At 63.0% G+C, this 115,343-nt stretch carries 100 protein-coding genes, 1 tRNA gene, 1 other RNA gene and 1 pseudogene (1 of these 103 only partly in view); 79 read left to right on the top strand and 24 right to left on the bottom strand.

Translation table 11 applies throughout. The annotated features are described in order from the left end of the window. The first annotated feature begins 97 nt into the window (after positions 1-97). From B6S01_RS13695 to B6S01_RS13800, 23 genes are all read left to right on the top strand, one after another. Complete coding sequence (locus B6S01_RS13695; protein ID WP_037463294.1) at positions 98-1,195, top strand: L,D-transpeptidase family protein; 1,098 nt, start codon at positions 98-100, stop codon at positions 1,193-1,195. A gap of 13 nt (positions 1,196-1,208) precedes the next feature. Next, positions 1,209-1,793: a M23 family metallopeptidase gene (locus tag B6S01_RS13700; protein ID WP_037463293.1), complete on the top strand. Its 585-nt coding sequence runs from the start codon at positions 1,209-1,211 to the stop codon at positions 1,791-1,793. 96 nt (positions 1,794-1,889) lie between these two features. After that, complete coding sequence (efp, locus tag B6S01_RS13705) at positions 1,890-2,453, top strand: elongation factor P (RefSeq protein WP_037463291.1); 564 nt, start codon at positions 1,890-1,892, stop codon at positions 2,451-2,453. A gap of 155 nt (positions 2,454-2,608) precedes the next feature. Next, the gene (locus tag B6S01_RS13710; protein WP_037463290.1) at positions 2,609-3,421 is read left to right on the top strand and encodes an inositol monophosphatase family protein; all 813 of its coding nucleotides are present in this window, start codon (positions 2,609-2,611) and stop codon (positions 3,419-3,421) included. 126 nt (positions 3,422-3,547) lie between these two features. Further along, positions 3,548-3,922 carry an NADH-quinone oxidoreductase subunit A gene (locus tag B6S01_RS13715; RefSeq protein WP_037463287.1) on the top strand — a complete coding sequence of 125 codons (375 nt, stop codon included), beginning with the start codon at positions 3,548-3,550 and terminating at the stop codon, positions 3,920-3,922. Then, entirely contained in the window at positions 3,913-4,467 is a 555-nt protein-coding gene (locus B6S01_RS13720; RefSeq protein ID WP_037463285.1) for a NuoB/complex I 20 kDa subunit family protein, read from the top strand. Before B6S01_RS13715 ends, B6S01_RS13720 begins: the two co-directional genes overlap by 10 nt. 1 nt (position 4,468) lies before the next feature. After that, entirely contained in the window at positions 4,469-5,251 is a 783-nt protein-coding gene (locus B6S01_RS13725) for an NADH-quinone oxidoreductase subunit C (RefSeq protein ID WP_037463283.1), read from the top strand. Then, complete coding sequence (locus tag B6S01_RS13730; RefSeq protein WP_037463282.1) at positions 5,251-6,486, top strand: NADH-quinone oxidoreductase subunit D; 1,236 nt, start codon at positions 5,251-5,253, stop codon at positions 6,484-6,486. Before B6S01_RS13725 ends, B6S01_RS13730 begins: the two co-directional genes overlap by 1 nt. Continuing rightward, entirely contained in the window at positions 6,486-7,166 is a 681-nt protein-coding gene (gene nuoE, locus B6S01_RS13735) for an NADH-quinone oxidoreductase subunit NuoE (protein WP_037463280.1), read from the top strand. Before B6S01_RS13730 ends, nuoE begins: the two co-directional genes overlap by 1 nt. Further along, the gene (gene nuoF / locus B6S01_RS13740; RefSeq protein ID WP_037463278.1) at positions 7,166-8,482 is read left to right on the top strand and encodes an NADH-quinone oxidoreductase subunit NuoF; all 1,317 of its coding nucleotides are present in this window, start codon (positions 7,166-7,168) and stop codon (positions 8,480-8,482) included. Before nuoE ends, nuoF begins: the two co-directional genes overlap by 1 nt. Positions 8,483-8,819: 337 nt before the next feature. Next, positions 8,820-9,221: a hypothetical protein gene (locus tag B6S01_RS21105; RefSeq protein WP_157704823.1), complete on the top strand. Its 402-nt coding sequence runs from the start codon at positions 8,820-8,822 to the stop codon at positions 9,219-9,221. Next, a complete protein-coding gene (gene nuoG / locus B6S01_RS13745; RefSeq protein WP_037463275.1) occupies positions 9,214-11,220 on the top strand; it encodes an NADH-quinone oxidoreductase subunit NuoG in 2,007 nt (668 codons plus the stop codon). Before B6S01_RS21105 ends, nuoG begins: the two co-directional genes overlap by 8 nt. Further along, on the top strand, positions 11,217-12,266 hold the full coding sequence (gene nuoH, locus B6S01_RS13750; RefSeq protein WP_037463274.1) for an NADH-quinone oxidoreductase subunit NuoH: 1,050 nt from the start codon (positions 11,217-11,219) through the stop codon (positions 12,264-12,266). The genes nuoG and nuoH overlap by 4 nt, the downstream gene beginning before the upstream one ends. Further along, a complete protein-coding gene (gene nuoI / locus B6S01_RS13755) occupies positions 12,263-12,748 on the top strand; it encodes an NADH-quinone oxidoreductase subunit NuoI (protein ID WP_037463273.1) in 486 nt (161 codons plus the stop codon). Before nuoH ends, nuoI begins: the two co-directional genes overlap by 4 nt. 29 nt (positions 12,749-12,777) lie before the next feature. Next, positions 12,778-13,389: an NADH-quinone oxidoreductase subunit J gene (locus tag B6S01_RS13760; RefSeq protein ID WP_037463271.1), complete on the top strand. Its 612-nt coding sequence runs from the start codon at positions 12,778-12,780 to the stop codon at positions 13,387-13,389. After that, positions 13,386-13,691: an NADH-quinone oxidoreductase subunit NuoK gene (nuoK, locus tag B6S01_RS13765; RefSeq protein WP_037463269.1), complete on the top strand. Its 306-nt coding sequence runs from the start codon at positions 13,386-13,388 to the stop codon at positions 13,689-13,691. The genes B6S01_RS13760 and nuoK overlap by 4 nt, the downstream gene beginning before the upstream one ends. A gap of 7 nt (positions 13,692-13,698) precedes the next feature. Beyond that, entirely contained in the window at positions 13,699-15,822 is a 2,124-nt protein-coding gene (nuoL, locus tag B6S01_RS13770; protein ID WP_037463267.1) for an NADH-quinone oxidoreductase subunit L, read from the top strand. Further along, a complete protein-coding gene (locus B6S01_RS13775; protein WP_037463266.1) occupies positions 15,822-17,393 on the top strand; it encodes an NADH-quinone oxidoreductase subunit M in 1,572 nt (523 codons plus the stop codon). Before nuoL ends, B6S01_RS13775 begins: the two co-directional genes overlap by 1 nt. Further along, complete coding sequence (nuoN, locus tag B6S01_RS13780; protein WP_037463264.1) at positions 17,393-18,829, top strand: NADH-quinone oxidoreductase subunit NuoN; 1,437 nt, start codon at positions 17,393-17,395, stop codon at positions 18,827-18,829. The genes B6S01_RS13775 and nuoN overlap by 1 nt, the downstream gene beginning before the upstream one ends. 44 nt (positions 18,830-18,873) lie before the next feature. Then, entirely contained in the window at positions 18,874-19,533 is a 660-nt protein-coding gene (locus B6S01_RS13785) for a biotin--[acetyl-CoA-carboxylase] ligase (RefSeq protein ID WP_037463262.1), read from the top strand. A gap of 17 nt (positions 19,534-19,550) precedes the next feature. Further along, complete coding sequence (locus B6S01_RS13790; RefSeq protein ID WP_037463260.1) at positions 19,551-20,330, top strand: type III pantothenate kinase; 780 nt, start codon at positions 19,551-19,553, stop codon at positions 20,328-20,330. After that, entirely contained in the window at positions 20,330-21,967 is a 1,638-nt protein-coding gene (locus tag B6S01_RS13795; RefSeq protein ID WP_037463258.1) for a ribonuclease J, read from the top strand. Before B6S01_RS13790 ends, B6S01_RS13795 begins: the two co-directional genes overlap by 1 nt. Positions 21,968-21,978: 11 nt before the next feature. Beyond that, a complete protein-coding gene (locus tag B6S01_RS13800) occupies positions 21,979-22,239 on the top strand; it encodes a DUF1467 family protein (RefSeq protein WP_037463256.1) in 261 nt (86 codons plus the stop codon). A 100-nt stretch (positions 22,240-22,339) separates the two neighbouring features. On the opposite strand, the gene B6S01_RS13805 is transcribed toward B6S01_RS13800, so the two are convergent. Together B6S01_RS13805 and B6S01_RS13810 are read right to left on the bottom strand one after the other, a co-directional pair. After that, positions 22,340-22,996 (bottom strand): response regulator, encoded by a 657-nt coding sequence (locus B6S01_RS13805; protein WP_037463254.1) that lies wholly within the window; start codon positions 22,994-22,996, stop codon positions 22,340-22,342. Next, a complete protein-coding gene (locus B6S01_RS13810) occupies positions 22,993-24,702 on the bottom strand; it encodes a histidine kinase (protein WP_037463252.1) in 1,710 nt (569 codons plus the stop codon). The genes B6S01_RS13805 and B6S01_RS13810 overlap by 4 nt, the downstream gene beginning before the upstream one ends. Before the next feature lie 132 nt (positions 24,703-24,834). Between B6S01_RS13810 and recO the strand changes: the two genes are divergently transcribed. The 13 genes from recO to B6S01_RS13870 all read left to right on the top strand — a co-directional run bounded on the left by recO (position 24,835) and on the right by B6S01_RS13870 (position 45,710). Then, positions 24,835-25,569: a DNA repair protein RecO gene (gene recO / locus B6S01_RS13815; RefSeq protein ID WP_037463250.1), complete on the top strand. Its 735-nt coding sequence runs from the start codon at positions 24,835-24,837 to the stop codon at positions 25,567-25,569. A gap of 50 nt (positions 25,570-25,619) precedes the next feature. Further along, a complete protein-coding gene (gene leuB, locus B6S01_RS13820) occupies positions 25,620-26,666 on the top strand; it encodes a 3-isopropylmalate dehydrogenase (RefSeq protein ID WP_037463247.1) in 1,047 nt (348 codons plus the stop codon). 10 nt (positions 26,667-26,676) lie between these two features. Continuing rightward, complete coding sequence (gene metZ / locus B6S01_RS13825; protein ID WP_037463244.1) at positions 26,677-27,885, top strand: O-succinylhomoserine sulfhydrylase; 1,209 nt, start codon at positions 26,677-26,679, stop codon at positions 27,883-27,885. Positions 27,886-27,918: 33 nt separating this feature from the next. After that, positions 27,919-28,317 carry a Co2+/Mg2+ efflux protein ApaG gene (gene apaG, locus B6S01_RS13830; protein WP_037463243.1) on the top strand — a complete coding sequence of 133 codons (399 nt, stop codon included), beginning with the start codon at positions 27,919-27,921 and terminating at the stop codon, positions 28,315-28,317. After that, on the top strand, positions 28,314-29,105 hold the full coding sequence (locus B6S01_RS13835; protein ID WP_037463239.1) for a LysR family transcriptional regulator: 792 nt from the start codon (positions 28,314-28,316) through the stop codon (positions 29,103-29,105). Before apaG ends, B6S01_RS13835 begins: the two co-directional genes overlap by 4 nt. A gap of 117 nt (positions 29,106-29,222) precedes the next feature. Continuing rightward, positions 29,223-29,729, top strand: a complete 507-nt coding sequence (locus B6S01_RS13840; protein ID WP_234810770.1) for a tetratricopeptide repeat protein — start codon at positions 29,223-29,225, stop codon at positions 29,727-29,729. Positions 29,730-29,771: 42 nt separating this feature from the next. Beyond that, the gene (locus tag B6S01_RS21385) at positions 29,772-30,029 is read left to right on the top strand and encodes a hypothetical protein (RefSeq protein ID WP_197689938.1); all 258 of its coding nucleotides are present in this window, start codon (positions 29,772-29,774) and stop codon (positions 30,027-30,029) included. A 425-nt stretch (positions 30,030-30,454) separates the two neighbouring features. After that, positions 30,455-38,233, top strand: a complete 7,779-nt coding sequence (locus tag B6S01_RS13845) for a beta strand repeat-containing protein (RefSeq protein WP_081570420.1) — start codon at positions 30,455-30,457, stop codon at positions 38,231-38,233. An 891-nt stretch (positions 38,234-39,124) separates the two neighbouring features. Continuing rightward, positions 39,125-39,835 carry an OmpA family protein gene (locus B6S01_RS13850; protein WP_234810771.1) on the top strand — a complete coding sequence of 237 codons (711 nt, stop codon included), beginning with the start codon at positions 39,125-39,127 and terminating at the stop codon, positions 39,833-39,835. Between the two features lie 14 nt (positions 39,836-39,849). Further along, positions 39,850-41,244, top strand: a complete 1,395-nt coding sequence (locus tag B6S01_RS13855; RefSeq protein WP_037463232.1) for a TolC family protein — start codon at positions 39,850-39,852, stop codon at positions 41,242-41,244. A gap of 76 nt (positions 41,245-41,320) precedes the next feature. Then, complete coding sequence (locus tag B6S01_RS13860; protein WP_234810772.1) at positions 41,321-43,456, top strand: type I secretion system permease/ATPase; 2,136 nt, start codon at positions 41,321-41,323, stop codon at positions 43,454-43,456. After that, positions 43,453-44,439 (top strand): cell wall hydrolase, encoded by a 987-nt coding sequence (locus B6S01_RS13865; protein WP_231567930.1) that lies wholly within the window; start codon positions 43,453-43,455, stop codon positions 44,437-44,439. Before B6S01_RS13860 ends, B6S01_RS13865 begins: the two co-directional genes overlap by 4 nt. Beyond that, the gene (locus B6S01_RS13870) at positions 44,436-45,710 is read left to right on the top strand and encodes an HlyD family type I secretion periplasmic adaptor subunit (RefSeq protein ID WP_037463228.1); all 1,275 of its coding nucleotides are present in this window, start codon (positions 44,436-44,438) and stop codon (positions 45,708-45,710) included. Before B6S01_RS13865 ends, B6S01_RS13870 begins: the two co-directional genes overlap by 4 nt. A gap of 5 nt (positions 45,711-45,715) precedes the next feature. On the opposite strand, the gene B6S01_RS13875 is transcribed toward B6S01_RS13870, so the two are convergent. The 3 genes from B6S01_RS13875 to B6S01_RS13885 form a co-directional block, all read right to left on the bottom strand. Then, a complete protein-coding gene (locus B6S01_RS13875) occupies positions 45,716-46,759 on the bottom strand; it encodes a transglutaminase-like cysteine peptidase (protein WP_037463227.1) in 1,044 nt (347 codons plus the stop codon). A 79-nt stretch (positions 46,760-46,838) separates the two neighbouring features. After that, positions 46,839-48,812, bottom strand: coding sequence for a DNA topoisomerase IV subunit B (gene parE / locus B6S01_RS13880; RefSeq protein WP_037463225.1), 1,974 nt, complete (start codon positions 48,810-48,812; stop codon positions 46,839-46,841). A gap of 90 nt (positions 48,813-48,902) precedes the next feature. Next, a complete protein-coding gene (locus B6S01_RS13885) occupies positions 48,903-49,589 on the bottom strand; it encodes a GcrA family cell cycle regulator (protein WP_062792998.1) in 687 nt (228 codons plus the stop codon). A 115-nt stretch (positions 49,590-49,704) separates the two neighbouring features. Here B6S01_RS13885 and B6S01_RS13890 point away from each other — a divergent pair, with 115 nt between their 5' ends. Next, positions 49,705-50,553 (top strand): ABC transporter permease, encoded by an 849-nt coding sequence (locus B6S01_RS13890; protein ID WP_037466309.1) that lies wholly within the window; start codon positions 49,705-49,707, stop codon positions 50,551-50,553. Between the two features lie 10 nt (positions 50,554-50,563). Here the strand turns inward: B6S01_RS13890 and B6S01_RS21915 are convergent, their stop codons facing one another. Together B6S01_RS21915 and B6S01_RS13895 are read right to left on the bottom strand one after the other, a co-directional pair. Beyond that, a complete protein-coding gene (locus B6S01_RS21915; RefSeq protein ID WP_269319814.1) occupies positions 50,564-50,689 on the bottom strand; it encodes a hypothetical protein in 126 nt (41 codons plus the stop codon). After that, the gene (locus tag B6S01_RS13895) at positions 50,689-52,008 is read right to left on the bottom strand and encodes a UDP-glucose dehydrogenase family protein (protein WP_037466311.1); all 1,320 of its coding nucleotides are present in this window, start codon (positions 52,006-52,008) and stop codon (positions 50,689-50,691) included. Before B6S01_RS13895 ends, B6S01_RS21915 begins: the two co-directional genes overlap by 1 nt. Before the next feature lie 158 nt (positions 52,009-52,166). On the opposite strand from B6S01_RS13895, the gene wecB reads away from it, so the two are divergent. From wecB to B6S01_RS13915, 4 genes are all read left to right on the top strand, one after another. Then, positions 52,167-53,312 (top strand): non-hydrolyzing UDP-N-acetylglucosamine 2-epimerase, encoded by a 1,146-nt coding sequence (gene wecB / locus B6S01_RS13900; RefSeq protein ID WP_037466313.1) that lies wholly within the window; start codon positions 52,167-52,169, stop codon positions 53,310-53,312. Between the two features lie 112 nt (positions 53,313-53,424). After that, on the top strand, positions 53,425-54,720 hold the full coding sequence (gene wecC / locus B6S01_RS13905; protein ID WP_037466315.1) for a UDP-N-acetyl-D-mannosamine dehydrogenase: 1,296 nt from the start codon (positions 53,425-53,427) through the stop codon (positions 54,718-54,720). A gap of 126 nt (positions 54,721-54,846) precedes the next feature. Continuing rightward, positions 54,847-55,557: a polysaccharide biosynthesis/export family protein gene (locus B6S01_RS13910; RefSeq protein WP_051908273.1), complete on the top strand. Its 711-nt coding sequence runs from the start codon at positions 54,847-54,849 to the stop codon at positions 55,555-55,557. Beyond that, complete coding sequence (locus B6S01_RS13915) at positions 55,557-57,665, top strand: GumC family protein (protein ID WP_037466316.1); 2,109 nt, start codon at positions 55,557-55,559, stop codon at positions 57,663-57,665. The genes B6S01_RS13910 and B6S01_RS13915 overlap by 1 nt, the downstream gene beginning before the upstream one ends. Positions 57,666-57,691: 26 nt before the next feature. Here B6S01_RS13915 and map read toward each other — a convergent pair whose 3' ends face one another. The 3 genes from map to B6S01_RS13930 all read right to left on the bottom strand — a co-directional run bounded on the left by map (position 57,692) and on the right by B6S01_RS13930 (position 61,460). Next, positions 57,692-58,471, bottom strand: coding sequence for a type I methionyl aminopeptidase (gene map, locus B6S01_RS13920; RefSeq protein WP_037466317.1), 780 nt, complete (start codon positions 58,469-58,471; stop codon positions 57,692-57,694). Position 58,472: 1 nt separating this feature from the next. Beyond that, positions 58,473-58,676, bottom strand: a complete 204-nt coding sequence (locus B6S01_RS13925) for a ParD-like family protein (RefSeq protein ID WP_037466320.1) — start codon at positions 58,674-58,676, stop codon at positions 58,473-58,475. Positions 58,677-58,781: 105 nt separating this feature from the next. Next, complete coding sequence (locus B6S01_RS13930) at positions 58,782-61,460, bottom strand: hypothetical protein (RefSeq protein WP_037466322.1); 2,679 nt, start codon at positions 61,458-61,460, stop codon at positions 58,782-58,784. Positions 61,461-61,539: 79 nt separating this feature from the next. Between B6S01_RS13930 and B6S01_RS13935 the strand changes: the two genes are divergently transcribed. The 4 genes from B6S01_RS13935 (at position 61,540) to B6S01_RS13950 (ending at position 65,613) form a co-directional block, all read left to right on the top strand. Continuing rightward, a complete protein-coding gene (locus B6S01_RS13935; RefSeq protein ID WP_037466324.1) occupies positions 61,540-61,842 on the top strand; it encodes an Hpt domain-containing protein in 303 nt (100 codons plus the stop codon). A gap of 78 nt (positions 61,843-61,920) precedes the next feature. Next, positions 61,921-63,087 carry a hypothetical protein gene (locus tag B6S01_RS13940; RefSeq protein ID WP_037466326.1) on the top strand — a complete coding sequence of 389 codons (1,167 nt, stop codon included), beginning with the start codon at positions 61,921-61,923 and terminating at the stop codon, positions 63,085-63,087. Between the two features lie 58 nt (positions 63,088-63,145). Further along, positions 63,146-64,228 carry a DUF2336 domain-containing protein gene (locus B6S01_RS13945; protein ID WP_037466777.1) on the top strand — a complete coding sequence of 361 codons (1,083 nt, stop codon included), beginning with the start codon at positions 63,146-63,148 and terminating at the stop codon, positions 64,226-64,228. Next, entirely contained in the window at positions 64,228-65,613 is a 1,386-nt protein-coding gene (locus tag B6S01_RS13950) for a sensor histidine kinase (RefSeq protein WP_037466328.1), read from the top strand. The genes B6S01_RS13945 and B6S01_RS13950 overlap by 1 nt, the downstream gene beginning before the upstream one ends. A gap of 62 nt (positions 65,614-65,675) precedes the next feature. On the opposite strand, the gene B6S01_RS13955 is transcribed toward B6S01_RS13950, so the two are convergent. Beyond that, on the bottom strand, positions 65,676-66,962 hold the full coding sequence (locus tag B6S01_RS13955; protein WP_037466780.1) for a citrate synthase: 1,287 nt from the start codon (positions 66,960-66,962) through the stop codon (positions 65,676-65,678). 20 nt (positions 66,963-66,982) lie between these two features. Then, positions 66,983-68,437: a glutamate--tRNA ligase gene (gltX, locus tag B6S01_RS13960; RefSeq protein ID WP_174525900.1), complete on the bottom strand. Its 1,455-nt coding sequence runs from the start codon at positions 68,435-68,437 to the stop codon at positions 66,983-66,985. A 36-nt stretch (positions 68,438-68,473) separates the two neighbouring features. Here gltX and B6S01_RS13965 point away from each other — a divergent pair, with 36 nt between their 5' ends. Next, a complete protein-coding gene (locus B6S01_RS13965) occupies positions 68,474-70,612 on the top strand; it encodes a ComEC/Rec2 family competence protein (RefSeq protein WP_051908275.1) in 2,139 nt (712 codons plus the stop codon). Here the strand turns inward: B6S01_RS13965 and lexA are convergent. After that, on the bottom strand, positions 70,609-71,280 hold the full coding sequence (lexA, locus tag B6S01_RS13970) for a transcriptional repressor LexA (RefSeq protein WP_037466330.1): 672 nt from the start codon (positions 71,278-71,280) through the stop codon (positions 70,609-70,611). The genes B6S01_RS13965 and lexA overlap by 4 nt on opposite strands. A 152-nt stretch (positions 71,281-71,432) precedes the next feature. On the opposite strand from lexA, the gene B6S01_RS21390 reads away from it, so the two are divergent. Next, complete coding sequence (locus B6S01_RS21390) at positions 71,433-71,588, top strand: hypothetical protein (RefSeq protein WP_169802842.1); 156 nt, start codon at positions 71,433-71,435, stop codon at positions 71,586-71,588. Between the two features lie 49 nt (positions 71,589-71,637). On the opposite strand, the gene B6S01_RS13975 is transcribed toward B6S01_RS21390, so the two are convergent. The 5 genes from B6S01_RS13975 to B6S01_RS13995 all read right to left on the bottom strand — a co-directional run bounded on the left by B6S01_RS13975 (position 71,638) and on the right by B6S01_RS13995 (position 75,761). Further along, complete coding sequence (locus tag B6S01_RS13975) at positions 71,638-72,822, bottom strand: molybdopterin molybdotransferase MoeA (RefSeq protein WP_037466332.1); 1,185 nt, start codon at positions 72,820-72,822, stop codon at positions 71,638-71,640. Then, the gene (gene moaC / locus B6S01_RS13980; protein WP_037466335.1) at positions 72,819-73,289 is read right to left on the bottom strand and encodes a cyclic pyranopterin monophosphate synthase MoaC; all 471 of its coding nucleotides are present in this window, start codon (positions 73,287-73,289) and stop codon (positions 72,819-72,821) included. The genes B6S01_RS13975 and moaC overlap by 4 nt, the downstream gene beginning before the upstream one ends. Next, positions 73,286-74,077, bottom strand: a complete 792-nt coding sequence (gene trpC / locus B6S01_RS13985) for an indole-3-glycerol phosphate synthase TrpC (protein ID WP_037466337.1) — start codon at positions 74,075-74,077, stop codon at positions 73,286-73,288. Before trpC ends, moaC begins: the two co-directional genes overlap by 4 nt. After that, the gene (trpD, locus tag B6S01_RS13990) at positions 74,077-75,066 is read right to left on the bottom strand and encodes an anthranilate phosphoribosyltransferase (protein WP_037466339.1); all 990 of its coding nucleotides are present in this window, start codon (positions 75,064-75,066) and stop codon (positions 74,077-74,079) included. The genes trpC and trpD overlap by 1 nt, the downstream gene beginning before the upstream one ends. Before the next feature lie 104 nt (positions 75,067-75,170). After that, positions 75,171-75,761 (bottom strand): anthranilate synthase component II, encoded by a 591-nt coding sequence (locus B6S01_RS13995; protein WP_037466340.1) that lies wholly within the window; start codon positions 75,759-75,761, stop codon positions 75,171-75,173. Positions 75,762-75,917: 156 nt separating this feature from the next. Here B6S01_RS13995 and B6S01_RS14000 point away from each other — a divergent pair, with 156 nt between their 5' ends. The 6 genes from B6S01_RS14000 (at position 75,918) to B6S01_RS14025 (ending at position 83,680) form a co-directional block, all read left to right on the top strand. Then, positions 75,918-76,430 carry a hemerythrin domain-containing protein gene (locus B6S01_RS14000; protein WP_037466786.1) on the top strand — a complete coding sequence of 171 codons (513 nt, stop codon included), beginning with the start codon at positions 75,918-75,920 and terminating at the stop codon, positions 76,428-76,430. 1 nt (position 76,431) lies between these two features. Beyond that, positions 76,432-76,777, top strand: a transfer-messenger RNA (tmRNA) gene (gene ssrA, locus B6S01_RS14005). 304 nt (positions 76,778-77,081) lie between these two features. After that, entirely contained in the window at positions 77,082-77,465 is a 384-nt protein-coding gene (locus B6S01_RS14010; protein ID WP_037466342.1) for a hypothetical protein, read from the top strand. 270 nt (positions 77,466-77,735) lie between these two features. Then, positions 77,736-79,331, top strand: coding sequence for a hypothetical protein (locus B6S01_RS14015; protein WP_037466343.1), 1,596 nt, complete (start codon positions 77,736-77,738; stop codon positions 79,329-79,331). A gap of 93 nt (positions 79,332-79,424) precedes the next feature. Beyond that, a complete protein-coding gene (locus B6S01_RS14020) occupies positions 79,425-82,103 on the top strand; it encodes a TonB-dependent receptor domain-containing protein (RefSeq protein WP_037466344.1) in 2,679 nt (892 codons plus the stop codon). Positions 82,104-82,222: 119 nt separating this feature from the next. Then, positions 82,223-83,680, top strand: coding sequence for a CYTH and CHAD domain-containing protein (locus tag B6S01_RS14025; RefSeq protein ID WP_037466346.1), 1,458 nt, complete (start codon positions 82,223-82,225; stop codon positions 83,678-83,680). A 3-nt stretch (positions 83,681-83,683) separates the two neighbouring features. On the opposite strand, the gene B6S01_RS14030 is transcribed toward B6S01_RS14025, so the two are convergent. Then, positions 83,684-84,331: a prolyl hydroxylase family protein gene (locus B6S01_RS14030; protein ID WP_037466348.1), complete on the bottom strand. Its 648-nt coding sequence runs from the start codon at positions 84,329-84,331 to the stop codon at positions 83,684-83,686. A 166-nt stretch (positions 84,332-84,497) separates the two neighbouring features. Here B6S01_RS14030 and B6S01_RS14035 point away from each other — a divergent pair, with 166 nt between their 5' ends. The 13 genes from B6S01_RS14035 (at position 84,498) to B6S01_RS14095 (ending at position 96,446) form a co-directional block, all read left to right on the top strand. Next, positions 84,498-85,322: a type II secretion system protein N gene (locus B6S01_RS14035; protein ID WP_037466350.1), complete on the top strand. Its 825-nt coding sequence runs from the start codon at positions 84,498-84,500 to the stop codon at positions 85,320-85,322. Next, positions 85,319-87,499, top strand: coding sequence for a type II secretion system secretin GspD (gene gspD / locus B6S01_RS14040; protein ID WP_037466352.1), 2,181 nt, complete (start codon positions 85,319-85,321; stop codon positions 87,497-87,499). The genes B6S01_RS14035 and gspD overlap by 4 nt, the downstream gene beginning before the upstream one ends. Further along, a complete protein-coding gene (gene gspE, locus B6S01_RS14045) occupies positions 87,496-89,040 on the top strand; it encodes a type II secretion system ATPase GspE (RefSeq protein WP_051908278.1) in 1,545 nt (514 codons plus the stop codon). Before gspD ends, gspE begins: the two co-directional genes overlap by 4 nt. Continuing rightward, positions 89,033-90,250, top strand: a complete 1,218-nt coding sequence (gene gspF / locus B6S01_RS14050) for a type II secretion system inner membrane protein GspF (RefSeq protein WP_037466354.1) — start codon at positions 89,033-89,035, stop codon at positions 90,248-90,250. The genes gspE and gspF overlap by 8 nt, the downstream gene beginning before the upstream one ends. 145 nt (positions 90,251-90,395) lie before the next feature. Then, positions 90,396-90,830 (top strand): type II secretion system major pseudopilin GspG, encoded by a 435-nt coding sequence (gene gspG / locus B6S01_RS14055; RefSeq protein ID WP_037466790.1) that lies wholly within the window; start codon positions 90,396-90,398, stop codon positions 90,828-90,830. A gap of 106 nt (positions 90,831-90,936) precedes the next feature. Further along, a complete protein-coding gene (locus B6S01_RS14060) occupies positions 90,937-91,344 on the top strand; it encodes a GspH/FimT family pseudopilin (RefSeq protein WP_051908300.1) in 408 nt (135 codons plus the stop codon). Between the two features lie 49 nt (positions 91,345-91,393). After that, positions 91,394-91,720 carry a type II secretion system minor pseudopilin GspI gene (gene gspI, locus B6S01_RS14065; RefSeq protein ID WP_037466356.1) on the top strand — a complete coding sequence of 109 codons (327 nt, stop codon included), beginning with the start codon at positions 91,394-91,396 and terminating at the stop codon, positions 91,718-91,720. 85 nt (positions 91,721-91,805) lie between these two features. Beyond that, on the top strand, positions 91,806-92,408 hold the full coding sequence (gene gspJ, locus B6S01_RS14070; RefSeq protein ID WP_037466792.1) for a type II secretion system minor pseudopilin GspJ: 603 nt from the start codon (positions 91,806-91,808) through the stop codon (positions 92,406-92,408). Then, the gene (gene gspK, locus B6S01_RS14075) at positions 92,401-93,390 is read left to right on the top strand and encodes a type II secretion system minor pseudopilin GspK (protein ID WP_037466358.1); all 990 of its coding nucleotides are present in this window, start codon (positions 92,401-92,403) and stop codon (positions 93,388-93,390) included. The genes gspJ and gspK overlap by 8 nt, the downstream gene beginning before the upstream one ends. Further along, positions 93,387-94,496: a type II secretion system protein GspL gene (gene gspL, locus B6S01_RS14080; protein WP_037466793.1), complete on the top strand. Its 1,110-nt coding sequence runs from the start codon at positions 93,387-93,389 to the stop codon at positions 94,494-94,496. Before gspK ends, gspL begins: the two co-directional genes overlap by 4 nt. Continuing rightward, positions 94,493-94,981 carry a type II secretion system protein GspM gene (gene gspM, locus B6S01_RS14085; RefSeq protein WP_037466360.1) on the top strand — a complete coding sequence of 163 codons (489 nt, stop codon included), beginning with the start codon at positions 94,493-94,495 and terminating at the stop codon, positions 94,979-94,981. The genes gspL and gspM overlap by 4 nt, the downstream gene beginning before the upstream one ends. Continuing rightward, positions 94,978-95,700: a type II secretion system protein N gene (gspN, locus tag B6S01_RS14090; RefSeq protein WP_037466362.1), complete on the top strand. Its 723-nt coding sequence runs from the start codon at positions 94,978-94,980 to the stop codon at positions 95,698-95,700. Before gspM ends, gspN begins: the two co-directional genes overlap by 4 nt. After that, positions 95,697-96,446, top strand: a complete 750-nt coding sequence (locus tag B6S01_RS14095) for a prepilin peptidase (protein ID WP_037466364.1) — start codon at positions 95,697-95,699, stop codon at positions 96,444-96,446. The genes gspN and B6S01_RS14095 overlap by 4 nt, the downstream gene beginning before the upstream one ends. A 57-nt stretch (positions 96,447-96,503) precedes the next feature. Here B6S01_RS14095 and B6S01_RS14100 read toward each other — a convergent pair whose 3' ends face one another. Next, a complete protein-coding gene (locus tag B6S01_RS14100) occupies positions 96,504-97,799 on the bottom strand; it encodes a mechanosensitive ion channel family protein (protein WP_051908280.1) in 1,296 nt (431 codons plus the stop codon). 233 nt (positions 97,800-98,032) lie between these two features. Here B6S01_RS14100 and B6S01_RS14105 point away from each other — a divergent pair, with 233 nt between their 5' ends. Then, positions 98,033-99,808 carry an SLC13 family permease gene (locus B6S01_RS14105; RefSeq protein WP_037466366.1) on the top strand — a complete coding sequence of 592 codons (1,776 nt, stop codon included), beginning with the start codon at positions 98,033-98,035 and terminating at the stop codon, positions 99,806-99,808. Between the two features lie 40 nt (positions 99,809-99,848). Here B6S01_RS14105 and B6S01_RS14110 read toward each other — a convergent pair. From B6S01_RS14110 to B6S01_RS14120, 3 genes and pseudogenes are all read right to left on the bottom strand, one after another. Further along, positions 99,849-99,923: transfer RNA gene (locus tag B6S01_RS14110), tRNA-Glu, on the bottom strand. 284 nt (positions 99,924-100,207) lie between these two features. After that, on the bottom strand, positions 100,208-100,996 hold the full coding sequence (locus B6S01_RS14115) for a SapC family protein (protein ID WP_037466368.1): 789 nt from the start codon (positions 100,994-100,996) through the stop codon (positions 100,208-100,210). 131 nt (positions 100,997-101,127) lie between these two features. Then, positions 101,128-102,566 (bottom strand): annotated as a pseudogene (locus tag B6S01_RS14120) (FAD-binding oxidoreductase). Positions 102,567-102,643: 77 nt separating this feature from the next. Here B6S01_RS14120 and B6S01_RS14125 point away from each other — a divergent pair. Both B6S01_RS14125 and B6S01_RS14130 read left to right on the top strand, forming a co-directional pair. Further along, positions 102,644-103,078, top strand: coding sequence for a hypothetical protein (locus B6S01_RS14125; RefSeq protein ID WP_037466797.1), 435 nt, complete (start codon positions 102,644-102,646; stop codon positions 103,076-103,078). A 122-nt stretch (positions 103,079-103,200) separates the two neighbouring features. After that, on the top strand, positions 103,201-104,571 hold the full coding sequence (locus B6S01_RS14130; RefSeq protein WP_037466372.1) for a DEAD/DEAH box helicase: 1,371 nt from the start codon (positions 103,201-103,203) through the stop codon (positions 104,569-104,571). Between the two features lie 51 nt (positions 104,572-104,622). Here B6S01_RS14130 and radC read toward each other — a convergent pair whose 3' ends face one another. Next, positions 104,623-105,318 carry a RadC family protein gene (radC, locus tag B6S01_RS14135; RefSeq protein ID WP_037466374.1) on the bottom strand — a complete coding sequence of 232 codons (696 nt, stop codon included), beginning with the start codon at positions 105,316-105,318 and terminating at the stop codon, positions 104,623-104,625. A gap of 131 nt (positions 105,319-105,449) precedes the next feature. On the opposite strand from radC, the gene B6S01_RS14140 reads away from it, so the two are divergent. The 10 genes from B6S01_RS14140 to B6S01_RS14185 form a co-directional block, all read left to right on the top strand. Continuing rightward, entirely contained in the window at positions 105,450-108,671 is a 3,222-nt protein-coding gene (locus B6S01_RS14140) for an intermembrane phospholipid transport protein YdbH family protein (protein WP_037466377.1), read from the top strand. After that, a complete protein-coding gene (locus B6S01_RS14145) occupies positions 108,668-108,856 on the top strand; it encodes a YnbE family lipoprotein (RefSeq protein ID WP_037466379.1) in 189 nt (62 codons plus the stop codon). Before B6S01_RS14140 ends, B6S01_RS14145 begins: the two co-directional genes overlap by 4 nt. Then, on the top strand, positions 108,853-109,257 hold the full coding sequence (locus tag B6S01_RS14150) for a YdbL family probable chaperone protein (RefSeq protein WP_037466380.1): 405 nt from the start codon (positions 108,853-108,855) through the stop codon (positions 109,255-109,257). The genes B6S01_RS14145 and B6S01_RS14150 overlap by 4 nt, the downstream gene beginning before the upstream one ends. A gap of 174 nt (positions 109,258-109,431) precedes the next feature. Continuing rightward, positions 109,432-109,755, top strand: coding sequence for an AtpZ/AtpI family protein (locus B6S01_RS14155; protein ID WP_037466800.1), 324 nt, complete (start codon positions 109,432-109,434; stop codon positions 109,753-109,755). A gap of 46 nt (positions 109,756-109,801) precedes the next feature. Further along, a complete protein-coding gene (locus B6S01_RS14160; protein WP_037466382.1) occupies positions 109,802-110,587 on the top strand; it encodes a F0F1 ATP synthase subunit A in 786 nt (261 codons plus the stop codon). A 54-nt stretch (positions 110,588-110,641) separates the two neighbouring features. Then, a complete protein-coding gene (locus B6S01_RS14165) occupies positions 110,642-110,869 on the top strand; it encodes a F0F1 ATP synthase subunit C (RefSeq protein ID WP_021240110.1) in 228 nt (75 codons plus the stop codon). A gap of 85 nt (positions 110,870-110,954) precedes the next feature. Then, positions 110,955-111,449: a F0F1 ATP synthase subunit B family protein gene (locus B6S01_RS14170; protein WP_037466386.1), complete on the top strand. Its 495-nt coding sequence runs from the start codon at positions 110,955-110,957 to the stop codon at positions 111,447-111,449. Continuing rightward, positions 111,442-112,056, top strand: a complete 615-nt coding sequence (locus tag B6S01_RS14175; protein WP_037466387.1) for a F0F1 ATP synthase subunit B family protein — start codon at positions 111,442-111,444, stop codon at positions 112,054-112,056. Before B6S01_RS14170 ends, B6S01_RS14175 begins: the two co-directional genes overlap by 8 nt. A gap of 284 nt (positions 112,057-112,340) precedes the next feature. Continuing rightward, a complete protein-coding gene (gene uvrC, locus B6S01_RS14180) occupies positions 112,341-114,257 on the top strand; it encodes an excinuclease ABC subunit UvrC (RefSeq protein ID WP_037466389.1) in 1,917 nt (638 codons plus the stop codon). A gap of 322 nt (positions 114,258-114,579) precedes the next feature. Continuing rightward, positions 114,580-115,343 carry the 5' end (the start) of a sensor histidine kinase gene (locus tag B6S01_RS14185; protein ID WP_231568009.1) on the top strand. It continues 895 nt past the right edge of the window, so 764 of the gene's 1,659 nt are visible here — the first part of the coding sequence; it begins with the start codon at positions 114,580-114,582; its stop codon lies off the right edge, out of view.

Here is a 115,343-nt window from a genome sequence, read left to right on the forward strand (position 1 = left end):
ACCCCCTTTTCCCGCCGTTCCCGAAACGAATGCAGTGGGTCAGGCAGCTTTCACAGACTTGGCGCGTTTTCTCCCTCACAATCGGGAGAGTATCGCCTTGAAAACCCATCTGTTGATCCTCACGCTGCTCTGCACGGCGTGCAATGTCGTCGTGACCGACGCCAACGAAAGCGGGACCGCGCCATCGGGCCAGAAGGCCGAAGGAGCGCAGGACACGGCAGCCAGGACGGCTGGCGATCCCTATGCCTTTACGATTGTGCCTGAACCTGCCGGATCGCAACCGCCGCAAAATGCGATCCTGCAGGCGCAGGTGGCGCTCGACCGGGCGGGATTTTCGCCGGGCGTGCTGGATGGGAAGGAGGGCATGTCCTTCACTGCGGCGTTGACTGGCTTTCAGCAGGCGAAGGGATTGCCGGAGACGGGGAAATTTGACGAGGCGACGGCCAAGGCGCTGCTGGGCGACCGTCCGCCGCCCGCGACATGGCTGGTGACGATACCCGAAGATTTCGCGCGCGGACCATATTCCACCATCCCCAAGGATTATGGCGAGCAGGCGAAGCTGCCCATGCTGGGCTATCGCAACCTGATCGAAAAACTGGCCGAGCGGTTTCATACCAAGCCTGAGGTGCTGGTGGCGCTGAATTCGCCGGATACGAAGCTGGGGGCAGGGGCGACGGTGCGGGTGCCAGCGGTAGGGAACCAGCCGGTCGCCACTATCGAGGGCGACGAGCGCGGGTGGGGCAGCACGCTCGCCAGCTTGGCCGTGGCGAAGGACCAGCCGCAGGCCGACCATATCGTCGTGGACAAATCCGACGGAGTGCTGCGGGTGTTTGACGCGCAGAATGCGCTGATCGCGCAATTCCCCGCGACCATGGGATCGGAGCATGATCCCTTGCCCATCGGCACATGGGAGATCAAGGGGGTCAGCCGCAATCCGGATTTCCATTATAATCCCGACCTGTTCTGGGATGCCGATGCGAACGATGAGAAGGCGGTGTTGAAGCCCGGACCCAATGGCCCCGTGGGTGTCGTATGGATCGACCTCTCGAAGCCGCATTACGGGATACATGGCACGCCCGAACCGCAGACGATCGGGCGCACGGAAAGCCATGGCTGCATCCGCCTGACCAACTGGGATGCGGCGCGGCTGGCGCAGATGGTGAAGAGCGGGGTCAAGGCGGTATTCCAGGCATGAGCAGGCCGGGTGCATGAGGCGGCCCGGCAGGCGGGGGTGGGCAGGCATTGCGCTCGCCGTCCTGCTGCTGGTCCTGTTCCTGAGGATGTGCGTGCGGATCGTGCCTGCGGATAGGGCGGGGGGAAACGATGCTGCGCGGCAGAAAAGGGTCGGGGAAGAGGCGGGCGCGCTTTTGATCCCGGTCGAAGGCATGCCGCCCGGCGCGCTGGTCGATACTTTCACGCAGTCGCGGGCGGATGGGGCGCGGGCGCATGATGCCATCGACATCATGGCGGCGCGGGGCAGCGCCGTGCTGGCGGTGGCCGATGGGCGGATCGAGCGGCTGTTTTCGAGCGTCGAGGGCGGGCTGACCATATATCAGCGGTCCACCGACGGGCGGCGCATCTATTATTATGCGCATCTGGACGCCTATGCGCCCGGACTGGCGGAAGGGCAGGCGGTGAGGCGTGGACAGAGGATCGCAACGGTTGGAAACAGCGGCAACGCCGATCCGGCAGCGCCGCATCTGCACTTTGCCGTGCATGACATGGCGCGCGGCGAAAAATGGCATGGGGGGCGACCGGTCAATCCCTATCCGCTGCTGGTGCGGCCGCGCTGACCCCACTTGCCCTGAAAGGCGGCACGATGTACAGGCGCCACCAGCCTTAAAGAGGCCGGCTCTTTTCACCTTCAGACATATAGGCAGGCTCTTCCCATGAAGATCAGCGGCGTCGAGATTCGTCCCGGCAACAACATCGAATATGACGGAAGCCTGTGGCGCGCCGTCAAGATCCAGCACACCCAGCCCGGCAAGGGCGGCGCCTATATGCAGGTCGAGCTGAAAAACCTGATCGACGGGCGCAAGAACAACGTCCGTTTCCGGTCGGCCGAAACCGTCGAGCGCATTCGTCTCGACACCAAGGATTTCCAGTATCTGTATTCGGAGGGCGACATGCTCGTCTTCATGGACACGGAGACCTATGAGCAGATCAACCTGCCGCAGGACCTGGTGGGTGAAGCGTCGGCATTCCTGCAGGACGGCATGATGGTCATGCTGGAAATGTATGAAGAGCGCCCGATCTCCGTGCAGTTGCCTGAAACGGTCGAGGCGACCGTGGTCGAGGCGGACGCCGTGGTGAAGGGGCAGACCGCGTCGGCCAGCTACAAGCCCGCGATCCTCGACAATGGCGTGCGCGTCATGGTGCCGCCGCATATCGTCACCGGCACGCGCATCATCGTCGATGTGTATGAGCGGGAATATGTGAAGCGGGCGGATTGATCCGCCTTTAACAAGCCCTTCCCTTTCAAGGGAGGGGGAGAGGCGGGTTAGCGAGCGTCAGTGAGCGTCCGGACTTGCCTCAGGTTGCACGCGATTGCTGCGCAGTCGCACCCACCCCCAAACCCTCCTGTCAAAGGGAGGGGGGAGTTTTTGTCATGGTATCCCATTCAGGCCTTCTTACCGTCATGGAGCGCGCCGTGCGCAAGGCGGGGTCGAAGCTGCGGCGTGACTTTGGCGAAGTCGAGCATCTGCAGGTTTCGCGCAAGGGACCGGCGGACTTCGTGTCCAAGGCGGACAAGCAGGCCGAGCAGACGCTGGTCGAGGAACTGCAAAAGGCGCGACCCGACTGGGGCTTCCTGCTGGAAGAAGGCGGCGTGATCGAGGGTGATCCGAACAAGCCGCGCTGGATCATCGATCCGCTCGACGGGACGACCAACTTCCTGCACGGCATCCCGCACTTCGCCATTTCCATCGCGGTGGAAGAGCCGCTTTATGGCGGCAAGAAGGAAGTCACGACCGGGCTGGTCTATCAGCCGGTGACGGACGAAACCTATTGGGCGGAAAAGAATCGCGGCGCCTGGCGACATGATCAGCGGCTGCGCGTGTCGGCGCGGCGCGACCTGGGCGAATGCCTGATCGCGACGGGCATTCCCTTCATGGGCCATGGCGATTTCGCGCAATGGACCCGCGTGTTCGGTGCGGTCGGCCCTTCGGTCGCGGGTATTCGCCGCTTTGGCGCTGCGACGCTTGACCTCGCCCATGTCGCGTCGGGGCGCTATGACGGTTTCTGGGAAAGCGGATTGCAGCCATGGGACGTCGCGGCGGGCATCCTGCTGGTGCGCGAGGCGGGCGGTTTCGTCACCGACTTCCGCGGCGGCGACCAGCCGATCGAGCGCCGTGAAGTGATCGCGGGCAATGACGCCATCCACAGCAAGCTGCACAAGCTGGTGGCGGGGGCGCTGCGCTAAAGGCGCAATTGTCGCTTTGTTCAAAATGCGGGTTACTTGCGAGTCATTCTCACGCCAGCGGGCCTTGCTTCGCATATGCAGCGGGCCTAAAGCGCGCCCATATTCATTTTCGCCCAGGGGATTCCGTTGGTCGATCTAGCCCAATATCTGCCGATCCTGATTTTCCTTGGGATCGCCTTGCTGCTGTCCAGCGCGTTCGTGTTCCTGCCGATGCTGGTCGGCCGCCTGACCGGCGTGCATAAGCCCGATCCGGCAAAGCTGTCGGAATATGAGTGCGGCTTTCCCGCGTTCGAAGAGCCGCGCAGCCAGTTCGACGTGCGCTTCTACCTCGTCGCGATCCTGTTCATCATCTTCGACCTGGAAGCGGCGTTCCTCTTTCCCTGGGCGGTCAGCCTTGACCAGATTGGCTGGGCCGGCTGGGCGACGATGATGATCTTCATAGCGGAGCTGGTGCTTGGCCTCGTCTATGCGTGGAAGAAGGGAGCCCTCGATTGGGAGTAGAACTTGACCGTCCCATCCCCGGCACCTTGCCGCCGGTGGGAACGCAGCCCGACCAGGATTTCTTCAACGCGCTGAACAGCGAAGTCAGTGACAAGGGATTCCTGGTCACATCGACGGAGGATCTGTTCACCTGGGCCCGGACCGGTTCCTTGTGGTGGATGACCTTCGGCCTCGCCTGCTGCGCGGTGGAGATGATCCATGTGAACATGCCGCGTTATGACATGGAGCGTTTCGGCGCCGCCCCGCGCGCGTCCCCGCGCCAGTCGGACGTGATGATCGTCGCTGGCACCCTGTGCAACAAGATGGCTCCCGCGTTGCGCAAGGTTTACGATCAGATGTCGGAACCGAAATATGTCATTTCCATGGGGTCCTGCGCCAATGGCGGCGGCTATTATCATTACAGCTATTCTGTAGTGCGTGGCTGCGACCGGATCGTGCCGGTGGACATCTATGTGCCGGGCTGCCCGCCCACTGCCGAAGCGCTGCTCTATGGCGTGATGCAGTTGCAGCGGAAGATCCGCCGGATCGGGACGATTGAGCGCTGATATGGGTCATTCTGCACCGAAGATCGTGAACCCCGCAGGGGTTGCGGACGAAATCGCTGGCCTGCTGGGCTCTCTGCTGGTCGAGGCTGTCGATCATGCCGAAGAACTGAGCTTCACCGTTCAGCGCGAGCGTCTGGTCGAGGCGTTGGAAGTGCTGCGCGATCGTGCACAGTATCAGCAGCTGATGGAGATTGCCGGGGTCGACTACCCCGATCGTCCCGAGCGGTTCGAGGTTTGCTATCACCTGCTCAGCGTGACGCGGAACCATCGTATCCGCGTCAAGGTGTCGACCGACGAGGACATGCCCGTACCCAGCGTGACGCAGCTTTGGCCGGTCGCCGGCTGGCTGGAGCGCGAGGTGTTCGACATGTATGGCGTCATCTTTGACGGCAATGGCGACCTGCGCCGCATCCTGACCGACTATGGTTTCAAGGGACATCCGCAGCGCAAGGACTTCCCGCTGACCGGCTATGTCGAGCTGCGATATTCCGAAGAGGACAAGCGCGTCGTCTATGAGCCGGTTCGCCTGGCGCAGGATTTCCGCAGCTTCGATTTCATGAGCCCGTGGGAAGGCGCGCAATATGTGCTGCCGGGCGATGAGAAGGCGCCGCAGGCGCCCGGCGCGCCGTCGCCTGTCGCCGCGCCTCCGCCGCCGCCCAACGCGCCAGCGCCCAAGGGCGAGCCGAAGGCGGACACGCCCAAGACGACCGAAAAGCCCGGCGTCAGCGGCGCGGGCGAGCCGACCGACAGCGAGGCAAACAAAAAGTCCGAGGACAAGGCCTGATGTCCGACTATCTGGAAAAGCTGGATCATGTGACCGACGCGTCGGACCCGACGCTGGGCGACACCGAGATCCAGAATTACACGATCAACTTCGGCCCGCAGCATCCGGCGGCGCACGGCGTGCTGCGGCTGGTCATGGAGCTGGAAGGCGAGATCGTCGAACGGTGCGACCCGCATGTCGGCCTGCTCCATCGCGGCACTGAAAAGCTGATCGAGTACAAGACCTATTTGCAGGCGCTGCCCTATTTCGACCGGCTGGATTATTGCTCGCCGCTCGCCATGGAGCATAGCTATGTGCTGGCGATCGAGAAGCTGCTGAACCTGGAAGTGCCGCTGCGCGCGCAATATCTGCGCGTGTTCTTCGCGGAACTGACCCGCATCTGCAACCACATGCTGAACCTGGGTTCGCATGTCATGGACGTCGGCGCGATGACGCCGAACCTGTGGCTGTTCGAAATTCGCGAGGATTGCCTCAACTTCTTTGAACGGGCTTCGGGCGCGCGCATGCATTCGGCCTATTTCCGGCCGGGCGGCGTGCATCAGGATGTGCCGCTCAAGCTGCTGACCGACATTGCCGACTGGCTCGACACCCGCCTGCCGCGCCTGTTCGAGGACGCGATCAGCCTGGTTGCGGACAATCGCATCTTCAAGCAGCGCAATGTCGATATCGCGGTCGTTTCCAAGGAAGACGCGCTGAAATGGGGCTTTTCCGGCCCGATGATCCGCGGGTCGGGCATCGCCTGGGATCTGCGCAAGAGCCAGCCCTATGACGTTTACGACCGTATGGAGTTCGACGTTCCGGTCGGCACCAACTATGACTGCTATGACCGGTTCATGGTGCGCGTCGAGGAAGTCCGCCAGTCCGCACGGATCATGAAGCAGTGCTTGCAGGAAATGTCGGAAGGGCCGATCGCCAGCTTCGACCGCAAGGTTTCGCCGCCCAAGCGCGGGGAAATGAAGCGGTCGATGGAAGCGTTGATCCACCATTTCAAGCTCTACACCGAAGGCTTCCACGTCCCCGCTGGCGAAGTCTATGTGGCGACCGAAAGCCCCAAGGGCGAGTTCGGCGTCTATCTGGTCGCGGACGGCAGCAACAAACCCTATCGCTGCAAGATCCGCCCGACCGCCTTCAGCCACCTGCAGGCGATGGACTTCATGATGAAGGGCCACATGCTGGCCGATACCACCGCTGTCCTGGGCGCCATGGACATCGTGTTTGGAGAATGTGACCGCTAATGGCTGACGCAGTTCATATCCCGGACGAGGCCGAGACCCGCGCGCGCTGGGGCAATTTTGCCTGGACGGCGGAGAATGCCGAACAGGCGAAGAAGGTCATCGCCCGCTATCCCGCCGGTCGCCAGCAGTCGGCGGTGATGCCGCTGCTCGATCTCGCCCAGCGTCAGGTGGGAGCCGAAACGCAGACCAATGGCTGGCTGCCCGTGCCGGTGATGGAATATATCGCCGACCAGCTCGAAATGCCATACATGCGGGTTTACGAGGTCGCGACCTTCTATACCATGTACAACCTCGCGCCGGTCGGCCGCTACCATGTGCAGGTTTGCGGCACGACGCCCTGCATGCTGCGCGGTTCGGACGATGTCTTTTCGGCGTGCAAGAACAAGGGTCTGGTGAAGGGCGGCACGACGCCGGATGGCCTGTTCACGCTGACCGAAGTCGAGTGCCTGGGTGCGTGCGCGAATGCGCCGATGGTCCAGATCAACGACGATAATTATGAAGACCTGACCTATGACAGCATGAGCGCGATCCTCGACGATCTCGCCGCTGGCAAGCAGCCCAAGATCGGGCCGCAGATCGAGCGTCAGACGAGCTGCCCGGAGGGTGGCCCGACCACGCTGACGGAAATGGTTTCCGAGAATCATGACTATAGGGGCCAATGGAAAGAGGGAGCGCGGTAATGAGCGACGTCATCGCGCCGCTGGCCGACAAGGACCGCATCTTCACCAACGTCTATGGCTTCCAGGATTGGGGCATCGACGCGGCGATGAAGCGCGGCGACTGGGACAATACCAAGGCGCTGCTGGAGATCGGCCAAGACGAAATCATCGAGCGGATCAAGGCTTCGGGCCTGCGCGGCCGTGGCGGCGCTGGCTTCCCGACCGGCATGAAGTGGAGCTTCATGCCCAAGGAAAGCAAGGACGGCCGTCCGAGATTCCTGGTCATCAACGCCGACGAATCCGAGCCGGGTTCGTGCAAGGACCGCGAGATCATCCGCCACGATCCGCACAAGCTGATCGAGGGTGCGCTGGTTGCGGGCTTCGCGATGCGGGCGCGCGCGGCGTACATCTATATTCGCGGCGAGTTCATCTATGAGGCGAAGGTGCTCTTCGCCGCCGTGGAGCAGGCCTATGAAAAGGGCTTCCTGGGCAAGAATGCCTGCGGTTCGGGCTATGATTTCGATGTGTTCGTCCATCGCGGTGCGGGCGCTTATATTTGCGGCGAGGAAACCGCGCAGATCGAAAGCCTGGAGGGCAAGAAGGGCCAGCCGCGCCTGAAGCCGCCTTTCCCGGCAGGCGCGGGTCTTTATGGCTGCCCGACCACGGTCAACAATGTGGAATCGATCGCGGTTTCGCCGACGATCCTGCGGCGTGGGTCCGAATGGTTCTCCAGCTTCGGGCGGGAGAATAACAAGGGCACCAAGCTGTTCCAGATCAGCGGCCATGTGAACAAGCCCTGCGTCGTCGAGGAATCGATGGGCATCAGCTTCAAGGAGCTGATCGACCGGCATTGCGGCGGCATTCGCGGCGGCTGGGACAATCTGCTCGCGGTGATCCCCGGCGGGTCGTCGGTGCCGCTGGTTCCTGCGGCGCAGATCATGGACGCGCCGATGGACTTTGATGGCCTCAAGGCGCTGGGGTCCGGCCTTGGCACCGCGGCCGTCATCGTTATGGACAAATCCACCGACATCGTCCGCGCGATCAGCCGTCTTTCCTACTTCTACAAGCATGAGAGCTGCGGCCAGTGCACGCCTTGCCGTGAAGGCACCGGCTGGATGTGGCGGGTGATGGAACGGCTGCGCTCTGGTGAGGCGGACATCGGCGAGATCGACATGCTGCATCAGGTGACAAAGCAGGTCGAAGGCCACACCATCTGCGCGCTCGGCGACGCGGCGGCCTGGCCGATCCAGGGCCTGATCCGGCATTTCCGGCCCGAGATCGAGCGGCGGATCAACGAGAATAAGGGTGGCGCCCCCGTCATGGAGGCAGCGGAGTGAGGCCAGCGATCGTCGTCTTGTGGTGCCTGGTTGCGTTGGTGATTTTCCCGCCAGTTCAAGCGCGGGCGCACGATTCGGCTGATGAGGTTACAAAATTGAGTTCCGAAGCGGCGATGGTCGCAGCTTGGGAGTTTGCCCGCTGTTCAGTTAAACGCAGCCGGGACGACGTGCGTACTATAATTGATCCCAAATTCGGTACGACAGTTTGGAGCGAACAAGACGAACAGATACGCTTGAAGCGGATGTGGAAACTGGCGGGTAAAAATGCTAGCTGCATGCGGCCGGGTGACTCGCTGAAGGCTCCTCCCAGGTTATTTTTTGATATGCTGGGGGGGCGATGTTTCTGGACAAGCATCGGGACAGTGGCCTGCCCGATTATTCTAACATTCCGCCTCTGTTTTCAACAGACTCAGTGAAAGAAGCTAAGGTCGGACGGCAACGGATTGGCATCGCGCTCCGTCTTTTTGCGGAGTGCGTATTTCGGCTGAACCCCGGAGGCGTTAGAGCGCTCCTACAGTCCCGTCCTTTTTCGAAAGGTGAAGGCAACAGCCTAAGTGAGCTCCAGCCCGCTATGGGAACTTGTGTCCCCGCCGAAGAGGGTGCGCAGTTGAAGCTGTCAAAAATTACGCTTCGCCAGTATTTGTCGATGGCAGCTTATCTTGTTGATGAAGCTTACGATTTGTCAAAGCAGAATAAAACTTCAGAAATGACACGGGAACAAGGGCGTCTTTATGCCTAAAGTCAAAGTAGACGGCGTAGAACTGGAAGTCCCGGCGGGCGCGACGGTTCTGCAGGCTTGCGAGATGGCGGGGAAGGAAATTCCGCGCTTCTGCTATCATGAGCGGCTGAGCATCGCGGGCAATTGCCGTATGTGCCTGGTCGAGGTGAAGCCTGGACCGCCTAAGCCGCAGGCGAGCTGCGCGCTGCCGGCTGCCGAAAATCAGGAAATCTTCACGCAGACCGAAATGGTGAAGAAGGCGCGCGAAGGGGTGATGGAGTTCCTGCTCATCAACCACCCGCTCGACTGCCCGATCTGCGACCAGGGCGGCGAATGCGATTTGCAGGACCAGTCGGTCGCCTACGGCAAGGGTTCGAGCCGCTTTGACGAGAATAAGCGCGCCGTCACCGAGAAATATATGGGTCCGATCGTCAAGACGGTCATGACCCGCTGCATCCAGTGCACCCGCTGCGTACGCTTTGCCGAGGAAGTCGCGGGCGTGCCGGAAATCGGCGCCATCTATCGCGGCGAAGATATGCAGATCACCACCTATCTCGAACATGCCGCGAAGAGCGAGCTGTCGGGCAATGTGGTTGACCTGTGCCCGGTGGGCGCACTGACGTCCAAGCCCTATGCGTTTGAAGCGCGTCCGTGGGAGTTGCGCAAGACTCCGGCGATCGACGTTATGGACGCGGTGGGCACCAATATTCGGCTCGACAGCCGGGGCCGTCAGGTGCTGCGCGCGGTGCCGCGCATCAACGACGATGTGAATGAAGAGTGGGCGAGCGACAAGACCCGGCACAATGTCGATGGTCTGGTGCGCAAGCGGCTCGACAAGCCCTATGTCCGCAAGGATGGCAAGCTGGTCCCCGCGACATGGAACGAGGCTTTCGCAGCCATCGCGGCGGTAAAGCATGGCGGATCGGTCGCGGCGCTGGCTGGCGACCTGCTTGACTGCGAAACCATGTTCGCCGGCAAGGCGCTGGTCGAAAAGCTGGGCGGCACGATGCTGGAAGGGCGTCAGACCGGCCTGGCCTATGATGTGTCGAGCCTGTCGGCGGTGAATTTCAACACGACGCTGAATGGCATTGAGACGGCGGACGCGATCGTGCTGGTCGGCACCAACCTGCGCTGGGAAGCGCCGCTGGTGAACACCCGTATCCGCAAGGCGATCAAGAAGGGCGCGAAGGTTTTCGCCATCGGGCCGCAGGTTGACCTGACTTACAAGGTGGAGTGGCTGGGCAATGATGCCTCGCTGCTGGCGAAGCTGCCGCAAGCGGTGGTCGATGCGTTCGGCAAGGCTGCTCGCCCGGCGATGATCGTCGGTGGCGGCGTGCTGGCGAAGGACGGCGCACACGGCGACACGCTGGCGCTGGTCGAGACGCTGGGCCTCGTGAAAGAGGGCTGGAACGGCTATAACGTCCTGCACTTCGCGGCGGCGCGCATGGGCGGGCTGATGTTGGGTTATGCGATGCAGGGCGGGATCAAGGCGGTGGCGGCGGCCAGCCCCAAGCTGCTCTTTTCGCTGGGCGCGGACGAGGTCGATTATGCGGCGTTCGACGACAGCTTCAAGGTCTATATCGGCCATCATGGCGACAAGGGCGCGCATGCGGCGGACGTGATCCTGCCGGGTGCAAGCTATGCCGAGAAGGCGGGCACCTATGTCAATCTGGAAGGCCGGGTGCAGCGGGGCGAAAAGGCCGTGTTCGCGCCCGGCGACGCGCGGGAGGACTGGTCCATCCTGCGCGCTTTGTCGGAAGTGATGGGCGCAACCCTGCCGTTCGACAGCTTCGAGGCGCTTCGGGCCGAGATGGCGAAGGCGGTTCCGGCGCTGGGCGTCGAGGGGCTGGCCGATTATGGCTGGTCGATCCCCAAGCTGCCGACCGGCGCGAGCGGCGAATTGGGTTCGCCGATCAAGGATTTTTACCTTACCAACGCAATCTGCCGCGCCAGCCCGACGATGCAGCAATGCTCGGCTGAACTGATCCATGGCGTGACCTTCGCGGAGGCCGCAGAGTGACCGCTTTCTTCCAAAATCTTGGCATGCCATTCAATGGCGCCTGGCTGCTTTCGACGATCATCGGCATATTGGTGATCGCCTTGCCGCTAATGCTGGCGGTGGCGATGATCATCTATGCCGACCGCAAGATCTGGGCGGCGATGGCGCTGCGGCGGGGACCGAACGTCGTTGGTCCCTTCGGCCTGCTCCAGTCCTTCGCGGACGGGTTGAAGGTTTTCCTGCAGGAAACCATCATCCCCTCGGCGGCGAACAAGGCGCTGTTCATCATCGCGCCGATCATCACCTTCACCGTGGCGCTGCTGGCGTGGGCGGTGGTGCCGTTTGACGTGGGCGTTGTGCTGGCGGACATCAATGTCGGCCTGCTATACATTCTCGCCATTTCGTCGCTCGGCGTTTACGGCATCGTGCTGGCCGGTTGGGCGTCAAATTCCAAATATCCTTTCTACTCGGCGATCCGTGCGTCGGCGCAGATGATTTCCTATGAAGTCTCCATCGGCTTCATCCTGATCTGCGTCGTGCTGTGGGCGGGCAGCTTCAACCTGACCACGATCGTGGAAAGCCAGAAGGGCTATTATGGCTTTCTGAACGGCCACGGCTTCAACCCGCTGCTCTTCCCGATGGCGATCATGTTCCTTATATCGGCCATGGCGGAAACCGCGCGCGCGCCGTTCGACCTGACCGAAGCGGAAAGCGAGCTGGTCGCGGGATACCAGACCGAATATTCGTCCATGTCGTTCGCGCTCTATTGGCTCGGCGAATATGCCAACGTCATCCTGATGTGCGCGCTGAACGCGATCCTGTTCTGGGGCGGATACCTGCCGCCGTTCGATTGGGCGCCGCTCTATTATGTGCCGGGCATCCTCTGGCTATTCGCCAAGATCCTGTTCTTCTTCTTCGTCTTCTCCTGGGTGAAGGCGACGGTGCCTCGTTACCGCTACGACCAGCTGATGCGGCTGGGCTGGAAGATATTCCTGCCGACCTCGCTCTTCTTCGTCTTCCTGGTTTCGGGCTTCCTCATGCTGACGCGCTATGGAGGCGCACAATGAGCCTCGGCTATTACGTCAAAAGCTTCACGCTCTGGGAGTTTGTGAAGGCGCACTGGCTGACCTTGAAGTATTTCTTCAAGCCCAAGGCGACGATCAACTACCCCTATGAGAAGAACCCGATTTCGCCGCGGTTCCGGGGGGAGCATGCGCTGCGCCGCTATCCCAATGGCGAAGAGCGGTGCATCGCGTGCAAGCTGTGCGAGGCGATCTGCCCGGCGCAGGCGATCACGATCGAGGCGCAGCCGCGCGAGGACGGCAGCCGCCGCACGACGCGCTACGACATCGATATGACCAAATGCATCTATTGCGGTTTCTGCCAGGAAGCCTGTCCGGTGGACGCGGTCGTGGAAGGGCCGAACTTCGAGTTTGCGACCGAAACCCGTGAGGAGCTGATCTACGACAAGGCCAAGCTCCTAGAAAATGGTGACAAGTGGGAGCGCGCGATCGCCGCGAACCTTGCCGCCGATGCACCCTATCGCTAAGCCGCGCGCGTCAAAGGGAATATGAACCTGTGATTCACGTCCTCGCCTTTTACCTGTTCGCCATTCTGGTGGTGAGCAGCGGCGCGCTCACCATATTGTCGCGCAACCCGGTCCATTCGGTGCTGTGGCTGATCATGGCGTTCTTCAACGCCGCGGGCCTGATGGTGCTGCTGGGCGCGGAGTTCATCGCGATGCTGCTCATCATCGTCTATGTCGGGGCGGTCGCGGTGCTGTTCCTGTTCGTCGTCATGATGCTGGACATCGACTTTGCCGAGCTGCGCGCGGGTTTTGTCGATTATCTGCCGTTCGGCGCGCTGATCGCGCTTGTGCTGCTGGCCGAGATCGTGCTGGGCATCGGCATCTGGAGCGCAGGACCGGTCGAACTGGCGCAGCGAGCCGCGCCGATGAACCCGGACCTGTCGAACATTCAGGCGATCGGGGGCCTGCTATATACCCGGTACATCTTCCTGTTCGAAGCGGCGGGCATCATTCTGCTGGTCGCGATGATCGGCGCCATCGTGTTGACGCATCGAGCGCGGGGCGGTGTGCGCCGCCAGAATGTCGCGAAGCAGAACCGCCGCCGTCCGCAGGATGCGATCCGCAACGTCAATCAGCCCGTGGGGCAGGGGGTGGAGCTGTGATCGGCCTTCAGCATTATCTGGTGGTCAGTGCGATCCTGTTCGTGATGGGCGTGCTGGGCATCTTCATCAACCGCAAGAATGTCATCATCATCCTGATGGCGATCGAACTGATCCTGCTCAGCGTGAACATCAACCTGGTCGCGTTCAGCGCGTTTCTGGGCGATCTGGTCGGCCAGGTATTCTCAATGTTCGTGCTGACCGTCGCGGCGGGTGAGGCGGCCATCGGGCTTGCCATCCTCGTCATCTATTTCCGTGGTCGCGGCACTATCGCCGTCGACGATGTCAACCGGATGAAGGGCTGAGCCTGACATGATCCAGCTTATCGTCCTTCTTCCGCTCATCGCGGCTGTCATCGCCGGCCTTGGCAACAAGGCGCTGGGCAGGCTGCCCGCGAAGATCATCACCACAGGCGCGCTGTTCGTCAGCTGCGCGTTGAGCTGGCCGATCTTCATCAGTTTCCTGACCGGCGAGGCGCAAGCCTATGTCGCGCCGGCCTTCACCTGGATCCAGTCGGGCAGCTTTGACGCCCAATGGGCGCTGCGCGTGGATGCCATGACGGCGGTCATGCTGGTCGTCATCACCAGCGTGTCGAGCCTCGTCCACCTCTATAGCTGGGGCTATATGGAGGAGGACCCGGATCAGCCGCGCTTCTTCGCCTATCTCTCGCTCTTCACCTTTGCGATGCTGATGCTGGTCACGGCGAACAATCTGTTGCAGATGTTCTTCGGCTGGGAAGGCGTCGGCCTGGCATCCTACCTGCTGATCGGTTTCTGGTTCCGCAAGCCAAGCGCCAACGCCGCCGCGATCAAGGCGTTCGTGGTCAACCGCGTCGGCGACCTTGGTTTCATGCTGGGTATTTTCGGCACCTATCTGGTGTTCGACACCATATCGATCCCCGAAATCCTGGCCGCAGCGCCATCGATGGCGGGTTCGACGATCGGATTCCTGGGCTATCGCCTGGACACGATGACCGTGCTGTGCCTGCTGCTGTTCATCGGCGCGATGGGCAAGTCGGCGCAGCTCGGCCTGCACACCTGGCTGCCGGACGCGATGGAGGGCCCGACCCCGGTGTCGGCGCTGATTCACGCTGCGACCATGGTGACGGCGGGCGTGTTCATGGTGTGCCGCCTGTCGCCGATGTTCGAAACATCGCCGACCGCTCTGGGCGTCGTGACGTTCATCGGCGCGGCGACCTGCCTGTTCGCGGCTACGGTCGGCACGGTGCAGAACGACATCAAGCGCGTCATCGCCTATTCGACCTGTTCGCAGCTGGGTTACATGTTCTTCGCGGCGGGTGTCGGCGCCTATGGCGCGGCGATGTTCCACCTGTTCACGCACGCTTTCTTCAAGGCGCTGTTGTTCCTGGGCGCAGGATCGGTGATCCACGCGATGCACCATGAGCAGGACATGCGTTATTATGGCGGCTTGAGGAAGGAGATCCCGATCACCTTCTGGACGATGACGCTGGGTACGCTGGCCATCACCGGCGTCGGCCTGCCGCTCGTCGGCGTCGGCTTTGCAGGCTTCTATTCGAAGGACGGCATCCTTGAGGCTGCCTATGCTTCTGGTGGCGCGGGCTTGGGTGCGTTTCTCGTCGGCGTGTTCGCGGCGCTGCTGACCAGCTTCTACAGCTGGCGGCTGGTATTCCTGACCTTCTTCGGCAAGCCGCGCTGGGCGGCTTCGGAGCATATCCAGCACGCGATCCACGGTCATCATGAATCGCCCGATGAAGAGACGACGCATGATGATCACGCGACCCATGGTCATGGGTCAGAGCATGCCAACGCCCCGGCGCAGGAGAATGCTGGCCATGACCCCCATGGCCATGAAGCCGATGCGCATGCGCTGCATGCGCTGCATGGCGGCACGGGCGGCTATCATCCCCATGAAAGTCCGTGGGTCATGCTGATACCGCTGGTGGTATTGAGCCTGGGCGCGGTGTTTGCGGGCTTCGTGTTCCACGACCAGTTCATTGGTTCCGAGGGCGGCGTTGAGTTCTGGAAGGGCGCGCTGTCGTTCGACAGCCATCTGATGCACGCCGCGCATGAAGTGCCGACCTGGGTTAAGTTCGCGCCGTTCACGGTGATGCTGACCGGCCTAGTCATTGCCTGGCTCAGCTATATCAAGAACACCGACTGGCCGCGGCGCTTCGTGGCCGAGTTCGGTGTGCTGTACCAGTTCCTGCTCAACAAATGGTATTTCGACGAGCTTTACCACTTCCTGTTCGTCAAGCCTGCCTTCGCCATCGGCCGCTTCTTCTGGAAGTTCGGTGACGTCGGTTTCATCGACCGCTTCGGGCCGAACGGCCTCGCCGCGCTGGTCGTGCAGGGCAACAAAGTCACCCGTCGGCTTCAGTCCGGCTACCTCTACACATACGCGCTGGTGATGCTGATCGGCCTCGCCGCGGCAGCAACCTGGGCGATGACACGATAATGGACGGCTTCCCCATCCTTTCCCTGATGATGGCAGTGCCGATGGCGGGGGCCATCGCCTGTCTCTATGCAGGTGCGAACCAGGCGCGCTGGATTGCGTTGCTGGCGACGCTGGTCGACCTGGCGCTCGGCGTCCTGCTGTGGGCGAATTTCGATCAGGCGGATACGGCCGCGCAGTGGCAGTTCCAGGAATATGCGCCGATCTTCGGCCGTTTCGCCTGGGCGCTGGGCATCGACGGCATCGCGCTCGTCCTGATCATGCTGACCGTGTTCCTGATGCCGATCTGCATCGGGGCCAGCTGGCAGTCGATCGAGAAGCGGGTGGGCGAATATATGGCCGCCTTCCTGTTCATGGAGGTGCTGATGATCGGCGTCTTCACGGCGCAGGATCTCTACCTCTTCTACGTGATGTTCGAAGCCGGGTTGATTCCGATGTACCTGATCATCGGCATCTGGGGCGGGGCTGACCGCATCTACGCGTCCTACAAATTCTTCCTCTACACGTTGCTCGGATCCGTGCTGATGCTGATCGCGATGATGTGGATGGTGCATGAAGCAGGCACCACCGACATCCCGACGCTGATGGCGTATAATTTCGATCCGTATGTGCAGACATGGCTGTTCCTCGCCTTCTTCGCGAGCTTTGCGGTCAAGATGCCGATGTGGCCGGTGCACACCTGGCTTCCCGACGCGCACGTTCAGGCGCCGACGGCGGGTTCGGTGATCCTGGCGGGCGTGCTGCTGAAGATGGGTGGCTACGGTTTCATCCGCTTCTCGCTGCCGATGTTCCCGGAAGCCTCCGCCGAACTGGCATGGCTGGTATGGGGGCTGTCGATGGTGGCGGTGGTGTATACCAGCCTCGTCGCGCTGGTGCAGACCGACATGAAGAAGCTGATCGCCTATTCATCGGTCGCGCACATGGCGATCGTCACGGTCGGCCTGTTCGCGTTCAACCAGGCGGGCATCGAAGGCGCGATGATGGTGATGCTGGGCCACGGCCTGGTGTCGGGCGCGCTGTTCCTGTGCGTGGGGGTGATCTACGACCGTCTGCATACGCGTGAGATTGCGCGCTATGGCGGGCTGTCGATCAACATGCCGAAATATGCGGTGTTGTTCCTGTTGTTCACCATGGCGTCAGTCGGATTGCCGGGGACGAGCAACTTTGTCGGCGAATTTCTGGCGCTGATGGGCATTTATCAGGCGTCGAGCTGGGTGGCGCTGGTTTGCACCACGGGCATCATCCTGGGTGCGGCCTACATGCTCTATCTCTATCGCCGCATCTGCTATGGCGAACAGAAGAATGCCGATGCGGCGGCGATGCCGGACCTGTCGATGCGGGAAATGTGGTTGCTGGCGCCGATCGCCGCCGCCGTGCTGTGGATGGGCATCTATCCTGAAAGCTTCCTGGCGCCGATGCGGTCCGACATCCGCGCGCTGGAAGCCCGCCTCGCTGCTGCTGCTCCGATTGGGGATTCGAAGATCAAGATGGGGCCAGCCATTCCGGCAGGGGCGGCCCATCATGAAGAAGCTGCGCCAATGACCCATGAAACAGCGTCGGGGGAGGCGCACTGATGATTGATTCCGCTTCCCTTCTGGCGGTTTTGCCGGAACTGATCCTGACCGCTGGCGGCCTGACGCTGCTGATGGTCGCGGCCTTTGGCGGTGATGGCACGGCCCGCGTCGTAAACTGGCTGTCGGTGCTGACGCTGGTGGTTGCCGCTCTAGTGCTGCCGACGTCGATGGCGCATGGTCCGCTGGCCTTTGACGGCCTGGTCCGTGCGGATGCCTTTTCGGTGTTCGCCAAGGTGCTGATTTACGCGGCTGCGGCTGCGGCCATCCTGCTCGCTCCGCGCTATTTCCTCGTTTCTGGCCCGCGTCGTCCTGAATATCCGGTGCTGATCCTGTTCAGCAGCGTCGGCATGGGCATGATGGTGTCGGCGGGCGACCTGCTGACGCTGTATGTCGGGCTGGAGATGCAGAGCCTTGCCGCCTATGTGCTGGCGAGCTTCATGCAGCAGGACGAGCGGTCGTCCGAGGCCGGCCTTAAATATTTCGTGCTTGGATCGCTGGCGAGCGGCATCCTGCTTTATGGCACGACGCTGCTTTACGGCTTCACCGGCACCACCGGTTTCGACGGCATTGCTGTCGCGTTGGGTGATGGGGTCGGCAAGGGCGAGCTGTTCGGGCTGGTGTTCCTGCTGGCGGGTCTGGCGTTCAAGATGAGCGCTGTGCCGTTCCACATGTGGACGCCCGATGTTTATGAAGGCGCACCGACCCCGGTCACCGCATTCTTCGGCAGCGCGCCCAAGGTGGCGGCGATGGCGCTAACGGTCCGCGTCGCGATTGAGGCGCTGGGTCCGGCGGGGCTTGATTGGCAGCAGATCGTGATCTTTGTCGCGCTCGCTTCGATCATCTTCGGCGCGGTGGCGGCGATCGGCCAGACCAATATCAAGCGCCTGATGGCCTATTCATCGATCAACAATGTCGGCTTTGCGCTGATCGGCCTTGCCGCCGCGACCCCGGCCGGTGTCGCGGCGACGATGAGCTATATGGCGATCTATGTCGTCATGACCATCGGCGCTTTCGCTTGCATCCTGCAAATGCGCGACGCGGAAGGGCGTCCGGTCGAGACCATCGCCAGCCTGGCGGGCCTGTCCCAGTCGCGCAAGGGGCTGGCGGCGGCGCTGGCGATCTTCATGTTCTCCATGGCGGGCATCCCGCCGCTGTTCGGTTTCTGGGCGAAGTTCCTGGTGTTCGATGCGGCGGTTGCAGCCGGGCTGACGGCGCTGGCGGCGTTCGGCATCGCGGCTTCGGTGATCGGGGCATATTATTATCTGAAGATCATCAAGACGATGTATTTCGACGAGCCGGCAGCCGCCTATGAAGCGCGCGGCGGGGCGGTCGAGAATGTCATCCTGACCGCCTGTGCGGTGGTGATCGTCGTCGGTTATCTGCTGAACCCCGTGCTCGACCAGGCGAGCGCGGCGGCTGCGGCGTCGTTATTCTGACCGACATCCGTTTCGTAGCGGAGACCGGCTCCACCAACGCCGACATGCTGGCGTCGGCGGAGCAGGGTGGGGCGGAAGGCGCCTGGCTGCGGGCCGGACGCCAGACCGGAGGCCGGGGCCGCATGGGCCGCGCCTGGGAAAGCCCGGAGGGCAATCTTTACTGTTCAACGCTGGTGCGGTTGCGACCGGACGATCCGCCGCCGCATCTGTTGGCGCTGGTCGCCGCCAATGCGGTGCATGCGCTCGTCGCGCCGTTGTGCGCTGGGCAGGCGCAGATCAAATGGCCCAATGACGTGCTGGTCGATGGCGCGAAGATCGCCGGGATATTGCTTGAGCGGGCGGGCGACGCCGTTGTCGTGGGCGTCGGCGTCAATGTCACGGGCCATCCGACGGGGCTCGACCGGCCGGTGACGAGTTTGGCCGCGCAGGGCGCGGGGGATGCCGAAGCAGGCATTCTGGTTCAGCGACTGGCGGAATTGTTCGGACATTGGCTGTCGGTCTGGCGCGCGCAGGGGCTGGATCCGGTGCGGACCCACTGGCTGCTCAATGCGCACCCGAAAGGCGCGGCCATGCGTGTCATTCAGCCCGATGGCGAGGTGGTGGAAGGGGCGTTCGACACGCTGGACCAGCAAGGGATGCTGATCCTGCGCTTGGCGAATGGCGACGCCCGTGCCATTCATGCGGGCGATACCCTTCTCATCTGACAACCGGGGGACCGGCCATGCTTCTCGCGATCGACGCGGGCAATACCAATGTGGTTTTCGCGCTGCTGGACGGACGGGACATCCGCGCGCGCTGGCGGATCGCGACCGACCCACGGCGCACCGCCGACGAATATGCCGTGTGGCTCAATCAGCTTTTGATGCTGGAGGGCTACAGCATTGCGGATGTGGACGCGGTGATCGTCGCGACGGTGGTGCCGCGCGCGCTGCACAATCTGCAGGTGCTGGCCGAGAAATATTTCAAGACGCCCGCGCTGGTCGCGGGGCAGGCCCCGGTTGAATGGGGCATCGAACTGGATGTGGCGGAGCCGGCTTCGGTCGGCGCTGACCGGGTTGTCAACGTGATCGCCGCGCACCATCTGTATGAAGGCGACCTGATCGTCATCGATTTCGGGACCGCGACCACTTTCGACGTTGTCGATTATCATGGCACGTACAAGGGCGGCATCATTGCTCCGGGCATCAATCTGTCGCTGGACGCCCTTGTGTCGGCGGCGGCCAAGCTGCCCAAGATCGCCATCGCGCCGCCAGAGAACCGATCGGTTATCGGTCGTAACACGGAAGCGCAGATGCATATCGGCGTGTTCTGGGGCTATGTCGCGATGATGGAAGGGCTGGTCGCCCGGATACGCGCGGAGATCGGCCGACCGGCAAAAGTAATTTCGACAGGCGGGCTCGCCGTCCTGTTTGATGAGAATAGCGACATATTCGATGCGATCGCACCTGACCTGACCATTCTGGGTCTGGCGCTGTTGCACGAGAGGAGTTTGAATAACTAATGACACCCGGAAATGAGCTGCTCTTCCTGGCCCTTGGCGGGTCGGGCGAGATTGGCATGAACGTAAATCTCTATGGCTGCCAGGGTAAGTGGGTGATGGTCGATTTGGGCCTAACCTTTGCCGATCCGGCCTATCCCGGTGTCGAGCTGATATTGCCGGACCTGTCCTTTATCGAGGAGCGGCGCGAGGATTTGCTCGGCATCGTGCTGACGCATGGGCATGAGGATCATATCGGGGCGATCCCCTATCTGGCCGCCGATCTGGGCGTGCCGCTTTATGCCACGCCCTTCACCGCGGGGCTGATCCGGCTGAAGCTGGAGGAAGAGGGGCTGAGCCGCGAGGTCAAGCTGCACGTGATCGAGAATGAGGGCAGCTTTGCGCTGGGTCCGTTCGGTTTCCGCTATGTACCGCTGGCCCATTCGATCCCCGAGGGCAACGCGGTGCTGATCGATACGCCCCATGGCCGCATTTTTCATACCGGCGATTGGAAGCTGGATGAAAAGCCGCTGCTGGGCCAACCATCGACGCCCGCTGAATTGACGGCGATCGGTGACGAGGGCGTGCTGGCGCTGGTGTGCGACAGCACCAACGTCTTCAACGCAGAGGCAAGCGGGTCGGAAGGCGATGTACGCGAAGGGTTGATGGAGACGATCACCGGCGCCAAGGGCCGAGTGCTCGTCACGACCTTTGCGTCCAACGCCGCGCGATTGCAGACACTGGGCGAGGTGGCGAATGCGGTCGGGCGCAAGTTGTGCGTGGCTGGACGGTCGCTGGACCGGATCATTTCGACTGCCAAGGCGGCGGGCTATCTGAAGGACTTTCCGCCGACGGTGGATTGGGACGATGCAATGGCTTTGCCGCGCAACGAGGTGATGATCATTGCCACGGGCGGGCAGGGCGAAGCGCGCGCGGCATTGTCGCGGATCGCGTTCGAAAGCCATCCGATCAAGCTGGACACGGGCGATCTGGTGGTCTTTTCGTCCAAGCAGATACCGGGCAATGAGATCGCGATCGGCCGCATACAGAATGCACTGGCGACCAAAGGGGTGCTGATGGTCACCGACCGCCAAGCGGCAGTGCATGTGTCGGGTCACCCTGGGCGACCCGAACTGGAGGCGATGTACCGTTGGGTACGGCCGCAGATCCTGTTGCCGGTACATGGCGAGCGTCGGCACATGGCTGAACAGGCGCGGCTGGGGCTGACGAGCGGGGTGCCGCAGGCGGTGGTGCAGTCCAATGGCGACCTGCTGCGGCTGGCGCCGAACGGCCCGGAGATCATCGGCAAGGAAGGGACCGGGCGACTGGTGCTGGACGGCGACGTCATCCTGCCCGCTGACGGATCGACCATGAACGAGCGGCGCAAGATCGCGCTGCACGGGCAGATCAGCGTGGCTGTCGCGCTGGATCGCAAGGGCAAGCTGATCGGCGAGCCGACTTTGCGGACGCAGGGCGTGCCGGTCGAGGAGGACAAGGCCGCTTTCCTGGCGGAAGCGGCTGACGAAGCAGCGCAGGTGGTGCCCAAGGGGTCGCAGGACGAAGAAGCGCTGCGCGAGCGGGTGCGGCTTGCCGTGCGGCGGACGGCGACCCGCTGGACGGGCAAGAAGCCGGTTGTGGACGTCCTGCTCGTTCGCGCCTAAGGCAACCGGCCATGAACCTGTATGCGATCCTCGCCATTTATTTTCTGTTCTGGGTGATCAGCGCGTTCATCGTCATGCCCTTTGGCATCCGCACGCCCGATGAAACGGGCGAGGTGATGGTGAAGGGGCAGGCGGACAGTGCGCCCAGCAACTTTCGCCCAGGGGTGGTGGCGGTTCGCGCCACGATCCTGTCGGCTGTGCTGTTCGGCCTATATTATGCCAATTATGTCGAGGGTTGGGTGACGCTGGAACGGTTTACGCGTCCTTCCTGATTCACGCGGAGGCGTGGAGACGCGGGCGGAGCCGTTCAGCGGCCCCGGTTTCCGCAATCTCCCGCCTATGCGCAGAAACCAGTTTCCCGGAATTTACGCCCTAGTGCATCCCTACCGCAGGGACATCATTGTCGATGGACAGCATCATGATGATGAGTTCCGAACGCGACTTGATGCCCAGCTTCTGGAAGATGCTGTGCAGGTGGACCTTCACTGTGCCTTCGGTCAGGCCACAGCGCCCGGCGATTTCACGGTTGCGCAGGCCCGCGCGGATGAGGCCGGCAATCTCCATTTCCCGATCGGTGAGGGTGGACAGGGCGTTGCTGTCGTTCGCCGGAGCAGAGATGCTGTGAACCAGCGCCTGTTCCATGACAAAGGGCGCAATGCTCTTGTTCCCGCTCAACACCTGACCGATGCAGGTCAGCAGTTCGTTGGGGTCGCTATCCTTCAGCACGACGCCATCGACGCCCAGCTTGATGGCTTCCAGCGTTTGATCGGGGCGGATGTGGACGGTCATGAAGATGACCGGCACCGTGCTGCCGCTGCTGCGGATGGCGGAGAGGATGGCAAGGCCGCCGCCGTCCTTCATGCTGACGTCAAGGATCAGCAGGTCGGGCTGCTCGGCCTGAAGGCGGGAAATGGCTTCCTCCACCGATCGCGCGCAGAAGACGACGTCATGGCCATGGGAACTGAGAAATTGCACCATGCCATCAAGGAAGATGGGGTGGTCGTCGACTATGGCTATCTGGGCCGTCATATTGGTGACCTCGGTAAGGATGAAGGCAATCTAATGGAAATTAATGAATTCATGCTTAAGTTGTGGAAATAGGCGGTGCCGCCGATCTTGCCCAAGCGTTTCATGATGGACTGCGACTGGAGTTCGAAGTCGCCGGTGTAATTTTCCCGTTCGACTGGCTGCGCGCCCGGATTGTCCTTGAGCGCGATCAATATCTCGTCATCGGCCTGGGCCAGCGAGACGGTGATATGCTGGGCGGCGGCATGCTTGACCGCGTTGGCGGCGGCTTCCCGGATCAGGAATTCCACTTCGGTCGCGGTTTCGGGCAGCACGGTCATCGGATGGTCTGTAGGGTTCAGCCTGCATTCGATGCCCCATTGCAGGGCGATGAAGCGGCAGCAGCGCTCAATCTCGCGGTTTAGCTCCACATTACCGGTAGCGCCTTCGGTCGTGCTGAGCAGGCGGCGCAGATGCGCCTGTTCGGCGGTGACGAGTTCCTCCATGGCGCGCAGTTCGGCGAGCTGGTTCGGGGCGTCGATCGCGGTGAGGCCATGGATCGCGGTGACGAGCCTGACGCGGAGCGCGGCCAGCGTCTGGAGGACGCTGTCGTGCAGGTCGCGGCTGAGCGCGAGGCGGGCTTCGGCAAAGGTGCGTTCACGCCAGGCGAGAAAGAAGAAGTGGCGTTCGAGGAACAGTTCCAGCCCTTCCTGAATGCGCTGGGCGCGCAGCAAGGCGGCGGGCGACCAGCCGTGCCTCGCGCCGACGAACAGGCGGCCGCGCAGTTCGCCGGTCTGGACATGGAAGCTGACGCCCTGGCCGGGACCAAGGATATCGAGCACCGCTTCGGTCAGCTGCTCCGCCTTTTCATTACGCAATATGCCCAAGCGGCTGCGCAGCAGGATGCGGCTGGACTGGCCGGAATAGAGGAAGGGCGCCTCGCGCGGGGTAACGGCGAGCAGGCATTCGTTTTGACGCTGGGGCAGATTCAGGGCGCGGACCCCTTCCGCATCGATGATGTCGCAATGGACCGGGCCATCGTCCATCTGCCACATGAAGGCGCAATAGCGCGCCGCCATCAGTTCCGAAATCTGTTCGATGACGAAGCGGGGAAGCGATTTCTGAAATGAAAGGCCCACGGCCTGCAATCGTTCAGACCAGCTTATAAGCCGCTTTTCGAGGATCGAGAGGCTGAGCATCGCCGCCGCTATGGTGCAGCCGATGAGGACGGTAAGCCCATCGATCGCCCGGTCCACTTCCGCCACATGGCGGGTGGATGCCCAGGATTCATAATAGCCCCGCGCCAGGAAGGCGAGGACAAGGCACAGCGCCAGAACGATGATGGACCCCCGGCCGAACCGGTCCGACGCCGACCATGCGACGAAGAAAAGGCAGGCGAGCGCCGCAATCTGTAGCGGTTCGCACAGGGCGATCACCGTCAGGAAGATGATGACGTCCACGAACAGCGAGATCGGGCGCAGCGCGAGCGCCAGTGGCGGCGTCAGCATATGCTGGCCGATGCTGGCCAGCGTCCAGAGCCATATGCCCGTCTGTAGCAGCAAGGTGGTTCGAGCAAAGTCGGGTTCGTTGCTGAACATCGCGGAGACCTGCCAGGTGGCAGCCACGGCAAAGGCGACGCGGGATATGGCAAAACCCAGCGTCGGCGAACGACCCAACCAGAGCACCAGGCAATCCATCGCGGTCGATGGCGCCTTGGGCATGTTCAACATAGTGGCATGTCCCCCGACTCCCACGCGAATACCTGACCACAGTCAGGCAACCGACACAACTTATATCAATTGGAATATGAAGATGTGCTTGCGGCCATGGCGCGGCGGGCGCGTCATGGCTAAAGACGCGCTATGGCGGCGCTGATCACTCCGGCCCTTGTTTGCGGGGTACGTTCCCATGGGGAGCATGGCGCGATCGCGCGACTGTTGACGCCGGACCATGGCTTGCTGGCCGGTTATGTGCGTGGCGGTCGATCGCGGGCGTTGCGCCCGGTGCTGCTGCCGGGAAACAGCGTCAAAGCCGAGTTCAGGGCGCGCACCGAAGAGCAGCTAGCCAGCCTGACGGTGGAGCTGGAGCATAGCCGTGCGCCGCTTTTGTCGGAGCCGTTGCCTGCTGCGGCGATCGACTGGGTCTGCGCGCTGACGGCGGCGGCGTTGCCGGAGGGGACGCCCTATCCCGCGCTTTATCAGGCGCTGGACGGTGTGCTGGGGGCGGTCGATGCGGCGCCGGCGGCGCGGGGGTGGGCGGTGGCGCTGGTGCGTTATGAACTGCTGCTGCTGGCCGAGCTTGGCTTTGGCCTGGACCTTGGCCGTTGCGCGGCGACGGGAGGCGCGCAGGATCTGGTCTATGTCAGCCCTCGAAGCGCCGCGGCGGTGAGCCGGGACGCGGCCGTTGGTTATGAAAGCCGCCTGCTCCCGCTGCCGCCGTTTCTGCTGGAGGGCGGGGCTGCGGAATGGGACGCGATATTGGACGGGCTGCGGCTGACCGGCTTTTTTCTGGAGCGGTCCGTGCTGACCGAGTGGAAGGCCGATGTGCTCGCCGCGCGGGATAGGCTGGTCGATCGTTTGAAAAGAGCGGTTGCGTGAGGGGCGGCGGCTTCATAAGGGGCGGCCATCAGTTCTAAGGAGTTGCCGCCATGTTGATCGCCCTTTTTCCCGGAGATGGTATCGGTCCCGAGATCATCGCGCAGGCGCGGCGCGTGCTTGATGCGCTGGCGATCGACGGCCTGACCTATGAGGAAGGGCTGGTCGGCGGCGCGGCCTACAAGGCGGTGGGCCACCCTCTGCCGCCCGAGACGCTGGAACTGGCGAAGCGCGCCGACGCGATCCTGTTCGGCGCGGTGGGCGATCCCGATTGCGACTCGCTGGAGCGGCACCTTCGGCCGGAGCAGGCGATCCTGGGCCTTCGCAAGGCGCTGGGCCTGTTTTCCAACCTGCGTCCGGCGAAGGTTTTCCCGGAACTGGCCGATGCGTCGGCGCTGAAGAAGGAGGTGGCGAGCGCCATTGACCTGCTGATCGTGCGCGAGACCAATGGCGACGTCTATTTCGGCGAAAAGGGCATGCGCAAGACCGCCGAGGGCCTGCGCGAAGGCTATGACATCATGTCCTACAATGAAGAGCAGGTGCGCAAGATCGCGCATCAGGGGTTCCAGGCGGCGCGGGCGCGTCGCGGCAAGCTGTGTTCGGTGGACAAGGCCAATGTGCTGGAGACGAGCCAGCTGTGGCGCGATGTGATGATTGAGGTGTCGGCGGAGTATCCCGATGTGGCCCTGTCCCACATGTATGTCGATAACGCGGCGATGCAGCTGGTGCGCAATCCCGGTCAGTTCGATGTCATCGTCACCGGCAACATGTTCGGCGACATCCTGTCCGATCAGGCAAGCATGTGCGTAGGCTCCATCGGCATGCTGGCTTCGGCGACGCTGAATGACAGCAATCAGGGCCTGTATGAGCCGATCCACGGTTCCGCGCCCGACATTGCCGGGCAGGGCAAGGCCAATCCGCTGGCAACGGTTCTGTCCGCGGCGATGATGCTGCGTTACTCCCTCAATATGCCGGAACAGGCCGACCGGATCGAAGCCGCCGTCGCGAAGGCTTTGGCCAATGGCGCGCGCAGCCCTGACCTGGGCGGCGGGATGACCACCGTGGAAATGGGCGACGCGGTGCTGGCGGCGCTGAATTAAGGAACAGGCGATGAAGCGCAGGAGCGGGCAGGACCCGGAAATCACCAAGAACTGGCGTCCGGCGACATTGGCTGTGCGCGGCGGCAGCGCGCGCAGTGAGTGGGGCGAGACATCCGAAGCGCTGTTCCTGACCAGCGGCTACAGTTATGACCGGGCGGAAGACGCGGCGATGCGCTTTGCTGGCGAACAGCAGGGCATGACCTACAGCCGCTTGCAGAACCCGACCGTCGAGATGCTGGAAAAGCGCATCGCGCTGCTGGAAGGCGCGGAAGCATGCCGCGCGACGGCGACGGGCATGGCGGCGATGACGGCGGCGCTGCTGTGCCAGTTGTCGGCGGGCGACCATGTGGTGGCGGGCAAGGCGCTGTTTGGTTCCTGCCGCTGGCTGACCGACACGCTGCTGCCCAAATTCGGCATCGAGACGACGACCGTCGACGCGACCGACAATGCCGCGTGGGAAGCGGCGGTGCGGCCCAACACCAAGGTCTTCTTTTTCGAGACGCCAGCCAATCCGACGATGGATGTCGTCGATGTGGCGGCCGTTTGCGGCATCGCCAAGAAGCATGGCGTCATCAGCGTCGTCGACAACGCCTTCGCCACGCCTGCGCTTCAGCGGCCGATGGAATTCGGCGCGGATGTTGTGGCCTATAGCGCGACCAAGATGATGGACGGGCAGGGCCGCGTATTGGCTGGCGCGATCTGCGGCACGGAAGATTTCATCATCAACACGCTGCTGCCTTTCCACCGCAACACCGGGCCGACGCTCAGCGCGTTCAACGCCTGGGTGGTGCTGAAAGGGCTGGAGACGCTGGACCTGCGCATCCGCCGCCAGAGCGAGAATGCGATGAAGGTCGCGAAATTCCTGGAAGGGCGGGTGGAGAAGGTTCTTTATCCCGGCCTTGAAAGCCATCCGCAGCATGCGCTGGCAATGACGCAGATGGCCATGGCCGGGCCCATATTCTCGCTCTATGTCGGTGGCGGCCGCAAGGAAGCGCATGGCCTGCTGAACGGGCTGGAGCTGGTCGATATCAGCAACAATATCGGCGACAGCCGGTCGCTGATGACGCATCCGGCATCGACCACCCATTATGGCATGGCGGAAGAAGCGCGGCTGGAAGTCGGCATTACCGAGGATATGTTGCGCCTGAATGTCGGCCTGGAAGACCCGGACGATGTGATCGAGGATCTTGATCGCGCGCTCAAGTCGATAGGCCGTTGACGGGGACGGGGTGAAAGGCGCATTTCTCCAATCGTGAACGCGCTTTTCCCCTTCCACGCGACCACGCGCGATATCAACGTGCATGTGGCCGTCACCTTCCTGCCGGAACAGTCTGAACCCGATCGGGGACGCTGGTTCTGGGCCTATCATATTCGCATCGAAAATGTGGGCGACCAGCCGGTGCAGTTGCTGACCCGTCACTGGGTCATCACCGATGGGCGGGGAACGCAGCATCGCGTTGACGGCGACGGCGTGGTCGGAGAGCAACCTGTGGTGCAGCCCGGTAAAAGCTATGACTATGTGTCGGGTTGTCCGCTCAATACGCCCACGGGATCGATGCGCGGCCATTATCACATGATCGGCGCCAGCGGGGAGACGTTCGACATCGCCATTCCCCATTTTGCGCTCATAGCCCCGGCGATTGCCGAATGAAGCGTACGCATTTGCCGTTGAATGGCCTGCGCGTGCTGGATGCGGCGGCGCGGCACCTGTCCTTCACAAGGGCTGCGGACGAACTGGCGGTGACGCCTGCCGCTGTCGGTCAGCAAATCCGGGCGCTGGAGGACCTGCTGGGCGTCGTCCTGTTCCGTCGCACGCCTAAGGGGCTGGAACTGACGCCGGAGACCGAGGCGGGTCTGGAGGCGCTGCGTGCCGGCTTTCTGGAGTTCGAGGAAGCCGTGCGGGCGATGCAGGCGGGACAATCGAGTTTGTCACTGACGATCGCGGCTCCTCGCGACATCACCGCAAAATGGCTGCAGCCGCGCCTCGCCAGCTATGCGGAGAACCAGACCGATCTCAAATTCGCCCTCGTGGCGGCGGATGATGCGCTTGATTTTACCGAAGCCAATCTGGACCTGGCGTTGCGGCTGGCCGAAGGGCCGGGCGAGCATGAGGGCGTCAAGGTCGGCGATGGCAGTTTCGTGACCGTGGAGGCAGCGCAGGGCGGCCCTGAACACCGTATCGACTGGCCCGGCTGTCCGGCTGGCAGCGAGCCATCGACGATTCGCGTGGCGGATGCGGGCCTTGCCATCGAAGCGGCGGTCAATGGTTTCGGGCGGGCCACGGTGCCGCTGCTGCTGGCGCAAGCCGACATCGATGCGGGCCGCGTGCGGTGCGTTGGAGAGGTGGCGCCGACGCCGTTCGCTTACTGGCTGATCGCGCCCCTGCCCCAGTGGCGGCAGAAAAAGGTCAAGTCGCTGATCGAGGCGCTGACGTCCTGATTTTCGGGCGGTGGGGCTCTCGTCGCGCGCCTTGCTGATGCGGGCATGAGGGGGAGGGGTATGATGGCCTTTCGCGCTTGGCGCAGACGCTGCCTTGCCGTTGGTCTGCTGGCATGGATGACGCCGCCGCTTTGGGGGCAGGCGCCCTATGTCGCCGGTGTCACGGAGGCGCGGGAGAAGGAATGGCGCGGTCTCGTCGCCCTGGCGCAATCGGCTTATGCGCAAGGGTATGGTGCGGACGCGGTCGAGCATGCCCGGAAGGCGCTGACGATAGCCGACGAACTATTTGGCCCCGATGATCCACGCGCGCTGATTTCGGCCAATGACTTGGCGCTGATAGTGGAGCGCGGGGGGCAGTACCGCGAGGCGGAGCAGTTGTTGCGGCGGGTTTTCGACAGCTATCGACAGACCAGGGGCGAGGATGATCCGGCTTGCCAGATGGCGCTAGAGAATCTCGTCGATTTCTATCTGGCGCGCAAACGGCCCGATGCGGCGAGGCCGCTGGCGAAATATGCGCTGGAGACGTTTCGCCGTACAACCGGATCGGCCAGCGAACGCAGCAGGCGAATGGCGGGAATATTGGCGCAAATACCGGATGTTAGTGCTGATATGGCAGCCGATTGATCGGCTTTCCGGCGTGCTGTGTATAGCAGAAGTAATAGTTCTTTGGGTGAATTGCCAAGGGGTTCGTGGCTGCTATCCAAAGCCCATCCATCGGACGGGGCGTTTGATTTTCCCATAGGTTTCACCAGTGCGCGCATTGGTGTGAATTGGGGGGGATTGACCACAGCGCCGGAAAAGAAATCCTATGGGTCGCAAAAAAATGAGCGGGTGATCGGCCTGATGGCTGGTCGCCCGCTTTTTTCTTCGCAGGCCCAGATGTGGGTCGGATTTTCAAGACAGCACGTGCCCGTGGCGCGGTGACCGGACTTTTGCTCTGCTCCGAGTCGCGTCCCCGATCCTTTCAGGCGTTAACCTTGATCAAGTCGAGGCTATAGCGCCTAAGATATAGTGTAAAAAAATAAGCTATATCCAAGGTAATAAACCATCAGTTATTTTTAAGCCGTTAGAATATTAAAATGGTTAACAAAAGTGGAAATCAAGTGACTCCCGTAACCTCTACCTAATATGATGTTTCATCGGGTCAGAAATAAAAGACAAAAGGGTTAATCCGGGGCGGCAAAGGACTGGGAAGTTCTGCCGACGGGAGTTTGCAGACAAGGGGCAATAGCTGATCCGCTAATGCCGTATGTCGAGGAAGAGCCGTTTCGGACGCATGACAGCGTTCGGGAAGCGGTATTCTGCGCGCTTCTTCGGTCCGTCCCCATGATGCAGGTTGGGATGGAAAGATGGATTTCGAGCGCGAATGGAATGTCGATGCCGCCGCTGACCGTCAGCAGGCGCCGGAGCCGGAGCTTGCTGCACTCGCCGCGCGGGTGAAGGGCGATCCCATTCAGCCAGGTTCGATGCGCACGGTAACGCCGGGCGCCGATGGCGTCGTTGTGCTGCCTGCCGGAACCGACATCAACCAGATCGAAGTGGACGGCCGCAACCTGGTCGTGACGCTGCCGGACGGCACGCAGATGGTGATCCTGGACGGCGCGGTGGTCGTGCCCCGGATTGTCGTCGGGGACGTCGAGATCCCGTCCGTCAACCTTGCCGCACTGCTGATCGGTGAAGAGCCGCAGCCCGCTGCTGGCCCCGCGCGCAGTTCAGGCGGCAATTTCCTGGCCGCCGATGGAAAGTTGGGCGATCCCTATGCTCTGGGCGATCTGCTGCCGCCCACCGAATTGTCGTTCACCCAGCCCGAAGAGCAAGAGATATTGCCGTTCGCGCCGACCCAGGATGACGAGCCTGAGGTGCAGATCGTCACGCCCGACCAGCCGGCTGGCGCGACCAGCGCGACGGCGGTCGTGAGCGAGGCCGGGCTGCCCGCGCGGGGTGAAGAACCCGCCGGTTCGGCAGCCGCTGGCGACAGCGAACGCACCACCGGCGCCATCGTCTTTTCGGCCAATGACGGGCCGTCCGTCGTCGCCATCGGCGGGGTGGCCGTGACGGCTGTTGGTCAGACCTTCACGACGCCGCTGGGCGTCCTTACCATCACATCCATCGAGGCTGGCTCTATCGGCTACAGCTACACGCTGAGCGACAATGTCGTGGGCGCGCCGCCGGCCGAAGTTTTTACCGTGACCGTGACTGATGCGGACGGCGACCAAGCGACGGCGACGCTGACCATCTCCATCACCGATGACGGTCCGAACGCCATCGATGATGTGGACAGCGTGACCGAGGATGGCCCGCTGGTCGCTGATGGCAATGTGCTGACCGGGGTGGGGGGCAGCGACGTCAACGGCACAGACGGCGTCGCGGACGTTCAGGGAGCGGACGGCATAGCCAGCGTCACGACCGGCACTTTCGAAGGGACTTACGGCACGCTGATCCTGTCCGCAGGCGGCGGCTACCGCTATGAACTGGCGAACGGCAATTCGGCTGTCCAGTTCCTGACGCCGGGCCAGACGCTGACCGACAGCTTCAGCTACACGATCACCGATGCCGATGGCAGCACGTCTTCCGCAACGCTGACGATCACGATCAATGGCGCGGATGACGGCGTCACGATCACCGGCCTGACCGATGGGCCGGGGGCCAACGGCGCGGAGCTGGTGGTCCTTGAAAACGACCTGGCCGATGGCAGCTCGCCCGATGCTCCTGCGCTGACCCAGGGCGGATCGTTCAGCGTCAGCGGACCCGATGGCCTGACCAGCGTGACCGTTGGCGGCGTGACGGTGCTGGCCAACGGCGCCTTTGTCGCGGGGCAGGTGGTGACGACGCCGCTTGGCACGTTGACCATCACGGGCTTCACCGCGACCAGCGAGCAGGGCGGTGTGCCCACGGCGGGCAGCTTTACCTACAGCTTCGTGCTGACCGACAATAGCCTGAACCATGGCGCAGCGGGCGCGGACAATCTGTTCGAGAGCTTTGCCGTAGTGGCGACCGACCGGAACGGATCAACGGCGGCGGGCGCGATCGATGTTCAGATCGTCGATGACCTGCCCACGGCGCGGGGCGATGTAGATGGGGTGGCGGCAGGCACCTATGGCCCTGAAAGGGGCAATGTCATCAGCGGCGCGGGCACGGTGTCCGGCGCGGCGGGGGCGGACACGCGCGGCGCGGATGGCGCGGCCGTGGCTGGCGTCTCGGCTGGAGCGGGCGGGGCGGCGCTGGTCAATGCCGAGACTGTGGGACAGGTCATTCAGGGCGCTTATGGCAAGCTGACGCTGAATGGCGACGGCAGCTACAGCTATGTCCGCGACGCGGGCACGCCGGGGGGCGTTAGCGACAGCTTCACCTATACGCTGCGCGACGGCGACGGCGACCTGAGCACCGCGACGCTGCGCATCGACATCGCCAACAGCGAAGTGATGATCATTTCGGTCCCCCGTATCGGTGAGGGCACGGTGGTCGATGAGGCTGGGCTGGATGCAGGCGTGGGACCTGCGCCGGGATCGAACGCCGGGGCGGATGTCGAAACGACGTCGGGCGTCATCACCTATAGTGCGCCTGACGGGCCTTCGACCGTTACGATCAACGACATTCCGGTGACCGGGGCCGGGCAGCGGATCGAGACGGACAAGGGCTATCTGGAGATCATCTCCATCAGCGAAGGCCGGATCGAATATAGCTATACGCTGACCGGTAATACCGACAATAGCGGCGACGAGCCGGTCACCGACAGTTTCGAGGTGACGGTGACGGACGTCGATGGCGACCGCGCCACCGATACGCTGGTCATCACCATCCTGGACGACCATCCGACCGCTGTGGCGGACGTCGATTTCGTCAAGGAGGATGGGCCGCTGGTCGCCGACGGCAATGTGCTGACGGGAACGGGCGGGAACGACGCGAATGGCACTGACGGCATGGCGGACATTCAGGGCGCCGATGGCGCGAGCGTCACAGCCATTTCCTTCGGCGGCGTCGCGGGCGTGGTCGGCCAGGAGATCAAGGGCGCCTATGGCACGCTGCTGATCCAGGATGACGGCCGCTATGTCTATACGCTCGACAACGGCAATGGCGTCGTACAGGGCCTCGATTCCACCGAGACGCTGACCGAGATCTTCACATACGTCATCACTGATGGCGACAATGACAGCGCGCAGGCGTCGCTGACCATCACGATCGAGGGCAGCGATGATGGGGTGACCATCAACGGCCTGAGTGGTCAGGGTGCGGAACTGATCGTCCGGGAAGATGATCTGCTCGACGGCAGCTCCCCCGATACAGGCGAGCTGACGCAGGCGAACAGCTTCACGCTGACCGCGCCCGACGGGGTTGCGACCATCACGGTCGGCGGCCAGACGATCTTCGCCAATGGATCTTTTGTGTCGGGCGTCGTCATCTCCAATGCCTATGGCACGCTGACCATCGACAGTTTCACGCCCACGCTGGGCGCCGATGGCGATGTGATCGGCGGCACAGTCAATTACAGCTTTGTCCTGAATGACAACACGCTGCTGCACACAGGGGCGGATGGGGCGAGCCTGGCGAACAGCTTCCCGGTGGAAGTGATCGACAGCGACGGGTCGAAGGCCAACGCCAGCCTGGACGTCGCCGTGCTGGATGACGCGCCGCAAGCGCGCGACGATGCTGCGACCCAGCCGGCCGAAGAAGCCGCGATGCTGATCAACGTCATCACGGGCGAAGGAACGACGACGGGCGCAGCGGGCGCGGACACGCTTGGCGCGGACGGCGTCAATCTGGCGGTAGGCGGGCAGCTGGTCCTGACGAGCGGCCCCGCCCAGGGCACAGCCGTTTATCAGGGCAATGGCGTGTTCCTCTACACGCCCTCAGCCGGAGCGACGGGCGAGGACCAGTTCACATACACGATCACCGATGGCGACGGCGACAGTTCCACCGCGACCGTAACCATAGTGCTGGCGGGGGATTCCACGCCGGTCGTGCTGGTCAGTGACCTGACAGTGTCGGAAGCGGGGCTACCAAACGGAACGCAGGCCGCAGGCAATAGCGAGACCGCCAGCGGCGAGATGACGATCACGACCGGGGGCGACACGCTGGCCAAGGTCGAGGTTCAGGGAAGCAGCGGCTGGGTTGATGTGACCGGCGCGACGGTGGGATCGCCGGTGGTGGTTCAGGGCGCGGCAGGCACCCTGACGGTGACGTCGGACGGTCTTGGCAAGTATAGCTACAGCTATACGCTGACCGCGAACAACCCGACGCATCCCGACAACAACCCTTCGGACGGAGACGGCATCAGCGGCGCGGCCGACACATTGCCGGGCGACAGCTTTGCCGTCCGCGTGACGGACAGCGATGGAGATGTGTCGCCGTCCGCCAGCATTGATGTGACGGTGCAGGATGACGCGCCGGTCGCGGCGGTCGATGGTGACACCAGCGTGGTCGAAGGCGCGACGGCGAGCGGCACCTGGTCTCAGACCATCGGTGCGGATCAGCCGGGGGCTACGACCGTCGTTCTGGTGGGCGCGAACAGCTATGCGATCGGTGCGCCGATCGACACGGGTCTGGGCACGCTGACGGTCAACGTCAACGGCACCTGGAGCTTCGTTTCCAACAATAATCTCAACAATGCGCTGAACCCATCGCTGAGCTTCACCGTCAAGGTGACGGACGCTGATAATGATGTGGCGCAGGATACGCAGACCATCTCCATCACCGACGGCGCGGGGCCGAGCGCAGGCGCTCCCTTGAGCCTGCAGATGGATGATCAGAATCTGGCCGATGGCCGGACGCCGGGCGCGGATGATTTCGCTTTGGGCAAGATCAGCTTCACCGCCGGATCGGACGCGCTGGGCTTTGCCTTTGCGTCGAGCGTGGCGACCTTGGGCGGCGGGCTGACCTGGAACCGGGTGTCCGATACGCTGATCGAGGGCTGGGACGGGCCTGTGGGCACCGGCGCCAAGATCGTCGCGCTGACGCTGACGGCTTCGCCGTTGGCCGCAGGGCAGACGGGCAATGTGACGGTCACCGCGACGCTGCTGAACAATTATGACAGCCATCCGACCTTCACCGCCGACGATGTGGCGGCGCTGGGGACCATCGCGGTCGTCGCCTCGGATCAGGATGGGGACAGCGTGTCGGTGGCGGTGACGCTGTCGGTGTCGGACGACATTCCCTCGCTGAGCGTCGATGGCCAGACGAGCGTCGTTGAAGGCGCGACGGCGAGCGGCACCTGGTCTCAGACCATCGGTGCGGATCAGCCGGGGGCTACGACCGTCGTTCTGATGGGCGCGAACAGCTATGCGATCGGTGCGCCGATCGACACGGGTCTGGGCACGCTGACGGTCAACGTCAACGGCACCTGGAGCTTCGTTTCCAACAATAATCTCAACAATGCGCTGAACCCATCGCTGAGCTTCACCGTCAAGGTGACGGACGCTGATAATGATGTGGCGCAGGATACGCAGACCATCTCCATCACCGACGGCGCGGGGCCGAGCGCAGGCGCTCCCTTGAGCCTGCAGATGGATGATCAGAATCTGGCCGATGGCCGGACGCCGGGCGCGGATGATTTCGCTTTGGGCAAGATCAGCTTCACCGCCGGATCGGACGCGCTGGGCTTTGCCTTTGCGTCGAGCGTGGCGACCTTGGGCGGCGGGCTGACCTGGAACCGGGTGTCCGATACGCTGATCGAGGGCTGGGACGGGCCTGTGGGCACCGGCGCCAAGATCGTCGCGCTGACGCTGACGGCTTCGCCGTTGGCCGCAGGGCAGACGGGCAATGTGACGGTCACCGCGACGCTGCTGAACAATTATGACAGCCATCCGACCTTCACCGCCGACGATGTGGCGGCGCTGGGGACCATCGCGGTCGTCGCCTCGGATCAGGATGGGGACAGCGTGTCGGTGGCGGTGACGCTGTCGGTGTCGGACGACATTCCCTCGCTGAGCGTCGATGGCCAGACGAGCGTCGTTGAAGGCGCGACGGCGAGCGGCACCTGGTCTCAGACCATCGGTGCGGATCAGCCGGGGGCTACGACCGTCGTTCTGATGGGCGCGAACAGCTATGCGATCGGTGCGCCGATCGACACGGGTCTGGGCACGCTGACGGTCAACGTCAACGGCACCTGGAGCTTCGTTTCCAACAATAATCTCAACAATGCGCTGAACCCATCGCTGAGCTTCACCGTCAAGGTGACGGACGCCGACAATGACGTTGCGCAGGACACGCAGACCATCTCCATCACGGATGGGGCAGGGCCGACCGCGACGAAGAATGCAGCGGTCACGGTCGATGAAGAAGCGCTGAGCACGGCGAATGCGCTGGGCACGAACCCCACTTCGACAGCTGAGGCGGGCAGCGACACCGTCAGCTTCCTGGCGGGATCGGACAATATCACCGGCGTGGCGTTCACCACGGTCGCGGGGATCACCGCCAATGTGGACGGGATCGCGGGCGACGACATCGTGTGGACGCTGGACAGTGCTACCCAGGTTACCGGCAAGATCGGCGGGATCACGGCGATTACGCTGACCCTTGTCCCGCCGACTTTGCCAATCCTGGCGGGAGCATCGGGATCAGCGACTGTATCGGTCACGATCAGCGACAATTTCCCGCATCCCTTTGGTGGGACGGGCAATATCGTCATCAGCGGCATCACGGTGACGGCGACCGATACGGATAATGATTTGGCATCGGCGACCGCGCAGGTCACGGTGATCGATGATGCGCCGATGGGCACGGCTCCGCTGGCGGTGAGCGTCACTAACAGCGCGAACCAGACGAGCAGTGCATTTCTGGATGCCGATTTTGACGTCGATAACAATTATGGGGCGGATGGGGGGAAGATCATCTTCACCCAGGCGTCCACCGACGCGCTGATCGCGCGGGGGCTGACGTCGGGATCGCAGTCGTTGAGCTACGCGATTTCGGCCGATGGCTTGACGCTGACGGCTAGCAACACCGGCGGGTCGGTCTTTACCGTCCAGCTTCAGCCGGCATCCTTTTCCGACAAATATGTCGTCACCATGCATCAGCCGCTGGATTCACTGACGACGGTGGATTTCAATGGCGGCGGGTATGACTTTGTTGGCGGCAACGGCGCATGGGCGGGATTTTCGACAGCGGGTAACGACAACAGCAAGGATCTGCTGCTGACCCCAATGACCAATGGCGCCGATGGCGGCACGATGAATACCAACGCATCTGAAGGCGGGGTCAGCGACGGCAACTCGGTGAAACAGGGTGAGGCCGTTCGGGTGGATTTCGTTGTCGATCTTACCGGCGCGCCGGAATCGGGCAAGGATTATGGGTTGCTGGCCAACCAGAACCACGCCTTTGAAGCGCACTATAATGTGAACGGCGCTTCGGCCCTGTTTACGTCGATCGGCAACAACAAGACCACCAGCGTCAGGCTTGTCGCGCGCGACGATATCGATGCCGATAATGACATCGGTGACGGCGTCAAGGACACGATCAACGCCGTCGCCATCAGCTATAATGGCGAGACGAAGCAGGTCACCGTCGATGGTGCTGTCACGGTCGGTGGGCATGAGTTCAACGTCACATTCAGCGGTCAGGAAGCGACCGTAACGAATGTGGTGGATAATACCCGCATCGGCGCGTTCACGGCGACCCAATATAACAGCATCGAATTTCACCATGCGGGCGGAGATACGTTCAAGATCGGCGATTTCTTTGCAGCCGTCCAATCAACGCAGCCAGTCAATTTTACTATCCCCGTCACAATCATCGACGGCGACGGCGACAGCACGGCCAGTGGGAACCTGTCGATAACGGCGACTGCGTCAACATCGCCAGTCCCCCCATCGCGTTCGACCTGGATGGCGACGGATTGGAGTTTGTCGGGCTGTCGGCTGGCGTCCATCATGATTATGGCGCCGGGCTGGTCAATACGGCGTGGGTTTCGTCCGACGACGGGCTGCTGGCTCGTGCGACGGGTGGGGGCTATGACATCGTCTTTGCCGACGATGCGCCGGGGGCGGCGAGCGACCTGGAAGGTTTGCGGCTGGCTTATGACAGCAACGGCGACGGGGTTTTCGACGCCAAGGATGCGGCCTTTGGCGAGTTCGGCATCTGGCAGGACGCAAACAGCAACGGACGGGCCGAGGCTGGCGAGTTCAGGTCGCTGACCGATGCGAAGATCGCCGCCATCGAATTGACGTCCGATGGCGCAAGCTATCAGGCTGCGGGCGGCGACGTCACGGTTCTGGGCGAGGCGAGCTATATCCGGGCGGACGGCACCAAGGGCACGATCGGGGACGTCATGTTCGCGACTTCCAGCCTGAACGAGCCGAGCAAGACGACGGAGACCAGCAGCAGCGCCTTCAATCAGGCCCTGATTGCAGCGAGCCTGGTTGCGGTGGCCGGTGCGGTTGAAGCGGTCGAGCAGGAGCCGGCGTCGGTGGTTGCCGCAGAGGACGCGCCGCTGGCCGACACAATGCTGGCGAGCACGGCCCCGGCCGAGGCGGAAACATCGTTGGAGGACAGCCAGTCCACATCGATCGGCTCCACCGAGGATCCGGCCTTGCAGGCGGACGACGAGCCTGTCGCGGACAGCAGCCATGGCGGGGACGAACCCGCGACGGATCATGCGACGCTGGCCGATGCCAGCGATGCGCCGGCTCCGGTGGAGGCGAGTGCCGACACGGCGCAGCCCGACCTTGGCGACCATCAGGGGCTGCTGGCGCAGTCGATCGACCTGCCTGCGTTCGACGGCAGCGCGGCACTGCTTGCGGTTGCGCAGAGCGCTACCACCACGAGTGTCGCCGAGGTCGTCAGCGAAGCGCTGGGCGCGATCGGTGCGACGGATATCGACACGCTGCTGGCGGCGCTGCCGGGGGACATTGCCCCTGCGCTGTTCAATCCGATTGCTGCCGAACCGATCGACAGCGGGCACATGGCGTTCGCGGCGTCCGTCTTCGACGCGGCACTTGCCGCGCATGACGCGATGGCGGTGGCCCATGGCTGATCGGCGGACAGGCGAAAACACGAACTCTCGCGGGGATATAATGGGGAGATTGATGATGAAAAACGGGGTGGGAAGGATTGCGTCCTTCGGCCTGCTGATGGGGATGATGTCGAGCGCGGCCTGGGCCGCGCCTGCTTCGCCCCTCTTGCAGCTGAGCAAGGCGGAGCTGAACGATACGCTGAGAAGCCGTTACGATACGGCGGTGGCGGCAAGCGGGGACGCCAGCCTGCGGGCGGCGCAGGACAGCCGCTGGACCTGGGCCGTCGAGGCCAAGAACCAGTGCGGCATCGCGATCGGCTTCATCAAATCCGGCACTAAGGATGCGGACAGCATCAACAAGTGCGACGAGTTTGTGGCGCGCCTTTCGGCGTCGCCACCGCCGCCGGTGTCGGCCGCAGTTCCAGCCCCACCCGCGCTGGACTGTACCGCACCGGCGGTGTCCATCTTCTTTGACTGGAACATGGATACGCCGCTGCCCGAGGGGGCGGCGACGGTCGGTCAGCTGACGCAGTCGGTCGGTCAGTGCGGATGGACGCGTTTCGGCGTCACCGGTTACACCGACACATCGGGCAGCACCCGTTACAATGACGGCCTGTCGCTGCGCCGCGCGCAGAATGTCGCCAGCCTGCTGGGTCAGGGCGGCATTGCCGCGGACGCCATCACGGTCAGTGGCCTGGGCGAGACCCAGTTGAAGATCGAAACGGCCGATGGCGTGCGCGAGCCGATGAACCGCCGCGTCGAAATCACGGCAAGCACGAATTGAAGGGGGAGGCGAACATGACATTCATGCGCAAGACATGCGGCAGCCTGATCGCCCTTTGTGTGGCGACGATGGCGGGAACGGCCTGGGCCCAGACGACGGACCTGAAAAGCGCGATCTCTGCGGCGATCGACAGCCATCCGGAAATCAACCAGGCGGTCCAGAACAAGGAAGCCATCGAGTTCGAGCGTGAGCAGGCCAAGGGGCTTTACCTGCCGCGCGTCAGCCTCGAAGCGTCGGCGGGCGTGCGGCGGCTGGAAAACACCACGCGGCGCGCCATCGGTATTGAGGATCAGACGCTCTGGCCGCTCGAAGCCGGGCTGGTCGCGGAGCAGACGATCTGGGATTCGGGCTATCGCAGCGCGGAAAAGCGGCGTCAGGCTGCCCGGATCGACGGCGCGGCGTTGCGGGTGGGCGAACGGTCGCAGTTCGTGGCTTTGAACGTCACGCGCCAATATCTCGACTATATGCTTCAGCAGCGGGTGGTCGCGGCGGCGGAGGACAATATCGCCTTCCACCGCAAGCTGCTCGGCGACCTGGGCGAAGGCGTCAGCCAGGGTTCAATCAGCATCGCCGACCAGCAGCAGGCCGAGGAACGGTTGCAAGCCGCGCTCGTCCGCAAAAGCGAGGCTGAGCAGGACCTGACCAATGCAGCCATCAGCTTTCGCACGCTGACTGGCCTGTCGATAGATCAGGTCAGCATGCCCGATCCGGTGACCAGCGCCGTGCCGCCCACGCTCGACGAGGCTATCGGGGCTGCGCGCACGCATAATCCGCTGATCCGGGAGGCCGAGGCCGATATTCAGGCCGCTCGTGCGGTCGTGGATGAAGCCCAGTCCGAACTTGGCCCGACGGTGACGCTGGAAGGGCGTGGACGCGTCGGCGAGGATGTCGATGGCTTCCGCGGCAGCACCAATGACGTGCAGGGCCGCGTTGTCCTGCGCTGGCAGCTGTTCAATGGCGGCATCAACCGGGCCAAGGTGCAGGAGATGACCCGCCGGGCGAGCGAGGCGCGTTTCCGCCTGAGCCAGCGCCAGCGCGAGGCGGAAGAGGATGTCCGCACCGCATGGAACCGTTGGGACACGGAAAAGAAGCGCCTGGCTGACCTGTCGCGGCAGGGTACGGTGTCGGATTCGTTGCTCGTGTCCTATCGCGAGCAGTTCAATGTCGGACGGCGTTCGCTGCTGGACGTTCTGGACAGCCAGAACACGCGTTTCAACACGCAGGTTCGCAGCGAGACGGCGCGCTTCTCGGAAATTTTCGCGCAGTATCAGATCCTGGCCGCGACCAACCAACTGCTCGACACGCTGGGGATCGCGCAGCCTTCGGGCGCGGATCCCTATGCGCGGAAGAAATATGATGTGCCGGATCTGCCGCCCGCCGAATTGCAGCGGCGGCGCTATCCGGGCTGAGTTTCCATCTTTGGGGTCACCCCGGCGTGAGCCGGGTGGCGCGGGGTAAACAATGTTGGAACGAAGCACAGTCAGCTTGGCCGAATGGCTGAGCCATCAAGGCGCGCCCGGTGACGAGCTGGCCGATTGCATCGCCCATGTGGCGCGGCATTTCGACCGCTCGCCGGGCATCGTCAGCCTCCGCGCGGGGCTGGCGGTCGATGAATCGGGGCGCTTGCCCTATCATCAGGCGGAATCGGCGCTCGACCAGATCGGCCTGCTGACCGATCATGTCCGGGGTCGGCTGGACAAATGGCGGACGGGCAACCTGCCCGCCATATTGCCGCTGCGAAACAGTCGTTTCCTGCTGCTGCTCGATGTGCGGCAGGGGGACGCACTGGTGCAGTTGCCGCATGCCAGCGAGCCCGTATGGGCGCCGATCAGCGACCTTGAGGGGCACTTCACCGGCGAAGCGCTGGTGGTCATGGCCGATCATGGGCGTGAACGCGCCGAGGAACGGCCCTGGGACGAGCGGGCGCGGCAGCACTGGTTCTGGCGTGAGGTGTGGCGGACGCGGGGGGCGTTCGGCTATGTGATGCTCGCCGCCGCGATCATCAACCTGCTCGCCTTCGCGTTGCCGCTGTTCACGATGAACGTCTATGACCGGATCATCCCGAACAAGGCGGCGTCCAGCCTATGGGTGCTGGGCGCGGGCGTGATATTGGCCTTTGCCCTCGACTTCGCGTTGCGGCTGGCGCGGGCGCGGCTGGTCGATGAGGCGGGTCGCGAGATTGACGAACGGCTGTCGCAGCGATTGTTCGAAAAGGTGATGAACACACCGCTCGCCAGCCGCGCGGGCAGCACCGGGGCGCTGGCGCGGCGCGTATCCGAGTTTGAATCGGTGCGCGAGTTCTTCACCTCGACCACCGTCGTCCTGGCGATCGATGTGCTGTTCCTGCTCTTCTTCGTCGTCATCATAGCGCTTTTGGGGGGCTGGCTGGCCATCGTACCGGTCGTCATGATGGGGGTCATGGCGAGCGCAGGATTTTTCCTGCAACGGTCGATGGCCCGCTTGTCAAGGGATGCGCAGGCGGACGCCAGCTTGCAAAGCGCTGCGCTGGTCGAGGCGATTGGCGGCATCGAAACGCTGAAGGCGTGCCGGGCGGAAGGGCGCATGCTGGAACGCTGGCGCCGTTATGCGCGGATGAGCGCCGCGACGCAGGAACAGTTGCGGCGTCTGAGTTCGACCAGCGTCACCCTGGCGGCGCTGTGTCAGCAGGTGACGAGCATCGCGCTGGTCATCGGCGGTTTCTATATGTTCGCGGCGGGCGACATTTCGATGGGCGCGATCATCGCCATCGTCATGCTGGCAGGGCGCTCGCTCGCGCCGGTGGGACAGCTTGCCTTTGTGATCGTGCGGGCGCGGCAGGCCATCACGACGCTGGGCAGCCTGCAAACCCTGATCGACCAGCCCGACGAGCGGCTGGACGGTGCGCGCGGCATTATCCCCAAGATCCGCAAGGGCGCGATCGTAGCCAAGGATCTGGAGTTTTCCTATCCGGGCGCAAGCCAGCCGAGCCTGCGTGGCATCAACCTGCGGGTGGAGCCGGGCGAGCGTATCGGCATCATCGGGCGGGTGGCGTCGGGCAAATCGACGCTGGGTCGTGTGATCTGCGGCCTTTATCCCCCTGCCGATGGCGTGCTGACCATCGACGATATCGATAGCCGCCAATATCATCCGCACGAGTTGCGCTCCGCCTTTCGTTATGTGGGTCAGGACGCTGAACTGTTCAGCGGGTCGGTGCGCGAGAATCTGCTGCTCGGCGCGCGCGAGGCGGACGACGAAAAGCTGCTGGATGCGCTTGAGCGCTCGGGGGCATCGCGTTTCTTTGGGCGCGACGCGGCGGGGTTCGACCTGCATATCGGTGAGCGGGGCAACCGCTTGTCGGGTGGGCAGAGGAGCTTTCTGGTGCTGGCGCGGGCGCTGGTCGAACCGGCCAAGTTGTTGTTCCTGGACGAGCCGACCGGGGCGATGGACAACCAGACCGAAAATCTGTTCATCGACCATCTTGAAAAGGCGCTGGAGCCGGAACAGACGCTGATCGTCTCCACGCATCGCCATGCGTTGCTGCGCATCGTCGATAGGCTGATAGTGATCGATCAGGGCGTTGTGCTGGCAGACGGGCCGCGCGACGACATCATCGGGCAACTACAACGCGGGGCGGGGCAATGAGCGCGCTGGTTCGCAGCGTCGGCATTGCAGCGCCGGTTGCGGTTGCGGTGGCCATGGCCGCTGCCTGGCATGCCGATCAGCCGCGTCCAGCGATGCAGGCGAAGATCGTGGAGGCCGCTCCGGCGGTTCCGCGTCAATATATGGCGCTGGTCGCGATGACCGAGCAGGCCGATCCGGTGTCTGAGGGCGAGAAGGCGCGGGAGGAAAATCAGCGGCTTGGCTTTGTCGATGGTGGAATGGCGGTGGCCAGGCCGTTCCGCGCGGTGGGGCAAGCGGGCGAGGACCATGACCGCGCGCTGCAATGCCTGACGCAGGCCATATATTATGAAGCCGCGCGCGAACCGGAGGGCGGCCAGCGCGCTGTGGCGCAGGTGGTGCTGAACCGCGTGCGCCACCCGGCCTTCGCCAAGACGGTGTGCGGCGTGGTGTATCAGCAGTTCAACGCTGCCGTCTGCCAGTTCAGCTTCGTCTGTGACGGTTCGCTCGCGCGGCGGCCCTTGCCTGCCCTGTGGGACCGGGCGAAGCGGATCGCGTCGGATGCGCTGGCCGGGCGGGTGGAAAAGAGTGTCGGCACCGCGACCCATTATCATGCCGATTACGTGTTTCCCCGCTGGGCGCCGCATCTGGGCAAGCTGGCGCAGATCGGCGCCCATATCTTCTACCGCTGGCCCGGTAGCTGGGGACTGCCGGGGGCGTTTACCGGACGATATGCAGGTGGAGAGCATATACCGGCGTTCGACGCGTCGCGCCTGACCGCTGTGGCAGAGCCAGTGACGGACTATCCGCCGGTGGCGGCCTTGCCGGAGCGGCGCGCGGCCAATGATCTGGGCGGGCGGATGGACCCCAGCAAGGGCTGGAAACTGTCCATCGCCGACCCTTCACCCAGCGGTAGTGCATTGGGCGACATGGTGGCCCGGCAGCAAAAAGCCGCGCCCATCGCGCTGGCCGCTGACGATCATAATTTCCAAGGGGTGCAACCATGATTTCGCGCTGGATCAACTGGCTGCGAGGGCAACCGGGCAACAAGCAGGTCATATTGTACAGCGGGGGCGGTATGCTGGCTTTTCTGCTGTGGGCCAGCCTGGCGCCCGTGGATGAGGTGACGCGCGGGCAAGGGCGGGTGATCCCGTCCAGCAAGGCGCAGGTCATTCAGTCCGCCGAACCCACCACGATTGAGGAAATCCTGGTTCGATCCGGGCAGAAGGTGAGCAAGGGGCAGCTTCTGGTGCGGCTGGACGATGCCATGCTGGCGTCGGAACTGGGACAGATTCAGGCGGAGACCCGGTCGCTGACGGCGCGCGCCGGACGGCTGGAGAAGGAAGGTACGGGAGAGGGCGCTGCCTGCACAACGGGGGGCCCTGAATGCCAGCAGGAGCAGGCGCTTGCTTCGGTGCGGCAGTCGGCGCTGCGGAGTAAGCAGGAGGCCATGTCGGCGCAAGTCGAGCAGCGCCGCCGGGAGCTGGGCGAGGCGCAGGCGACGATCGCCAGCCTTTCGGGAAGCGTGCAGTTGTCTCGACAGCGGGTCGCGATGTTGGAGCCGCTGGCCGCGAAATCGATCATTCCGCAGACCGAACTGCTCGACGCCCGGCGCGAGGTGGTGGACGCGCAGGGACGGTTGAACGCCGCGCAGCAGCAGGCTTCGCGCGCTTCGGCGGCGATCCGTGAGGCGCAGGCGCAATTGTCCGAAGCCAATTTCCAGTTCAGGCAGGATGCCTTGAACGAACGCAGCCAGTTGGAAGCGAAGATCGCGGTGAACAGCGAATCGCTGCGCGGGGCGAAGGGGCGGGCGCAGCGGGCGGAAATCCGATCGCCGGTCGATGGCGTGGTCAATGACGTTCAGGTGACCACTATCGGCGGTTTCGTCAGTCCCGGCCAGAAGATCATGCAGGTCGTCCCGGTGGGTGACAAGCTGCTGGTCGAAGCGCGGGTGAAGCCCAACGACATCGCCTTCATCAAGACCGGCGACCGTGCGGTGGTGAAGGTGACGGCCTATGATTTTTCGATCTATGGCGGGCTGACCGGCACGGTGCAGCAGGTGGCGGCGGACAGCGTCTATGACGAAGCGACGCGGGAAGCCTATTTCACCGTGGTCGTGGAAACCGATCGCGCCTGGCTGGGTGCAGGCGCGCACAAGCTGCCGATCACGCCGGGGATGGTGTGTGACGTGGAGATCATTACCGGCCGCAAGTCCGTTCTGGCTTACCTGCTGAAGCCGATTATGAAGGCGCGGTCGGAGGCGCTGCGGGAACGGTAAGGCGATCAGCGAGCGGCGAAACGCACCGGTGGTGGCGTGGTCACGCGATAGCCATGGGTCCAGCGCCCATAGGCGTTGAAGCTCATGATCGGCCGATAGTCGCTGACCTGTGACGAGGGCAGAATTTGGTCGGTCATGTTGTCGAGGATCATCAGGTCGCGGTCTATCCGCACCGCCAGCACGGCATGATCGGCTTGCCGCACGAGATCGCGAGCGATGACGAGGAACATGGCGCGGCGGTCGAACCCGGCGGCCTCAAGCAGCTTCATCTTGGCGATGGCGTAATCCTCGCAATCGCCTGAACCGCGAAGCAGCGACTGGCTGGCCGGCGCCCAACTGTCGCCGCGATTGCGATCGTCGGTGAAGCGCAGCCGTTGATTGACCCAGCGGTTGATCATTTCGACCTGCTGCTGCGGCCCCGCGGCCCGCGCGGCATGAACCATGTTGCTCCACAGTCCCCGGCTGTCGAGCGGTTGCGCTACGGATGCCCATTTGGCGTCGAGCGTCGTGCGCCCGATGGGCAGGGCGACGGAGCCGAAAATGTCAGGTTGACCGATGCGCGGCGCGGGCTGGGGCTTGGGCTGAGCCGGACGCATCTGAGTCACAAAGGCGCTGTTTTCCGGCGCTGGCGCTGGCGTAAACCCGCGCATGAAGGCGGGTGTAAGGTCGGGCTGATGATAATTTAGTCCAGCGGTGACCATCGAAAGTTGGACGCCCTGCAACTGCCATCCCGGCAGCTTGCCCAATAGATCGCCGATCCGGCGGCCGTTAACGATCGCCGACGGCAGCTGCGATGGGGGCGCCCAGTCGCTGCTGACCGTGCCGCCTTGCTGTGCGCTGATCGCGGCAAGGCGGCTCATGCCACCCGCGAGAAGGTTCGTCGAAATGCGGTCGGCCGGGGAATAGGCCGCGCGGCTCTGCCCGTTATAGGGGGGCGAGGATGGCGCGAGGGGCGCCTGCGCGGTCGCATGACCGCCTGATCCTGCCAGCAGCAGCGCCGGAACGGCGCGCAATGCAGTGGAGAGAAGGGACGGGACGAAGCCTGACATGCTTCGTAACATCCCGCAGAAAATTGAACATAGAGTGCGCTGCGCTGGTTAACGCGGCGCTAGGCATTAATGCCCGGTTTCAGGCGTCGATCGCTTCTTCGTCCACCGTTGCGGCATTTTCCTGGATGAAGGCGAAGCGGTGGGCAGGGTTGGTGCCCATCAGCCGATCGACCAGTTCGCGCACCTGCTGCCGATCCTCGATATCGTCGGGCAGTGTGATGCGAATAAGACCGCGCGTCTTGGGGTCCATGGTCGTTTCGCGCAGCTGCATCGGGTTCATTTCGCCCAAGCCCTTGAAGCGGCTGATATCGACCTTCTTGCCCTTGAACTCGGTGCGTAGCAGCTCCTCGCGATGGGCGTCATCCTTGGCGTAAAGGCTCTTGCCCCCTGCGGTCAGGCGGTAGAGCGGCGGCTGGGCGAGGTAGAGATGCCCGCGCCGCACCAGCTCCGTCATTTCCTGGAAAAAGAAAGTCATGAGTAGTGTCGCGATATGCGCGCCATCGACGTCTGCGTCGGTCATGATGACGATGCGTTCATAGCGAAGATTGTCGGGATTACAGTCCTTGCGCGTGCCGCAGCCCAGCGCCAGGATCATGTCGGCGATTTCCTGGTTGGCGAGGATCTTCGCGTTGTTGGCGGAGGCGACGTTCAATATCTTGCCGCGCAGGGGCAGGATCGCCTGCGTCTTGCGGTCGCGCGCCTGCTTGGCCGATCCACCGGCCGAGTCGCCCTCGACCAGAAAGATTTCCGTGCCGTCTGGATCGTCGGTCGAACAGTCGGTCAGCTTGCCAGGCAGGCGGAGCTTGCGCGCGCTGGTCGCTGTCTTGCGCTTGACCTCTTTTTCAGCCTTGCGCTTAAGCCGCTCGTCCATGCGGTCGATGACATAGGCGAGCAGCGCCTTGCCACGTTCCATATGGTCGGACAGGAAATGGTCGAAATGGTCGCGCACGGCGTTTTCCACCAGGCGTGCGGCCTCTGGACTGGTCAGGCGGTCCTTGGTCTGGCTCTGGAATTGCGGGTCGCGGATGAATACCGACAGCATGATTTCCGACGAGGTAACGATGTCATCGGCGGTAATATCCTTCGCCTTCTTGTTCCCGACCAGCTCGGCAAATGCGCGGATGCCCTTTACCAGCGCGGCGCGGACGCCGGTTTCATGCGTGCCGCCGTCCGGCGTCGGAATGGTGTTGCAATACCAGCTGTAGCTGCCATCCGACCAGAGCGGCCAGGCGATCGCCCATTCGACGCGGCCCGCCGTATCGGGAAAGTCCTGACTGCCGGAGAAGAAGGCGCTGGTGGCGCATTCGCGCGATCCGACCTGTTCCTTAAGATGATCGGCAAGGCCGCCAGGGAATTGGAACACGGCTTCGGCGGGCGTGTCGTCGCTGATGAGTTCGGGCGCGCATTTCCAGCGGATTTCGACGCCTGCAAACAGATAGGCTTTCGAGCGGGCGAGGCGGTAAAGCCGCGCGGGCTTGAACTTCTGCTCGCCGAAAATTTCATGGTCGGGGATGAAGCTGACCGATGTGCCGCGCCGGTTGGGCGCCGCGCCGACCTTTTCAAGGCCGCTGGTCGGAAGGCCCTTGGAGAAGCTCTGGCGGAACAATTCCTTGTTGATGGCGACTTCGACCACGGTCACCGCCGACAGCGCGTTCACAACGCTGATGCCAACGCCGTGGAGGCCGCCCGACGTAGCATAGGCCTTGTCCGTGAACTTGCCGCCCGAATGGAGGGTGGTGAGGATCACCTCCAGCGCTGACTTGTCAGGAAATTTGGGGTGCAGCCCGACCGGGATGCCGCGGCCATTGTCAGTGATGGTCAGCTTGTTTCCGGGTTCCAGCAAGACCTCGATCCGCGTCGCGTGGCCTGCGACCGCTTCGTCCATGCTGTTGTCGAGCACTTCGCTGGCGAGGTGGTGCAGCGCGCGTTCGTCCGTGCCGCCGATATACATGCCGGGTCGGCGGCGCACCGGTTCCAGCCCTTCCAGAACTTCGATGGATGATGCGTCATAACCGGGGGAAGAAAGGGGCTGGCTCGCGAACAGATCGGACATGCGCACAAGCTATAAGGGTGCGCGCGGCTGGCGCAAGAAGAAGGGGCCGGTTCCTTTGAGAAACCGGCACCGTTCAATGCTTGATCGCGATTAGCGGACGCGCGGGCCGCCGAATGGCAGCGGCGGGGGCGGACGCCGGGTGCCGCGCGGCAACTGGGCCTGATAGGCGCGGCCGCAATGTTCGACGCAATAGGGGAAGCCGGGATTTACCGCTTGACCGCAAAAGTGGAAATCGGGTTCGCCGGGATGACCCATCGGCCATTTGCAAATCCGTTCCGTCAGGTCGAGCAGGGTCGTCTTGCCCGCGATTTCCGGGCTGGGCTTTGCGGGCACAAGGCGGCGGGGAGGGGCGGGCGGGATCGGCGCCTGCTGGTCGCCGGGCCCCTGGCGCAGGAAGCCGCCGGGCCCAACCGAAATGATGCGCGGCTGAGGGGCGGGGGGCGGGGCATCAGCTGCGGGAGCGGAGGCTGACGGCGAGATCGCCGCCACCGTCACCGGTGCGGGGTGACGCACAGGCGCAGGCGTACTGTGTTGAATCGGCGCGGGTTTGGGCGCTTCCGTTTCAGCAACAGGCGCCGGTTTGCGCACCGGCGCCGCCTTTTTGGGCGCCTCGTTAGCCTTTACAGGTGAGGGACGCGATTGCAGGCCAAGGCGGTGCGCCTTGCCGATTACCGCGTTACGGCTGACCCCGCCCAGTTCTTCTGCGATCTGGCTGGCGGTCAGGCCTTTTTCCCACATTGCCTTGAGCTGGTCGATACGCTCGTCGGTCCAGGACAATGAATGACTCCTCGAATTTCCAATTTCGCGCCCTATATGGGGCGCGCCTGCCCAGGTTAAAACCCGTGCACAACGCCCTTGCGGCACATCTGACCAGCCGATAGTCGATCGAAGCATGAACGACCAGTCCCAATTTGCACCTTCTTCCCCGGCCAGCCCCCATTTTCACGAGCCGGGCGAGCTTGTCATCCGCAACGTCAACTGGGCGGGGACGCGCGCGCTGTACCGAAAGGAAGTGCGGCGCTTCATGAAGGTGCAGCTTCAGACGATATGGGCGCCAGCGGTCACGACGTTGATGTTCCTGGTCATCTTCACGCTCGCGCTGGGCGGGGCGAACCGGCAGGTGCTGGGCGTTCCCTTCGCCGATTTCATCGCGCCGGGCCTGATGATCATGGGCATGATGAACAATGCGTTCGCCAACAGCAGCTTTTCCCTGCTGGCCGGCAAGATGCAGGGGACGCTGATCGATTATCTGATGCCGCCTTTGTCGAACGGTGAACTGCTGCTGGCGCTGGTGGGCGCGGCGGTGACGCGCGCCTTGTGCGTCGGGCTGGCGCTCTGGGGCGCGATGGCGCTGTGGCCCGGCGTCCATGTGACGCCTGCCCACCCCTGGGCGATTGCCTGGTTCGGCCTGATGGGGGCGGCGCTGACGGCCTTCATCGGCGTGCTTACGTCGATCTGGGCGGAAAAGTTCGATCATGCCGCCGCCATTACCAATTTCGTGATCGGGCCGATGACGTTGCTGTCAGGCACATTCTATTCGATCGACAGGCTGGCGCCCGTGTTCCAGACGATCAGCCATGCCAACCCCTTCTTCTACGCGATTTCGGGGTTCCGCTATGGTTTCGTTGCGGCGGCGGACGGCGACGTCATGGTCGGCAGCGTGGTGTTGCTGGTGCTGAATGTCGCCCTAGGCGTGCTCTGCTACACGCTGCTCAAGCGTGGGTGGAAGCTGAAGGCCTGAGGCCCAGCACTCAGGTCAGGCCTGCCATCACTGGCGCGATCAGTGTGACGAGGAACAGCAGGCCCGCCGCGATCACCCAATGGCGCAGGCGGGGAAAGGCGGGGTCATCCCGCCCTTCCTCCGGCAAGCCGGGCATCAGGCATCGACGCCTTTGCCGCCCACGCGCGTAAGGGAAAAGCCAGCGGCTTCCGCCTCGCTGCGCGGATAGATGTTGCGCAGGTCAATCAGCACGGGCTTGTTCATCGAAGCGGCGAGGCGCTTGAGGTCAAGGGCGCGGAAAATGTCCCATTCAGTGACCAGCACCAGCGCGTCGGCTCCCGCCGCAGCCTCATATGCGTCCTTCACCATGGTAACGCTGGACATCATCGGTTTGGCGACGTCCATGCCTTCGGGATCGTAGGCGACGATCTTTGCGCCCGCGTCCTCCAGCGCCTGAACGATGGCAAGGCTTGGCGCATCGCGCATGTCGTCGGTATTGGGTTTGAAAGTGAGGCCCAGTAGCGCGACCGTCCTGCCGCGCGCGTCGCCGCCCAGCGCCTTCACGATCTTGCGGCCCATGGCCCGCTTGCGCAGGTCATTCACCTGCACGACCGTTTCGACGATGCGGATCGGCGTGTCGAAATCCTGCCCCGTCTTGACCAGCGCCAGCGTATCCTTGGGGAAGCAGGAACCGCCATAGCCGGGCCCGGCATGGAGGAACTTGCTACCAATGCGGTTGTCGAGGCCGATGCCACGTGACACATCCTGCACTTCCGCGCCGACCGCTTCGCACAGGTCCGCCATTTCATTGATGAAGGTAATCTTGGTCGCGAGGAAGGCGTTGGCGGCATATTTGATCAGTTCCGCCGTGCGCCGTCCGGTGAACATCACCGGCGCCTGATTGAGGTTTAGCGGGCGGTAAACCTGCGACATGACGGCGGTCGCCCGTTCATTGCCGGTGGTGCCGACGACAACGCGGTCGGGGCGCTTGAAATCGCCGATGGCCGCGCCTTCGCGCAGGAATTCGGGATTGGAGACGACCTGAATATCCAGGTCCGGGCGCACTTCGCGAACGATGCGCTCCACTTCGTCGCCGGTGCCAACCGGAACGGTCGATTTGGTGACGATGACGGTCGGCCCGTCCACCGCTTCCGCGATTTCGCGCGCTGCGGCGTAGACATAGCTGAGGTCGGCATGGCCATCGCCACGGCGCGATGGCGTGCCCACGGCGATGAAGATGGCGTCCGCGCCCTTGACCCCTGCGGCAAGATCCGTGGTGAAGGTCAGGCGACCCGCCGCCGCATTGTTTGCGACCAGCTGATCAAGGCCGGGTTCAAAGATCGGCATGCGGCCGGATTCGATCGCGTCGATCTTTCCTGCATCCTTGTCGACGCAACAGACATCATGGCCGAAATCGGCAAAGCAGGCGCCCGAAACCAGGCCGACATATCCCGTGCCGATCATCGTGATCTTCATAAACTACCCGTAGCCTCGTTGAAAAATGAAAGGTTGACCGCGCTCTAGCACAGGTCTTTGCGGCTGCGAAAGCACGCGTCGGAATTACCCCATGTTCAGCGGATGGTTACGATTTGCTGGCAGGGATTAGCCTTAATCGCTCGCACAAAGGGGCAAAGATGAAAGTTGCGGTGGTATTCGGGACTCGTCCCGAAGCGATCAAGTTGTTTCCGGTTATCCATGCGCTGCAGGCGCGTGAGCAGATCGACGCGCGCGTCATTGTAACGGCGCAGCATCGCGGATTGCTGGACCAGGTGCTGGAAATCGCAGGCATCAAGCCGGATATCGACCTGAACGCGATGATGCCCAACCAGACGCTGGACGGGCTGACGGCCAAGCTGATCGTGGAACTGGGCAAGGCGTTCGACGCCGAAAAGCCCGATCGTGTGCTGGTGCATGGCGATACGCTGACCACCATGGTCGCCAGCCTTGCCGCCTATTACCGCCAGATTCCGGTCGCCCATGTCGAAGCGGGGTTGCGGAGCGGGGACATTTATCACCCTTGGCCCGAAGAGGTGAACCGCCGTGTCGTCGCCTGTATCGCCGACATGAACTTCGCGCCGACGCAGGCGGCGGCTGATGCGCTTTTGCGGGAAAATCGGGATGCCGGGGGCGTTCACGTTACCGGCAACACCGTCATCGATGCGCTGCTGGCTACGCGCGAGCGAATCGCGGCCATGCCCTCGCTGGCCCAGGGGCTGGATGATTTGGCGGCGCGCTTTGCGGGCAGGCGGATCGTTGCGGTCACCAGCCACAGGCGCGAGAATTTCGGCGGCGGCATGGAAGCGATCGCCCGATCCATAGCCGACATCGCAGCGCGGCCGGATGTCGCGGTGATATTCCCGGTCCATCCCAATCCCAATGTGCGCCCCGTCATGGAAGCCGTGCTGGGCGGATTGCCCAATGTGGCGATGATCGAACCGCTCGATTACCCGCATTTCGTGCGACTGCTGGATATGTGCCATCTGGTGCTGACCGACAGCGGCGGGGTTCAGGAGGAAGCGCCTTCGCTGGGCAAGCCGGTGCTGGTCATGCGTGAGACCACGGAACGACCCGAAGGCGTCGCGGCGGGCACTGCGAAGCTGGTCGGCACGGATCGCGCGCGGATTGTGCGCGAAGTGCTGGCGCTGCTGGACAATGAATCTGCCTATGCCGCGATGGCGCGGGCGCATAATCCCTTTGGTGATGGACAGGCGGCGCAACGGATAGCCGGGGTGATCGCCGCTGATCGGGCAAGTGTAGAAGGGTTTGAGGAAGCGGCCTGACCGCGCGTCCCGGCTTTCACCTACTTCCCGGCGCAAACCGGCGTTGTTACCGAAATCTTTAGCATTTTCCCGCAGAAACCGGTGAGAATTCATCGGCTTCCAGGATCATAGCATGCCCATCGACAAGCAGCAGAAGGTTTCCGTCATCGGCCTTGGCTATATCGGCTTGCCGACCGCCGCCCTGATCGCGCGGGGCGGGGCGCAGGTCGTGGGTGTGGATGTCAGCGGCCATGTGGTCGAGACCGTCAATTCCGGCCGTGTCCATATCGAGGAAGTCGATCTGGACGGCCTGGTGCAAGGGGTTGTTGCGCGCGGCAATTTGCGCGCCAGCCTGACGGTCGAGCCGAGCGACGTATTCATCATCGCCGTGCCGACCCCCGTTTCGGAAGATCGCGCGCCCGACATTTCCCATGTGCTGAAGGCCGCACGCACTGTCGCCAAAGTGTTGAAGTTGGGCGATACCGTCATTTTGGAGTCCACCTCTCCGGTGGGCACGACCGAAGCGATGCGCGACCTGTTCGCGCAGCTTCGCCCGGACCTGAAAATGCCGGGACAGGGCGGCGCGGGGGACGTTGCCATCGCCTATTGCCCAGAGCGCGTTCTGCCGGGCCGCATTCTGGTCGAACTGATCGACAATGACCGCTGCATCGGCGGCATTACGCCGCGTTGCGCGCGCAAGGCGCTCGCCTTTTACCGGCAGTTCGTGCGGGGCGCGTGTATCACGACCAGCGCCCGTGCCGCCGAGATGGTGAAGCTGGTCGAGAACAGCTTTCGCGACGTCAACATCGCTTTCGCCAACGAGCTATCCGTGATCGCGGAGGGCATGGATATCGATGTGTGGGAGGTTATACGTCTCGCCAACCGTCATCCGCGCGTCAACATCCTGTCGCCGGGCCCCGGCGTCGGAGGTCATTGCATCGCGGTTGATCCATGGTTCATCGTCCATGGCGACCCGGAAAACAGCCGCCTCATCCGCACCGCGCGCGAGGTGAATGACGCCAAGACCGATCATGTTGTCGCCAAGGCGTCGGACATGATCGACGAATATCCCGGTGAAGACATTGCCTGCCTTGGCCTCGCCTTCAAGGCTAACATCGATGATTTTCGCGAAAGCCCGGCGGTGAAGGTCGCAGCCCGGCTGGCGCGCCGCTACGGTCGCCGGGTTAAGCTGGTGGAACCCTATGCCCATGACCTGCCGATGGAATTTGCGGGCACCGGCGCTGAGTTGATGGATCTCGATACAGCCCTCGAACAATGCGGCGTCTTCGTCATTCTGGTAGATCATGACATGTTCACATCAGTCCCGGTGGACGAACGCGCCGGCAAGGCAGTCTATGATACGCGCGGCGTCTGGCCCGACCAGCCACGCCGCGTGGCGCACGATCAGCCGGGGCGTATCGCGGTCTGATCGAGGGGTTGGCATTTCAAACTGTCCAACCTGCGGTTGCCATGACCTTTCTGGCTCGTTAACCCCGCGCAAGCCATCCGCCGTTTGGCGAATAGCCCGTAAAAGCGTGAGAAGTTCAGACCCGAAATGGACATGCCGAGCGACAGTATGAAGAAGGCGCTGACCATTGTGTCGGCCCTCTTCCTGCTTGACGCCTGTTCGACGGCTGAAACCGCGCCCAGGGGGGAAGCCGCCTATGCGGCTATACCGCCTGCACCGGCGCTGGCGAGCGATTATCGTATTTCTCCCGACGACGTCCTGCGGGTGCAGGTCTATCATGAACCCGGCCTGTCGCTGGAAGATGCCCAGGTGACCGCCGCAGGCATGGTGCGCATGCCGCTGATCGGCGATGTGCCGGTGGCGGGGCTGTCGGCGGGTGAAGCTTCGGACGTCATCGCGGGCAGGCTTGGCGAGCGCTATCTGGTTTCGCCGCAGGTCACGATTTTCGTGAAGAAGGCGGTGGGCCGGCGTATTACCGTCGATGGCGAAGTACGCGAGCCGGGCCTCTTTCCCATTGATGGCCGCCTTGGCCTGTTGCAGGCGATCGCGATGGCCAAGGGGCCGACGCGGCTCGCCAGCCTGAAGCAGATTGTCGTCGTGCGTCAGGCTGACGGGATGCGGAAGGCCGCGATGTTCGATCTGTCTGCTATCCGCAGGGGCGAAGCGCCGGATCCTGAAATCCTGCCGGGCGATACGATCATCGTCGGTTCGTCCCGCGCAAAGGCGATCCTTGGCGGAACATTGCTGGCGCTGCCTGCAATCGGCGCGGGCTTTGTCGCGCTCGAGGGAGGGCGCTGATGGCCGAGCGAAGCATTCGTATCGACAGCGGTCCTTCACCCATCGGAATGGAAGGAAGGGCGTCGCGCATCGTGACGACGGCGCGGGCGAGTTGGACAGCGATATGGCGCCACCGCCTGATCCTGTTCGTCACCATGGCGTTGTGCGTGCTGGCGGGGATCATCTTCATCCTGCTTTCCACACCCGATTATCGCGCGACAGCATCAGTCGAGGTGGAGGATGTGCCTGCCGGAGCGGCGGGGGCTGGCGCGGCGCAGCGGCAGATGACCGCAGCCGACAATGAATCGCTGATGCAGACCGAACTGGAAGTGCTGCGCAGCCGGGCATTGGCCGAAGACGTCGCGCGTGAACTGGCGCTGGTCGGCAGCCGCACATTTTTCGATGGCATGGATGAACGGCGGCCGGATCGCGGCGTGGGATCGCTCAACCAGCGGCAGGTGGAAACCGAAGCCGTCATCGGCCTGCTACGCGACAATCTGGATGTTGAGCTGCCAGGCAAGAGCCGGGTGATCCGCATAAGCTTTACCAGCGCCGATCCCGTTTTGTCCGCCCGCGTTGCCAATAGCTACGCCGACAGCCTGATCCGCGCGGATCTGAAGCGTGGTTTTGAATCGGGCGTGCAGGCGCGCCGATTCCTGCTGGGCGAACTCGACGGAGCGCGTCGGGATCTGGAACGTGCCGAACGGGACCTGGCCACCTATGCCGCGCAGGCGGGTGCGTCGCTGGGCGGGCCGGTCGCAGGGCGGGGAGGGAATAGCCCGGATGGCACGACCGCGACGCGCCTGGCGCAATTGAATGCGTTTCGGGCCCAGGCGATCGCAGACCGCATCGCGGCGCAAAAGCGTTGGGAAAGCGCGCGGCTTTCCAGTGTCGAGACCCTGCCGGAAGTGCTGAACAATGGTGGGATGCAGCAGTTGATGGCGCAGAGGGCGCAAGCGCGCGCTGCGGTGGTCGAAGAAAGGCAGTTCCGCAAGGACGCGCATCCTGAAATGCGTGAGGCGCGGGCGCGGCTCGCCGCCCTCGACGATCAGGCCGAGACAATGGCCAACACGATCCGCGCGTCGCTTCGCGAACAATATGAAGTCGCCGTTCATGGCGAAAAGCAGATCGATGCGGAGATTGCCGGGCTGGAAGGTCAGGCGCAGGCCGAACGGGGGCGAGGGGTGCAGATGAGCATCCTGGAGCGATCCGTCGATACCTATAGATTGCTGCACGACAGCCTGCTTCAGCGGTATCGCGACATGGCGTCCCAAGCCGGTTTTCAGGCGGGGCGGATACAGCCGCTGGATCGCGCGGCTGTGCCGACGCGGCCATCGTCGCCCCGGATCGGCATCACCATGTTGCTGGCGTCGTTTGGCGGGCTGGTGCTTGGGTTGCTGATGGTTGCGGGACGGCATGTGTTCGATGACGCCGTGACATCTGCGGACACGCTGGCGGAGCGCGCCAACCTGCCCTTGCTGGGCACGGTGCCGGTGACGGACAAGCCCGCAGCCGAAACCTTCGTTCCGATAGCTTCATCGTTGCTGCTTGCATCGTCGGACGGCCTGCCTGGTTCGATCCTGGTGACGAGCGCACAGGAGGGCGAAGGCAAATCATCGACCGTCCATGCGCTGGCGCTTGCCCTGGCCAAGCTCGACCGGCGGGTACTGGTGATCGATGCCGATATGCGCCGCCCCAAGCAACATGGCCTTTTCCAGCTTGCCCCGGAACGTGGCATCAGCGAGGTGATGACGGGACAGGCCAAGGCGGAGGACGTGATCGTCGATAGCGGTACGCCGGGCGTCTCGTTGCTGCCCAGCGGCGCGATTCCGCCCAACCCGGCCGAGCTGCTTTCGACATCGGCTCTGGATGTCCTGCTCGCCAGCGTGCAAGGTCGCTACGACACCATCCTGATCGATGCCCCACCCATTTTGGGCGTGCCCGACGCGTCATTGCTGGCAAGCAAGGCGCAGGCGGCGGTGCTGGTTGTTGAATGGGGCCGCAACCATCATGGTGGGCTGCGCGTCGCGGTCGATCGCTTGCGCCGCGCGGGTGGCGCGATCATCGGCGCCGTGCTGACCAAGCAACAGGGGCGGGCGTTTGAATATGATTATCACAGGGGCGACTAGCCGCGTTTGATGTCCGCAAACGGATTTTACATCCTGCGGTCTAGCATCGGGTTTTCATCGCGGCGCAAGGTCAGCACTTCGACGCCGCTGCCGGTTACCGCTACCGTGTGTTCGAATTGGGCCGAAAGCTTTCCGTCATTGGTGACCACGGTCCAACCATCGTCCCGTGTGGACACTTTGCGCGTGCCCTGATTGACCATTGGTTCGATGGTGAACACCATGCCTTCGGTCAGCTTCAAGCCGGTTCCCGGCCGTCCGAAATTAAATATGTGCGGATCTTCATGCATTTCGCGGCCAATGCCGTGGCCGCAATATTCGCGCACGACCGAATAACCATTTTTCTTGGCATGCCGTTCGATTGCAAAGCCGATGTCGCCCAGATGCGCGCCGGGCCGCACCTGTCCTATGCCTTTCCACATCGCTTCCTGCGCAACCCTGACCAGCCGTCGCGCGGCCGGAGGCGCGTTGCCGACCATGTAGGTCTTGCTGGAATCGGCAATGAAGCCGTTCTTTTCTAGGGTGATGTCGAGGTTGATGATGTCGCCGTCCCGGATGATTTCATCCGGCGCTGGCACACCATGGCAGACGACATTGTTGATGGAGCAGTTCAGGACATATTTGAAGCCATATTGGCCCTTGCTCGCGGGACGGGCTGCCAGGTCGTTGGTGATGAAGCGATCGACCAGATCGTTTATCTGCAACGTCGAAAGGCCCGCGAGGTCCTGTCCGTCCAGCATTTCGAACACGGACGCGAGCAACTTGCCCGATATGCGCATGAGCGCCAACTCGTCCGGCGTCTTTACCATTTCACGCAGCCAAATCCGCGATGCGCACATCGGCGGATTCGAGCTGCATCCTCACAATGTCGTTGAAGGACAAGGTGGGATTAGCTTCGGCCAGCTTGCCGATCTTCATCCAGAATTCCGCCTGCGCGTTTATGGATCGGCACATGACGGCGCTGGCGCGCCGCACCTCTTCATGCAGATCTTCGTCAATTTTCACGATGCCCATGATCGGTCCCCTAACCCAATATACGATGCGTATATGTTTCGTATATTCAAAGGTCAAGGACCCGGGGCACCGCGTTTGGCTGCGTGAGCGGACTGGAGGAATGCCCTACTGACGGAGCCGTTCGATCGCCTGTGCGAGTGCGACGTAGAGCTTGCCCATGTCGGAGGACAATATGGCGACGCCCAGCGCATTCCCGTCGCGGGCAGACAAGATGATCCGCAGCATCGATTCGAAATCGTGGATGTAGCGGTTCACATGCTCCTGAAACTCGGCGTCATTGTCGTAGTGCAAGGCGATTTCACGCGATTCGCCTGCATCCAGCAGCTTGACCGCTCGCCGGGTGAAGACGCCGCGATCACCCTTGAGATAGGCGGCCCAGGCCGAGTCGGTGACGTCGTTCGACAGGATCTTCGTGACGTCGATCGAGGTGCTGTTGAGCGATTCGATCAGCAGGGCAGAACGCCGCGCGAAATGGTCGCGGTCGCGATCTTCCGCAGCGCGCTCGGCTTCCTCGATCCGCGACTGCACAGTGGCGCTGGTATCGGCGATCGTCAGCAGTTGGCGGGTGAGGCGATCAGATGCCTGATGCGCGGCCTTGACGGCTTCTTCGGCGACCTGGGCGAGTTTCTGAATTTGTGCCGTCACCGTGCCATCGACCGCCTGCTGGAGTGCCTGCTCGCTTGCCTCGGCGAGCGATTGGGCGGCATCGGGAATGGCGCGGCCAAGGGCTTGGCGAGCGCGTTCGGCGGCCTGATCGGCGGTGTCCTTGACCCGCAGAAGTGCAGTGACGAGCAGGGGGCCTGCACCTTCGGTGATGCGCGTCGCATCCTGGTGCGCATTGTCGAGCGCGGTGCGCAGCTTTTCCACCAGCTCGCGATTTGCTTCCACGCCGCTCTGCGTGCTTTCCAGCCATTCGGTCAGGCGCCGGCCCTGACCGCGCAACAGTTCCTCGGCCTCCTGGGTGCGGCCCACCAATGCTTCGGAAATGGCCTCCAGCCGCTCCATCTCGGGCGCGGCACTGTCCAGCAGCGTGCGGCTGGTGGAAATACGGGTGTCGAAACGATCCAGCGCGGCGGGAAATGTTTCGTCCAGTTCGCGCACGCTGGAATCCAGCGCGACGAGCAGCGTTTCCGCGCTGCTGATAAGCTTTTCCGCCGTAACGCCGCCCGCCGCCAGCGAATCGTCGATGCGCTGCGTTTCTGCCGTGAGGCGCGACAGGGCTTCGGTAAGGCGTTCGTTGCGGGAAAGCGCGCCTTCTTCCATCGCCGCAAAGCGCGACTGGGCGGCGTCAATCGCCTCGCCAAGCGTGGCGTGCAGTCCCGATACGAGCGTGCGCTGTCCCTCGATCAGATCATTGACCTGATGAAGGCGGCTTTCGATCTCGCTCATATGATCGGAGATGGCCGAGACGGTTTCGTCGCCGATATTTTCGATATTGCCGCGCGAACGGGCGACGAGCGCATCGAGCGCCTCCGCCTGACGAGCCAGGCCTTCTTCGGTGAGCGCCACGCCATCGCGTGCGCGGGCGAAGGCGATTTCGGTCCGCTCGCGAAGTTGCGAGTCGATTTCGTCGGCATCCCGGGACAAGGTGGCAAGCGCGTTCTGGCTGGTCGCGGCGATACCGGCTTGCGCGGTTTCCACCAGGGTACGAAGCGATTCGGCCTGGGCGGTAAGATCCCGCTCCGCCGCAGCCATGCTTTGTTGGGCGTGGGCGACCGTCGCCTCCAAACGCTGACGCACATCGCCTTCGACGCGGTTCAGATCCTGCGTAAGCAATTCGATGGTTGCTTCGGCGCTGTTGGTGATGCCCGCGCGTGCGCGCTCAAGAAGGTCGGCGAGGGTTCCAGCCTGCCGGTCGAGTTCGGCCGCACCGTCCTGCATTGCAAGACGGGCGCTCTGTGCCGTCGCGTCGATTCGGCCAGCAGCGATGTCCGCCATGCCGTTCACTTCTTCGGTGGCGGAACGGGTTGCTTCCTGCAGTTGGGTCAATTGGCTCGACAGGCTCTTTGTCGCCGACAAGGTACGAGCGCGCGCGTCGTCGGACAGTTCGCCAATGGCGTGAAGCCGGGTTTCGAGAGTGTCGATCCGTTCGGCGAGCGCATGGCCGTTGTCTATGATCTGCGCCGACATGCGCACGGCCCGATCCTCAAGTTCCGGCATTGAGGCAATGAGAGCGTCCATGCGCGCGACAAGGGCCGCTCCGGCGCGTTCGGCGGCTTCCGCTTTTTCTGTCGTGATGTGGGCACGGCTGGCTATCAGTTCGGCCGACGCCTCCATATTGCTGCTGGCGGCTGCACCATAGCTGTCAAGCAACTCCGCCTGGTCCAGCATCGCCTTACGCGCGTTTTCAAGCTGACCGTTGATTCGGGCAAGCCGCAGCTCAAGCAACTCGGTTTCGGTGCGCAGCGCGCGCGCGGTGTCGAGGTAGCGGCGCGATTCAGCGCGGCTGTTGCGCGCGAGCAGCAGGTAACAGACACCCAGAAGTACGATGGGAACCAGCATGGTCGCAACAAGGCCGGGCCAAGCGGCTGGACCGGTTCGCCATTGTCCCGCAGTGATCGTCGCCCAGCCGGCAAAGCCAAGCCACGCCAGCCCGGCAAGGGCGAACAGCACCTGTGTCCGCCGCGCCGCATGATCGCCATGCTCGGCCGCCTCGATGTCGATGTCCGCTTCAGGGTCATCGGCGACCTGCTCCAGCAGCAAAGTGTCATCCTCATGCGACTCATCAGTCGTCGCAATGCTTTTGTCTCGCCAGAATTCGACGATGGTGCTGCCCCCGGTCATGACCCCATCCTATCATCTTTTGCGCGCAACAAAATGCCCTGTTACCAAAACTTAACGCAAGCCCGATAGCGTTGACCCCATGTCCTATGATCCTGGCGCCCTGAATGCCGCTCTTGCCGCCGCCGTCGGCGAAGATATCGCGCTGATCGCGGACTTGCGCATCGCCTTTATGGAGAGCGCTGAGCGTCAGCTTGACCTGCTGCGCAAGGCGCAATCCGATTCCAGTTGGGAACTTGCGTCGTGGCGCCTGAAGGGGCTGGCGGCCAGCTTCGGCCTTACGCACCTGATGGCGCTGGCCGACGAGGCAGCCGACTGCGCTCGCGGCGATCCCCGGATTCTCCGGCAATTGCGGATGGCGATCGACCGGCTTCAGCAGGGCTGAGTCGCTGCGCGCTTGCACGATGGCGACAGCCTTGCGAAAAGGCGTGAGTTTACAAAAACGGGTCGGTTCCATCGCAGCATGACATTTGCGGCCATTATCAGCGCCAGCCGGGCGTCCAGCGATTCCACGGCGGCGCTCCGCGCGAGCCTGCATTTCGCGGGACAGACGCTGGTTGAATATCAGGCGCGACAGGCGGCGCGGGCGGGCGCGGACCGTATCATGATACTGGTGAGCGTCATCACGCCCGCGCTGTCGCAAGCGGTCGATCGGTTGAGTGCGGACGGAATCCCTGTTGCGCTTGTCCGCGACATGGTGTCCATGGTCCGGGATGCGCCGCGGGATAGCGACGTGCTGCTCGTGGCCGACGGCATCATTGTCGCGCAGGCCCATTTTGACGCGATCGCAGAGCGGGAAGGTAACGCGCTGCTGGTGACCGATGACAGCCGGGCCAGCGCTCCGCTGGAACGGATCGACGCCGGGCAGCGCTGGGCGGGACTGGCGCGGATCAGCCCGGACCTGCTGTTCGGCACGCTGGACATGATTGGCGATTGGGACCTTTCCCTGACACTGGTGCGGGCTGCCGTGCAGAGTGGCGCGCGGCGCGTTACCGTGCCGCAGGATGACCTGATGACCGGCCGGGTCGCACTGGTCGATGGTCAGGCACAGGCCGATCTGGTGGCGCAGGCGGTCATGTCCGCAGGTTCAACGGCCAAGCGGATGCGGGGCGCGGGCGAGCATTACATTCTGTGCCCGGTAGCCCGGATGTTGAGCCCGGCGCTGATGCGCACGCAGGTTCCCGCGACACAGGTCCGTATCGCGGCGATGGCACTGGGCGCGATATCATTGGTGCCCATAGAGCTGCTCTGGCCAGCCGCCGGTTTCCTGATGTTGTTGCTGGCGCTTGGGCTGGCGGAGATTGCCGATCGGCTGGACGAATTGGCGCTGCGATCGCCACCTGCCGGGTGGACCGCCTTTGTCGTGCCTTTTTTCGCGGTAGGCGGGATATCCCTGGCGGGGGGCAGCGTGATGGCGACATGTCTGGCGCTGTTGCTGGCGATCGTCCAGCTCGCCGACCGGTGGCGCAAGACGGGAGCAGCGAGGCCCTGGATGATCTTCACGCCCGCCAGCGCGATTTTCCTGCTGCTGCTGACGGCGATATTCGGCGCCATCAGCCTGGGTTTCGAGCTGGCGATGCTGGCCGTCATCGCCTCGGTCGGCGCGATCATCCTGCTCAAGCGCGCCTGAGAATATTTCCCCTTTAGGGTTTAGTGCATTTTAAGGACGTGCGGCTATGTTGGCCGTCATGAGCGCCTTTTCGTTCCTTACCGGGCCGACCGCGGCTGACAGTTGGCCGACGGCTCCCGTCCTGGCCGGCATGTCCGCCGTTCCCGTCGGCCATGCCATTGATCTGGCGTTTTTCTTCCCCAATGAGGGGCGCGAACGCCATGATGCCCTGATGGCGGAGACGCGACGGCACCTGGGCGCGTGCGTGACCGGTATCGAGCGATCATTGCGATTCGCGCTGGAGCAGCAACCCGATGTCGCCGCCGTGCTGACGCCAAGAATGGAGGCGATCTGCTGGCCCACCATTTGCGCGCAGCCCACACTGCTGGGTCCGGCATTGCTGGCTCATATGCAGATGCGAGCGGGCGTGACGTTGCTGCTGCGGCAATTCGGGCAGCCCGATGACCGGCTTGACGAGTCTGAGGCGGAAACCATCCTGCCGACCAATGATGCCGCCGTTGCCGAAGCGATCGTTGCGTTGACAGAGGCGGAGGGCAGATGGCTTGCGCCCGGCGCTGAGGACGAACCGATGCAGCCGGATCTTCCCGCCGAGCATTTCGCCGAGCTGATGTGGACAGCTGCTGCATCCATCATGGCGCTGGTGCAGCGATCCGCATCAACCGACGCCGGCATGATGCTGCCAGCTTTCGAAAAGGCGGGATGGACGCTACTTTCGGAACATGACGAAACCAAAGGGCCGATCGCAGCGGCGGAGCGGCTGGTGCGGCGTCTGGGCGAGCGTGCGGATGCGCCCGAATTGTTGGGTGCGGCGCTGGGGCAGCGGCGATTCCTGCTCTTCGCGGCCCTGACGGCGCGCCGGTTGCGCATGGACTGTGCGCATGTCGCCGACATATTGGTGATGGGCCCGGTCGCGGAACTGGCGGCCCTGTGCCGTTCCCTCGGCGGGTCGGATGCGGATTATCGGCATCTGTTGCTGGCCCTGCGGCCGGTGCGGCCATCGCTCACCGACGCGGCGATTATCATTGAGGCCGAGCGTTATCAGGCGTTGACAGAGGCGCAGGCGGACGGTTTGGTAAATGCATTGCGCGCGCCGCGGGCGCTTCGCGCAAAGCTCGATCATTTGCGGCAGGTCACCATCTGATGAATATGCCGGCGCATCCCGCGATCATTCGCGCGACGGTAGCGGCCAATGGGCTGCTGCTGAGCGCAGATGCGCCATTGCTGGCTCTTCAGCGAGAAGCGGGTTCGGATGTGGGAGCGGTGCTGGCGATCCCGCAACTGGCGGCGGTCGCGCGCTTGGCGTCGCGTTTGGGTGTAACGGTCTCACGCCCTGTCACTGCCGCTGCCGAACACGGCGACGTCGAAATGTGGGTCCGGGCACGGCCCGAAGCGGACGGGGTGCAGATTTCCGTCATCGAATGGAACGAACGGCCCGCCGCCCCTGCTCCAATAGATGGCGTTCGGCGGGACGCCGACATTGCCGCTGTCGCGGAAGGCTGGACCTGGCAGATCGACACCCAGCTTCGTTTTCAGATGGTGCTGGAAGGGGCGGGGGCAGAAAGCGCCTTGCCTGAGGCTCCTCCTGTAGCGGGAAGCCGATTTACAAGCTATTTTGAACTTCGGCCGGACGAGGAGGGCGATTTGCCGATCCTGCGGGGCTTTGCGCAGCGGCGCGCGTTTCGCGACCAGATCGCCACGTTGATCGCCGAGCCGGAGCAATGCGTGCGCCTGACCGGCTTTCCGATGTTCGATCTTGCCGGACAGTTGCTCGGCTATCGCGGCAAGGCATTTCCGCTGGATCGCGCCATTTTGGCCCCGCATGTTCCGGCGGCGCCGGCAGTGGTCATCTACCCGGCCGAGTTCGGGCGGCGGCTGGACCGCTCGCTGCGACAGCCGCTGGGGCGGATCATCGCCAATGCCGATTCGATCAACGCGCAGATCGACGGGCCGCTGCGCCCCGACTATGCCGGTTATGCGTCGGACATCGCAGCGGCTGGACGTCATTTGATGGCGCTGATCGATGATTTGGCGGACCTGCAGGCGATCGACCGGCTGGATTTTACCGTGGCCACCGAAGATGTTGATCTGGCCGACATTGGACGGCGTGCCGCAGGGCTTTTCGTGGTCAAGGCCATGGACCGCAAGATCCGCGTCGTCGCTCCGGCGGCTGACCAATCGGCCGTGGCGACCGGAGAGTTCCGGCGGGCGCTTCAGATATTGATGAACCTGGTCGGCAATGCGGTGCGCTATGCGCCCGAGGACAGCGAAGTGCGGATCGAGACAGGCCGCGATGACGGCTTTGCCTGGATTGCGGTGATGGACCAGGGCGAGGGCGTTCCCGAAGGCAGCCGGGAGCGGATATTCCATAAGTTCGAGCGGCTGGGCCGCAGTGATTCGGGCGGAAGTGGCCTGGGCCTCTATATTTCACGCAGGCTCGCGCTGGCGATGGGTGGGGATATTCGTATTGATGACGCGCCGGGCGGCGGCGCCCGGTTCACCCTGACGCTGCCCACCAACAGCGGCTAGTCCAAGCAAAAGAAACGGCGCCCGGTGAGGCGCCGTTCTTCTTGATACCGTTAAAATCTGGATCAGCGCTGGCTGACGGGGACGTAATCCCGTTCTGCCGGGCCGGTATAGAGCTGGCGCGGGCGGCCGATTTTCTGCGCTGGGTCCGAAATCATCTCGTTCCACTGGGCGACCCAACCCACGGTGCGGGCGAGGGCGAAAAGAACGGTGAACATCTCGGTCGGGAAGCCGATTGCCGAGAGGATCACGCCCGAATAGAAATCGACATTCGGATAGAGCTTCTTTTCGATGAAGTAAGGATCGTTGAGCGCGATCTGCTCCAACTCCTTCGCGACGTCGAAGATGGGATCGGTAACGCCCAGCTTTGCCAGAACGTCCTTCGCGGTCTTTTGCATGACGGTCGCGCGCGGATCGTAATTTTTATATACGCGGTGGCCGAAGCCCATCAGGCGGAACGGATCGTCCTTGTTCTTGGCGCGGGCGATATATTCCGGGATGCGATCGACGGTGCCGATTTCCCGCAGCATGTTGAGCGCGGCTTCATTCGCGCCGCCATGCGCCGGGCCCCAGAGGCATGCGATGCCGGCCGCGATGCAGGCGAAGGGATTGGCTCCCGAGGAACCCGCGAGACGCACGGTCGAGGTGGAAGCATTTTGTTCATGGTCGGCATGGAGAATGAAGATCTTGTCCATCGCATCCACGACCACCGGATCGGGTTCATATTCCTCGGCCGGGACGGAGAATGTCATGCGCAGGAAATTGGCGGTGTAGCTTAGGTCGTTGCGCGGGTAGACGAAGGGCTGGCCCACCGAAAATTTGTACGCCATGGCCGCGATCGTGGGCATCTTGGCGATCAGGCGGTGGCTGGCGATCTTGCGCTGTTCCGGATCGTTGATGTCCGTCGAATCATGGTAGAAAGCTGAAAGCGCGCCAACGACGCCGCACATGATCGCCATCGGGTGCGCGTCGCGACGGAAGCCGCGATAGAAGGTCGTCAGCTGTTCATGCACCATAGTATGGCGCGAGATGGTGTAGGTGAAGTCTTCCAGTTCCTTCTTGGACGGCAGTTCGCCGTTCAGCAACAGGTAGCTGACTTCCATGAAGCTGGATTGTTCGGCGAGCTGGCCGATAGGATAGCCGCGGTGCAGCAGCACGCCTTCATCACCATCGATGTAGGTCAGGCCGGAATCGCAGCTGGCGGTCGAAGTGAAGCCCGGATCATAAGTGAACATGCCGGTGTTTGCGTAGAGCTTACGGACGTCAATGACCTTGGGGCCGACCGAACCATTGAGGATGCCATAATCCTTGGCATCACCATCGACCGTCAAAGTCGCAATATTGTCCGACATCTCGTTCTCCTTAACTACCATCAGCTGGCGATGCCGTTTCGGGCATCTGCAAGCCGCTCCAAGCTTTTGTCTTTTCCAAGGAGGAAAAGGACATCAAAAATCCCTGGCGAAACCGTGCGACCGGTCAGCGCCGCGCGAAGCGGCTGGGCGACTTTGCCCAACCCCAGACCGGCATCCTCTGCGACGCGGCGGATCGCATCCTCAATCGCTTCGACGGTCCAGGATTGGACAGCATCGAGAGCGTCGGCTGTCTTGCCCAACAGCTCGCGCGCCGAGTCGTCTAGCAGAGCAAGGGCCTTCTCGTCAAAATCCAGCGGGCAATTTTTAAACAGAAACTCCGCGCCTTCGGCAATTTCGTTAAGCGTCTTGGCGCGGGGCTTCAGCGAGGGGATCGCCTGGGTAAGCAGTGCTTCGGAGTTGTCCGGCAGGGTTGCCGCCAAGCGCGCGGAAATTCGGGGCAGCACCAGCGCGGCGAGGCGGGCGTCGTCAGCCTCACGCAGATAGAAGGCGTTGAGATTTTCCAGCTTCTTTATGTCGAAGCGGGAAGGTGATCGGCCGACGCCCGAAATGTCGAACAGCTCGATAGCGCGATCGCGAGAGATCGTCTCTTCGTCGCCATATCCCCAACCAAGACGCAGTAGATAGTTCAGGACCGCTTCGGGAAGCATGCCCATTTCGTCGCGATAGGCATCCACGCCCAGGGCGCCGTGGCGCTTTGACAGCTTTGCGCCATCCGACCCGTGGATCAGCGGGATATGCGCGTAGATCGGCTCTTCCCAGCCCATGGCCTTTATAATGCCGAGTTGCCGGAAAGCATTGTTGAGATGATCGTCGCCCCGGATCACATGGGTAACGCCCATGTCATGATCATCTACCACCACGGCGAGCATATAGGTGGGCGTCCCGTCGGAGCGGAGCAGGATCATGTCGTCAAGCTCTGCATTCTGCACGACGACGCGCCCCTGCACTGCGTCCTCGATCACCGTTTCACCTTCGCGAGGCGCTTTGAGGCGGATGACGAAGGGCGCGCCTGCGGGCGCTTCGGCAGGATCGCGGTCGCGCCAGCGCCCGTCATAGCGCATCGGCTGCTTGGCGGCGCGTTGTTGTTCGCGCAGCTCAGAAAGCTCTTCGGGCGTTGCGTAGCAGCGATAGGCATGCCCGCCCGCCAGCAGTTGATTGGCGACTTCGGCATGACGCTGCGAGCGTTCGAACTGGAACACGGCGGGCTCATCGCCGGCAAGGCCAAGCCATTCGAGACCGTCGAAGATCGCGGCAACCGCTTCTTCTGTTGAGCGTGCGCGATCGGTATCTTCGATGCGCAACAGGAACTTGCCGCCATGGTGACGGGCGAATAACCAGTTGAACAAAGCGGTGCGCGCGCCGCCGATATGAAGGAAACCCGTGGGCGATGGCGCAAAACGGGTTACGACTTGCTTGTTCAAACCCGTTGCACTCACAGTCCTATTCCCCGACATCCGCCTTGCTCATTCATGAACGCGACGCCCCCTAGCATGGCTTTTGAGCCACGACAAACCTCCGTCTGCCGGAATATCAGGCGTGCGGGGGAAGGGCTTTTCGCGCGGCTGGAGCGGGGACTTGAAGCGGAGCGAGAACAGCTCGGCCTGTGGGTTCCCGTAGCAGTGGGAATCGGCATTGCAGCTTGGCTATCTCTTTCTAACAGACTGGAATGGCTTGCTTTCTGTTGCGGTGCGGTAGCTTTGGCGACTGGCGGATTGGCCCTGCCGGTTGGCGCGCGCCTGCGTCAGATGCTGGTGTTGGCGGGCTTGCTGGCCTGTGCAGGCTGCCTGTTGATATGGGGTAAAGCGACCATCTTTGGCGCACCGCCCCTGCCGAGGGCGGTCTTTCTGGAGGTTACAGGTGAGGTCATGGCCGTCAACGCCGTGCCCGCGCAGCAATTGAGTCGCGTGTCGATCCGTCCGATCGAGCCGGTAGCTCTACCCCCTTTGATCAGGGTAAATATCGCCGCAGCCGATATGCCCGCGGGCATTGGGCGAGGCGCCATCATCCGGTTTCGAACGCGCTTGATGCCGCCCGCACCAGCCAGCCTGCCAGGCGGCTATGATTTCGCGCGCCGCGCCTATTTCCAGGGAATAGGGGCCACAGGCCGTGCGCTGAAGCCGATCGCGGTGCTCAGGCCCTCGGAGGAAGCGCCGCCGCTGCGCAACCGCTTGTTCGCGCACATATTGCAACAGGCGGACGGCGATGGCGCTGGCATTGCGGCTGCCCTGGCGACCGGGGATCAGGGCGCCATCGCCGAGGAGGATGCAGAGGCGATGCGCCGTAGCGGCCTTGCCCATCTGCTCTCGATCAGCGGTCTGCATGTTACGGCGCTGATCGGGGCGGTCATTTTCCTGCTCATGCGGGTCATGGCGCTAAGTCGTCGCGCGGCGCTCAGCTTGCCGCTGATGCTGATTGCGGCAGGGGGCGGCGCGCTGGCGGGTGTCGGCTATACGTTGCTGACGGGGGCGGAGGTGCCGACCGTCCGGTCCTGCGTGGCGGCGCTGCTGGTGCTGGGCGGGCTTGCCCTTGGCCGGGAGGCGATCACTTTGCGCTTGATCGCCGCAGGTGCGCTGGTCGTGTTGTTCTTGTGGCCGGAAGCGCTTGCCGGGCCGAGTTTCCAGATGAGTTTCGGGGCCGTGATCGCACTCGTCGCATTGGGCGAACATCCCCGGTTTCGCGCCTTTGCGGCGGTGCGGGAGGAAAGCGCGCTGCGCAAGTTCGGGCGATCAGTTGCGATATTGTTGTTTTCCGGGTTCGCGGTCGAACTGGCGCTGGCGCCCATTGCGCTTTTTCATTTTCACAAGGCGGGGATGATGGGCGCATTTGCAAATCTGATCGCCATTCCCCTGACCACTTTTGTCGTCATGCCACTGGAAGCACTGGCGCTGTTGCTGGACGTCGTCGGTCTGGGCGCTCCGGCCTGGTGGCTGGCCAGCCGGGCTCTCGGATTATTGCTGTGGATAGCGCATGCGGTGGCGGCGAGCCCGTGGGCGGTCGTTACCGCGCCGGTGGTGCCCAACGCTGTCTTTGGCATGATTGTGTTGGGTGGGCTATGCTGTCTGTTATGGCGAGGTCGTTGGCGTTGGATCGGACTGGCGCCGGTCGCGATCGGGATTGTGATCATCGTGACGACGTCCCCACCGGAGATTCTCGTTACCGCTGATGGACGCCATGTGGCGGTCCGGAGCGCAGACGGCGGCATGGCCATCCTGCGGGATCGGGCGGGCGATTATGTGCGGGACATGATGGCGGAAAGCGCGGGGTATGACGGCGCTCTTGCCGCGATGGCGGATTTGCCAGAAGCCAGTTGCTCAAGGGATCTCTGCATGGTCGCCCTATCGGCAGGCGGTCGGGTTTGGCGGCTGCTCGTAACACGAACCGGCGACTTGGTGCCGAAATCGACGCTGGCAGGGGACTGCGCCCGTGCGGATATTGTTGTCGCCGATCGCCGCCTGCCGTCATGGTGTCGTCCGCGCTGGTTGAAGGCTGACCGGCGGCTGCTGGCGCGGACAGGCGGGCTTGCTATCGATCTGGACGAGGGCAAGGTGCGGGCCGCGAAAGTTGCCGGCGACGCGCACCCCTGGATCGCTCGACCTTCGGAACGATGGCCCCGCCGCCGTTCCGATTAGTTGTAGCGGCGCAGCAATCCCGCCAGCTTGCCCTGAATGCGCACTTGCCGCGTGTCATAGATTTGCGGTTCGTAGACGCTGTTGGCCGGATCGAGCCGAACCTTCGGCCCTTCGCGATGGAAATATTTGAGCGTAGCTTCGCTATCTTCAATCAAGGCAACGACGATCTGTCCTTCGCGCGCAACCTCGGTCTTTTGGATCAGGGCGAAGTCGCCATCCAGAATACCCGCCTCGATCATGGAGTCGCCCGAGACTTCAAGCGCGTAATGATCGCCAGCGCCGAGCAGCGCGGCGGGGACGGACAGCATATTCTGTCCCTCCATCGCCTCTATCGGAACGCCGGCAGCGATCCTGCCGTGAAGCGGGATTTCAATCACGTCATTCGCGGCGATCGGTGGTCTCGACGCCAACTGAGGTTTTGGCGGGACCACGATCTTGGGCGCACGATGCATCGCTTCGGGCAGTTTCAGCACCTCCAGCGCGCGCGCGCGATTAGGCAGGCGACGAATAAAGCCGCGCTCTTCCAGTGCATTGATCAGCCGGTGGATGCCGGACTTGGACCGCAGGTCAAGCGCCTCCTTCATTTCCTCGAAGGATGGCGAAACGCCACCTTCCTCCAGCCTGTTTTGAATGAAGCTGAGCAATTCCTGTTGCTTGGGCGTCAGCATGCCTGCGTGTCCTCCATGGAACGGATGGAGAACACTTAGGAAACGAAAACGGGGAAGTCAAGCAGGCTTACGCCGAGCGTAACGAAAGGAACGGACCTGCCGCCCGGCCGTTTATTCGCCGCCTTCCCAAAGAGGGTGAATAGGAGAGTAACATGCCTAATCAGAACGACAAGGACAGCAGTCAGCGCCGTCAGCAAGGTGGCGACCGTTCGGACCAGACCGGCCGTCAGCAGCAGCAGGAAAATCGCCAGGGTCAGATGGGCGACGCCCAGAAGAACAAGAGCGATCAAGGCAAGCAGCAGCGCTGAACCAGCGTCCGGTTTGCGAATTGGGAGGGGCCGCGATGCGGCCCCTTTCTCATGCGTGAAGCGAAATGACGGCCACCTGGTCGCCGACCGCCGCTGGAGCAGAGCCTGCGGTGCGTACGATGAGGCTGTCCGCCCGGGCCAAGGCGGCGGTCGCTGCGCTGTCCTGCGATGTGACCGCAATCAATCCATCGCCGGTGCGGAAGGCGCGGAGATAATCATCGCGTTCGCCGGTAGCTGGCAGGGGCGCGGCCAAAGTGGCGCTGGCGATGCGTGGCAGTGGATCGGCAGCGCCCGCCATGTGCCGGACGAGGGGTAGCAGAAAGAGGGTCGCCGTCACAAAGGCGGAAACCGGGTTGCCGGGCAGTCCGAGGAAAATGGCGTCGCGCAGCTTCCCTGCCATCAGCGGCTTTCCCGGACGCATGCGGATCTTCCAGAAATCGAGATCACCCCCCGCGGCGGCGAAGGCGGGGCGAACAAGATCGTGATCGCCTACCGATGCGCCACCTGTGGAGACGATGATGTCCGCCTGACTGGCTCGCTCCAGCGACTGTATCATCAGATCGAGATCGTCTGGCACGATGCCGATGTCGAGAATTTCGCAGCCCAGGGCGCCGAGCATCGCGCCCAGCATGGGCCCGTTTGACGAGGGCAGGCGGCCGGGCGGTGTCGGCGCGCCCGGCGGCACAAGTTCATTACCGGTGGAGATCAGCGCCACGCGCGGGCGGGCGCCCACCGGCAGGCTGCCATGACCGCCCAGAACGGCCAGCGCAATCTGCGCCGGGCCCAACGCAGCGCCTGCCGTCAGAAGCTGCTGGCCCTTGTGAAAGTCGGAAGCTGCTGGCCGGACATTGCGCCCCACCGACAAGCCGGGCCCGCGTGCATGGAGAAGGCCCTCCTCAAGGTCGGCATCTTCCTGGATAAGGACGGTGTCTGCGCCCGGTGGCAGTGGAGCGCCCGTGAAGATTCGGGCGCTTTCGCCCGCAGCCAGGGGGAGGGGGAGGCCGCCGCCTGCTATGCTTTCGGCCGTGACGCGCCAGGGGCCGGGCCATTCACTGGCACGGATGGCGTAGCCGTCCATGGCGGAAAGGTCGGCCCAAGGCTGATCGCGCAGGGCATGGATATCGCGGGCGAGCCAGCGTCCAGCGCACGCGGAAGCAGGCACATCCTCGGCGGCAAGGCGATCTCCGAGCGCCAGCAGGCGTGCCTGTGCCTCCGCGACCGGGAGCAGGCTCATGCCGCGCGCCAGTCGCCCGACTTGCCGCCGGACTTGGCGAGCAACCGCACATCGCCGATGATCATGCCCTTATCCAGCGCCTTGGCCATGTCGTAGATGGTAAGGAGCGCAACCGATGTGGCGGTGAGCGCCTCCATCTCCACACCGGTCTGTCCGGCGGTTCTGGCGGTCGCGGTTGCGGTGACGCCAGCGGGTTCAAGGTCGAAGTCGATGTTGACAGAGCTTAGCGCGATGGGATGACAAAGGGGAATGAGGTCGGCGGTGCGCTTGGCGGCCATAATCCCCGCCACCCGGGCAACCGCGAGGACGTCGCCCTTTTTGACAAGACCCTGCGCTATGGCGGCGGCGGCTTCATTGCTCATCGCGATATGGCCCGTGGCGACGGCCTCGCGGCTCGTCACTGCCTTGGCCGACACATCGACCATGCGGGCAGATCCATCCTCATCAAGATGTGTGAGATTGGTCATTTGTCGGTAAGAAGCGTGCGGGTCGCGGCTTCCACGTCAGGCTGCCGCATCAGGCTTTCGCCGACCAGGAAACAGCGGACGCCATGATCCGACATGGCGACCAGATCGGCATGGCTGCCAAGGCCGCTTTCGGCGACGAAGGTGCAGCCTTCGGGCGCGTGGGCGACCAGTTCGTAGGTGCGCGCGAAATCTACGCTGAAGTCACGCAGGTCGCGATTGTTTACGCCGATGAGACGTGAGCGCAGCTTGAGTGCGCGCTCAAGCTCGCTGGCGTCATGCACTTCGACAAGGGCGTCCATGCCCAGGCCGAGCGCGGCGTCCTCAATCTCCTCCATCTGCCCGTCGTCCAGGGCGGCAACGATGATGAGGATGGCGTCTGCGCCCAGCGAGCGGCTTTCCAGCACCTGCCATGGGTCAACCATGAAATCCTTGCGCAGGACGGGCAACGAGCAGGCCGAGCGGGCGGCCATCAGATAGTCGTCATGACCCTGGAAATAGGGTTCGTCAGTCAGGACCGACAGGCATGCCGCGCCCGCAGCGGCATAGGCTTGCGCATGGGCCGGAGGATCAAAATTTTCGCGGATAAGCCCCTTGGACGGGCTCGCCTTCTTGATTTCCGCGATGAGGCCGAAGCCGGAGCGGGCGGCGCTGTCCAGTGCCTGCCGAAAGCCGCGTGGCGGCGTCTGTTCGGCGGCGCGGGCGTGAAGGGTGGACACGGTGATCGCAGCCTTGCGGCGTGCTACCTCCTCCCGCTTCGTGTCGCAGATTTCGATGAGCTTGTTGGTCATTAATAGGCAATCCAGCAATTGAGCAGCGCATTGGCAAGCCCGCGATCAATGGTTTCGGCCGCTTCTTCGACGCCTTCACGCAGGTCGGCAACGGCGTCAGCCACCACGAGCGCGGCGGCGGCGTTGAGCAGCACTGCATCGCGATACGGGCCTTCCTCCCCTTGGAGCAGCGCGCGAAGCGCGGCGGCGTTGTGGGCCGGGTCGCCGCCCCGGATCGCCTCGACGGGGTGGGTGGGAAGTCCGGCGTCCGTAGATGTGATGCGGCGCATGGCGACAAGGCCCTGTGCGGTGACCTCGGCCACGTCATTGCCACCTGCGAGCGACAGCTCGTCCAGCCCTTCATCGCCGGAGACGATCATTGCGCGATCGACCCCCAGGTCGGCGATCGCTTCGGCATAGATCGGGACATAGGCCGGGCGGGCGATGCCGACGAGCTGGCGGCGGACCCCCGCTGGATTCGCAAGCGGGCCCATCAGGTTGAAGATGGTGCGCTGGCCAATCGCCTTGCGGATCGGGCCGAAGCGTTTGAGCGCCGGGTGATGTTTTTGCGCGAACAGGAAACAGATGCCGAGATCGGCTAGCGTTTCCTCGGCGGTTTCGGCGGCGCGATCAAGGTTGAGGCCAAGAGCTTCGAGCGTGTCCGCCGCCCCAGCCTTGGACGAGGCGGCGCGATTGCCATGCTTGGCGACCGGCGTTCCCGCCGCCGCGACCACGAGCGACACGGCGGTCGAGACGTTGAGCGTATGATGGCCATCGCCGCCAGTGCCGCATACGTCGATGGCGCCGGCGGGGGCGGCGACCGGGATCATGCGCGCGCGCATGGCGCGGGCGGCGGCGGCGATCTCGATCGCGCTTTCGCCCCGGTGCGCCATGGTTAGAAGGAAGGTGGCGATGTCCGCTTCGGCCAGATCGGCGTCGAACAGCATATCGAAGGCGCGGGCGGCCTCGGGAGCGCTCAGCGGCGTTGCGGGATCGGGCAGGCGGGTCATCGCCTGTGCCTTAATCAATCTGCGCTGCTTGAGTCGAGGGTTTCAACACGCTCAGCCCCGCCGCGCGGCGAAAATCTCAATCATGCATCGGGGAAGAGCGGTAATCAGGCGGCTACCCGCTTTCGCACCGGAATGCCCGCAATACGCATGAAGTTGGCCAGCATTTCATGGCCATATTCGGTCGCAATGCTCTCCGGATGGAACTGGACCGAGTGGATCGGCAGGCTCTGGTGACGGAAACCCATGACTGAGCCATCCTCGCTGGTCGCGTTGACGACGAGGCTTTGCGGAATGTCCTCGACGATAAGCGAATGATAGCGCGTGGCGGTAAAGGGCGAAGGGATGCCTTCAAACAGGCCAGTGCCGTCATGGGTGACAGGCGATGTCTTGCCATGCATCAGGCCGCCACGCACGACCCGACCGCCGAAATGCTGGCCAATCGCCTGATGGCCGAGGCACACACCGAGCAGCGGCGTCCCCGCATCCGCGCAGGCGCCTACAAGCTCCAGGCTGACGCCCGCTTCATTGGGTGTGCAGGGACCGGGCGACAGCAGAAAGGCGCTGGCGCCGCTGGACATGGCTTGTCCCGCCGAAATGGCGTCGTTGCGGACCACTTCCACCTCTGCGCCCAATTCCATCAGATAGTGGACGAGGTTCCAGGTGAAGCTGTCGTAATTGTCTATGACGAGGATCATGGGGTGGAGGCTATAGTGCGCCAGATGCGCGCGGCCAACGAGAATCGGCGCGGGCGGCGTTCGGCTTCCCGCTGTCGCCCAAGAATGAGGTGAGTGCCGGAACCGACAGCGCCGTCAGCCGCTTCATGAGCATATTTGTTCGTGAGGAGGATGGAAATGGCCAAAGCCGAATTTACTGACGCGATTGCCCTGCTGAAAGCTGACCACCGGAAGGTCGAGGACCTGTTCGAGCAGTTCGAAAAAGCCAAGGCGGCAAGCCGCAAGCAGGACATCGCGCATCAGATCTGCACCGAGCTGAAAATCCACACGATGATCGAGGAAGAGATTTTCTATCCGACCTTTCGTGGCAAGATAGAGGATGACACGCTGGACGAAGCCTATGTCGAGCATGATGGTGCGAAATTGCTGGTGAATGACATCGAGGCGGGGTCGCCTGAGGATGATTTCTACGATGCCAAGGTGACCGTGCTGTCTGAAGAGATCAAGCACCATGTGAAGGAGGAGGAGCAGCCGTCAGAGGGCATGTTCGCCCAGTGCCGCAAGACGGATGTAGACCTGGTTGAATTGCGTGATCGGATGATGGCCCGCAAGGAGGAACTGATGGCGCAGGCCAAGGCCAGCGGACTGCCGGCAGCCCAGCCACGGACCGTCAATCAGGTGCCCGCCTGACCAGCTTGAAAAAGCCAGCGCATTATCCCATATGCGCTGGTGCCGGGTTCGCCCGGCTATGGTGATAAATCGTATCGTGCAATAGGCGCAGCGGACCCGGGGGCAGTACCCGGCGGCTCCACCACATGTCCCGCACTGCCGGGGCGTCTGATGGGGCCGAACTAGGATCGACGTGTGTTGAAAAGCGAATGCCTTCACCCGGCCTGAGTACGCCGTAAAAAGGTTCGAAACCTACAAGTGCCAACGATAACGAGGCTCTTGCTCTTGCTGCGTAATTGATGGCCTCACGGCCGGACATTACTCAAAAAGAACGCGGTTGAACCCACCGGGCAACAGAAGGGAATTCAGCGGCTTCCGGAGGAGCCGGGCAACAGAATCCTCCGGACCCTTCCTATATCAATGATCGCGCGCTTCGGCTTTCCGGCGGGACAGCGGGACGTTGTCCATTCGACTCGTCCCGGGGATTCGACTCGGGTCCATATCTCCGAGACCATTCAATTACAGTTTTATGACACTAAAAAGAATTTATCTTAATCAATTGTTTTAAAAGGAATAAAAAACCTTTTCGAATGCTCTTCCTGATCTTGTCCCAATGTCATCATAGTGAAATAATCATCGCTACATTGGAGAGTTTTTTTCGGGAGAAACGGGATGGTGAAGGGCGCTGTAGCCATGGGCTTGATACTGGCTTCGATTGCATCGGCTCCGGCTTTGGCCGCGTCGGATGAAGTCGTTGTTGTGGGTGTCCCGGATGGCGAGCTTGCCGCTGCTTCCCTGTTGGCCGGACGTTATGAAAAAGCGGCTGACCGTTTGGCCGCCGCCTGGCCGGATGGCGCGAACGATCCAGCGCGGCTCATAAACCTTGGTAACGCATATGTCGGCCTGGGTCGAATGAAGGATGCGCGCGAGGCTTATGTCGCTGCTCGCTTTGCACCGGACTCGGCGCTGCTGCTGGCTAACGGTGCGGAAGCCTCTTCGCGGGAAGTCGCCCGTCGTGCGCTTGGCCGACTTGAGGCGAGCTACGCGATGCGCTGAGGCGAGTTTTTCGATTGTAGCCGAAAGGGGTGTCGTTCGGGGGAGCGGCGCCCCATTTTCGTACATGAAACGCCCGAATGTCACCGAACTGGCACAAAAGTCTCAAAAATGTAATTTTCTAGTCACGCATTCGTCACTGAAACAAAATGTCCCTGTCATTTGCCACCCCTAGCTGCGGCCATCGAGGGCGACAGGGGGCGTTGTCCGATTCGTAATTCCCCTGCGCTCCGCATCCTATCACAAACCGGCAGTAGCCGGAGCGGAGACGACATGGCCAAGATGAACCGTATCACTACCATTCTTCTGGCGGGTTGCGCCAGCGCGGCGCTGAGCGCGTGCGGCGCGGATGACATTGCTTCGCCCGGCGAGGGGACGATCGTCCTGCCCGCGCCGACGCCGAGCCCGAGCCCAACGCCAACCCCGACACCAACGCCTACTCCGGGTCAGGTGACGGCAGCTGCGAACTGCCCGACCATTCCGGGCGCCGTTCAGCTGACCAACCGCGGCACGATTTCCGACAACAATGGCAACAGCTGGCGCAACTGCGGTTTCCCCGCGCGCTTCACTGAAACCACGACGATCCCCAAGGTCGCCGGTGTGATCTATTCGCTGCCGGGCCGTGTAGATGTCGGCACCGACCAGGGGGCCGCCAGCACCAACACCGAAGTTACGTTGAACGTCGATCCCGGCGTCGTCGTTTTTGCGTCCACGGGCAATGCCTATCTGGCCGTCAATCGCGGCAACCGTATCAATGCGGTCGGCACCGCATCGCAGCCGATCATCTTCACCAGCGAATCCAATGTTCTTGGTACAGCCAATGACCAGACATCGCAGCAGTGGGGCGGCGTTGTTCTCCTCGGACGTGCACGCATAACCGACTGTCTGGCTCCCGGCGCAGCGCCCGGCACCGCCGCCTGCGAACGCGACACGGAAGGCAGCAGCGGCGCGCTTTATGGCGGCGCGAACGATGCCGATAATTCCGGCCGCATGTCCTACGTTCAAATTCGCTATTCGGGCTTTGCCCTGGCTGGCGGCAGCGAGCTGCAGGGCCTTACCCCGTCGGGCGTCGGTTCCGGCACGCAGCTGGACCACATCCAGGTTCACAACAGCTCGGACGACGGCATCGAAGCGTTTGGCGGCAACGTCCACTTCAAGCATCTGGTCCTGACCGGCAACGAAGACGATAATTTCGACTCCGACGTCGGCTATCGCGGTACGGTTCAATATGTCATCAGCGCCCAGCGCGCGAACAACGACATCGGTGACGGCTTCCTAGAAACCGACTCCAATGGCGGAGCCGAGGCCAACAACAGCGAAGACGCGCTGCCCCGCCAGTATCTGAAGATTGCGAACTTCACCTACATTCATCGTTCGACCACGGGCAGCAATGGCGCGGCCATGCTGCTGCGCGGCGGTGCGGACCTGACGCTGGTGAACGGCCTGATCGTTGCTCCGACCAACAGCTGCCTGCGCATCGACAGCACGACCACCGTACGTGACGCCGACACTGCGCTGCAGGATGCTGGCAAGCCGCGCTACATCTCTGTGGCGATGCAGTGCAACAGCACGCCTTACAAGGGCAGCCGTGGCGTAGACGCAGCAACGGTCCAGTCGATCTTCGAAGCGGGTCCGAACAGCACCATCAGCTACACCCCGTCGCTGACGAGCCTGTTCATCAACGGCGCAACGGAAACCGCGCTGACGGCGATCGATCCCAAGACGATCGACAGCGCATTCGACACGACCAACTATGTCGGCGCGGTGAAGGACAGCAACGACACCTGGTACGCCGGCTGGACCTGCAACTCGGTGACCGCCAGCTTTGGCAGCGCCAGCGGCAGCTGCACGGCCATCCCGACGACCTGATCGGACCTGACCTCAACAGGGGCGGGGGAGCGGCAAATGCGCTTCCCCGCCTTCTTTGCACCTTTCTAATTTCCCAAAGGGGGACCTTTAGCCATGTCGAAGCCGCTCAGCCTGGCGCGCATGCTCCTGATTACATCCGCATTGTCCGCCCCGGCGGCGATGGCGCAAACCGCACCTGACAACGCGCCAACGTCGGGCGTGCCGAGCGCTTCGGAAGAAGCGGACGCGCAGACCGGCAACGTCGATGTGTCGATCCCCGGATCGGACATCATCGTCACTGGCCGCCGCACCAGCAATGTGTCGCAGGCTGCGCCGCAGGTGGTGAACATTCTTTCCGCCGCTGACATCAAGCGCACGGGCGAAGGCGACATCGCCGGGTCGCTTCAGCGCGTGACAGGACTGTCAGTCGCCTCGGGCGGTTTCGTCTATGTCCGTGGTCTTGGCGACCGCTATTCGCTGGCGCTGCTGAACGGTTCGCCTCTGCCAAGCCCTGAGCCGCTCAAGCGTGTGGTGCCGCTCGACATCTTCCCGACCAGCGTGATCGCATCGACGCTGGTGCAGAAGAGCTTTTCGGCTAATTTCCCCGGAGAATTCGGCGGTGGCGTCATCAACCTGACGACCAAGGCGATACCGGTCGAAAGCTATCTTGAAATCGGACTGGGCAGTTCGGCCAATACCGAAACGTCGGGGCAGCTTGGCTACACCCACTATGGCGCCAAGTCGGACTGGACCGGCTTTGATGATGGCACGCGCGATGTGCCGCCATTGCTGCAACAGGCTTTCAACAGCGGGGTGCCGTTTTCCGACATGGCGCGCGCCGACTTGCGTGGCATCGCCATGCAGTTCCAGAACAGCGATACGTCGGTCGTGCAGCGCACCAATAGCCTGCCGTTCAATTTTTCCGCGTCGCTGAATGGTGGCACCGCCTTTGATATAGGCAGCGATGGGCGTCTGGGTATCCTGGCGACCGCGTCCTACAATAATAAATGGCGCACGCGCGACACGTTGCAGCAGGCTTCGTTGGACGTTGCGAATGGTGCTGGCCGGAACAACCAGCAGATCAGCACCGAGAATCAGGTGACCGTCAACGGCCTGTTGGGCGTCGGCCTGGAATTGGGCGACCAGAAGCTGCGTTGGACCAACATCTATATCCGTGACACTCTTAAGCGCAGCGCGCTGGCGATCGGCCAGAATGACGGGCTGATCCAGGGCGCGGACTATCTGACGCAGCAGACTGCATGGTACGAGCGTCAGTTGATCGACACGCAGTTTGCGGGCGAGTTCAAGCTGGGCGACCTGAGCCTGGATGTGCGGGGCAGCTACGCCAATTCGCAACGAGAGGCGCCCTATGAGCGGGAATTCGTCTACGTCCGCACCAATGTCGATACGGCCATCGATCCGGTTGGCGACCGCTTCGTCAACGCGCTCAACCGTCAGCGCGGCGATGCTTCGGTAACGTTCAGCGACCTGAATGAAGATTTGTGGTCTGCGGGCGTGGATCTCAGCTACAAATTCTCGCCTGACCTGTCGGCGACCATTGGTTATGCATTCAGTGACACGAAGCGAACGTCGTCGCGCTATGAACTGCATTTCGATGCCGTCAACCTGCCGCTCGCGGTGCAGCAACTGCGCCCCGACTATCTGCTGTCGGATGCGTCGATCCAACTGTATGATATTGGCCTGCTGGAATTTTCCGGCAATTATCCGGTTTACGACGCCGCGCTGCGGACCCATGCGGGCTACGCGCAGGTGAAAGCGTCGGTGTTGCCGGGCCTGTCCTTCGACGCAGGTGTGCGTTTCGAAAAGGGTCGCCAGTCTGTGACGGGCGTGGATGTGTATGACACCGGCATCACGCCGTTCAATCAGATCCGCAAGGAATATTGGCTGCCTGCCGCTACGATCACGCTGGAAGCGGCGAAGGGTCTTCAGTTCCGCCTGAGCGGTTCCAAGACGATTGCGCGGCCTCAATTCCGCGAGCTGATTGCGCAGCCATTCCTCGATCCTGAATCGAACCGCTTCTATCGCGGTAACCCCTTCCTGCAGGACAGCGAATTGTGGAACGCCGACCTGCGTGCGGAATGGTATATGGGGCGTGACGAGCGGTTGACGGCGGCAGCCTTCTACAAGAAGATCAAGAACCCGATCGAAACCTATACGACGATCACCGACACCTACACGGTGACGACCAGCTTCGCCAATGCTCCGGAAGCTACACTGTACGGGTTTGAAGTTGAGACGCAGAAATATCTGCCCCTCGACGGCTGGTCGGACAGTGATTTCTTCCAGAGCCGCCGGATCGTGCTGATCGGCAACTACACCTATACCCAGTCGGAGTTGAAGGTCGGGGCAGGCGATACGACCATCCCCTACAGCTACACGACCGGACCTTTGCCAGCCGCGTCGGACTTCTTCCAGGATGGCGTGCCGTTGACCGGACAGTCGGACCATCTGGTCAACTTGCAGATCGGTCTGGAGGATACGGACAAGCTGTCGCAGCAGACGCTGCTGTTGACCTACGCCAGTCCGCGCGTCACCAGCCGTGGTCCAAACCTGCAGCCGGACATCAAGGAAAAGCCGGGCGTCACGCTGGACTTCGTCGCGCGGCAGGGGGTGACTTTGCCGGGCCGCGTTAACAGCGAGTTCAAGTTCGAGGTCCGCAACATCTTGGGTCGCAAGTTCCAGGAGTTCCAGGAACTGGACGGAAACAAGGTGTTCTATAACCGGTACAAGATCGGCACGACCATTTCGGCTTCTCTGACGGTCGCGTTCTGATCGACTTGTTTGTCGATAAGAGGGCCGGCTCGCGTCAAGCGGGTCGGCCTTTTTGCTTGCTGATTCGCTCGCTCGACCGGGATATGCTAGGTGACCGCTAAAAGGCGGAGACGGCCCCGGTGAAGCAGGAAGTCGAGCTGAAGTTGGAGTTGCCGCGAGGCGCGGTGGACGCCTTTGAGCGTTCGGCGGTGTTGCCCTCCCAAGGGGGCAGGGCAATGCTGGAGGCGGTCTATTTCGACACGCCCGATAAGCAGCTTCAGGCGCTGGGCTATACGCTGCGCATACGCCGCTCGGGGGATGAGCGCATCCAGACCGTGAAGGCCGATCAAGGCGAAACCGGCGGTGGATTGTTCGCGCGGGCGGAATGGGAAATGCCGGTCGCGCAGGATGAACCCGTACTCGATACACGCACGCCCATTGCTGCGGCGCTCGGCGAAGCGGCAGGCACAATCGCGCCTGTATTCCATGTCAATGTCGAGCGACGGACCTGGCTGATCAGCGAGGGTCGCGCCAAGACCGAGCTGGTGTTCGACCAAGGGATGGTGCGCGCAGGCGATCGGCAAGCGCCGATCTGCGAGATCGAGCTGGAGCGCAAGGCTGGCGAACCTGCCGCGCTGTTCGCGTTGGCGCGGCGCATCGAATCGGTGGCGCCGGTGCGGTTGGGCGTGGCCGCGAAATCCGAGCGGGGCTACCGGCTGCTGGAGGCCGCCTCCGCCTGTTTCAAGGCCGAAAAAGTGTCGTTGAAGGCCGGGGCGCGCGCAGTTGACGCGTTCCAGACTATCGCCCGGGCGTGCGTGCGGCATTATCGGCGGAACGAGGACCTGCTGCTCGATAATTATGATCCGCAGGCGCTGCATCAGACACGGGTGGCGGTGCGGCGGCTGCGATCGGCGCTGACGCTGTTCAAGCCAATGCTTGCCGAGGCGGATGTTACCCGCTTCCAGGATGAGTTGCGCTGGTTGGCGCAGCTGTTGGGCGAGGCGCGCGATCTGGACGTACTGATCCAGCGCACCGAGGCAGGGCAGCTTCATGACAGGATCCATGAGGTGCGCGGACCAGTTCATGCCGAGGTTGTCGAAGCACTCGATTCCCGGCGTGTGCGCGGCATGATCATCGACATTGTGGAATGGCTGACCGTTGGTGCTGGAAAAGCGGACGCGGATAGGCAGCAGCTGCGCGACGAACCTGCGGAACAGTTTGCGGCCCGCCGCTTGCAGCATTTTCATCGCTGGGTGGTGAAGCACGGGCGGCGGATGACGAAGCTGGATGACCAGCGGCGTCATGAAGTCCGGAAAAAGGCAAAGAAGCTGCGCTACGCATCGGAATTTTTCTCCGAACTCTTCGCCGGGACGAAGAAGGAACGGCGGCGATATGTCCGCTACATCGAGACGCTGGAAAAGTTGCAGGATGAACTGGGCGCGCTCAACGATCTGGTCACCATGCCCAGCCTGTTGGCTCGATACGGGCTGACCGACGATGCGGCGATGGTCAAGGGCGGCGGGAGCAAGAAGAAACGCCTCGCCGCTGCCGCTGACGCTCATGAGGAATTGGCGGATGCCAAGCGCTTCTGGCGCTGACGATCAGGCCCAAGGCCGTTCGCGAAACCATTTGGTGATGATGTGTTTGACGCCGCTTCGCACCTTCATGCCGTGATGCAGGCTGGCGCCATTATATTTACCCGGCTCCAGACGGTTGTTCCAGGCGAGTAGCTTGCCGGTTTCGGGCTGGACCGTCTTGCCGATCTTGACGAAGCGCGTTGCTCCCCCAGCGGCGGGCCGGTTGAGATAGACCATCAGCGTCCAGGTGCGGTTGCCCGCGACCGAACAATAACGCTCGAAATCCATACCGCGCGGCTCGAAATAATCAGTGTGCGGCTTGAATTCCTGTCCCACCGCATAACGCTGGCCCTGTATCGGTTCGCCATAGGCGGGGTCGATACCTGCAAAGGCCGCGAGCTTCTCGTCGATCGCGGCGATGAATGGGTCGGCGCGATCCAGATCGCAGGTCTCGCTGGTACGAAAGCCGATATCGCCATTGGCATCGGCGATGGTGGAAGGTCGGCGGATAGCTTCAATCCGGTCTATCAGGCCCGCGCATTCGTCTGGCGTCAGGAAATCGCGCCGGATGAAGAGGGTTAGCTCACGGCTAGGCACGCGTTGCACATGGGGATGCCCGGCGATCCACGCAGGGTCGGCGTCGGTATATCTGGGGACAGGTCGGTCGGGCATGGACAGCCATCAGGTGAGGAGCAGCCCTCTAGCTATCGCCGGACGTTTGAAATGCAAGCGTCGTCGCTTGCGAATTGCTGTTGTCACAGATAGGTCACATGTTTGTCATCCAATAGTAAAAACAGTTTCCTAGCAGGCGCCGGTATCAAGGGGGATCACCAGCTTCATGCGCGTGCCGTTCCGCGACAATATTCAGAGCTTTGGCAGCCGGCTGGCGCCGATCGAATGGCCGCGCGTCATCGAAAAGCTGTTGCTCGGCGTTCTCGCCCTGCAATGCGCGCGACTGGTATGGGCGGTGCTGACGCCGGTCGGCAGCTTTGGGCCATGGGAAGGCAGGCAGGCGCAGTTTCCCAGCGTGGCCGCGCGGCAGGCATTGTTTTCCAGCTTCGATCCGTTTTACCGGGCGGGACCGCAGCAGGCGGCGGGTGGCGGTGTCGTCACTTCGCTGGCGCTGACCGTTTACGGCATCCGGCTGAATGAGGGATCGGGGCTGGGGTCGGCAATCGTCGCTGGTCCAGATGGCGTGCAGAACAGTTTTGCGGTTGGTGAAGAGATATTGCCGGGCGTGGTGCTCAAGGCGGTTGCGTTCGATCATATCACCATCGATCGGGGCGGCGCTGAGGAGCAAGTGTTCCTCGACCAGTCGCAGCCTGCATCTGATGCGCCCGCGCCGGGGGAAGGCGCGCCGCCTGTGCCCGTGACCGGCATCGACAACCCAACGGCGGATGGCTTGAAGCGCGACATCGGCTTTGCGCCACGCATGCAGAATGGCCGTATCACCGGCCTGATCCTGACGGGGCGCGGGCCGACGTTCCAGAATGCCGGGTTCCAGCCCGGCGATATCGTCACCCAGGTCGATGGACAGCCGGTTGGTTCTCCCAGCGATCTTCAGGCGCTGCAGGGCAAGATTGTCCCCGGAGCGCGGATTTCCCTTACTGTCGAGCGTGGCGCGAGCCTTTCGACGATCAACCTAACCCTGCAGGGCCAATGACCAGAAAATTGCTTCTTTCCGCCTCCCTGGCCCTCGTCCTGGCAGCGCCCATCGCTTCGCCGGTGCTGGCGCAGCAGACGCTGAATGTACGAGACGCCGACATCCGCGCGTTTATTCAGGATGCCGCGCGGGTGACCGGGCGGACCTTCATCATCGACAATCGGGTGCAGGGAAAGGTGTCGGTCGTGACCGACCGGCCGCTGTCGCGATCCGAATATTTCGAGATTTTTCTGTCCACCCTGCGTGCGAACGGCTTGGTGGCCGTGCCAGCACCGGGCGGAGCCTATCGCATCCAGCCTGCCGATGGCGCGGCAGGGCAGCCCAGCGTCGTGGGGCGTGGCTCCAATCGCAATCAGTTCGTGACAGAGGTGTTCCGCCTGCGCTCCATCGACGCGGCGAGTGCGCTTGAAACATTGCGGCCGTTGGTGAGCAAGGATGGGTCCGTGACCGCCAACCGCGCCGGTAACAGCGTCGTGGTGGCCGATTATGCGGACAATATCGGCCGTATTCGGCAGGTTTTGGCGCGGATCGATCGAGACACGGCGGCGACGCAGACGGTGACGTTGCGCAATGCGGGCGCGCGCGAGATTGCGACATCGCTTCAGGCGTTGGTGCAGAGCGGCGGGGAGGGCGCGCAGCGGGCGGCGACGATCGTACCGATCGATAGCAGCAACTCCGTCGCAATCCGGGGCGATTCAGGAACGGTCGCTCGCCTGGCGCAGATGGCGCGCGATCTGGACCGGCAGGCGGCGAGCGGGACAGAAATTCGCGTCTACTGGCTGGAACATGCCGATGCGGAAAAGCTGTTGCCGGTGTTGCAGCAACTGGTTGGGCAATCGGCCGGTTCGGCGGTGACGGCTTCGGTCCCTGTGGCGGCGGATGGACCGCCTCCGCCAGCAGCGGCCCCTGCTGCCATGCCGTCCAGCGGATCTTCGGGCAGCGGCATTTCGACGCGCGGGCCGGCGATCGTGACGCGCTATGAAGGCGCAAACGCGATCATCGTCGCAGCAAACAGCGACGTGCAGCGCATGCTGGGCGAGACGATCCGTCAGCTCGACACGCGGCGAGAGCAGGTGCTGGTGGAAGCGATCATCGTCGAAATCAGCGATGCCGCCGCCAAGAAACTGGGCGTTCAGTTCCTGATCGGCAGCACCAAGACAGGCTTTGCCGCTACCAATTATTCCAACGCTTCACCCAATCTGCTGACGATTGCCGGAGCCGTCGCGGCTCGCGAACTTGGAGACAGAACGACAGTCACCGTAGAAAGCAACGGCACGACGACGACGACGACCTCGCGCAACAGCAGCGATCTGGAATCGACGTTGGCGGAGGCCGCGTTCAACAGCCTGACCAGCGCCACCGGTGTTATCGGCGGTCTTGGGACGCAAATTGGCCAGAATGGCATTTTCGGTGCGATCATCAATGCGGTGAAGTCCGATACCGACAGCAATATCCTGTCCACGCCTTCGGTCATGACGCTGGACAATCAGAAGGCGTCGATCCTGGTGGGCCAGCAGGTGCCCATCACCACCGGAGAGGCGCTGAGCCAGAATTTCGATAATCAGTTTCGCACCGTTCAGCGGCAGGATGTCGGCGTCAAGCTGGAGGTGAAGCCGCAGATCAATACCGGCGGCGCGATCAAGCTGTTCCTGAAGCAGGAAGTGTCGAGCGTCGCAGGGCCGGTTTCCAACAGCAGCAGCGACCTCATCATCAACAAGCGTGAGATCGAGACGACTGTGACGGTGGATGATGGCGAGATATTGGCATTGGGCGGCCTGCTGGACGATAATGAACGCAAGACGATCGAGCGCATCCCTTTGTTATCCGACATTCCGGGGCTGGGCGAGTTGTTCAAGTCGCGCAGCAAGAGCCGGACCAAGACCAACCTCATGATCTTCATCCGGCCGACCATCCTGCGGTCCAAGGAGGATGCACAGCGCCTGACGCAGCAGCGGTACGGCTATGTCCGCGACATGCAGTTGCGGCGTAATCCCGATGTCGAACCGAGCATCGACGAATTGGTGCGCGACTATATGGGCGCGACGCCGCCGGCAGCCGCGACTCAGGCGAGCGATGCGGTGGTACAGCCTCCGGTGGAAGTCATCGAGCCGACCGCTCGCCGGTCGAGCAGCGTGGTGCGGCCGATCGATGTTCCGGTCAGTGGATCACAGCGATGAGCGACGACGTCGATGATGCAGGCAAAGCCGCGCCCCATTTTGCGCCCCGCGTGGTGGACATTCCCTACATATTCGCGCGCAAGAATGGGGTCGTTATGCTGCCGGTCGAAGGCGATCGTTTGACGATAGCCGTACGCGAAGGCAGCGACCCGCGCATATTACTGGAAGTCCGGCGACATCTGGCCCGCAGTTTCGACGTCCGGTTCGTCGATGGCGCGCAGTTCGACAAGCATCTGTCCGATCATTATGCGATGGAAGGCAGCGCAGCTGCCATGGCGGGATCGCTGGAGGTTGGGGCTGATGAGCTGGATATCCTGGCCGCTGACATACCCACCGCCGACGACCTGCTTGACAGCGCGGACGATGCGCCCGCCATCCGGCTGATCAACGGCATCATCGCCGAAGCGGCGCGGCAGGGCGTTTCGGACATTCACATCGAACCTTATGAAACCGGCCTGATCGTGCGGATGCGGATCGACGGCGTATTGCGGGAAACGCTGCGCATGCCGCCGCATGTCGCGCCGGTGGTCGTTAGCCGCATCAAGGTGATGGCGCGTCTGGACATTGCTGAGCGCCGGGTGCCGCAGGACGGGCGCATCGGCCTGACGCTGGGCGGCAAGCTGCTCGACGTGCGCGTATCGACGCTGCCCAGCCGGGCGGGCGAGCGCGTGGTGCTGCGTATCCTGGACAAGGAAAATGCGGGCATGAACCTCGATCTGCTCGGCATGGCGGGAGCGGCTGACCGGATTTTTCGTGAAGGATTGCAAGAGCCGAACGGGATTATTCTGGTCACGGGTCCGACAGGATCTGGTAAGACCACTACGCTCTATGCCGGTTTGCGGCAGTTGAATGACGGCACCCGCAACATCCTGACGGTCGAGGACCCGGTCGAATATGCGATCGAGGGGGTGGGGCAGACGCAGGTCAATGCGAAGGTCGGGCTGACCTTTGCGGCCGGACTGCGCGCCATTTTGCGGCAAGATCCCGATGTGGTGATGATCGGCGAAATCCGCGACCGGGAAACGGCGGAGATCGCCGTGCAGGCATCGCTGACCGGGCATCTGGTGCTGTCCACGGTGCATACAAATGACGCCGTTGGCGCGATCACGCGGATGCGCGACATGCGGGTGGAGCCGTTCCTTCTGGCATCGACGCTGCGGGCGGTGATTGCGCAGCGGCTTGTGCGGCGTTTGTGCCAGCATTGCCGCGAACCGGTGCAGGCGGACAAGTCGGCCAGCGCCCTGCTTGGTTTCGATCCCGGAACGATCATCTACCGCGCGCGGGGATGCGAGGCATGTAACGGGACCGGCTACAAGGGACGGATCGGCGTGTTCGAGGCGATCCGCGTGGATGATACGATCCGCCGCCTGATCAACGATGGTGGTGACGAGTCGCTAATCGCGCGCCACGCTTTCCTGAATGCGCCCAACCTCGGTTCGGCCGCCCGCGCGCTGGTGCGCGACGGTCAGACCACGGCCGAGGAGGCGATCCGGGTGTCGCGGCGTGACGCTGCGGAGGTGGAAACCATCGCAGATGGCTGAGTTCGACTATATCGCCATCGATCCTGCGGGGAAGGAGCGGTCGGGCAAGGTCAAGGCCGATACGATGGACGACGCGCGCGCCAGGCTGGATGCGCGCAAGCTGTTCATCGTGCGGATCGAGCCGGGCGCCGTGGAAAAGGCCGCAAGCCGAACGGGGCTATCGCTGCGCTCTCCGCGGCTGTCGGCCAAGGAACTGACGCTGTTTACCCGCCAGCTATCGACGCTGATCCAGGTCAGCCCGCTGGAGGAGACGCTGCGCACGATCGGGCGGCAGAGCGAGCAGGCACATGTCCGGGCCATCGTGAGCAAGGTCCATTCGGGCGTGCTGGAAGGGCGGCGGCTGGCCGATGCGTTGGGCGCCGAGCCCAAGAGTTTCCCCCCGCTGTATCGGGCGATGGTGTCGGCGGGCGAAAGCTCAGGCAGCCTGCCGCCGATCATGGAGCGGCTGTCGGACCTGATGGAACGGCAGGCGGTGATCCGGTCCAAGGTGCTGACCGCCATCGCTTATCCCAGCGTGCTCGCGGTTTTTGCGGTGTGCGTGGTCGCGGCGTTGATGATCTTCGTCGTGCCCAAGGTGGTGGAGCAGTTCGATACGGTGGGGCAGGATCTGCCGCTGCTGACGCGCATGGTGATGGGGCTTTCCGCCTTTCTGGCTGGCTATTGGTGGCTGCTGCTGATCCTGATGGGGATCGGCGCATTCGCTTTCTGGCAAGCGTTGAAGGTGGGGGCCTTTCGTTATCGGTTCGATGCGCTGCTTCTGCGATTGCCGCTTCTGGGGCGACTGATCCGCGACCTGCACGCAGCGCGAATGGCGCGGACCCTGTCGACGATGGTTGCAAGCCGACTGCCGTTGATGGAGGGGCTGACGCTGACCACGCAGACGGTGCATAATCGGGTCCTGCGACAGGCATCGGAGGACATTGTCGAAGCTATTCGGGGCGGCGGCAGCCTGTCGGCGGCGTTGCGCCGCGCGGGCGTTTTTCCGCCCCTGCTGGTCTATCTGGCCGCGAGCGGGGAGAGCGCGGGACGGCTCGACACGATGCTGGAACGAGCGGCGGACTATCTGGAGCGGGAATTTGACAGCTTCACCTCGGCCGCGCTCGCCATGCTGGAGCCAGTTATCATCATATTGATGGGCGGTATTGTGGCGGTCATCATCCTGTCTATCCTGCTCCCCATCCTGCAATTGCAGAGCCTTACCGGGGCCTGAAGGAGTGAATATGTTTGATTGTGGTTCAGCTTCCGTTCGCCCCGATCCTGTCGGAGGGCTTCTCCCGCTTTCAGAAGAAAAGGGCTTCGACAAGTCCAGCCCGAACGGGGAGGGGGTGGCTCGCCGATCGGTTGAAAACGGCTTCATGCTTTCGAGGCGTTCTGCCGAGCACGGCTTTACCCTAGTGGAACTGATGGTCGTGATCGTGATCATCGGATTGCTGGCGACGATTGTGGCGATCAATGTCATCCCCGCGACCGACACGGCGCGGGTGGAGAAGGCCAAAGCCGACATTGCCACGATAGAACAGGCGCTGGAGCAATATCGGCTGGACAATATGACCTATCCATCGGCGACCGATGGCCTGCAGGCGCTGCTCAACCCGCCCGCTTCGCTTGCGCAGCCGCAGCGTTACCGGCGTGGCGGCTACATCAAGAAGCTGCCCAACGACCCATGGGGCAGGCCCTATGCCTATGCCATACCGGGGCGGAAGGGCGCGTTCGATATCAGCTCGCTGGGCGCGGATGGCCAGCCGGGCGGCGACAGTGAAAATGCCGACATCTATTCCAGCGAGCTTTGAGATTTCCGAAGTCCTTTTCCGTCGTGTGGGACGTCCGCTTTTGCAAGGCGCCGGTCGGCTGGAAGCCGACGGGCGCTCCGAAGGCGGCTTTACCCTTGTTGAGCTGATGGTCGTGCTGACGATCATCGGCTTCATTTCCGCTGCGGTCGTTCTGGCGATCCCGGACCCGCGCGGGAGGGTGATCGAGGATGCCGACCGCTTCGCCGCGCGCGTAGCCGCCGCGCGCGACGAAGCGGTCGTGACTGCCCGTCCCATGGGCGTGTGGGTTTCCGCTTCAGGCTATGGTTTTCAGCGGCGTGAAGGTGCGCAATGGACGCCGTTGGAGGACAAGCCCTTTGTCACCGCCAATTGGAAAGGCGGCACGCGGGCACTGGTGGGCAAGGACGGACGGCAGCAGATCGGCTTTGACGGCACGGGCCTGCCCACCGACGCGATGACGGTGACGCTGGCGCGCGAAGCCGAGCGTGTGTCAGTGACCGTGGACATGGCGGGGAAGGTCATGGTCGGTGGCTGAAGGCGGTCGTCCAGTTCGCGCCGGTGAGAGGGGCTTTACCCTGCTGGAGATGCTGGTGGCGCTGGCGGTGTTCAGCCTGGCCGCGCTGGCGCTGGTGCGGTTGCAGGGCGTGACGCTGCGGACTGCGGCGGACCTGGACAGCAAGGCGCTGGGCCAGATCGTTGCGCGCAACCTGATGGTGGAGGTGCAGACGGACCCCGCACCGCCTGCATTGGGTAGCCAGCAGGGCGAGGTTGACAATGGCGGCCGGCGCGGGCGCTGGAAGCGCGAAGTCAGGGCCCTGGACGACAAGCGGCTGTTGCAGGTCAATCTGACCGTCGACGGGGCGGCTGGATCTTCGCCGGTCGTGCTGAGCTTCGTGCGGGTGGTGCAGTGATGCGCCTTTTACCTTCCCCCCATCCTGCCGGGACGGGCGTGCCGGATCTGCTGATGTCGGGGGAAGCGGGGAGGGCGGCTTTACCCTGATCGAACTGCTGGTCGCGCTGATGATTTTCGCCATGCTGTCGGCGGCGGGCGTGCTGCTGCTGGGCAACAGCGTGTCGGCGCAGGCGCAGATCAAGGTGCGGCTGGACGATCTGGCCGCCGTGCAGCGCGCTGGCGGCGCGCTGGCGGCTGATCTTGGGCAGGCGGCGCCGCGCATCAGCCGCACCGAAATCGGAACGCTTGCGCCTGCTTTCTGGTCGCATCGAGAGGGCGAAGCCGTGCCGGTGCTTCAGTTCGTGCGCGGGGGCTGGGACAATCTGGGCGATCTGCCGCAACCTTCCCTGCGAAAGGTTGAATATTGGGTGCGGCAGGGGCGGCTGGAACGGCGGACCTATGCCCAGGTTGATGGCGCGGCGGGCGATGAGCCTGCGGCCCTGCTGGACAATGTCGATGAAGTCGTCCTGCGTTTCCGGGATGCGCAAGGGAGTTGGCGGGATGAATGGACGCCGACCCAACCGGACCTGATGCCCTGGGCCGTCGAGATGACGGTGACGCGCACCGGGGAGCCACCGGTAACCCTGCGCTTCCTGGTCGGGCCAGGGCCAGCCGAGCGATTGCCGGAGGAGGCTGCCGGTGCCTGATCCCCGCAAGCAAGGCGAACGGGGTGCGGCCCTGCTGACGGTGCTGCTGCTCGTAGCGGTGATGGCGGTGGTGGCGTCCACGGCGCTGGAGCGGCTCGCGCTGGCGACGCGGATGACGGGCAATGGCGGAGCGATCGACCAGGCGCGCGCCTTTGCCGATGCGGGCGTGGAAATCGCGCGTTTGCGGATTGGCGATCTGGTGGCGGCGAATCCGGGTAAGACGACGCTGGCGGGCAATTGGATGGGAACGCCGCAGCCCATCGCCGTTCCGGGCGGCATGGCCAGCGCGCGGGTGAGGGACGCGGGAAACTGCTTCAACCTCAACAGCGTGGTGGCTGGCGAAAATGAGGCCAATCTGAAAGTCCGGCCGGTCGGCATTTCGCAATTTCAGGCATTGTTGCAGGCGCTGGGCGTCGATGCACGGCAGGCGCAGGTGGCGGCGACCTCACTGGGCGACTGGATTGACAGCGACAGCGTACCGCAGCCGGGCGGCGCGGAGGATGAGACCTATGCGCAGGCGGCGCGGCCCTATCGTGCCGCCAATCGCTTCATGGTCGACGCCAGTGAATTGCGGGCCGTCCATGGCGTGACGCCTGCCATTTACGATCTGGCGCGGCCCTGGATATGTGCGCTGCCGACGGCGGATCTGTCGCCGATCAACATCAATACGCTGCTGCCTGAACAGGCGGTGCTGTTCGCGATGCTGCTGCAAGGGCAGGTAAGCGTGGCGCAGGCGCGGCAATTGCTGGCGCAACGCCCTGCCGAGGGCTACGGCAGCACCGTCCAGTTTTGGGCGCCGCTCGCCAGCCAGGGCATCAATCCGCTTGAGGAAGCGGCCAATCAGGTCAAGTTGACGACAGGATTTTTCGGGGTGGAAATTACGGTGGACGTTGGGGGAACACAGCTTGTCGAGCGGGCGCTGATCGATGCCCGGCAGAGCCCGGCGAGGCTGATCCGCCGCAGTTGGGGAAGCGGCGCGTGAGTGTGCGGGACGGCCTGATCGTAACCCTGCCTGAACAGGGAGAGCCGCAATGGATGCGTGTGGCCGATGGCGTCGTGACGCAAAGCGGCGAGGGCGCGAACTGGCTTGCGGCTTGCGGACTGGCCGCTCTGCCAGCCGACATGGTGGTGATGCTGGTGCCTCCCGCTGCGCTGGTCACGCTGCACTGGGCGCATTATCCTGAACTTGCGCCGCGTCAGGGGCGGGCGGCGGCGCGGCTGGCGGCGCTGGCGTCCGGCATCGTCCCCGCCGATCAGTTGTTTGCGGCGGCGAACGAGAATGACGACCCCGCGGCCGCTCACATCGTGGCGGTCGCGGCGCGCAGCGACATGCAGCATTGGCTGTTGTGGGCGCAGCATCATGGGCTGGACCCGGACATCATCGTACCCGCGCCGTTGCTGCTGCCCGAACCCGTCGAGGGCGTGGCGAGAGGCATGTTCGGTGGCGAGGTGCTGTTGAGAGGCAAGGATGCTGCTTTTGCCGGCGAACTTGCGCCCATTCTTCCGCCCGATGCGGTGATCGAGCATGTCTCGCCAGATCAGGTGGAGACGCTGGTGATCGCGGCGCTGCAAAGCCCGCCGCTGGACATGCGGCAAGGTGATTTCGCCAAGCGGGTGCGCCGAACAGCCGACAAGCGGACGTTCGGGCGTATCCTGCTGTGGAGCGCGCTTGTCCTGGCGGTGAGCCTGTTCATCACCCTGATCGCGGTGGTGCGGCAGCATGTGGCGGCTTCGAACCTTGATGCGCAAAGCCTTGAGCTGGCGCGGCAGGTGGCGCCGAATGCCGGTGACCTGGACCTGGCGGAAGCGGAGATCGAGCGGCAGCTGGCGGCTCGGGGTGCTGGCGCCTACGCCTTTACCGCGCCCGTCGCGGCATTGCTTGGCGCGCTGCAGGATACGCCGGGGGTGTCATTGACCGCTCTGTCGCGCGACCCTGACGGGATGATCCGCGCGACATTGGCGGCGGCGAAGGTAGAGGAAATCAACAGCATATTGCTGGCGTTGCAGGGAGCGGGCTTCACCATCACGGCGACGCCTTCGCAGGATCCCGGCGGCCGGGCGCTCGCGGACATCACGGTGCGATCATGACGGAAGCTTTACAGAAATATTGGGCAGAGCGGTCGCCGCGCGAGCAATGGATGCTGGGCGTGATGTTCGCCATGCTGGCCGTGGTGATATTCTGGCTGGGCATCATGCGGCCGTTGGCGTCGGCGCAGCGGTCAACACATGACGCGTTGATCGAGGCGACGGATCGCAATGCGGCAATGCGGACGAAGGTCAGCCTGCTCAAGACGTTACCCCGGACTGTCAACGCCGGGCCGACGGATTCAGCGGTCGACCAATTGGTAGGCCAAAGCGCGGGTGAGGCCGGATTGACGCTGGAGCGGGCGCAGGCCCAGGGGACAGGGCGGATCGAAATCGCGATGGCATCGGTGCGGCCGGTCGCGCTCTTTTCCTGGCTTGCGGCCTTGGAGACGCAGGGGGTCCGCGTGGAAACGATGAGCGCGCGGCCTTCGCCGACGGCGGGTAGCGTATCGGTGCAGGCGGTGCTGGTGCAGGGAACAGGACGATGAAGTCGCTCCAACTATCGGGCCGTGCGCGCGCCGTGCTGATCCTGCTGTTCCTGTTCGGTTTGATCGCGTTCATGCCGATGCGGATCGCGCTGGGGCTGACGGGCCTGGAGCGTGTCGGCGTATCGGCGCGGGACGTGCGAGGTTCCTTGTGGAGCGGGCGCATCGATCAACTTATGTTGGGCACGATACCGGTGGGAGCGGTGCGAGCGGGGCTTTCCCCCATATCCCTGCTGATGGGCCGCGCGCGTATCGACATCTGGCGGCGGCGGGGGGCTGCCGACGATCTGAGTGGCGCCTTGACGGTAGGGTTCAACCGCATCGGCATTGACGATGTGACCGGCGCGGTGCCGCTGGGGCGCAGTTTTGCGCCGCTGCCGATCGGCAGCCTGGTCATGGAGGATGTGACCGCTTACTTTTCCGGAGACCGTTGCGGCCATGCCGAAGGCCGGGTGCGCGCGCAACTGGCGGGGCAGTTTCCTGGCCTGAACCTGTCGCAGGGCTTGTCGGGCACGGCCAGTTGCGACGGCGACGCCCTGCTGCTGCCGCTGGTCAGCCAATCGGGCCTTGAAAAGATCAGCCTGCGGATCTGGCGGTCGGGACGCTATGTCGCGGAGATGCGGGTTGAGACGGCCGATGCCGGGCTGGGGGCTGCGCTGGCAAAGGCGGGCTTCTCCGATGCGGGTGGCGCACAGTTGCTGAAGGTCGAAGGGACGTTGTGATCGACCCGCTATGGGCCTTGCTGGGCGGTATGGCAGGCGCGATTGCGGGCAGTTTTCTTGGCACGCTGGCGCTGCGGTGGCCAGAAGGGCGCGGCGTGATGCGCGGCCGGTCTGCCTGTGACGGGTGCGGCCGGACATTGGGCATTGTTGATCTGGTCCCGATTTTAAGCGCGGCGCTGTTGCGTGGGCGGTGCCGAAGCTGCGGGGCCGCCATCGATCCGCTGCACGCGCGGGTGGAGATGGGCTGCGCGATCATCGGGGCGATCGCCTGTGGCGCCATGCCCGGATTTGCCGGTGCTGGCTGGTCGCTTTTAATGTGGCTATTGCTGACCCTGGCTGTGCTGGACTGGCGGCATTTCTGGTTGCCTGACGCGTTGACCCTGCCGCTGGCTTTTCTGGGCCTGACGGCTGGCCTTTGGGTGACGGACCCGTCCCTGCCGGATCGGTTGATCGGCGCTGCGGGGGGCTATCTGATCCTCCTGACTGTCGCTGTCCTATATCGGACGACGCGAGGCCGGGAGGGCCTGGGATTGGGTGACGCCAAACTTTTGGGCGCGCTTGGCGCATGGTTCGGCTGGCAAGCCTTGCCCTTCATCCTGCTGCTGGGCGCTAGCCTGGGCCTGCTAGGGGCACTGGCGGGTATTGCGAGCGGGCGAACGGTTGATCGTTCGACACGCCTGCCGCTCGGCACCTGCCTTGCGCTGGCGGCGTTGCCGGGCTGGTGGTTGTCAGGGTTGATCAGATAGCCTCGGGCAGCATGGCTTCGGACCTGCTTGCGACTGCTTTCGATGCGTGCGTCCAGATCAGTCTTCGTGGCGGAGGTTCGCGCTGCCCGCCTGATGCGATGGGCCAGCATGCAGGTAGATGTCGCGCTGGGGATAGGGCAGGCCGATGCCATGCGTCTGAAAGAGGTCCCACAGCCGGTTGAGGATGTCGGACTGCACATTCCCCACACCCTGTTCAGGATCGAGTATCCAGACCATGATGTCATGTTCCAGCCCCCGTTCGCCGAAGGCGAGGAGCCATACTGTTGGCTCGGGCTTTGGCAGAACCCGATGGGATGCCTTGGCTGCCTGAATCATCAGCTTTTGCGCCAGGTTCAGGTCGCTCTCATAGGAAATGACGACGGGAATGTGGATGCGGACGTCCCGGTTGGAAAAGGACCAGTTTTCCACGGCCTGGGTCATGAGTTGTTCGTTCGGGATCAGATGTTCCTTGCCATCGCGCGTGATGACGGACACCGCGCGAACGCCGATCTTGTTGATCGCCCCGAACGTATCACCGACTGCAATCACGTCTCCCGGCTTGACCGACTTGTCCATCAGCAGGATCAATCCGGCGATCAGATTGCCAAAGGTTTTCTGAAGGCCGAAGCCAACGGCAAGACCCAGCGCGCCGGAAAAGACCGTAAGCGTCGTCAGGTCGATCCCCAATATATCGACGCCAAACAGGATCGCCACGACCACCACGGCAAGGCTTCCCAATTTCTGGAACAGCGCGCGCTGTGAAAGATCGAGGGCTGAAAGGCGGCCCACTGCATGTGTCATGATGCGGTTGGCTATTCTGGTCGCGGCAAACAATATGGCGCCGACGAGCAGGAAGTTGACGACGTTGAGCAAGGATATCCGCCGGCGGCCAACATGCAGCGCAGTGGCGTCAAGGCTCGTCGTCAGCGCCCCGACTCCGCCGAGGGCTGCGGCCAGGGTCAGGACGAAAGCTACTGCTGCGAGAAATATGCACATCCACAAAGGCAGGCTGGCGATGCGCAGCACATAGCCCGTGGTCATCATGAGCGCGCCGCTGAATGCGAAAGCGATGATCATCAACGCAGGCTCTGCAAATGGCAGCAGCGCGAGAGGAAGAATGAGGATGAGCGCCCCTGTCGCGAAACGCAGAAGGTCCGGGACGCGCTTGCCCAGCAATGCGCCTCGCGTCCCCACATCGGATCGCATCCACCGGCGAGATGCCGGTCCGCCCCAACGAGCGGCCGCTTCGCCCGCGATCACGGCAAAGGCGACGAGCGATCCGGCGATCACCAGTTGCGCCATGCTGGAGTTCCAGCCCATGTCGGATAACCAGATCTCGATAGCTTCGGTCATGGGTGCACCATCTCATGAAGGCGGCATGGACACCGCATGGCACTGGACAACGCCATTTCATCCCTTTCGTCGCAATTTTCGGCGCAGTGGGCAAGTGAGGGATGGCCGCGCCACCGAAACCGGTTTCGTGCGTTACCGGCTCTGTGGGGACGAACAGCAAAAAAATCGCCGACCGCCATAACGCTTCTTGCTGTTAGACCGCATGCACGCCACCGCCGCATCAACGAGGTCCGATGACATTACCCCAATGGCTTTCAGTCGCCACCCTGGCCGGGATGATGGCGCTCTTTCTTTGGGGTCGTTTCCGTTACGATGTGACCGCGGTCATTGCGCTGCTTGCGGCACTGCTCATCGGTGTCGTCAAGCCGGAAGACGCCTTCAAGGGCTTTGCCGACGATATCGTCATTATTGTCGGCTCTGCGCTTGTTATCTCTGCCGCTGTGCGGCGATCGGGGGCCATCGAGATCGCCTTGGGTTTTCTGTCCGGGCGGGTGAAAAGCGTTCGGTCACAGCTTCTCGTGCTGACCGGATCGGTGGGCGTTTCATCCGCGCTGGTCAAGAATGTGGGAGCGTTGGCGATGCTGATGCCCGCCGCTTTCCAGATGGCGAAGAAGAACGGAGCCAATCCATCGGTTTTCCTGATGCCCATGTCCTTCGCATCGCTGTTGGGCGGGTTGATGACCCTTGTTGGCACGTCCCCCAATATCATCGTCAGCCGCGTGCGCGAGGAGATGACCGGCGAGCCATTTGGGATGTTCGACTATTTTCCGACCGGTTTCGGCTTGCTGCTGGTCGGGCTTATTTTCCTGCGCTTTGGATACCGGCTGCTTCCTCGCGACCGTCGCGCGGCGCCGACCATGGGGGAGGCGCTCAACATTTCCGGTTATGTCACGGAAGCGTCCGTGTCGGAAGATTCCGAGGCGATTGGCGAGACGATCGCGGAGTTCACGGAGCGTCATGACAACCAGATCGCGGTGATGAGCCTGCTGCGCGGTGACATGCAGGGCACGGTCCACCCCAACGTCCATCTGCGGCAGGACGATATATTGATCCTCTCCGGTGAGCCTGACGCGCTGGAGCGGGTGATCGCCCGCGACCGCCTTTCGCTCACCGGGGAAGGCAAGGCGATGGCCGAGGGGCATGAGGGAGACGAGATCGGCGTGATAGAGGCGGTGGTCACGACGGATTCCGCGCTGATCGGCCGAACGGCTGGCCGCCTGTTACTTCGCGAGCGTTTTGGCGTGAACCTGATCGCCATATCGCGGGCGGGCGAACATCTTACCCGCAAGATTGGCCAGATCGTGCTTCAGGCGGGCGATGTCATCGTCATGCAAGGGCCGGTCGCCTTGCTGCCTGATCGCCTGCGCCAACTCGGCGCATTGCCGCTAGCGGCGCGGGAAATGCAGCTGGGCAAATCGAAACGTGGATGGCTCCCCATCCTGGTTCTCGCCACCGCCATGATCGCCACGGCGACTGGTGTAGTTCCTGTTGCGGTGGCTTTCTTTGCTGCGGCCGGGGTGGTTGTCATTGCTGGCGCGCTGCCGGTGGGCGAGGCCTATGAGGCTGTGGAGTGGCCGATCCTCATCATGTTGGCCGCGCTGATCCCGCTCAGCGAAAGCCTGCAAACAACAGGTGCATCGGATGTGATCGCAACGGGGCTTGCGCGTGCTGCGACGATGTTGCCGGCCTGGGGTGCTGTCGCGTTGATCCTGGTAGCGGCCATGGCGGTCACGCCGTTCCTCAACAACGCCGCAACCGTTCTGGTAATGGCGCCCATCGCTGCCGTTTTCGCCAATGACCTGGGATACCGCCCGGAAGCCTTCCTGATCGCGACTGCCATCGGAGCGGGTTGCGATTTCCTCACGCCGATAGGGCATCAGTGCAACACGCTGGTATTCGGACCTGGCGGCTATCGTTTCAGCGATTACGCCCGTTTGGGCATGCCGCTGTCCCTGATTGTGGTGCTGGTCGGCACACCGCTCATTTTGTGGACCTGGCCGCTGCGCTGAATTTGACTTCGCAGAGGATCGCGGAGGCGTCGGGCATTAATGGTGACCCCTACGGGAATCGAACCCGTGTTTCAGCCGTGAGAGGGCCGCGTCCTGACCGCTAGACGAAGGGGCCTTGGCCGCATTGGCGGCTGGCAGGCGGTCGCGTTTAGGAGCGCCGTCGCTTGCCGTCAAGCGAAACCGCGACCGGATTGAGCCACATAAAAAACCACCCCATGTTTTCACACGGGGTGGCCAAGGTTCAGGGAGGAGACGCCTCCAAAGGGGGAGGCGCCCATACGACACACCCGAAAGGGGGGCAGGTGCGCCGTATGTTTGAAAGATAAAGAAGGTCTCCGTCACTTTCAAGTGGCGAGTGAAAACCTTTTCCCTAGCGCGCTGAAAAAGACGATTATTCCGTCAGGCCTGGGCCGACTGGGGCGCCTGCGGGACAGAAATAGGGCCTTTGCCCTGTGCGACCTGAGACTCGAAAACCTCGCGTATCAGTTGCAGGGAGAACAGGTGGGCATGGATCAGGGGCAGCATGCCGTTCTGGCTGATCTTGCGCAGTTGGTCGCCGCGCATGTCGCGCAGCTTTTCCTCGTTCACCATGCGGAAGCCGCGATATACGAACGGCTGATCATTGCCAGGAACCTGAATCGCGACCTCGCCATCCATCAGCAGGTCAAGTTCCTTGAGGTCTTTCATGAACTGGCCGGTACGGGCGGCAGCCTGCTCGAAATCTTCGCAGAATTTGAGAACCCCTTGGGTCAGTTCACTGGGCTTGCTGTCCTCGAACAGGGGCTGGCCTTCGTCAAATTCGCCGACCGCTTCGCTGGTCGGATCGAAGCAAAGCGACAGTTCGTCGCTGTCGGGGCGCAGCTTCGCCAGCATCCAGGGGTAGCGGCGAACATAAGCCGGCACATAGGCGGGCCCGCGCAACTTGCCTTCATCGTCGAGGAAGGTGTTGACGCCTTCGTTCAGGCCCATCAATGCGAGCGGCACGGCCTCGTCGCCTGCGGAAAAGATGATCGGGACGAAGCGCTGAGCCGCGACGAATTCATCGACGGTCAGGGGAACGGCATGCTGCTTGGTGAGGAAGGGCGCGGTTTCCACCGTCCGGCTGCGATAGGCCGCATGATCGACGCTGTTGAGCGGCAACAGGTCGTTGTAGAAGACAGGAAGATTATTCGCGGGCGCGCTAGCCATGATGCTGTTCCATTCTGTCAAAAGCAGCGCGTGCGTAGGCGCCGCCTTTCCTAAAAACTGGGTCAGGGCGATAAAGACCTTGGCGAGGCGAGGCAATCGCTTTGTCGGGGCGTGCCGGGCTTCCTTTCGCCCTATCCTTCTTCGGGGCGCGGTATCAGCTTGTCCGGGTTCATGAGGCCTTGCGGGTCGAAAGCAGCCTTGATCGCGCGCAACGCGTGGAGCCGGGCCGGGCTGGCCAGGCGACCCAGTTCAGCGCGCTTCATCTGTCCAATGCCATGCTCTGCTGAAATGGAACCACCGACGGCGACGACCGCGTCATGCACGAAGGCGTTGATCGATTGGCCGTCCGTGGCGATCCAGTTTGGACCGTCGAGCGTGCCTTTGGGCGCCCGGACATGGAAGTGAACATTCCCATCGCCCAAATGCCCGAATGATGACGCGGTCGTACCGGGGAAGGCGCGTTCCGCAGCTGCGGCCGCATCGATCATGAAGGTGGGCATTCGCGCTACGGGCACGCTGATGTCAAATTGGAGGGCCGGACCTTGCGCGCGTTCGGATTCAGACAGCGATTCGCGGATCCGCCAGAAGGCCGATGCTTGCGCATCATTGGCGGCGATCGCGGCATCCACCGCGAGGTTTTTGTCCATTGCCTGTGCAAGTGCATCTTCAAGCCGCTCCGCCGGGCCGGGATCGGACAAGTCGGCATGATCCACTTCTATCAGCACGTGCCAGGGGGTTCGCGTCTCAATGGGGCATCGGGTGCCGGGAATGTGGGAAAGCACATGACCCAGTCCATCGTCGGCGATAATCTCGAACGCCTCTACGCTGTCGCCCAGGCGCGCCTCTGCCAGGCGGAGCAGCGCCAGCGCGTCGGCGGGGGTGCGGACACCCACCCAACCGACGGCGCGGGCGGAGATGGCCGGAACGAGGCGCAGTGAGGCCGCGGTGATGATGCCGAGCGTTCCTTCCGCGCCGATCAGCAATTGCTTGATGTCATAGCCTCGGTTGTCCTTCTTGAGCGCGTCCAGCCCCTGGAAAATGCTGCCATCGGGCAGGACGGCCTCAATCCCTTCGACGAGCGCTCGCATGGTGCCGTGACGCAAGACCTGAGTACCACCAGCGTTTGTGGATATCAGTCCGCCGATCGTCGCAGAGCCCTTGGCGCCGAGGCTGAGCGGGAAACGGCGTCCGGCTTTTTCGGCTGCATCATGCAACGTCGCCAGGATGACGCCCGCTTCGCATATGGCGAGATTGTCGTCGGGTGAGAGGGCGTGAATGCGGTTCATCCGGCGCAGTGAGAGAATGAGCGCCGACCCATCGGGGGAGGAGTTGCGCCACCGACCATCGACGTATTTCCGCCCTGCGGCACAAGTGGAATTCCAAGCTGGCCGGCAAGGGTGACCGCCGCTGCGACCTTTTCTGTACTGTCGGGCTGCAGGATGGCGGGCGACGCGCCGTGGAATCGGCCGCGCCAATCGGTAAGCCAGGGCGCGATGTCGTCCGGTTCCGTTACGACACCCTTGGGCCCCAGCAGCGCCACGAAACGATCTATGATCTCTTGTCCTATCATGGGACGATGCTATGCCCCGGAATTCATCGACGGTTCAACCACCGGCTCCTAGCGTGCCGCCCCAAAAGGGGTTCGATTTGCTTCCTTCTGTTCTGCTGCTTCTCGTTGCGCCCGCTGGCGAACCCGTGCGGCTTGCGCAGATGATGATCGAACAGCGGGTCATCATCCGCGTGCCGATAGCGAAAAAGGGGCGAGCCCCAGCACACATTGCGCCGCAGGCCGGACGCGCCTGGAAAGAAAAGAAGGGGCCGCGATGTATCGCCCTGCGATCGATAAGGTCCGCCAGCGTAGTAGTGGATAATGGCGTCGATCTTTTGCTGGCGGACAATCACCGCTATCGCGCGCGATTGGAAAGAGGCTGTAATTCTAACGGTTTCTATTCGGGATTTTATGTCGAGCCGGACGGTGATGGATCGCTTTGTTCAGGACGGGACGAATTGCAGGCCCGCAGCGGATTGACTTGCATCATAGGCAGTTTCAGGCGGCTGGAGCCGGCCGACCCGGAAGATTAGGGCGATCGGCAGGGTCTCTGTTGCGCGATTTCCTTGACAAGAAGCCGATATTTCAGCAAGGCGCGCGCGATTTCCTTCGCATTTCAAAAGCGGCGGAGAGCCTCTTTGTCCCGGACAACTGAATGACTTTTGCCGATCTCGGCCTATCCGATGAATTATTGAAGGCCGTTAATGAGGCCGGATATGACACGCCTACGCCGATTCAGGCGCAGGCTATCCCTCCCGTGTTGATGATGAAGGACATTATCGGCATCGCTCAGACGGGGACGGGCAAGACCGCCAGCTTCGTCCTGCCGATGATCGACATCCTGGCGCATGGCCGCGCTCGCGCGTTGATGCCGCGATCGCTGATCCTGGAACCCACGCGCGAACTGGCTGCGCAGGTTGCCGAGAATTTCGAGAAATACGGTAAATATCACAAGCTCAACATGGCGCTGCTGATTGGTGGCGTGCAGATGGGCGATCAGCTCAAAGCCCTGGAAAAGGGCGTCGATGTGCTGATCGCGACGCCTGGGCGCCTGATGGACCTGTTCCAGCGGGGCAAGATATTGCTGAACGGCTGTTCGATGCTGGTCATCGACGAAGCGGACCGGATGCTCGACATGGGCTTCATCCCGGACATCGAGGAAATCTGCACCAAGCTGCCTTCGCAGCGGCAGACGTTGCTTTTTTCCGCGACGATGCCCGCGCCGATCAAGAAGCTGGCCGATCGCTTTCTCACCAATCCAAAGTCGATCGAGGTGGCCCGGCCCGCCACTGCGTCGATTAACATCACCCAGCGGCTTGTTAAGGTCGATTCGCGCAAGAAGCGCGATGCTCTGCGCGCGATGCTGGAAGCCGAGGATGTGTTGAGCGCGGTGATCTTCTGCAATCGCAAGACGACCGTGCGCGACCTGAACAAGAGCCTTCAGCGCCACGGCTTCAAGTCGGGCGAAATTCACGGGGACATCGACCAGTCGGCGCGTATCGCCGAACTGGAAAGGTTCCGCGCCGGCACGGTCAACATTCTGGTGGCGTCGGACGTGGCTGCCCGTGGGCTGGACATCAAGGGCGTCAGCCATGTGTTCAACTTCGACGCGCCCTGGCATCCCGATGATTACGTCCATCGCATCGGACGCACGGGCCGCGCAGGCGCGAAGGGTGTAGCTTATACCTTCGTCACTGCCGAGGACGCAGAGGCGATCGACAATATCCAGAAGCTGATCGGGCAGAAGATCGAGATGATCAATGCGCCGGTCGCGGCGTCGCCAGCAGCCGTGTCGCAGGAGAGCGACGAGGAACCCCGCCGCGCCCAAGCCGAACGGAAGCCGGAGCGCAAACCCGAAAAGCGGCGCGATGACCGGCGGCGCGAGGAGCCTCGTGCGGCTCGGCAGGATTCTGCACGGCAGGAGCAAGCTCCGCGGCCACGCCGGCCTGAACCGGTGAATGATGGGCCGGATGATGGCTGGAACGGCCCGGTGCCCGAGTTTCTCTCCTTCGGATTTACGGGCTGAAACCTGTCCGAAGAAGCGCCTGCACTTGTTCATTGAGCGGGGGCAGGCGGTCTACAGAAGTCCCATCGCGCGCAGGCTGCTGTGCCCCTGTGATCCGATGATGATGTGGTCATGAACCGCAATGTTGAGACGCTTGCCCGCTTCGGCGATCTGGCGCGTTATATCTATATCCTGGCGGCTGGGTTCGGGAGAGCCGCTGGGATGGTTATGCACCAGAATCAGCGCTGACGAACCCAGGTCGATGGCGCGGCGGATGACTTCGCGTGTGTAGATGGCGGCCTGATCGATGGACCCGTCGCCCATATGCTCGTCCCGGATCAGCATGTTGCGGCTGTTGAGGTGCAATACCCGGACGCGTTCCACGGTCAGATAAGCCATGTCTGCGCGCAGATAATCGAGCAGCGCCTGCCAACTCGCCAGCACCGGCCGCTCGGCAACGTCGTTACGCAACATCCGCAGCAGCGTCGCATGGACGATCTTGACAGCGGCGATGCTGGTGTCGCCCATGCCGGGCATGCGTGCAATGGCTTGCCAGTCCGCCGTCATCAGGCCGCCGATGCCGCCAAACTCACGCAGCAGCGCCTTGGCCAGCGGTTTGGTATCTCGTCGGGGTATGGCGAGAGCAAGCAGATATTCGATCAGTTCATGATCGTGCAGTGCTTCACCGCCGCTGTCCGCCAATTTTTGCCGCAGCCTTGCACGATGCCCCGCGCCATCATGGCTGACCGCAACATCCCTATCCGCCAATGCCTTATCATCCTTTGTTCAGACAGATGGACCTATGCGTTGCACATTTGCGGGGCAAGGATATTTAAGGGGCGCTGGACGTTATGCAGGCGTTACGGATCAATGGTTGAAAGCCGGGGTTGGCCATAAATATGGAAGCTGAGGACGGCGAAGAGGAATTTCGCCGGGGCTGGCTACGCTGGCTGGGCGTGGGGACGGGCTCCCTCGCGCTCATCCTCTTGGCGCTCTGGACACAGCGCGCGCCCATTGCCGAGAACTTCATCGGCCGGGAGATGAACCGGCGCGGCTTGCAAGCGAGCTACGATCTGAAGGAGATCGGCCTGCGCACGCAGCGAATCGAAAATATCGTCCTGGGCGACCCGGCCAATCCTGATCTGACCGCGCGATGGGTCGAAGTAGACATCGCCTTCACGGCTCTTTCCCCTCGCGTTGCGGCGGTTCGAGCGGGCGGCGTCCGGTTGCGGGGGTCCTATCGGGACGGGGTGCTTCGCCTTGGCGAGCTCGACAAGTTCCGTGATCCTGCATCAAAGGCGCCATTCAGCCTGCCCGATATCAAGCTGGCGTTGAACGACGCGCGCCTGCGCCTGGATACCGATGCCGGTGTGATTGGCATGCAGATCGAGGGCAAAGGCAATCTGCGCTCGGGCTTCAAGGGGCGCGTCGCTGCCGCAATGCCACGCGCCACCTTCGCAGGGTGCAGCGTTGCCGATTCGAGCGCATTGCTGGACGTTGCGATGGTAAACGAGCGCCCGCATCTTTCCGGCCCCGCGCAAGCCGACGCTTTTGGTTGCAGGGACAGTGCGACCGCGATTGCCAAGCCGCAGGTCGAGCTGGACCTGTGGCTTGGAAAGGCGCTTGACCGGTGGAACGGCCATGTCGTTCTGGCGGGCGAAGCGTTGAAGTCCAACGGTGTGGTGCTCGCCAAACCTTCCGGCCGGATAGAGTTTAACGGAAATTCAGCAGGCACCGCCGGGCGAGCGAGGATCGATGCATCCGCCCTGTCGATGGCGGGCGCCGTGACGGGGCAATCGGACATTGTCGGTGGCTGGAGCATCGGCAAAGGCGGCGCTCAGGCGCAGGGGCGGCTTTCCGCGCATCAGGTGCGTCTTGCGGGGCGCGATCCGCTGGCGGGTTTGAAGCGCTCGGCCGCAGGCACGCCGGTCTCGCCTCTGGCTGCGCGGCTTGCCGACGCTGTACGGCGGGCGGGCAACGACAATGTTCTGCGCAGTAACATAGCATTTTCACAGCGGGGGAAGGGCGGGGGCCTTGTGCTTACCGGCACCCGTTTCGACGCCAGAAGCGGCGCGAGGATAGCCGTACCCGGCGATGGGCGCATAACCATTGGCTGGCCCGGAAATGCGGGCGCGGCGATCGACTGGGCGTTGGACGGGGCGGTGACAACTGGAGGAGGGGGGCTGCCTAGCGGAGCGCTTCGCCTGGCGCGGCGGCCCGGCGGCGGCTTTGGCGGTCAGCTCTTCGTCGATCCATATGCGGCCGGTGAAGCGAAGCTGGCGTTGGAGCCGGTCCGGTTCAGCGCCGGGCCGCAAGGCGACACCCGCTTTTCTACGGTCGTCAGACTGGACGGACCGCTGCCCGACGGGCGGCTGCGTGGGCTTGCGGTGCCTGTGGAAGGACAGATGAGCGCGAACGGGGCGATAGCCATCAATCGCCGCTGCGTGCCCCTGTCGTTGGAAGAGGCGCGCTATGGCAGCTTCTCCGTGGGGCGGACGCGGCAAACGCTGTGCCCTATAGGCGGCGGCGCCTTGTTCGCGACCGGGCCTGCGGGGATGCAGGCTGGCGCGGAAATCCGCAGCCTGGATTTGCAGGGCCGCAGCGGCCAGAGCCCGATGCGATTGTCCGCCGATCGCGCGAGAATCGCTTTGGGGCAGGAAGGCTTTGGCCTGTCACGAGTCGAACTGGCGATTGGAGAAAAGGAATCGCCTGTTCGGCTCACGGCCGAGGCGCTGACGGGGAAAAGCGATGCGCAAGGCCTGAACGGCCGGTTGACTGGCGCGGCCGGAAGGATCGGCAACGTTCCCCTGATCGTGGAAAATGGCGCAGGGCAGTGGAGCTTCGCGCGAGGAACGTTGACGCTGGCGGCGGCGATCACGGTGCGCGATGCTCAGCTTCCCGCGCGCTTTGAACCTTTGCAGTCGCCGGATTTTGCGCTCACGCTGCGGGACGGCAGGATCGTGGCGACGGGGTCGCTTCGCGCGCCGCGCAATGACGCGCTGGTCGCTCGCGCCGATATCATGCACGACCTTGGTTCTGGAAAGGGCAATGCTGACCTGACCGTGCCGGGGCTGGTTTTCGGTCCCGCCCTGCAACCGGAAGATGTGACCCGGCTTGCGCTGGGGGTTGTCGCCAATGTCGATGCAACCGTGACGGGCCAAGGCCATATCCGCTGGGACGGAACAGCGGTAACCAGTGACGGGCTGTTCCGCACGGATAATGCCAATCTTGCCGCGGCCTTCGGTCCTGTCGAAGGCCTGTCCGGGGAATTGCGCTTCACTGACTTGCTGGGGCTTGTAAGTGCTCCGGGACAGGAAGTGCGGATCAAAACAGTCAATCCCGGCGTGGAAGTGCGCGACGGTGTCGTCCGTTACAGGCTGGAGCCAGGCCAGAAAGTGCGTATCGAGGGCGGCGGATGGCCTTTTTCGGGCGGGCAACTGGTCCTCCTTCCCACCACGATGGATTTTAGCGCGGATGTTGATCGCTATCTGACTTTCCGGGTCATCGGGCTGGACGCCGGCGCCTTCATTCAGACTATGGAGCTGGACAATATCTCCGCCACGGGGACATTCGACGGGCTCATGCCACTTATCTTCAACGCTCAGGGCGGTCGTGTGGCGGGCGGCGTGCTGGTCGCGCGGCAGCAGGGCATGGCTCCGTTGATCATGCCGGAAGGGGTGCTGCCTGCTATACCGTGCGATCCGGCACGCCAGTCGGGCACCCTGTCCTATGTCGGGCCGGTTTCGAACGAGCAATTGGGCGTGATGGGGCGGCTGGCCTTCGACGCGCTCAAGAATCTGCAATATAAATGCCTCACGATCCTGATGGACGGCGCGCTGGATGGTGAGATGGTGACCAATGTCGTGTTCAATGGGGTTAATCGTGGCAAGCTGGGCGACGTGCCGGAAGGCATGGCGCAGAATCTGACGGGCCTGCCCTTCATCTTCAACGTGCGCATCTCCGCGCCTTTTCGCGGGCTGCTGGGAACCGCAAAATCCCTGATCGATCCCTCCACGCTTATTCAGAACAGCATAGGCGACCAGATGCAGGATAAGATTCGCGAGGGGATTGCAGTTAAGCCTGTGGAAAGCGACACTGTGCCAAACAGGGAGCAGAAATGAAGAGAGAAGCAATCTTGGCGGCGGCTTTGGCCGGTTTGGCTCTTACGGGCTGCATCCAGGTCAAGGCGCCGGACAAGCCGATCGAAATCAACCTCAATGTGAAGGTGCAGCAGGAGGTGGTCGTCCGGTTGCAGCGCGATGCGCAAGACCTTATCCAGAATAATCCGGAGTTGTTCCCGCAATGACACGCAAATTTTTGATGATCGCCGCTGGTGCAGCCTTTGCCTTGGCAACCGGATTGGTGGTGAGCGCTCCGGCTCGTGCGCAATCAGGGGCGGTCGCCTCCGCGATGGCGGAGGGCGCGGTAGGCGAACAGGCCGACGGCTATCTGGGCATCGCCGGATCGGTAAGCGCCTCTGTGCGGTCTGAAGTCGAATCGATCAATATCAAGCGCCGCGCCGCTTATACCGATCTGGCGTCCAAGCGCGGGGTCACCGTGCAGGACGTCGCCGCCGCCACCGGGTGCCAGACGCTGAGCAGTCGCGTGAAGCAGGGGCAGGTCTATCGCGTGGGCGCAGGGCCGTGGCAGACGAAAGGCGCAGCGCCAATCGCGCTTCCTTCCTATTGCGCGACGGCAGGGCAGTAAGCTCGCCAATTAGCGGAGTTTTTTCGCTGCTTCGTCCTGCAGGAAGATTCTCCTGCCCAACTACGGTTGACTATCCCGAAAGCCCTTTCTAAACGGGCCGCGCCTTGACGGGTGCAGCCGCACGCGCCATGCCGCCAGACGTCGGCTTATCTGTCCGATCGGAAAGGAATGGCCATGGCAGCGGATGTACCTGGGCAAGACCCGGCGGATGAGGACGCGCGGATTGCTTCTCTTGAGGAGCGGATCGCGAAGGCCGAACGAGCCGAGAAGGTCAGACAGGGGACCACGAAGCAGCAGGCCGATGATGGATCGCGCCTGGGCAACAGGGTTCTCGCAGAACTGATCGGTGGTCTTGCTGGCGGTGCCGTCGTTGGTGGGACTTTGGACTACTTTCTGCGGACATCCCCATGGCTCCTGCTTGCCTTCCTCGGTCTTGGGATCGTGGTTGCTTTCAGGAACATCATCAGATTGACGACGACGAAGCGTCCCGGCGAATAGGGGCGCTTTTATCTTAGTCCGCATACCAGACGTTACAGGGGTCAACGTGGCAGAATCCGGCAAAATCGATCCGATGCACCAGTTTGCGATCGAACCGCTGTTCGGTACGGATGATCTGTCCCTCGGCGGCTTCAACATCGCCTTCACCAACAGCGCGCTCTATATGGTTGCCGCTGCCGTGGTCCTTTGGATCTTCGTGATCGGAGGCCTGAAGCGCGAACTGGTGCCCGGCCGTTGGCAGATGGCGGTCGAATATATGACCGGCTTCATCAAGAGCCTGCTGATCGCCAATGTGGGTGAAGGCGGCAAGAAGTACATTCCCTATGTCTTCTCGTTGTTTATGTTCATCCTGCTGGCGAATCTCCTCGGCCTGCTGCCGCTGGGCCTGGTTGGTCTGCACCCCTTCACCTTCACCAGCCATTTCACCGCAACCGGTGTGCTGGCGATCCTGAGCTTCTCGATCGTGCTGGCGGTGGGCTTCTGGAAGCACGGCCTGCACTTCTTCTCGCTGTTCGTGCCCCATGGCACGCCGCTGCCGATGATCCCGGTGATCTTCCCGATCGAACTGGTGTCGTTCATGGTGCGCCCGTTCAGTCTTGGCCTGCGACTGTTCGTCGCCATGACTGCCGGCCACGTGCTGTTGAAGGTGTTGGCCGGGTTCGTGATCAACAGCTCCAATGCAGGCATCGGCTATGGCCTGACGGTCGGTTCGGCGAGCTTCATCCTGATGATCGGCATCAGCGCGCTGGAAATGCTGGTCGCCGTCATCCAGGCTTATGTGTTTGCCCTGCTGACCTCGGTCTATCTCAACGACGCCGAGAATCTGCACTAAGTTTTCCGCTATTCCTCAACCGTTTGTACAAGTTTAGAAAAGGGAGTTTACGACATGGACGCAGAAGCCGCAAAGCTGCTCGGTGCTGGCCTGGCCGCCATTGGTGCGGGTCTCGCATCGCTTGGTGTGGGCAACGTGTTCGCATCGTTCCTGGAAGGCGCACTGCGCAATCCGGGCGCTGCTGACGGCCAGCAGGGCCGCCTGTTCATTGGTTTCGCCGCAGCCGAACTTCTGGGTCTGCTGGCGTTCGTTATCGCCATGATCCTGGTGTTCGTGGCCTGACAACCGCTTGGCGAGCGGGCAGGGCGGCGTGTGCCGCTCCGTCCGCTCGCACGAACTGACGGTGCCCTGATCGGACGGACCCAAAATGCCTCAAATCGCGCAAATCGCCGAAACATATGCGTCGCAGATCTTCTGGATGTTGGTGACGTTCGGCTTTGTCTTCTTCGTCATCGGCCGGGGTATGGTCCCCAAGGTTCAGGGGACGGCCGACGCGCGCGACGCGAAGATCACGGGTGATCTGGACGCAGCCAAGGCTGCGTTCGCTCGCGCCGATGAAATAGAGGCCGATTATCGCGCGCGTGACGCCGAAAACCGTGCTGCAACTCAGGCGACACTGGCGCGGGCCAAGTCGGAAGCCGCCAAGCTATCCGAGGGTCAGCTCGCAGCTGCCGATGCAGAGATTGCCAACCGGATCGGCGCAGCCGAAGCGCGTATTCAGGCTGCCAGCCAGGCAGCGTTGGCAGAGATTGAAACCGTCGCAGCCGACGCGGCGCGCGACATGGTGGCCCGCATTTCCGGCGTGCAAGCGTCGGAAGAGGCGGCCCGCAACGCAGTAAAGGCGGCACTGGTCCATGGCTGAGGCAGCAGCACAGCATAGCGAAGGTGCGCCTCCGCACCTCAACGAAGCGATTCACGCCGAAGGCATGGAGCCGGTCGGCACCGTGGCTCACGAAGGCGTCGTCCCGCATACCGACCCCAAGGCTGTCGGCATGGACGCAACCGCCTGGGTGAGCCTGGCGATGGCGGTGTTCATCGTTATCCTGCTCATCAAGAAGGTTCCCGCCCTGATTGGCGGCGCTCTGGACGGTCGGATTGCCCAGATCAAGAGCCAGTTGGCCGAAGCCGAAAAGCTGCGTGCCGAAGCGGAGGCGCTGAAGGGCGAGTATGAAGCAAAGCTGGCGGCTGCCGCTGGTGAAGCCGAGGCAATGCGCAAATCGGCCGAAAGCGAAGCGGCCACGCTGCTGGAAGATGCGAAGGCGAATGCGGTCGCATTGGTAGCCCGGCGTCAGAAGATGGCGGAAGACAAAATCGGCGCGGCGGAACGCGCGGCTATTGCCGGGATCCGTACCAAAGCCGTCAATGCGGCGACGAGCGCTGCGGCGGCTTTGATCGCGCAGAAGCATGATGCCGGGGCCGACAAGCAGTTGGTAGACAGCGCCATCAGAAGCCTGGGCGCCAGCGCCTAAGCGCAAAAAGTCACACGCCTGCTAAAAGGGCCGGTGCGGATTGCCGTACCGGCCCTTTTGCGTTGGGGCTGACATGCCCCTTCGAAGGGCTGTGCCAAGGCCCGTTCGGCCTGTTCAAACAATGGGGATGGCCTCCTTTGGAGACCCTCGGGGCGTGCGCTGACGCGCTGCATCCAGAATGGTGGGAGTAGTGGTAAATCTCCAGCCCGTTTCATGGCGGGCTTGAGCCAGTGGGCGGCGTCAGAGGCATTGCGCTTGTCTCCGCCACCGCTATCTCTGCAGGCATGTCGCATCCCCAATCTCCCGATCGTTTCCATGAGGACAAGGCCAGCTTCACTGTACGGGGGGCGGGGGCGCCCGATATCGAAGCTGGGGTGGAAGCGATCCGCACGACGCTGAAAACCCTGCCAACGCGGCCCGGTGTCTATCGCATGCAGGATGCGCGGGGCGATGTCCTCTATGTCGGCAAGGCGCGCGCGCTACGCAACCGGGTTGCCAATTACACCCAGGTCGATCGTTTGCCCAAGCGATTGCAGCGCATGGTGGCCCAAACGCGCTCCATGACGATCGTCACCACCAATAGCGAGGCGGAAGCGTTGCTGCTGGAGGCGCAACTGATCAAGCGGTTCCGTCCGCCCTACAATGTTCTGTTGCGCGACGATAAAAGCTTTCCCTTTATCCTGCTGCGGGAAGATCATGATTTCCCGCGCGTGCAGAAGCATCGCGGAGCGCGGAAATATAAGGGACGCTATTATGGCCCCTTCGCCAGCGCCGGATCTGTGACGCGGACGATCAATGCGCTTCAGAAGCTGTTCCTGTTGCGAAGCTGCACCGACAGCTTTTTCGCCAACCGGTCGCGACCCTGCCTGTTGTTCCAGATCAAGCGATGTTCGGCTCCCTGTGTCGGACGGATCGGCGATGCGGATTATGCCGAGCTCGTGAAGGATGCGCAGGACTTTCTGGGCGGGAAATCGACCGCCGTGCAGAAGAAGCTGGGCGAGGCGATGGAGGCGGCGTCGGCGGCGCTGGATTTCGAGCAGGCGGCGGTGCTGCGCGACCGGCTGAAGGCGTTGACCTTCATCCAGGGCAGTCAGGCGATCAATGCCGAGGGGCTGGGCGACGCCGATATCTTTGCGCTGGCGACGAAGGGCGGGGCGATGTGCATCCAGGCCTTCTTCATTCGCGGCGGGCAGAATTGGGGGCATCGCAGCTTCTTTCCCGTCCATACCGCCGAAGTGGCCGAGGATGAGGTGCTGGCGAGCTTCATGGCGCAGTTTTATGAGGAGGTGCCCCCGCCCAGGCTGATCCTGTCCGATCGCGCGCCCATGGAGTGCGACCTGATGGCGCAGGCGCTGAGCGAGCGGATCGGGTTCAAGGTGCGGATAGAGGTGCCTCAGCGCGGCGATCGCACCCGGCTGATCAAACAGGCGCAGCGTAACGCGGTGGAGGCGCTGGACCGGCGGCTGGCGGAAACGACGACGCAGGCGAAGGTGCTTGACGACATGGTCGAGACCTTTGGCCTGGACGGGGTGCCTGACCGGATCGAAATTTACGACAACAGCCATATCCAGGGCAGTCATGCGTTGGGCGCGATGGTGGTCGCGGGGCCGGAGGGATTCCGCAAGAATGCCTATCGCAAGTTCAACATGAAGAACCCGGAGACGTCGAACGACGACTTCGCGATGATGCGGGAGATGTTCGAGCGGCGATTTGGCCGGGCGGCGCGAGAAGACCCGGACCGTGACAGCGGCGAATGGCCCGACCTGGTACTGATCGACGGCGGCAAGGGACAGTTGTCGGCGGCGCGGGCGATCCTGGAGGATATGGGGATCGAGGATATCTGCATGATCGGCATCGCCAAGGGGCCGCATCATGGGCGCGATGGCCGGGAGGTTTTCCATATGCCGGACGGGCGGGAGATCAGCTTTCCGATCAATCATCCGGTGCTGTTCTACCTGCAACGTCTTCGGGACGAGGCGCACCGCTTTGCGATCGGGGCGCACCGGCAGAAACGGAGCAAGGCGATCTCGACAAGCTCGCTGGACGAGGTGCCGGGGATCGGGCCGTCGCGCAAGAAGGCGCTGTTGATGCATTTCGGAACGGCGAAGGCGGTGAAGAGCGCGGCACTGGAAGATCTGCTGAAAGCGCCGGGCGTTTCGAAGGCGGTGGCGCAGCAGGTTTATGATTATTTTCATGAATGAAATGGCGAATTGGACGGCGTTTTTGGATTAGTTGTTACGGTATCGTAATATCTAATTTTGGTCGGGTTTCGCGCACAATTCCCAAGTTGGCCTTGCGCAACAGGGGTGGTCCTGCGATGGTTCGCGGGAGACGCTGGCAATCATGGCGCGGGGATGATGAATGAGGGTCGTGGATTTCATTAGGTTCAGTTCGGTCGTAATTGCCGTTAACCGCGTGGTTTTCGGTAATTAACTTCGCCGTTATTATACGGTGAAGTCCTGATGCTTCGCTAAAGTCATATAACTAATAATATAGACCGAGCGCCAAGGAGGTCGTGACCGCGTGATCCATGGGCATGCCCATCTGCTGCGGACGTTGAACGGGCGACGTTCGCTTTCCCTGTCCGCGCTCAGGCCATGGCGGATGCTGGACTTGACGCGGCTGGTGCTGGCGGTCGTCTACACAGCGACGAGCTTTGGCTTTGCAACGCCGCGATCATGGGCCGAGAGCGCCGAGAACGGCATCATCCTGGCCATGTTGGCGCTGGCCGCCGGGACGCTGTTTCTGTCGGGACGGTCCTGGGTCACGGAGATGCGGCTGCGCAAGCCGGTGGTCTGCCTGGACGCGATGCTGTTCCTGGCGCTGCTGGTGGTGACGGACCCGGCCAACAGCCCCTATTTTTCCGGCAGCCTGTTCGTCGCGGTCGAGATCGCGCTGATCGTGCGGCGGCGTCTGCACATGCTGGTCGCCGTGTTCGCAGCGGTCACGGCGCTGCTGACCGTGTGGACCGACGAGGTGGTTGCGGTGCCGTCGGAACCGGATGCGGAGCGGATCGCGCTGCGCATACTCTATCTGGCGGTGGTGATCGCCATCACGGGCATGCTGCTGGGGCCGGGCCGCGATACGCTGCTGGAGCGAGAGCGCGCGCGGCGATTGGCGGACAGCGCTTTCCCGCCCGTCAAGGGAAGCGCGGGGTCGTTCCTGTTGCAGGCGCTGCGGATCGCGTCGGGCGGCGAGAATGTCGCCGTGCTGTTCCGCGCGGACAGCGAGGAGCCATATCGGTTCGCATCGAGCCGCCTGGGCGACCAGATGCCGGAGGGCAATGG

This window comes from Sphingobium herbicidovorans, from assembly GCF_002080435.1.
Lineage (GTDB): Bacteria > Pseudomonadota > Alphaproteobacteria > Sphingomonadales > Sphingomonadaceae > Sphingobium > Sphingobium herbicidovorans.

What these genes read in the sequence shown, in the direction of transcription:
- B6S01_RS13700 (WP_037463293.1), top strand. Translation starts at nt 1,209, where the DNA reads ATGAGGCGGCCCGGCAGGCGGGGGTGGGCAGGCATTGCGCTCGCCGTC.
- efp (WP_037463291.1), top strand. Translation starts at nt 1,890, where the DNA reads ATGAAGATCAGCGGCGTCGAGATTCGTCCCGGCAACAACATCGAATAT.
- B6S01_RS13710 (WP_037463290.1), top strand. Translation starts at nt 2,609, where the DNA reads ATGGTATCCCATTCAGGCCTTCTTACCGTCATGGAGCGCGCCGTGCGC.
- B6S01_RS13725 (WP_037463283.1), top strand. Translation starts at nt 4,469, where the DNA reads ATGGGTCATTCTGCACCGAAGATCGTGAACCCCGCAGGGGTTGCGGAC.
- B6S01_RS13730 (WP_037463282.1), top strand. Translation starts at nt 5,251, where the DNA reads ATGTCCGACTATCTGGAAAAGCTGGATCATGTGACCGACGCGTCGGAC.
- nuoE (WP_037463280.1), top strand. Translation starts at nt 6,486, where the DNA reads ATGGCTGACGCAGTTCATATCCCGGACGAGGCCGAGACCCGCGCGCGC.
- nuoF (WP_037463278.1), top strand. Translation starts at nt 7,166, where the DNA reads ATGAGCGACGTCATCGCGCCGCTGGCCGACAAGGACCGCATCTTCACC.
- B6S01_RS21105 (WP_157704823.1), top strand. Translation starts at nt 8,820, where the DNA reads ATGTTTCTGGACAAGCATCGGGACAGTGGCCTGCCCGATTATTCTAAC.
- nuoG (WP_037463275.1), top strand. Translation starts at nt 9,214, where the DNA reads ATGCCTAAAGTCAAAGTAGACGGCGTAGAACTGGAAGTCCCGGCGGGC.
- nuoI (WP_037463273.1), top strand. Translation starts at nt 12,263, where the DNA reads ATGAGCCTCGGCTATTACGTCAAAAGCTTCACGCTCTGGGAGTTTGTG.
- nuoL (WP_037463267.1), top strand. Translation starts at nt 13,699, where the DNA reads ATGATCCAGCTTATCGTCCTTCTTCCGCTCATCGCGGCTGTCATCGCC.
- B6S01_RS13775 (WP_037463266.1), top strand. Translation starts at nt 15,822, where the DNA reads ATGGACGGCTTCCCCATCCTTTCCCTGATGATGGCAGTGCCGATGGCG.
- nuoN (WP_037463264.1), top strand. Translation starts at nt 17,393, where the DNA reads ATGATTGATTCCGCTTCCCTTCTGGCGGTTTTGCCGGAACTGATCCTG.
- B6S01_RS13785 (WP_037463262.1), top strand. Translation starts at nt 18,874, where the DNA reads ATGCTGGCGTCGGCGGAGCAGGGTGGGGCGGAAGGCGCCTGGCTGCGG.
- B6S01_RS13790 (WP_037463260.1), top strand. Translation starts at nt 19,551, where the DNA reads ATGCTTCTCGCGATCGACGCGGGCAATACCAATGTGGTTTTCGCGCTG.
- B6S01_RS13795 (WP_037463258.1), top strand. Translation starts at nt 20,330, where the DNA reads ATGACACCCGGAAATGAGCTGCTCTTCCTGGCCCTTGGCGGGTCGGGC.
- B6S01_RS13800 (WP_037463256.1), top strand. Translation starts at nt 21,979, where the DNA reads ATGAACCTGTATGCGATCCTCGCCATTTATTTTCTGTTCTGGGTGATC.
- B6S01_RS13805 (WP_037463254.1), bottom strand. Translation starts at nt 22,996, where the DNA reads ATGACGGCCCAGATAGCCATAGTCGACGACCACCCCATCTTCCTTGAT.
- B6S01_RS13810 (WP_037463252.1), bottom strand. Translation starts at nt 24,702, where the DNA reads ATGTTGAACATGCCCAAGGCGCCATCGACCGCGATGGATTGCCTGGTG.
- recO (WP_037463250.1), top strand. Translation starts at nt 24,835, where the DNA reads ATGGCGGCGCTGATCACTCCGGCCCTTGTTTGCGGGGTACGTTCCCAT.
- leuB (WP_037463247.1), top strand. Translation starts at nt 25,620, where the DNA reads ATGTTGATCGCCCTTTTTCCCGGAGATGGTATCGGTCCCGAGATCATC.
- metZ (WP_037463244.1), top strand. Translation starts at nt 26,677, where the DNA reads ATGAAGCGCAGGAGCGGGCAGGACCCGGAAATCACCAAGAACTGGCGT.
- B6S01_RS13835 (WP_037463239.1), top strand. Translation starts at nt 28,314, where the DNA reads ATGAAGCGTACGCATTTGCCGTTGAATGGCCTGCGCGTGCTGGATGCG.
- B6S01_RS13840 (WP_234810770.1), top strand. Translation starts at nt 29,223, where the DNA reads ATGACGCCGCCGCTTTGGGGGCAGGCGCCCTATGTCGCCGGTGTCACG.
- B6S01_RS13845 (WP_081570420.1), top strand. Translation starts at nt 30,455, where the DNA reads ATGGATTTCGAGCGCGAATGGAATGTCGATGCCGCCGCTGACCGTCAG.
- B6S01_RS13850 (WP_234810771.1), top strand. Translation starts at nt 39,125, where the DNA reads ATGATGAAAAACGGGGTGGGAAGGATTGCGTCCTTCGGCCTGCTGATG.
- B6S01_RS13855 (WP_037463232.1), top strand. Translation starts at nt 39,850, where the DNA reads ATGACATTCATGCGCAAGACATGCGGCAGCCTGATCGCCCTTTGTGTG.
- B6S01_RS13865 (WP_231567930.1), top strand. Translation starts at nt 43,453, where the DNA reads ATGAGCGCGCTGGTTCGCAGCGTCGGCATTGCAGCGCCGGTTGCGGTT.
- B6S01_RS13870 (WP_037463228.1), top strand. Translation starts at nt 44,436, where the DNA reads ATGATTTCGCGCTGGATCAACTGGCTGCGAGGGCAACCGGGCAACAAG.
- B6S01_RS13875 (WP_037463227.1), bottom strand. Translation starts at nt 46,759, where the DNA reads ATGTCAGGCTTCGTCCCGTCCCTTCTCTCCACTGCATTGCGCGCCGTT.
- parE (WP_037463225.1), bottom strand. Translation starts at nt 48,812, where the DNA reads ATGTCCGATCTGTTCGCGAGCCAGCCCCTTTCTTCCCCCGGTTATGAC.
- B6S01_RS13890 (WP_037466309.1), top strand. Translation starts at nt 49,705, where the DNA reads ATGAACGACCAGTCCCAATTTGCACCTTCTTCCCCGGCCAGCCCCCAT.
- B6S01_RS21915 (WP_269319814.1), bottom strand. Translation starts at nt 50,689, where the DNA reads ATGCCCGGCTTGCCGGAGGAAGGGCGGGATGACCCCGCCTTTCCCCGC.
- B6S01_RS13895 (WP_037466311.1), bottom strand. Translation starts at nt 52,008, where the DNA reads ATGAAGATCACGATGATCGGCACGGGATATGTCGGCCTGGTTTCGGGC.
- wecB (WP_037466313.1), top strand. Translation starts at nt 52,167, where the DNA reads ATGAAAGTTGCGGTGGTATTCGGGACTCGTCCCGAAGCGATCAAGTTG.
- wecC (WP_037466315.1), top strand. Translation starts at nt 53,425, where the DNA reads ATGCCCATCGACAAGCAGCAGAAGGTTTCCGTCATCGGCCTTGGCTAT.
- B6S01_RS13910 (WP_051908273.1), top strand. Translation starts at nt 54,847, where the DNA reads ATGGACATGCCGAGCGACAGTATGAAGAAGGCGCTGACCATTGTGTCG.
- B6S01_RS13915 (WP_037466316.1), top strand. Translation starts at nt 55,557, where the DNA reads ATGGCCGAGCGAAGCATTCGTATCGACAGCGGTCCTTCACCCATCGGA.
- map (WP_037466317.1), bottom strand. Translation starts at nt 58,471, where the DNA reads ATGGTAAAGACGCCGGACGAGTTGGCGCTCATGCGCATATCGGGCAAG.
- B6S01_RS13925 (WP_037466320.1), bottom strand. Translation starts at nt 58,676, where the DNA reads ATGGGCATCGTGAAAATTGACGAAGATCTGCATGAAGAGGTGCGGCGC.
- B6S01_RS13930 (WP_037466322.1), bottom strand. Translation starts at nt 61,460, where the DNA reads ATGACCGGGGGCAGCACCATCGTCGAATTCTGGCGAGACAAAAGCATT.
- B6S01_RS13935 (WP_037466324.1), top strand. Translation starts at nt 61,540, where the DNA reads ATGTCCTATGATCCTGGCGCCCTGAATGCCGCTCTTGCCGCCGCCGTC.
- B6S01_RS13940 (WP_037466326.1), top strand. Translation starts at nt 61,921, where the DNA reads ATGACATTTGCGGCCATTATCAGCGCCAGCCGGGCGTCCAGCGATTCC.
- B6S01_RS13945 (WP_037466777.1), top strand. Translation starts at nt 63,146, where the DNA reads ATGAGCGCCTTTTCGTTCCTTACCGGGCCGACCGCGGCTGACAGTTGG.
- B6S01_RS13950 (WP_037466328.1), top strand. Translation starts at nt 64,228, where the DNA reads ATGAATATGCCGGCGCATCCCGCGATCATTCGCGCGACGGTAGCGGCC.
- B6S01_RS13955 (WP_037466780.1), bottom strand. Translation starts at nt 66,962, where the DNA reads ATGTCGGACAATATTGCGACTTTGACGGTCGATGGTGATGCCAAGGAT.
- gltX (WP_174525900.1), bottom strand. Translation starts at nt 68,437, where the DNA reads ATGTCGGGGAATAGGACTGTGAGTGCAACGGGTTTGAACAAGCAAGTC.
- B6S01_RS13965 (WP_051908275.1), top strand. Translation starts at nt 68,474, where the DNA reads ATGGCTTTTGAGCCACGACAAACCTCCGTCTGCCGGAATATCAGGCGT.
- lexA (WP_037466330.1), bottom strand. Translation starts at nt 71,280, where the DNA reads ATGCTGACGCCCAAGCAACAGGAATTGCTCAGCTTCATTCAAAACAGG.
- B6S01_RS21390 (WP_169802842.1), top strand. Translation starts at nt 71,433, where the DNA reads ATGCCTAATCAGAACGACAAGGACAGCAGTCAGCGCCGTCAGCAAGGT.
- B6S01_RS13975 (WP_037466332.1), bottom strand. Translation starts at nt 72,822, where the DNA reads ATGAGCCTGCTCCCGGTCGCGGAGGCACAGGCACGCCTGCTGGCGCTC.
- moaC (WP_037466335.1), bottom strand. Translation starts at nt 73,289, where the DNA reads ATGACCAATCTCACACATCTTGATGAGGATGGATCTGCCCGCATGGTC.
- trpC (WP_037466337.1), bottom strand. Translation starts at nt 74,077, where the DNA reads ATGACCAACAAGCTCATCGAAATCTGCGACACGAAGCGGGAGGAGGTA.
- trpD (WP_037466339.1), bottom strand. Translation starts at nt 75,066, where the DNA reads ATGACCCGCCTGCCCGATCCCGCAACGCCGCTGAGCGCTCCCGAGGCC.
- B6S01_RS13995 (WP_037466340.1), bottom strand. Translation starts at nt 75,761, where the DNA reads ATGATCCTCGTCATAGACAATTACGACAGCTTCACCTGGAACCTCGTC.
- B6S01_RS14000 (WP_037466786.1), top strand. Translation starts at nt 75,918, where the DNA reads ATGGCCAAAGCCGAATTTACTGACGCGATTGCCCTGCTGAAAGCTGAC.
- B6S01_RS14010 (WP_037466342.1), top strand. Translation starts at nt 77,082, where the DNA reads ATGGTGAAGGGCGCTGTAGCCATGGGCTTGATACTGGCTTCGATTGCA.
- B6S01_RS14015 (WP_037466343.1), top strand. Translation starts at nt 77,736, where the DNA reads ATGGCCAAGATGAACCGTATCACTACCATTCTTCTGGCGGGTTGCGCC.
- B6S01_RS14020 (WP_037466344.1), top strand. Translation starts at nt 79,425, where the DNA reads ATGTCGAAGCCGCTCAGCCTGGCGCGCATGCTCCTGATTACATCCGCA.
- B6S01_RS14030 (WP_037466348.1), bottom strand. Translation starts at nt 84,331, where the DNA reads ATGCCCGACCGACCTGTCCCCAGATATACCGACGCCGACCCTGCGTGG.
- B6S01_RS14035 (WP_037466350.1), top strand. Translation starts at nt 84,498, where the DNA reads ATGCGCGTGCCGTTCCGCGACAATATTCAGAGCTTTGGCAGCCGGCTG.
- gspD (WP_037466352.1), top strand. Translation starts at nt 85,319, where the DNA reads ATGACCAGAAAATTGCTTCTTTCCGCCTCCCTGGCCCTCGTCCTGGCA.
- gspE (WP_051908278.1), top strand. Translation starts at nt 87,496, where the DNA reads ATGAGCGACGACGTCGATGATGCAGGCAAAGCCGCGCCCCATTTTGCG.
- gspF (WP_037466354.1), top strand. Translation starts at nt 89,033, where the DNA reads ATGGCTGAGTTCGACTATATCGCCATCGATCCTGCGGGGAAGGAGCGG.
- gspG (WP_037466790.1), top strand. Translation starts at nt 90,396, where the DNA reads ATGCTTTCGAGGCGTTCTGCCGAGCACGGCTTTACCCTAGTGGAACTG.
- B6S01_RS14060 (WP_051908300.1), top strand. Translation starts at nt 90,937, where the DNA reads ATGGTCGTGCTGACGATCATCGGCTTCATTTCCGCTGCGGTCGTTCTG.
- gspI (WP_037466356.1), top strand. Translation starts at nt 91,394, where the DNA reads ATGCTGGTGGCGCTGGCGGTGTTCAGCCTGGCCGCGCTGGCGCTGGTG.
- gspM (WP_037466360.1), top strand. Translation starts at nt 94,493, where the DNA reads ATGACGGAAGCTTTACAGAAATATTGGGCAGAGCGGTCGCCGCGCGAG.
- gspN (WP_037466362.1), top strand. Translation starts at nt 94,978, where the DNA reads ATGAAGTCGCTCCAACTATCGGGCCGTGCGCGCGCCGTGCTGATCCTG.
- B6S01_RS14100 (WP_051908280.1), bottom strand. Translation starts at nt 97,799, where the DNA reads ATGACCGAAGCTATCGAGATCTGGTTATCCGACATGGGCTGGAACTCC.
- B6S01_RS14105 (WP_037466366.1), top strand. Translation starts at nt 98,033, where the DNA reads ATGACATTACCCCAATGGCTTTCAGTCGCCACCCTGGCCGGGATGATG.
- B6S01_RS14115 (WP_037466368.1), bottom strand. Translation starts at nt 100,996, where the DNA reads ATGGCTAGCGCGCCCGCGAATAATCTTCCTGTCTTCTACAACGACCTG.
- B6S01_RS14130 (WP_037466372.1), top strand. Translation starts at nt 103,201, where the DNA reads ATGACTTTTGCCGATCTCGGCCTATCCGATGAATTATTGAAGGCCGTT.
- B6S01_RS14140 (WP_037466377.1), top strand. Translation starts at nt 105,450, where the DNA reads ATGGAAGCTGAGGACGGCGAAGAGGAATTTCGCCGGGGCTGGCTACGC.
- B6S01_RS14145 (WP_037466379.1), top strand. Translation starts at nt 108,668, where the DNA reads ATGAAGAGAGAAGCAATCTTGGCGGCGGCTTTGGCCGGTTTGGCTCTT.
- B6S01_RS14150 (WP_037466380.1), top strand. Translation starts at nt 108,853, where the DNA reads ATGACACGCAAATTTTTGATGATCGCCGCTGGTGCAGCCTTTGCCTTG.
- B6S01_RS14155 (WP_037466800.1), top strand. Translation starts at nt 109,432, where the DNA reads ATGGCAGCGGATGTACCTGGGCAAGACCCGGCGGATGAGGACGCGCGG.
- B6S01_RS14165 (WP_021240110.1), top strand. Translation starts at nt 110,642, where the DNA reads ATGGACGCAGAAGCCGCAAAGCTGCTCGGTGCTGGCCTGGCCGCCATT.
- B6S01_RS14170 (WP_037466386.1), top strand. Translation starts at nt 110,955, where the DNA reads ATGCCTCAAATCGCGCAAATCGCCGAAACATATGCGTCGCAGATCTTC.
- B6S01_RS14175 (WP_037466387.1), top strand. Translation starts at nt 111,442, where the DNA reads ATGGCTGAGGCAGCAGCACAGCATAGCGAAGGTGCGCCTCCGCACCTC.
- uvrC (WP_037466389.1), top strand. Translation starts at nt 112,341, where the DNA reads ATGTCGCATCCCCAATCTCCCGATCGTTTCCATGAGGACAAGGCCAGC.